Source organism: Pandoraea capi (assembly GCF_902459735.1).
Taxonomy (GTDB): Bacteria; Pseudomonadota; Gammaproteobacteria; order Burkholderiales; family Burkholderiaceae; genus Pandoraea; species Pandoraea capi.
The window spans coordinates 57,672-173,014 of sequence record NZ_CABPRV010000010.1 but is presented as its reverse complement, the minus strand read 5'-3'; the positions used below and the strand labels follow the sequence as shown (position 1 = coordinate 173,014).

Annotated in this window: 101 protein-coding genes, 1 tRNA gene and 2 pseudogenes (1 of these 104 only partly in view); 61 read left to right on the top strand and 43 right to left on the bottom strand. The window is 63.6% G+C overall.

The annotated features are described in order from the left end of the window. The first annotated feature begins 8 nt into the window (after window positions 1–8). The 6 genes from PCA20602_RS19625 to PCA20602_RS19600 all read left to right on the top strand — a co-directional run bounded on the left by PCA20602_RS19625 (window position 9) and on the right by PCA20602_RS19600 (window position 6,104). The gene (locus tag PCA20602_RS19625; RefSeq protein WP_150722630.1) at window positions 9–1,043 is read left to right on the top strand and encodes a methionine ABC transporter ATP-binding protein; all 1,035 of its coding nucleotides are present in this window, start codon (window positions 9–11) and stop codon (window positions 1,041–1,043) included. Then, window positions 1,033–1,686 (top strand): methionine ABC transporter permease, encoded by a 654-nt coding sequence (locus PCA20602_RS19620; RefSeq protein ID WP_039400341.1) that lies wholly within the window; start codon window positions 1,033–1,035, stop codon window positions 1,684–1,686. The genes PCA20602_RS19625 and PCA20602_RS19620 overlap by 11 nt, the downstream gene beginning before the upstream one ends. A 68-nt stretch (window positions 1,687–1,754) precedes the next feature. Continuing rightward, window positions 1,755–2,567, top strand: coding sequence for a MetQ/NlpA family ABC transporter substrate-binding protein (locus PCA20602_RS19615; RefSeq protein WP_069342191.1), 813 nt, complete (start codon window positions 1,755–1,757; stop codon window positions 2,565–2,567). 310 nt (window positions 2,568–2,877) lie between these two features. Further along, window positions 2,878–3,804 carry a DMT family transporter gene (locus PCA20602_RS19610; protein WP_150722703.1) on the top strand — a complete coding sequence of 309 codons (927 nt, stop codon included), beginning with the start codon at window positions 2,878–2,880 and terminating at the stop codon, window positions 3,802–3,804. 257 nt (window positions 3,805–4,061) lie between these two features. Then, window positions 4,062–4,115 (top strand): 4Fe-4S binding protein, encoded by a 54-nt coding sequence (locus tag PCA20602_RS26420; RefSeq protein ID WP_363322037.1) that lies wholly within the window; start codon window positions 4,062–4,064, stop codon window positions 4,113–4,115. Between the two features lie 48 nt (window positions 4,116–4,163). Beyond that, window positions 4,164–6,104 carry a GGDEF domain-containing protein gene (locus PCA20602_RS19600; RefSeq protein ID WP_246182243.1) on the top strand — a complete coding sequence of 647 codons (1,941 nt, stop codon included), beginning with the start codon at window positions 4,164–4,166 and terminating at the stop codon, window positions 6,102–6,104. A 79-nt stretch (window positions 6,105–6,183) separates the two neighbouring features. On the opposite strand, the gene PCA20602_RS19595 is transcribed toward PCA20602_RS19600, so the two are convergent. The 3 genes from PCA20602_RS19595 to ubiD form a co-directional block, all read right to left on the bottom strand. After that, window positions 6,184–7,800 carry an APC family permease gene (locus tag PCA20602_RS19595; RefSeq protein WP_150722629.1) on the bottom strand — a complete coding sequence of 539 codons (1,617 nt, stop codon included), beginning with the start codon at window positions 7,798–7,800 and terminating at the stop codon, window positions 6,184–6,186. Window positions 7,801–8,205: 405 nt separating this feature from the next. Continuing rightward, window positions 8,206–9,723, bottom strand: a complete 1,518-nt coding sequence (locus tag PCA20602_RS19590) for an NAD-dependent succinate-semialdehyde dehydrogenase (protein ID WP_150722628.1) — start codon at window positions 9,721–9,723, stop codon at window positions 8,206–8,208. 354 nt (window positions 9,724–10,077) lie between these two features. Then, a complete protein-coding gene (gene ubiD, locus PCA20602_RS19585; protein WP_150722627.1) occupies window positions 10,078–11,628 on the bottom strand; it encodes a 4-hydroxy-3-polyprenylbenzoate decarboxylase in 1,551 nt (516 codons plus the stop codon). 569 nt (window positions 11,629–12,197) lie between these two features. Here ubiD and PCA20602_RS19580 point away from each other — a divergent pair. After that, window positions 12,198–13,256, top strand: a complete 1,059-nt coding sequence (locus PCA20602_RS19580) for a lytic transglycosylase domain-containing protein (RefSeq protein ID WP_150722626.1) — start codon at window positions 12,198–12,200, stop codon at window positions 13,254–13,256. A gap of 203 nt (window positions 13,257–13,459) precedes the next feature. Here the strand turns inward: PCA20602_RS19580 and PCA20602_RS19575 are convergent, their stop codons facing one another. From PCA20602_RS19575 to ribBA, 4 genes are all read right to left on the bottom strand, one after another. After that, window positions 13,460–14,662 carry a pyridoxal phosphate-dependent aminotransferase gene (locus PCA20602_RS19575; RefSeq protein WP_150722625.1) on the bottom strand — a complete coding sequence of 401 codons (1,203 nt, stop codon included), beginning with the start codon at window positions 14,660–14,662 and terminating at the stop codon, window positions 13,460–13,462. Window positions 14,663–14,702: 40 nt separating this feature from the next. Then, a complete protein-coding gene (nusB, locus tag PCA20602_RS19570) occupies window positions 14,703–15,155 on the bottom strand; it encodes a transcription antitermination factor NusB (protein WP_069340618.1) in 453 nt (150 codons plus the stop codon). Continuing rightward, window positions 15,155–15,670, bottom strand: coding sequence for a 6,7-dimethyl-8-ribityllumazine synthase (gene ribH, locus PCA20602_RS19565; protein WP_150722624.1), 516 nt, complete (start codon window positions 15,668–15,670; stop codon window positions 15,155–15,157). Before ribH ends, nusB begins: the two co-directional genes overlap by 1 nt. Before the next feature lie 129 nt (window positions 15,671–15,799). After that, window positions 15,800–16,921, bottom strand: coding sequence for a bifunctional 3,4-dihydroxy-2-butanone-4-phosphate synthase/GTP cyclohydrolase II (gene ribBA / locus PCA20602_RS19560; protein ID WP_069340620.1), 1,122 nt, complete (start codon window positions 16,919–16,921; stop codon window positions 15,800–15,802). A gap of 145 nt (window positions 16,922–17,066) precedes the next feature. Between ribBA and PCA20602_RS19555 the strand changes: the two genes are divergently transcribed. Both PCA20602_RS19555 and PCA20602_RS19550 read left to right on the top strand, forming a co-directional pair. Beyond that, window positions 17,067–17,399: an ArsR/SmtB family transcription factor gene (locus tag PCA20602_RS19555; protein ID WP_150722623.1), complete on the top strand. Its 333-nt coding sequence runs from the start codon at window positions 17,067–17,069 to the stop codon at window positions 17,397–17,399. A 2-nt stretch (window positions 17,400–17,401) separates the two neighbouring features. After that, a complete protein-coding gene (locus PCA20602_RS19550) occupies window positions 17,402–17,908 on the top strand; it encodes an SRPBCC family protein (protein ID WP_069340622.1) in 507 nt (168 codons plus the stop codon). 95 nt (window positions 17,909–18,003) lie between these two features. Here the strand turns inward: PCA20602_RS19550 and PCA20602_RS19545 are convergent, their stop codons facing one another. The 6 genes from PCA20602_RS19545 to PCA20602_RS19520 form a co-directional block, all read right to left on the bottom strand. Then, window positions 18,004–18,705 carry an ABC transporter ATP-binding protein gene (locus PCA20602_RS19545; protein ID WP_069340623.1) on the bottom strand — a complete coding sequence of 234 codons (702 nt, stop codon included), beginning with the start codon at window positions 18,703–18,705 and terminating at the stop codon, window positions 18,004–18,006. Then, window positions 18,705–19,472: a high-affinity branched-chain amino acid ABC transporter ATP-binding protein LivG gene (gene livG, locus PCA20602_RS19540; RefSeq protein WP_150722622.1), complete on the bottom strand. Its 768-nt coding sequence runs from the start codon at window positions 19,470–19,472 to the stop codon at window positions 18,705–18,707. The genes PCA20602_RS19545 and livG overlap by 1 nt, the downstream gene beginning before the upstream one ends. Further along, entirely contained in the window at window positions 19,469–20,743 is a 1,275-nt protein-coding gene (locus PCA20602_RS19535; protein WP_150722621.1) for a high-affinity branched-chain amino acid ABC transporter permease LivM, read from the bottom strand. Before PCA20602_RS19535 ends, livG begins: the two co-directional genes overlap by 4 nt. Before the next feature lie 8 nt (window positions 20,744–20,751). Next, entirely contained in the window at window positions 20,752–21,675 is a 924-nt protein-coding gene (gene livH / locus PCA20602_RS19530) for a high-affinity branched-chain amino acid ABC transporter permease LivH (RefSeq protein ID WP_042114893.1), read from the bottom strand. A 104-nt stretch (window positions 21,676–21,779) separates the two neighbouring features. Then, entirely contained in the window at window positions 21,780–22,892 is a 1,113-nt protein-coding gene (locus tag PCA20602_RS19525) for a branched-chain amino acid ABC transporter substrate-binding protein (protein WP_150722620.1), read from the bottom strand. 430 nt (window positions 22,893–23,322) lie between these two features. Beyond that, window positions 23,323–24,228, bottom strand: a complete 906-nt coding sequence (locus PCA20602_RS19520) for a LysR family transcriptional regulator (protein ID WP_150722619.1) — start codon at window positions 24,226–24,228, stop codon at window positions 23,323–23,325. Between the two features lie 139 nt (window positions 24,229–24,367). Here PCA20602_RS19520 and PCA20602_RS19515 point away from each other — a divergent pair, with 139 nt between their 5' ends. Genes PCA20602_RS19515 through PCA20602_RS19505 form a run of 3 tightly spaced genes read left to right on the top strand, consistent with a single transcriptional unit; the run spans window position 24,368 to window position 26,174 of the window. Continuing rightward, window positions 24,368–24,577, top strand: coding sequence for a tautomerase family protein (locus tag PCA20602_RS19515; RefSeq protein WP_042114897.1), 210 nt, complete (start codon window positions 24,368–24,370; stop codon window positions 24,575–24,577). Continuing rightward, window positions 24,577–25,416, top strand: a complete 840-nt coding sequence (locus PCA20602_RS19510) for a 2-keto-4-pentenoate hydratase (protein WP_150722618.1) — start codon at window positions 24,577–24,579, stop codon at window positions 25,414–25,416. Before PCA20602_RS19515 ends, PCA20602_RS19510 begins: the two co-directional genes overlap by 1 nt. Continuing rightward, a complete protein-coding gene (locus PCA20602_RS19505; RefSeq protein ID WP_150722617.1) occupies window positions 25,413–26,174 on the top strand; it encodes a 2-keto-4-pentenoate hydratase in 762 nt (253 codons plus the stop codon). The genes PCA20602_RS19510 and PCA20602_RS19505 overlap by 4 nt, the downstream gene beginning before the upstream one ends. 142 nt (window positions 26,175–26,316) lie before the next feature. On the opposite strand, the gene ribD is transcribed toward PCA20602_RS19505, so the two are convergent. From ribD to hemL, 5 genes are all read right to left on the bottom strand, one after another. Then, the gene (gene ribD / locus PCA20602_RS19500; RefSeq protein ID WP_150722616.1) at window positions 26,317–27,411 is read right to left on the bottom strand and encodes a bifunctional diaminohydroxyphosphoribosylaminopyrimidine deaminase/5-amino-6-(5-phosphoribosylamino)uracil reductase RibD; all 1,095 of its coding nucleotides are present in this window, start codon (window positions 27,409–27,411) and stop codon (window positions 26,317–26,319) included. A 14-nt stretch (window positions 27,412–27,425) separates the two neighbouring features. Further along, window positions 27,426–27,944, bottom strand: a complete 519-nt coding sequence (locus PCA20602_RS19495; RefSeq protein ID WP_174981341.1) for a TPM domain-containing protein — start codon at window positions 27,942–27,944, stop codon at window positions 27,426–27,428. Between the two features lie 35 nt (window positions 27,945–27,979). Beyond that, on the bottom strand, window positions 27,980–28,867 hold the full coding sequence (locus PCA20602_RS19490) for a TPM domain-containing protein (RefSeq protein ID WP_425495688.1): 888 nt from the start codon (window positions 28,865–28,867) through the stop codon (window positions 27,980–27,982). Window positions 28,868–28,877: 10 nt separating this feature from the next. Beyond that, window positions 28,878–29,492: a LemA family protein gene (locus tag PCA20602_RS19485; protein WP_150722613.1), complete on the bottom strand. Its 615-nt coding sequence runs from the start codon at window positions 29,490–29,492 to the stop codon at window positions 28,878–28,880. A 96-nt stretch (window positions 29,493–29,588) separates the two neighbouring features. Then, window positions 29,589–30,893, bottom strand: a complete 1,305-nt coding sequence (gene hemL / locus PCA20602_RS19480; RefSeq protein ID WP_150722612.1) for a glutamate-1-semialdehyde 2,1-aminomutase — start codon at window positions 30,891–30,893, stop codon at window positions 29,589–29,591. Between the two features lie 149 nt (window positions 30,894–31,042). Here hemL and rnk point away from each other — a divergent pair, with 149 nt between their 5' ends. Then, window positions 31,043–31,468 (top strand): nucleoside diphosphate kinase regulator, encoded by a 426-nt coding sequence (gene rnk, locus PCA20602_RS19475; RefSeq protein ID WP_150722611.1) that lies wholly within the window; start codon window positions 31,043–31,045, stop codon window positions 31,466–31,468. 164 nt (window positions 31,469–31,632) lie between these two features. On the opposite strand, the gene PCA20602_RS19470 is transcribed toward rnk, so the two are convergent. Further along, entirely contained in the window at window positions 31,633–32,235 is a 603-nt protein-coding gene (locus tag PCA20602_RS19470) for a phosphatase PAP2 family protein (RefSeq protein WP_069340635.1), read from the bottom strand. Between the two features lie 594 nt (window positions 32,236–32,829). Between PCA20602_RS19470 and PCA20602_RS19465 the strand changes: the two genes are divergently transcribed. Both PCA20602_RS19465 and mgtA read left to right on the top strand, forming a co-directional pair. Then, on the top strand, window positions 32,830–33,033 hold the full coding sequence (locus tag PCA20602_RS19465) for a hypothetical protein (RefSeq protein ID WP_150722610.1): 204 nt from the start codon (window positions 32,830–32,832) through the stop codon (window positions 33,031–33,033). 73 nt (window positions 33,034–33,106) lie between these two features. Further along, window positions 33,107–35,866 (top strand): magnesium-translocating P-type ATPase, encoded by a 2,760-nt coding sequence (gene mgtA, locus PCA20602_RS19460; RefSeq protein WP_150722609.1) that lies wholly within the window; start codon window positions 33,107–33,109, stop codon window positions 35,864–35,866. A gap of 148 nt (window positions 35,867–36,014) precedes the next feature. Here the strand turns inward: mgtA and PCA20602_RS19455 are convergent, their stop codons facing one another. The 5 genes from PCA20602_RS19455 to edd form a co-directional block, all read right to left on the bottom strand. Further along, window positions 36,015–36,518 (bottom strand): hypothetical protein, encoded by a 504-nt coding sequence (locus PCA20602_RS19455; RefSeq protein ID WP_150722608.1) that lies wholly within the window; start codon window positions 36,516–36,518, stop codon window positions 36,015–36,017. Between the two features lie 149 nt (window positions 36,519–36,667). Beyond that, the gene (locus tag PCA20602_RS19450; RefSeq protein WP_150722607.1) at window positions 36,668–37,222 is read right to left on the bottom strand and encodes a hypothetical protein; all 555 of its coding nucleotides are present in this window, start codon (window positions 37,220–37,222) and stop codon (window positions 36,668–36,670) included. Between the two features lie 73 nt (window positions 37,223–37,295). Next, a complete protein-coding gene (dapA, locus tag PCA20602_RS19445) occupies window positions 37,296–38,177 on the bottom strand; it encodes a 4-hydroxy-tetrahydrodipicolinate synthase (protein WP_150722606.1) in 882 nt (293 codons plus the stop codon). Between the two features lie 96 nt (window positions 38,178–38,273). After that, window positions 38,274–38,753: a hypothetical protein gene (locus PCA20602_RS19440; protein WP_150722605.1), complete on the bottom strand. Its 480-nt coding sequence runs from the start codon at window positions 38,751–38,753 to the stop codon at window positions 38,274–38,276. Window positions 38,754–38,908: 155 nt separating this feature from the next. Next, window positions 38,909–40,756, bottom strand: a complete 1,848-nt coding sequence (gene edd, locus PCA20602_RS19435) for a phosphogluconate dehydratase (RefSeq protein WP_174981338.1) — start codon at window positions 40,754–40,756, stop codon at window positions 38,909–38,911. A 137-nt stretch (window positions 40,757–40,893) separates the two neighbouring features. Between edd and zwf the strand changes: the two genes are divergently transcribed. The 7 genes from zwf (at window position 40,894) to PCA20602_RS19400 (ending at window position 49,301) form a co-directional block, all read left to right on the top strand. Continuing rightward, window positions 40,894–42,393: a glucose-6-phosphate dehydrogenase gene (gene zwf, locus PCA20602_RS19430; protein WP_150722604.1), complete on the top strand. Its 1,500-nt coding sequence runs from the start codon at window positions 40,894–40,896 to the stop codon at window positions 42,391–42,393. 35 nt (window positions 42,394–42,428) lie between these two features. Beyond that, a complete protein-coding gene (pgl, locus tag PCA20602_RS19425) occupies window positions 42,429–43,106 on the top strand; it encodes a 6-phosphogluconolactonase (RefSeq protein WP_150722603.1) in 678 nt (225 codons plus the stop codon). Continuing rightward, window positions 43,084–44,955, top strand: a complete 1,872-nt coding sequence (locus PCA20602_RS19420) for a bifunctional transcriptional regulator/glucokinase (RefSeq protein ID WP_174981335.1) — start codon at window positions 43,084–43,086, stop codon at window positions 44,953–44,955. Before pgl ends, PCA20602_RS19420 begins: the two co-directional genes overlap by 23 nt. 161 nt (window positions 44,956–45,116) lie before the next feature. Next, entirely contained in the window at window positions 45,117–45,716 is a 600-nt protein-coding gene (locus tag PCA20602_RS19415; RefSeq protein WP_174981332.1) for a MarR family winged helix-turn-helix transcriptional regulator, read from the top strand. Window positions 45,717–45,762: 46 nt separating this feature from the next. Further along, complete coding sequence (locus PCA20602_RS19410; RefSeq protein WP_150722601.1) at window positions 45,763–45,972, top strand: dodecin; 210 nt, start codon at window positions 45,763–45,765, stop codon at window positions 45,970–45,972. Window positions 45,973–46,245: 273 nt separating this feature from the next. Beyond that, window positions 46,246–47,745: an AMP nucleosidase gene (locus PCA20602_RS19405; RefSeq protein ID WP_150722600.1), complete on the top strand. Its 1,500-nt coding sequence runs from the start codon at window positions 46,246–46,248 to the stop codon at window positions 47,743–47,745. Between the two features lie 179 nt (window positions 47,746–47,924). After that, window positions 47,925–49,301 (top strand): GntT/GntP/DsdX family permease, encoded by a 1,377-nt coding sequence (locus PCA20602_RS19400; protein WP_083253593.1) that lies wholly within the window; start codon window positions 47,925–47,927, stop codon window positions 49,299–49,301. Window positions 49,302–49,412: 111 nt separating this feature from the next. Here the strand turns inward: PCA20602_RS19400 and PCA20602_RS19395 are convergent, their stop codons facing one another. From PCA20602_RS19395 to PCA20602_RS19385, 3 genes are all read right to left on the bottom strand, one after another. Next, window positions 49,413–50,666 (bottom strand): Hsp70 family protein, encoded by a 1,254-nt coding sequence (locus PCA20602_RS19395; RefSeq protein WP_150722599.1) that lies wholly within the window; start codon window positions 50,664–50,666, stop codon window positions 49,413–49,415. A 78-nt stretch (window positions 50,667–50,744) separates the two neighbouring features. Beyond that, the gene (locus tag PCA20602_RS19390; RefSeq protein ID WP_150722598.1) at window positions 50,745–52,139 is read right to left on the bottom strand and encodes an MFS transporter; all 1,395 of its coding nucleotides are present in this window, start codon (window positions 52,137–52,139) and stop codon (window positions 50,745–50,747) included. A 238-nt stretch (window positions 52,140–52,377) separates the two neighbouring features. Continuing rightward, the gene (locus tag PCA20602_RS19385; RefSeq protein WP_150722597.1) at window positions 52,378–53,607 is read right to left on the bottom strand and encodes a cytochrome P450 family protein; all 1,230 of its coding nucleotides are present in this window, start codon (window positions 53,605–53,607) and stop codon (window positions 52,378–52,380) included. A 110-nt stretch (window positions 53,608–53,717) separates the two neighbouring features. On the opposite strand from PCA20602_RS19385, the gene PCA20602_RS19380 reads away from it, so the two are divergent. Further along, window positions 53,718–54,446, top strand: coding sequence for an ArsR/SmtB family transcription factor (locus PCA20602_RS19380; RefSeq protein WP_150722596.1), 729 nt, complete (start codon window positions 53,718–53,720; stop codon window positions 54,444–54,446). An 86-nt stretch (window positions 54,447–54,532) separates the two neighbouring features. On the opposite strand, the gene PCA20602_RS19375 is transcribed toward PCA20602_RS19380, so the two are convergent. From PCA20602_RS19375 to PCA20602_RS19365, 3 genes are all read right to left on the bottom strand, one after another. Then, window positions 54,533–54,835, bottom strand: a complete 303-nt coding sequence (locus tag PCA20602_RS19375; RefSeq protein WP_150722595.1) for a DUF4148 domain-containing protein — start codon at window positions 54,833–54,835, stop codon at window positions 54,533–54,535. Window positions 54,836–55,436: 601 nt separating this feature from the next. Further along, window positions 55,437–56,297 carry an IclR family transcriptional regulator gene (locus PCA20602_RS19370; protein WP_242558166.1) on the bottom strand — a complete coding sequence of 287 codons (861 nt, stop codon included), beginning with the start codon at window positions 56,295–56,297 and terminating at the stop codon, window positions 55,437–55,439. 54 nt (window positions 56,298–56,351) lie between these two features. Continuing rightward, window positions 56,352–57,509 carry an FAD-dependent monooxygenase gene (locus tag PCA20602_RS19365; protein WP_150722594.1) on the bottom strand — a complete coding sequence of 386 codons (1,158 nt, stop codon included), beginning with the start codon at window positions 57,507–57,509 and terminating at the stop codon, window positions 56,352–56,354. A 530-nt stretch (window positions 57,510–58,039) separates the two neighbouring features. Between PCA20602_RS19365 and PCA20602_RS19360 the strand changes: the two genes are divergently transcribed. The 18 genes from PCA20602_RS19360 (at window position 58,040) to PCA20602_RS19275 (ending at window position 74,534) form a co-directional block, all read left to right on the top strand. Further along, entirely contained in the window at window positions 58,040–59,116 is a 1,077-nt protein-coding gene (locus PCA20602_RS19360; protein ID WP_174981370.1) for a porin, read from the top strand. A 299-nt stretch (window positions 59,117–59,415) separates the two neighbouring features. Beyond that, window positions 59,416–60,285, top strand: coding sequence for an ABC transporter ATP-binding protein (locus PCA20602_RS19355; RefSeq protein WP_150722592.1), 870 nt, complete (start codon window positions 59,416–59,418; stop codon window positions 60,283–60,285). Between the two features lie 53 nt (window positions 60,286–60,338). Continuing rightward, window positions 60,339–61,121: an ABC transporter permease gene (locus PCA20602_RS19350; protein WP_150722591.1), complete on the top strand. Its 783-nt coding sequence runs from the start codon at window positions 60,339–60,341 to the stop codon at window positions 61,119–61,121. A 26-nt stretch (window positions 61,122–61,147) separates the two neighbouring features. Next, window positions 61,148–61,939, top strand: a complete 792-nt coding sequence (locus PCA20602_RS19345; RefSeq protein ID WP_150722590.1) for an SDR family oxidoreductase — start codon at window positions 61,148–61,150, stop codon at window positions 61,937–61,939. Window positions 61,940–61,990: 51 nt separating this feature from the next. Beyond that, window positions 61,991–62,548 carry a cupin domain-containing protein gene (locus PCA20602_RS19340; protein ID WP_150722589.1) on the top strand — a complete coding sequence of 186 codons (558 nt, stop codon included), beginning with the start codon at window positions 61,991–61,993 and terminating at the stop codon, window positions 62,546–62,548. A 97-nt stretch (window positions 62,549–62,645) separates the two neighbouring features. Continuing rightward, window positions 62,646–63,563, top strand: coding sequence for an alpha/beta fold hydrolase (locus tag PCA20602_RS19335; protein WP_246182242.1), 918 nt, complete (start codon window positions 62,646–62,648; stop codon window positions 63,561–63,563). A 1-nt stretch (window position 63,564) separates the two neighbouring features. Next, the gene (locus tag PCA20602_RS19330) at window positions 63,565–64,509 is read left to right on the top strand and encodes an IclR family transcriptional regulator (RefSeq protein WP_150722588.1); all 945 of its coding nucleotides are present in this window, start codon (window positions 63,565–63,567) and stop codon (window positions 64,507–64,509) included. Continuing rightward, the gene (locus PCA20602_RS19325; protein WP_150722587.1) at window positions 64,506–65,312 is read left to right on the top strand and encodes an SDR family oxidoreductase; all 807 of its coding nucleotides are present in this window, start codon (window positions 64,506–64,508) and stop codon (window positions 65,310–65,312) included. The genes PCA20602_RS19330 and PCA20602_RS19325 overlap by 4 nt, the downstream gene beginning before the upstream one ends. Continuing rightward, the gene (locus tag PCA20602_RS19320; protein WP_150722586.1) at window positions 65,305–66,957 is read left to right on the top strand and encodes a thiamine pyrophosphate-binding protein; all 1,653 of its coding nucleotides are present in this window, start codon (window positions 65,305–65,307) and stop codon (window positions 66,955–66,957) included. The genes PCA20602_RS19325 and PCA20602_RS19320 overlap by 8 nt, the downstream gene beginning before the upstream one ends. Next, window positions 66,950–67,768, top strand: a complete 819-nt coding sequence (locus tag PCA20602_RS19315; protein ID WP_150722585.1) for an aspartate dehydrogenase — start codon at window positions 66,950–66,952, stop codon at window positions 67,766–67,768. The genes PCA20602_RS19320 and PCA20602_RS19315 overlap by 8 nt, the downstream gene beginning before the upstream one ends. Before the next feature lie 13 nt (window positions 67,769–67,781). Further along, on the top strand, window positions 67,782–69,278 hold the full coding sequence (locus tag PCA20602_RS19310) for an aldehyde dehydrogenase (RefSeq protein ID WP_150722584.1): 1,497 nt from the start codon (window positions 67,782–67,784) through the stop codon (window positions 69,276–69,278). Between the two features lie 74 nt (window positions 69,279–69,352). Next, on the top strand, window positions 69,353–70,366 hold the full coding sequence (locus PCA20602_RS19305; RefSeq protein WP_069340660.1) for an ABC transporter substrate-binding protein: 1,014 nt from the start codon (window positions 69,353–69,355) through the stop codon (window positions 70,364–70,366). A gap of 13 nt (window positions 70,367–70,379) precedes the next feature. Continuing rightward, on the top strand, window positions 70,380–70,724 hold the full coding sequence (locus PCA20602_RS19300; RefSeq protein ID WP_150722583.1) for a hypothetical protein: 345 nt from the start codon (window positions 70,380–70,382) through the stop codon (window positions 70,722–70,724). Continuing rightward, window positions 70,724–70,942 (top strand): recombinase-like helix-turn-helix domain-containing protein, encoded by a 219-nt coding sequence (locus tag PCA20602_RS19295; RefSeq protein WP_139133048.1) that lies wholly within the window; start codon window positions 70,724–70,726, stop codon window positions 70,940–70,942. Before PCA20602_RS19300 ends, PCA20602_RS19295 begins: the two co-directional genes overlap by 1 nt. Window positions 70,943–71,015: 73 nt before the next feature. Beyond that, on the top strand, window positions 71,016–72,047 hold the full coding sequence (locus PCA20602_RS19290) for an aromatic ring-hydroxylating oxygenase subunit alpha (RefSeq protein WP_069340663.1): 1,032 nt from the start codon (window positions 71,016–71,018) through the stop codon (window positions 72,045–72,047). 23 nt (window positions 72,048–72,070) lie between these two features. Then, on the top strand, window positions 72,071–72,517 hold the full coding sequence (locus tag PCA20602_RS19285; protein ID WP_150722582.1) for a RidA family protein: 447 nt from the start codon (window positions 72,071–72,073) through the stop codon (window positions 72,515–72,517). A gap of 45 nt (window positions 72,518–72,562) precedes the next feature. Continuing rightward, complete coding sequence (locus tag PCA20602_RS19280; RefSeq protein WP_150722581.1) at window positions 72,563–73,528, top strand: PDR/VanB family oxidoreductase; 966 nt, start codon at window positions 72,563–72,565, stop codon at window positions 73,526–73,528. A gap of 34 nt (window positions 73,529–73,562) precedes the next feature. After that, window positions 73,563–74,534, top strand: a complete 972-nt coding sequence (locus PCA20602_RS19275; RefSeq protein WP_150722580.1) for a VOC family protein — start codon at window positions 73,563–73,565, stop codon at window positions 74,532–74,534. A 172-nt stretch (window positions 74,535–74,706) separates the two neighbouring features. On the opposite strand, the gene PCA20602_RS19270 is transcribed toward PCA20602_RS19275, so the two are convergent. After that, window positions 74,707–75,252, bottom strand: coding sequence for a glutathione peroxidase (locus PCA20602_RS19270; protein ID WP_150722579.1), 546 nt, complete (start codon window positions 75,250–75,252; stop codon window positions 74,707–74,709). A gap of 95 nt (window positions 75,253–75,347) precedes the next feature. Further along, window positions 75,348–76,340, bottom strand: coding sequence for an AraC family transcriptional regulator (locus tag PCA20602_RS19265; RefSeq protein ID WP_150722578.1), 993 nt, complete (start codon window positions 76,338–76,340; stop codon window positions 75,348–75,350). Between the two features lie 145 nt (window positions 76,341–76,485). Between PCA20602_RS19265 and PCA20602_RS19260 the strand changes: the two genes are divergently transcribed. The 6 genes and pseudogenes from PCA20602_RS19260 (at window position 76,486) to PCA20602_RS19240 (ending at window position 88,746) form a co-directional block, all read left to right on the top strand. Continuing rightward, window positions 76,486–77,817, top strand: coding sequence for an aromatic ring-hydroxylating oxygenase subunit alpha (locus PCA20602_RS19260; RefSeq protein ID WP_150722577.1), 1,332 nt, complete (start codon window positions 76,486–76,488; stop codon window positions 77,815–77,817). 84 nt (window positions 77,818–77,901) lie between these two features. Beyond that, window positions 77,902–78,939, top strand: coding sequence for an ABC transporter substrate-binding protein (locus PCA20602_RS19255; RefSeq protein ID WP_150722576.1), 1,038 nt, complete (start codon window positions 77,902–77,904; stop codon window positions 78,937–78,939). A 613-nt stretch (window positions 78,940–79,552) separates the two neighbouring features. Next, a complete protein-coding gene (locus PCA20602_RS19250) occupies window positions 79,553–85,501 on the top strand; it encodes an autotransporter domain-containing protein (protein WP_174981367.1) in 5,949 nt (1,982 codons plus the stop codon). Between the two features lie 135 nt (window positions 85,502–85,636). After that, a pseudogene (locus PCA20602_RS26415) lies at window positions 85,637–86,368 on the top strand (tetratricopeptide repeat protein); the annotation flags it as partial. Between the two features lie 294 nt (window positions 86,369–86,662). Continuing rightward, the gene (locus PCA20602_RS26410; RefSeq protein WP_425495690.1) at window positions 86,663–87,841 is read left to right on the top strand and encodes a glycosyl transferase family 8; all 1,179 of its coding nucleotides are present in this window, start codon (window positions 86,663–86,665) and stop codon (window positions 87,839–87,841) included. 5 nt (window positions 87,842–87,846) lie between these two features. Next, window positions 87,847–88,746: an alpha/beta fold hydrolase gene (locus tag PCA20602_RS19240; protein ID WP_425495689.1), complete on the top strand. Its 900-nt coding sequence runs from the start codon at window positions 87,847–87,849 to the stop codon at window positions 88,744–88,746. Between the two features lie 27 nt (window positions 88,747–88,773). Here the strand turns inward: PCA20602_RS19240 and PCA20602_RS19235 are convergent, their stop codons facing one another. Both PCA20602_RS19235 and PCA20602_RS19230 read right to left on the bottom strand, forming a co-directional pair. After that, the gene (locus PCA20602_RS19235; RefSeq protein WP_150722574.1) at window positions 88,774–89,637 is read right to left on the bottom strand and encodes an NmrA family NAD(P)-binding protein; all 864 of its coding nucleotides are present in this window, start codon (window positions 89,635–89,637) and stop codon (window positions 88,774–88,776) included. Between the two features lie 57 nt (window positions 89,638–89,694). Further along, complete coding sequence (locus PCA20602_RS19230) at window positions 89,695–91,032, bottom strand: FAD-dependent oxidoreductase (protein ID WP_150722573.1); 1,338 nt, start codon at window positions 91,030–91,032, stop codon at window positions 89,695–89,697. A gap of 117 nt (window positions 91,033–91,149) precedes the next feature. Between PCA20602_RS19230 and PCA20602_RS19225 the strand changes: the two genes are divergently transcribed. The 3 genes from PCA20602_RS19225 to PCA20602_RS19215 all read left to right on the top strand — a co-directional run bounded on the left by PCA20602_RS19225 (window position 91,150) and on the right by PCA20602_RS19215 (window position 93,777). Further along, window positions 91,150–92,109: an AraC family transcriptional regulator gene (locus PCA20602_RS19225; RefSeq protein ID WP_343032110.1), complete on the top strand. Its 960-nt coding sequence runs from the start codon at window positions 91,150–91,152 to the stop codon at window positions 92,107–92,109. Further along, window positions 92,106–93,251, top strand: coding sequence for an ArsO family NAD(P)H-dependent flavin-containing monooxygenase (locus tag PCA20602_RS19220; protein WP_150722572.1), 1,146 nt, complete (start codon window positions 92,106–92,108; stop codon window positions 93,249–93,251). The genes PCA20602_RS19225 and PCA20602_RS19220 overlap by 4 nt, the downstream gene beginning before the upstream one ends. Window positions 93,252–93,327: 76 nt before the next feature. Beyond that, entirely contained in the window at window positions 93,328–93,777 is a 450-nt protein-coding gene (locus tag PCA20602_RS19215; protein ID WP_150722571.1) for a hypothetical protein, read from the top strand. Window positions 93,778–93,877: 100 nt separating this feature from the next. Here the strand turns inward: PCA20602_RS19215 and PCA20602_RS19210 are convergent, their stop codons facing one another. Then, on the bottom strand, window positions 93,878–94,198 hold the full coding sequence (locus PCA20602_RS19210) for a hypothetical protein (RefSeq protein WP_150722570.1): 321 nt from the start codon (window positions 94,196–94,198) through the stop codon (window positions 93,878–93,880). 430 nt (window positions 94,199–94,628) lie between these two features. Here PCA20602_RS19210 and PCA20602_RS19205 point away from each other — a divergent pair, with 430 nt between their 5' ends. From PCA20602_RS19205 to PCA20602_RS19180, 6 genes are all read left to right on the top strand, one after another. Next, on the top strand, window positions 94,629–96,269 hold the full coding sequence (locus PCA20602_RS19205) for a glutaminase (protein WP_150722569.1): 1,641 nt from the start codon (window positions 94,629–94,631) through the stop codon (window positions 96,267–96,269). A gap of 319 nt (window positions 96,270–96,588) precedes the next feature. Further along, window positions 96,589–97,941 (top strand): MFS transporter, encoded by a 1,353-nt coding sequence (locus PCA20602_RS19200; protein WP_150722568.1) that lies wholly within the window; start codon window positions 96,589–96,591, stop codon window positions 97,939–97,941. A 298-nt stretch (window positions 97,942–98,239) separates the two neighbouring features. Continuing rightward, complete coding sequence (locus PCA20602_RS19195) at window positions 98,240–98,743, top strand: winged helix-turn-helix transcriptional regulator (protein WP_150722567.1); 504 nt, start codon at window positions 98,240–98,242, stop codon at window positions 98,741–98,743. 53 nt (window positions 98,744–98,796) lie between these two features. Then, a complete protein-coding gene (locus PCA20602_RS19190) occupies window positions 98,797–99,981 on the top strand; it encodes an acetyl-CoA C-acyltransferase (RefSeq protein ID WP_150722566.1) in 1,185 nt (394 codons plus the stop codon). A gap of 66 nt (window positions 99,982–100,047) precedes the next feature. Continuing rightward, complete coding sequence (locus tag PCA20602_RS19185) at window positions 100,048–100,884, top strand: AraC family transcriptional regulator (RefSeq protein ID WP_174981328.1); 837 nt, start codon at window positions 100,048–100,050, stop codon at window positions 100,882–100,884. Window positions 100,885–101,019: 135 nt separating this feature from the next. Next, on the top strand, window positions 101,020–102,057 hold the full coding sequence (locus PCA20602_RS19180; RefSeq protein ID WP_246182240.1) for a threonine aldolase family protein: 1,038 nt from the start codon (window positions 101,020–101,022) through the stop codon (window positions 102,055–102,057). A gap of 99 nt (window positions 102,058–102,156) precedes the next feature. On the opposite strand, the gene PCA20602_RS19175 is transcribed toward PCA20602_RS19180, so the two are convergent. The 6 genes from PCA20602_RS19175 to PCA20602_RS19150 all read right to left on the bottom strand — a co-directional run bounded on the left by PCA20602_RS19175 (window position 102,157) and on the right by PCA20602_RS19150 (window position 106,873). Next, complete coding sequence (locus PCA20602_RS19175) at window positions 102,157–102,846, bottom strand: anti-sigma factor (RefSeq protein WP_150722563.1); 690 nt, start codon at window positions 102,844–102,846, stop codon at window positions 102,157–102,159. Then, window positions 102,843–103,445, bottom strand: a complete 603-nt coding sequence (locus PCA20602_RS19170) for a sigma-70 family RNA polymerase sigma factor (RefSeq protein WP_150722562.1) — start codon at window positions 103,443–103,445, stop codon at window positions 102,843–102,845. Before PCA20602_RS19170 ends, PCA20602_RS19175 begins: the two co-directional genes overlap by 4 nt. Before the next feature lie 53 nt (window positions 103,446–103,498). After that, window positions 103,499–104,038 (bottom strand): DUF3455 domain-containing protein, encoded by a 540-nt coding sequence (locus tag PCA20602_RS19165; RefSeq protein ID WP_150722561.1) that lies wholly within the window; start codon window positions 104,036–104,038, stop codon window positions 103,499–103,501. A 284-nt stretch (window positions 104,039–104,322) separates the two neighbouring features. Further along, window positions 104,323–104,407: transfer RNA gene (locus PCA20602_RS19160), tRNA-Leu, on the bottom strand. Between the two features lie 183 nt (window positions 104,408–104,590). Further along, entirely contained in the window at window positions 104,591–105,760 is a 1,170-nt protein-coding gene (locus PCA20602_RS19155) for an ABC transporter substrate-binding protein (protein WP_174981325.1), read from the bottom strand. A 171-nt stretch (window positions 105,761–105,931) separates the two neighbouring features. Further along, window positions 105,932–106,873 (bottom strand): CysB family HTH-type transcriptional regulator, encoded by a 942-nt coding sequence (locus PCA20602_RS19150; RefSeq protein ID WP_069340690.1) that lies wholly within the window; start codon window positions 106,871–106,873, stop codon window positions 105,932–105,934. Between the two features lie 133 nt (window positions 106,874–107,006). Between PCA20602_RS19150 and PCA20602_RS19145 the strand changes: the two are divergent. The 5 genes and pseudogenes from PCA20602_RS19145 (at window position 107,007) to cobA (ending at window position 111,998) form a co-directional block, all read left to right on the top strand. Then, window positions 107,007–107,783: pseudogene (locus PCA20602_RS19145) on the top strand (sulfite exporter TauE/SafE family protein). Window positions 107,784–107,887: 104 nt separating this feature from the next. Further along, window positions 107,888–108,604, top strand: a complete 717-nt coding sequence (locus PCA20602_RS19140) for a phosphoadenylyl-sulfate reductase (protein WP_150722694.1) — start codon at window positions 107,888–107,890, stop codon at window positions 108,602–108,604. Window positions 108,605–108,728: 124 nt separating this feature from the next. After that, window positions 108,729–109,676: a sulfate adenylyltransferase subunit CysD gene (gene cysD, locus PCA20602_RS19135; protein WP_069340692.1), complete on the top strand. Its 948-nt coding sequence runs from the start codon at window positions 108,729–108,731 to the stop codon at window positions 109,674–109,676. 101 nt (window positions 109,677–109,777) lie between these two features. Further along, entirely contained in the window at window positions 109,778–111,079 is a 1,302-nt protein-coding gene (locus tag PCA20602_RS19130; protein ID WP_150722560.1) for a sulfate adenylyltransferase subunit 1, read from the top strand. A gap of 109 nt (window positions 111,080–111,188) precedes the next feature. Continuing rightward, window positions 111,189–111,998, top strand: a complete 810-nt coding sequence (gene cobA, locus PCA20602_RS19125; RefSeq protein WP_150722559.1) for a uroporphyrinogen-III C-methyltransferase — start codon at window positions 111,189–111,191, stop codon at window positions 111,996–111,998. Window positions 111,999–112,047: 49 nt separating this feature from the next. Here cobA and PCA20602_RS19120 read toward each other — a convergent pair whose 3' ends face one another. Both PCA20602_RS19120 and PCA20602_RS19115 read right to left on the bottom strand, forming a co-directional pair. Then, complete coding sequence (locus PCA20602_RS19120) at window positions 112,048–112,548, bottom strand: hypothetical protein (RefSeq protein ID WP_150722558.1); 501 nt, start codon at window positions 112,546–112,548, stop codon at window positions 112,048–112,050. Window positions 112,549–112,591: 43 nt separating this feature from the next. Beyond that, window positions 112,592–115,343, bottom strand: the 3' portion of a protein-coding gene (locus PCA20602_RS19115; RefSeq protein ID WP_150722557.1) for a dermonecrotic toxin domain-containing protein. Its footprint extends 1,661 nt past the window's final position; only the last 2,752 of its 4,413 coding nucleotides appear in the window; its start codon lies beyond the right edge, outside the window; it ends in the stop codon at window positions 112,592–112,594.

Sequence of the window (115,343 nt, the reverse complement as noted above, 5' to 3'; positions counted from 1 at the left end):
TTTTTTGCATGATCGAACTCCAGAACATTACCCAGCGTTTCGCTGGACCCAAGGGGCCGATCGACGCGCTTTCCAATATCAGCCTGTCGATCCAGCGTGGCGAAGTCTTCGGCATCATCGGCCGAAGCGGCGCCGGCAAGAGCACGCTCGTGCGTGTCATCAACCTGCTGAACCGTCCGAGCGACGGCACGGTGCGGGTCGACGGTCAGGATCTGACGTCGTTGTCGGCGGACGACCTGCGTCAGGCGCGTCGACGCATCGGCATGATCTTCCAGCACTTCAACCTGCTCAGCTCACGCACCGTCTATCAGAACGTGGCGCTGCCGCTCGAACTCGCGGGCATGTCGGCCGCCGAGATTCGCGGCAAAGTGCTGCCGTTGCTCGAACTCGTGGGCCTGACGGCGCAGAAGGACCGCTATCCGTCGCAGATCTCCGGCGGCCAGAAGCAGCGTGTGGGCATCGCCCGCGCGCTCGCCAGCGAGCCGCAAGTGCTGCTCTCGGACGAAGCCACGTCGGCGCTCGATCCGGAGACGACCCGCTCGATTCTCGACCTGCTCAAGCGGATTAACCGCGAACTGGGCCTGACGGTCGTGCTGATCACGCACCAGATGGAAGTCATCAAGCAGGTCTGCGACCGCGTCGCTGTGCTCGATGCCGGCCGCGTGGTGGAGCAAGGGGCCGTGATCGACGTATTCCTGCGTCCGCGTCACGACGTGACCCGTGCGCTGATCGGCGACGTGATTGCGCAGGAATTGCCCGCGGGTGTGCGCGAGCGCGTGGCGTCGCGTATCGGTAACGGTCACGATCACCTGTACCGCCTGGCGTTTTCGGGCGCGGGCGTCGACCAGCCGCTGCTGTCCGAGGCGATTCGCCGCTACGAACTCGATTTCAACATCCTGCATGGCCAGATCGACGAGATCCAGGGGCAGGCATTCGGATCGCTTGCCGTGATGGCGGGCGGCACACCGGCCCGTGTGGCCGAAGCCATGGCGTTCCTCGCCAGTGAAGGCGTGGTTGTCGAGGAGCTGAGCCATGTGGAGTGAAATGTTCGATCTGTTCGTCTCGTCGTTCTGGGAGACGCTCATCATGGTCGGGATCTCGGGTCTGATCGGTGCTGTCGTGGGCGTGCCGCTGGGCGTGCTGCTGTATCTGACGGACCGTAACGGCGTGTTGCAGAACCTGCCGACCAATCGCATCGTCGGGATCCTCGTCAACGCCGTGCGCTCCACGCCGTTCATCATCTTGCTGGTGGCCGTGATTCCGTTCACGCGACTGATCGTCGGGTCGTCCATCGGCACGATGGCAGCGGTGGTGCCGCTCACGATTGCGGCGGCCCCGTTTGTGGCGCGTCTGGTGGAAACGGCCCTGCGTGAAGTCGATCGCGGCCTGATCGAGGCCGCCCAGTCGATGGGCGCGACGACCGGTCAGATCGTCATGAAGGTGCTGCTGCCCGAGGCGCTGCCCGGCATCGTGGCCGGTCTGACGATCACGTTCGTGAGCCTGGTCGGTTATTCGGCCATGGCGGGCGCCATCGGCGGCGGCGGTCTGGGCGATCTCGGGATTCGCTACGGGTATCAGCGCTTCCTGCCGGAAGTCATGATCACCGTCGTGCTGATCCTGATCGTTTTCGTGCAACTGGTGCAGACGTTCGGCGACTGGCTGGTGCGTCGGCTGAGCCACAAGTAATACGTCCCACATAACAATGTCGCCGGACCGACGAGTCCGGCACTTCATTCACACACGCGAGGTTTTCCATGCAACGTCGTACGCTTTTCAAGCTGCTGGCAGGAGTTGGTGCCGCTACGGTTTTCGCTACGCAATTCGCGGCTACCGCTACGGCGGCTGACGCGGTCAATCTGAAGGTCGGTGTCACGGGCGGCCCGCACGCCCAGATCTTCGACGAAGTGAAGAAGGTCGCGGCCAAGGACGGCCTGAACATCAAGGTCATCGAGTTCAGCGATTACGTGCAGCCGAACGCGGCCTTGTCGTCGGGCGATCTGGACGTGAACAGCTACCAGCACCAGCCGTACCTCGACGCGCAGGTGAAGGATCGCGGCTACAAGCTCGAATCGATCGCCAAGACCGTGATCTTCCCGATGGGCATCTATTCGAAGAAGATCAAGTCGCTGGCCGATCTGAAGACGGGCGACAAGGTGTCGCTGCCGAACGACCCGACCAACGGCGGCCGTGCGCTGCTGTTGCTGCAAAAGCAGGGTCTTATCAAGCTGCGCGCTGACGCTGGCCTGAAGGCAACGCCGATCGACGTGGCCGAAAACCCGAAGAAGCTGAAGTTCGTGGAACTGGACGCCGCCCAACTGCCGCGCTCGCTCGACGACGTCGCCGTGGCCGTCATCAACACCAACTTCGCGATGGAAGCCGGTCTGAACCCGAAGAAGGATTCGATCGCCATCGAAGACGCCAATGGCCCGTACGCCAACGTGCTCGTGATTCGCTCGGCCGACAAGAACAAGCCGTGGGTGGCCAAGCTGATCAAGGCTTACCACTCGCCGGAAGTGAAGGCATTCATCGAGCAGAAGTTCGGTGGCTCGGTCGTGACGGCCTGGTAATCGGTCATCGTGCGCAAACGCATTTGAGGACGCCGGGGGACGGTTCACCGTCCGACGGCGAGCTCTGCGGTAACGGCAACGCTTTACGGCGTTGCCGTTTTTTTGGGCCCCGTCAAAGCGGTCGATTCGTGGATGCACAGTGTGTTGCATCCACCGGTTGAATTCACAACCCGAAGCCGCCATTCGGCGTAGCGGCGATCCACATTTCACGCCAGGCTGAAGCGTTAGCGCCGAGGGCGCTCGCATAATCCACCTCATCCGGCGCCTCACAAGCCGCGTGGATCCCGACCCCCTTCATGGCGAGAACGAATTGGCGCAAACACGCACAACCGCGACGAGCGAACCCAACGCCTTTCTTGATCTGACGTTGCTCCTGACGCTCTCGACACTGTGGGGCGCATCTTACACATTCATCAAAATCGGCGTCGCTACGATTCCCCCGCTAACGCTCATCGCGGCGAGAACGTTAATTGCCGGATCGGTCTTGCTGCTCTGGATGAGAGTTCAGCGTATTTCAATGCCGCGCGATCCCGCTGTATGGCGTCGTTTCTTCGTGCAGGCGTTGTTGAACAGCGTCGTTCCTTTTACGCTCATCGCATGGGCCGAGCGTTCGGTGGACGCGGGTTTGGCGACGATCCTGAACTCGGCCTCGCCGGTCATGGCATTTCTCGGAACATGGCTTATCACTCGCCATGAACCCATGACAGTGCGCAAGTCGTTCGGCGTCGTCTCGGGGCTTGCCGGGATATGCCTGGTCGTTGGTGTCAGCGCATTCGGAGGACTCGGGCAGCAACTGGTTCCACAACTGGCGATCGTTACAGCGACGGTTTGCTATGCGGCGGCGGCGATCTACGGACGGTCCTTCGCAGGGCTCTCGCCAGCCGTTCCTGCTGCGGGTTCGCTGATTGTCGGTGCGACCCTGCTTGTCCCAGCCAGTCTGCTGGTTGACCGTCCCTGGACACTCCATCCTTCGGGGCAATCACTGATGGCGCTTGCAGCACTCGCCCTCTTTTCGACCGCGATCGCGTTCGTGATTTACTTTCGACTCGTACAGACACTCGGGTCGGTCGGTACTACCGCGCAAGCCTATCTGCGTGTTCCCATCGGCGTCGCGATAAGCGTCGTGTTCCTTGGGGAGTCACTATCTACGTCAGCCTGGCTGGGGCTCGGGTGTGTCGTTGCCGGGGTCGCCGCCATGACGATCCGGACGTCGGCGGAGTCCAGAAGCGCCACTTGACGGGGATCTTCGCTGCGTTGCCTTCCTGGCACGCGCAAAGCCATCGCTTCAGACGGCTGCGGCAATGCCCTTAATGGGCGAGGCATCGTCCAGGTATTTGTGGCAATTCCGATGCTGTCACCGTTTTGTCAAATAACGGCGATAGCCTGAACGGCAAGTAAAAGAGGGTGCCCACGGGCACCGTCACAAGACGCGGACATGGGCCAAAGAGCAGCGACCGCACGCGAAGCACGGGGAACGGGTGAGACTTCATCGGGGTGGAATGCCTGCGGTGCGTGCGCGTGTGCCCGTCAGATGCCCGCACAACGTAACGCTGTTTGCATGATGCCGGCGCACCGCACCGACTTACGGAGTCTCAGTTGAACCCTCTCCCGCCTGCCGCAGTTGCCGGGATACGTCCGCAGGACCGCTTTGGCACCGCCCTGGCGGCGCACGATGCACAGTCGGCACCCGCCGGCTCGACTTCCCTATCCCCATCTCCTGTCGCTTCTTCTGCACCGACGGCTCCTTTCGTCGAACCTGACGAAGTGTCGTTGCTTGCCGAGCTTTGCGAAGGCATCGGCCTGACCTGCGTCTTCCAGCCGATTCTCGACTTCCGGACGTCGGAAGTCGCCGGTTACGAAGGACTGGTGCGCGGGCCTGCCGGCACCTCGATCCATTCGCCGATGGCGTTGTTTGCCGCGGCACGTCGTCACGGCTTGCTCGGACCGCTCGAACTCGCCTGTCGTCGCACGGTGCTGCGGGGGTTCGTCGAGCAGGATCTGCCCGAACGTCTGTTCTTGAATATCGGCCCCGTGACACGCGCATTGCCTGGCGGTGGGGTGAGCGAATCGCTCGGTCTGGACGAGACGTTCGCCATGCTCCAGTCGTTCCGGCTGCCGCCCGAGCGCGTGGTGCTCGAACTCACGGAGCACGCCCCGACACTGGATCTGGCGAGTACGCGCGCGTCGCTCACGGCGTATCGCGCGCTGGGCTTCGAAGTGGCGCTCGACGATATGGGAGAGGGCTACGCGAGCTTACGTCTGTGGTCGGAACTGCGGCCCGATTACGTCAAGATCGACAGGCATTTCGTCGATGGGATCGACACCGACACCGTCAAGCTTCAGTTCGTGCGCTCGATGCGCCAGATTGCCGAGACGAGCGGCACGCGCGTGATCGCCGAAGGCATCGAGCACGCCGAGGAGCTTCAGGTCGTGCGCGATCTGGGCATCTTCCTCGGACAAGGCTATTTCATCGCGCGTCCCGAGGCGCAGCCGCAGCGCGCGATTACCGCTAACGTGCAGGAAGTGGTGAACGAGCGTCGCGCGTACGTGCATCAGCAACCGAGCCAGTTGGGCGCGGGCAACGTGACGCTCGAGCGTATTGCGTCGTACGTGGCGCCGGTGTCGCCGGACACGCGCAGCGAGGACGTCGTGGCCCGCTTCGAGAGCGACCCGGCGCTGGAAGTGCTGCCGGTGGTCGAGCGCGAGCGGGCCGTCGGGTTGATCGGACGGGCGTCGCTGATCGGGCGGTTTGCGCGTCCGTTCACGCGCGAACTGTACGGACGCAAACCGTGCTCGGCGGTGATGGAACCGCGCCCGCTGACGTTCGACAAGGCGGCGCGCGTCGAGGACCTGAGTCGAATGATCGCCGAAGGGGCGAGTCGTCAGATTGCCGCCGGTTTCATCGTGACGGACCAGGGGCGATACTTCGGCGTGGCGCAGGGACACGCGCTGATGCGCCACATCACCGACATGCAGCTCGACGCCGCACGTTACGCCAATCCGCTCACCCTGCTGCCGGGCAACGTGCCGATCGACGACTACATGGATCGCATGATCGGTGAGCGTCAATCGTTTCACGCGTGCTACGTCGATCTCGATAACTTCAAGCCGTTCAACGACGTATTCGGCTATCGGCGTGGTGACGACCTGATTCAACTCGTCGCCCGCGTGTTGATGGCCGTGCGCAATCCCGAGCGCGACTTTCTCGGGCACATCGGCGGTGACGATTTTCTGATTCTGTTCCGCAGCCCGGACTGGGAAGCCCGCTGCCGCGAAGCGCTCACGCGTTTCGGCGAGGCAGTGACGGAGTACTTTCATCCGGATCAGATTGCGGCCGGTGGGTTTGAGGCGGAGGATCGTCGCGGCATGGTCATCTTCCATCCGATCACGAGCCTGTCGATCGGTGTGGTCGCCGTCACGCCGGAGAGCTTCCCGTCTCATGTGGAAGTGTCTGCCGCCGCAGCCGATGCGAAGAAGATGGCCAAGCGCGCGCTCGGCAACAGCTTGTTCATCGAGCGTCGGCGGGCGCATCGGTAAGCGGCTCGCGCGGTCGCCGGCCATGAAAAAGCCCGCCGATTGGCGGGCTTTTTCGTTGGATGACGCGCGACGCTGTGGCTCAGTGAGACAGCGCGGGCATGCCGTCCATGCTGGCGGCGTCCTGCTCACGTTCTTCCGACAGATACGGGGTACGCCAACCGGCCTTCACGCCCCAGTGATAGAACACGAGCGACAGCAGCGCAACGATCGCCATGTCCCAGCCGTACGGCAGCAGACCGAGGCCACCGAATTCCTTGCTGCCGATGTACGAGCATAGCGCCATGCACGGCAGGTAACCGATGAGCCACCACGAGGCCTTGAGGTCGCGGCCGAAACCCTGCCACTTGTCCTTCGCCTGATAGTAGAAGTAGACCGGCAACGCCACGATCACCAGCACGATGATCTGGCCGGTGAGCGGCCAACGCGCCCAGTACAGGATCAGCGACGCACACACGAACGCGAAGGGTGCGATCAGCGACAGGCCCGGCAGGCGCAGCGGACGGTGCATGTCCGGCGCCGAGCGGCGCAGTGCCATCACACTGATCGGACCGGTGAGGTACGAGATCACCGTGGCCACCGAGATCACGGCAGCCAGCGAGTCCCAGCCACGGAAGAAGAACATGAAGACGAACGAGATCGCGAGGTTGAACCACATCGCGGGACGGGGCACGCCGTACAGCGGATGCACGCGGCCGAAAATCGCCGGCAGGGTGCGGTTGCGCTCCATCGCGTAGATCATGCGGCTCGTCGTGGCCATGTAGGTCGTGCCGGTGCCGCTCGGGCTGAGGAACGCGTCGAAGTACAGCACGATCGCCAGCCAGTTCAGGCCAAGGGCAATCGCGAGTTCGGCGAACGGCGAGCTGAAGCTCACCATGTGCCAGCCGCCCGCCAGTTGTTCGGGCGAGAGCGCGCCAATGTATGCGACTTGCAGCAGCAGATAGATGACGGTGGCGAGCAGGATCGAACCGACCACGGCAAACGGGATGCTGCGCCCCGGATCGCGCGCTTCACCCGCGAGGTTCACGGGGCTTTGAAAGCCGTTGAACGCGAACACGATGCCCGACGTCGCGACGGCGGTCAGCACGGCCGACATGCCGTTTGGCGCGAAGCCGCCATGCTCGGCGATGTTGAAGTTGCCCGGGTGAAAACCGGCGACCATCAGACCGGCAATGGTCAGGGCCGGAATCGCGAACTTGAACAGCGTGATCGCCGTGTTGGCGCGCGCGAACAGCTTCACGCCCCAGTAGTTCAGCATGAAGTAGACGATCACGAGCAACGCCGACAACGTCAGACCGCTCGTGGTGAGCGTGCCGTCCACGAACAGGGCATGCGCCCAGTCGTACGGCCACGTGCTCATGTACTGGATCGACGCCTCGGCTTCGATCGGAATCACCGAGACGATGGCGATCCAGTTGGCCCACGCGGCGATGAAGCCGACGAGACTGCCGTGTGAATAACGCGAGTAGCGGACCATACCGCCCGACTCGGGGAACATCGCGCCGAGTTCGGCGTAGGTCAGGGCGATGGCAAGAATCACGACGGCGCCGATGAGCCACGCGAGCAGTGCGGCGGGACCGGCGATCTTGGCGGCCTTCCAGGCACCGAACAACCAGCCGGAGCCGATGATCGAGCCGAGACCGGTCAACATCAGGGCGAACGGCCCGATGTTGCGCATGAGGGATGGGTTGTTGTCCATTCTGTCTTCTCCACGCCCGGGGGGAGCAAACGGCCGCCCGGTGGTCGGGAAGGGCACGTTGCGCGAGGGCGGACACGCCGGCAGGCCATTCACCGTCACAAGGAGCATGACGGCGCGGGGGTAGCGCTGACGGACGCGACTTCTGTTGATCGGTTTCGCGAAAAACGACCGGGTTCCGATGGCACCGCAGGGGGAGCATGCGGCCCCCGAAATGGGGTCGGAGTCGCCGTTCGCGAAAAAAAGCGCGATTCTACCCGAGCCGGCGCGGGTCTGTGGGACTTTGTAACACTTTCACAATGGCATCCCGTTTGCCGACGTTAGGTCGAATTGGGCGCAAGCCAGTCACGGCGCGGCTCGCGCCGTGAGAATCCGACTATTACAGATTGTTAAAGGGTCAGATGAAACTCAGAGGCCGGCAAGGCAGAGATATTTCATTTCAAGGTACTCGTCGATGCCGTACTTCGACCCTTCGCGTCCAAGACCGGACTGTTTGACGCCACCGAACGGCGCGACCTCGTTCGAGATCAGCCCCGTGTTGATGCCGACCATACCGGCCTCGATCCCCTCGGCCACGCGCCAGACGCGCCCGACGTCACGGGCGAAGAAGTACGAGGCCAGACCGAAGTCGGAGGCATTGGCCAGGCGGATGCCGTCCGCTTCGTCCTTGAACCGGAAGACGGGGGCGACCGGGCCGAAGGTTTCCTCCTGCGCGACGAGCATGTCCGCGCTGGCGTCGGCCACCACGGTCGGCTCGAAGAAGCGGCCGTGCAGGACCTTGCCGCCGACGGTGACGCGTCCGCCCTTGGCGATGGCGTCTGCCACATGGCGCTCGACCTTGGTGATGGCCGCGTCCTCGATCAGCGGGCCGATCGCGACACCCGGCTCGAAGCCGTTACCCACCCGCAGTTTGCTCACGGCGGCGGTGAGCTTTTCGACGAAAGCATCGTAAATGCCGTCTTGTGCGTAGATGCGGTTCGCACAGACGCACGTCTGGCCGGCGTTACGGAATTTGGAGGCGATGCAGCCTTCGACGGCCGCATCGACGTCGGCATCGTCGAAAACGAGGAAGGGCGCGAGCCCGCCCAGTTCGAGTGCGACTTTCTTGATCGTCGATGCGCATTGCTCCATTAGCTTCGCTCCCACCGGGGTCGAACCCGTGAAGGAGAGATGGCGCACGCGGGGGCTGGACGTGAGGACGTTGCCGACATCCGACGAGTTTTTCGACGTCACCACGTTGAAGACGCCCTTGGGCAATCCCGCGCGGTCGGCCAGTTCGGCCAGCGCGAGCGCCGAGAGCGGGGTGAGACGGGCCGGTTTGACCACGATGGTGCAGCCCGCCGCAATGGCCGGTGCGATCTTGCGGGTGATCATCGCGATGGGGAAGTTCCACGGCGTGATCGATGCGCAGACGCCGATGGGCTGTTTGAGTACCATCAGGCGCTTGGCGCCTTCGGGCGAGGCGAGTACGTCGCCGTCGATCCGTTTGGCTTCCTCGGCGAACCACTCGATGAACGACGCCCCGTAGGCGACTTCCCCTTTGGCCTCGGCGAGCGGCTTGCCTTGCTCGGCGGTCATGATGGCGCCGAGATCGTCCTGCGCCTGCATGATGAGGTCGAACCAGTGACGCATGATGCGCGCGCGTTCCTTGCCCGTCTTGCTGCGCCATTCCGGCAGGGCGGTTTCGGCGGCCACCAGCGCGCGTTCGGTCTCCTTGGCGCCAAGGTCGGCCACGTGGGCGATCTCGGCGTCGGTCGCCGGATCGTTGACGACGAAGGTGGCGTGGGAATCGGCAGGCGTCCAGTCGCCATCGATGTAGGCGTCGGACTTGAGCAGTTCGGGGTCTTTCAGGCGGGCCAGGGCAGGATGCGCTTTGGCCGCAGCGCTGGATTGCCGGGAGGCATGAGGCGGGCGGGATGATGACACGATCGGCTCCTTTCGATAGCCGTGCGGCGCGCTCTGGGGAGGCAGCGCCACGCGGAGGACGGAAATAGCAACGAAAGCGGTAACTGACGCGGTAAAGCGCGCAGGGACAGAAGCCGCAGGTAACGAGACGAATGACCCGAAGGATCACGAGACGAATGCGGGATTACGGCCTGCACGGCTGACCTGTCCGTAGGCTGCCAGCTTACTCCAGCCGTGCGAGGCATTCGTGACGGCCGCTGCGAACCCCATCCATCAAAGGCTCGGGGGGGGGGCGTCAGCGGGCGGCACCCATGAAAACGCCGGCAACCCGACGGGCGCCGGCGTTCGGCATGGCAGAGGATCGCGATGCCTGTTTTACAGACCGAGATCCTTATATAGCGCTGCCATGCGTGCATCCACGTCGGCGGTCATTTCAATCGGACGCCCCCATTCGCGCGAAGTTTCCCCCGGCCACTTGTTGGTCGCGTCGATCCCCATCTTCGAGCCAAGCCCCGCCTTGGGCGAGGCGAAATCGAGATAGTCGATCGGGGTCTGGTCGACGAGGGTCGTATCGCGCGTCGGATCCACCCGCGTGGTGATGGCCCAGATCACTTCCTTCCAGTCGCGAATATCGACGTCTTCATCCACCACCACGATGAACTTCGTATACATGAACTGACGCAGGAAGCTCCACACGCCGAACATGACCCGCTTGGCGTGCCCCGGATACGCCTTCTTCATCTGCACGATGGCCATCCGGTAGCTGCAACCTTCGGGCGGCAGGTAGAAGTCGGTGATTTCCGGAAATTGCTTTTGCAGCAGCGGCACGAACACTTCGTTGAGCGCGACACCGAGCACGGCCGGCTCATCGGGCGGTTTGCCGGTATAGGTCGAGTGATAGATCGCGTTGCGGCGCATTGTGATGCGCTCGATCTTGAAGACCGGGAACCACTCCTGCTCGTTGTAATAGCCGGTGTGGTCGCCGTAGGGGCCTTCGAGCGCGTGCTGATAACCGGCAGTGGCGCCTCGCGACGGCGCCGGCGGCGCACCTTCGGGCACGACGGGCGGTTGTTCGGACGGGTAAATGAAACCTTCGAGCACGATTTCGGCGCGCGCGGGCACGCGTAGCGATTCGAGCCCCGGCGTGACGCACTTCGCCAGTTCGGTACGGCTGCCGCGCAGCAAGCCGGCAAATTGATACTCGGACAGCGTGTCGGGAACGGGCGTGACGGCACCGAGCATCGTCGCCGGATCAGCGCCGAGCGCCACAGCGATCGGGAACGGCTTGCCCGGATTGGCCTGTGCAAACTCCCGGAAGTCCAGCGCACCGCCGCGATGAGCAAGCCAGCGCATGATGACTTCGTTGCGGCTGATCACCTGCTGACGGTAAATCCCGAGGTTTTGACGCTTACGGTGCGGCCCCTTCGTGATGACCAGACCCCACGTGATGAGCGGTGCGGCATCGCCAGGCCAGCAGGTCTGGATCGGCAGGCGCGAGAGGTCGACTTCATCGCCCTCCCACACGATCTCCTGACACACCGGACTGCTCACTTCCTTGGGTGCCATGTCCCACACGGCCTTGGCCATGCCGAACAACTTGCCGGCGTCCTTCAGGCCGCGCGGCGGCTCGGGTTCCTTGAGTGTCGAGAGAAGGCGACCGATATCGCGCAGCGAACTCAGCGCGTTGTCCCCGTCGTCGACACCCATGCCCAAGGCGACACGTTCAGGGGTGCCAAACAAATTGGCGAGCACCGGCATGTCGTAACCGGTCGGCCGCTCGAACCAAAGGGCTGGCCCCCCTGCCTTGAGCACGCGATCGGCAAGCGCGGTCATCTCAAGCACCGGCGAGACCGGCACGTCTACGCGACGAAGCTGGCCGGATCGCTCCAGTTGCGCGGTGAAGTCACGAAGATCGAGATATTTCATGAAACAAACCGTTACCAAAAATTTTTACGAAATTCATACGACCGGAGTAAACGGTCGTTTGAAATCGATGAAAGTTGGGAGAACACCCTTGTAAACGCGGGGTGAGGCAGGGCATTTTACCGGCCAAGGTGTCCGAACGTCACGGCAAAACAGCCGTTACAAATTACTTTTAGTAATCATTTCGACTAATAATAGTATTGACGGTTTATATATCACTGCTACAATCCGCCCGTTGAATCCAGAAAGGCGGCTTCGATGACGGGTAGGCCGACCCGCTCAAGCTTAGCGACAACTACAACATCGACGTGGATTTTCAGTGGCTGGTTTTCTCACCGAGGTCGGGAAGCCAGTGTTTTAGGAAGCAGCGCGAGCGATAGCTCGTCAGCGCCGGAGACCTGAACAGGTCGGCGCGCTGCGGCGGTAGCGGCATCGTCCATGACAAACACGATGCACCGCCTCGTTCCATATGCCGTAAGTAAGCGCTTCACGGGATGCCTGGCGGGCATACCGGCTTACTTCCTTACGCCCCGGGGCCACCCCGTGGTGACGGCGTAACCGGAGTACGTAGTATGAAGAAGTCTGGTTTATCACCCTGGCTACTGGCCGTGTTCGCTGCGCTTCGCGCACGCGGGGCGGCAACGGTAGCCGTGGCTCGCCGCGATTGGCGTCGCCTGGCATGGCACGGCGGTCGTGTTGGACTGTATACGTCCAGCGCGGTCGGTCTGGTTGCCGTGGTTGGCACGCTGGCGCTGTGGGCCCGACCGACGTGGCGCGCCGATCTGGCGTCGCGCGTGGGTCCGCTGCTCGAGGCAGCCACCGGTACGGCCAATGCGGCCGGCCAGGGCGCCAACGGCGGCACGCTCGCACAGGGCACCCCGTCCGACTCGACGATGATGGCGCAGGCTGCGCAACACGTCCCGTCGGCTGCGGTTCTCGCAGCTTATATTCCGAACCAGCGTGTGGCGGCCGATGCGCGTGCCACCAAGGTTCTCGACACGCGCGAGCAGATCGCCGTGGCCGACTATCTCGCACGCCGCTATCGCGTGGCGGGTGACGTGACGGGTAACCTCGTGCGCGCGGCTTACTCGACCGGCAAGGAAGTGGGTCTCGACCCGCTGCTGTTGCTCGCCGTCATGGCAATCGAGTCGGGCTTCAACCCGTACGCTGAAAGCACCGTCGGTGCGCAGGGCCTCATGCAGGTCATGTCGAAGGTGCATCAGGACAAGCTCGAATACTTCGGCGGTCCGGAAGCAGCGCTGCACCCGCTGGCCAACATCAAGGTCGGCGCGTTGATTCTGAAGGAATGCATCGCACGCGGCGGTTCGCTCGCCGGTGGTCTGCGTCTGTATGTCGGGTCGACCAGCGCCGGTGACGGCGGTTACGGTGCCAAGGTGCTCGCCGAGCGTGATCGTCTGCGTGGCGTGTCCATGGGACGCAAGGTCTCGCCGAACGAGCCGCAGGCGCCGGTGATGGTCAGCTCGGCCAAGCCGGTGGCGAAGCCGGTCTCGACCGGCAGCAAGTCGGATGCCTCGACGGAATCGGTGCCCGCGCCGGCAGCGTCGACGTCGAACGGCAAGGCGGCTTCGGCCACCAAGCCGCTCGAAGCGGACGACAGCACGGCGGCCTGATTGGCCTGATTGCCCCCGAGCGACCTGAAAGGGTCGACGACCTCGCGTGATGCGCCACGGCCGGCGCATCCATCGGCCTGCGATGCTATCTATATAGAAGGGCACCGCGACAGCCAACAAAAAACCCATCGAAGCGATTCGATGGGTTTTTTGTTTGGGCGACGGTAAGACGGTATGGCCCCCGGTGTGTCGACAGCGCTGATTCAGCCCGCCGCGAACACCTTGCCGATCCGGTCCATGGCCTCGTGCAATTGTTCGAGCGACGTGGCGTACGACAGGCGGATGTACTGACGCGGCTCGGCAAAGCCGAAGTCGAGACCCGGCACGAGCACGACGTCTGCCTGTTGCAGCAGCGATTGTGTCAGGCGATCGCTGTCACCGGCATCGCGGTGAGCGACGCCCGTGCAGTCGGCGTACACGTAGAACGCGCCATCCGGCATGACCGGTACCTTGAACCCGAGCTGCTCCAGCGCCGGCACCACGTAGTCGCGACGCTGACGGAACGCTTCCTTGCGTTCCTCGTAGATCGCCAGGGTTTCCGGGAGAAAACACGCCGTTGCCGCATGTTGTGCCACGGCAGACGGACAGATGAACAGATTCTGCGCGAGCTTCTCGAACGTCGGCACCATGGCCGGCGGCACCACCAGCCAGCCCAGACGCCAGCCCGTCATGTTGAAGTACTTCGAAAAGCTGCTCACGACCAGCACGTCGTCGCCGAAGCTCAGTGCCGTGGTGGGCTTCCCGTCGTAGGAGAGCCCCTGATAGATCTCGTCGACGAGCGTGAAGCCGCCGCGAGCGCGCACCGTCTGGACGATACGAGCCAACTCATCCGTCTCGATGGACGTGCCTGTCGGGTTCGATGGCGAGGCAAGCAGCACGCCCTTCGTCTTCGCGCCCCAGTGCGACTCGATTCGCTCGGCCGTCAGTTGAAACCGCTCCGCAGGTCCCGACGGAATCAGCACGGGCTTGCCGTCGAACGTCGAGACGAAGTGACGATTGCACGGGTAGCAGGGATCCGGCATCAGGACTTCGTCGCCGACACCCACGAGCGCCGCACAGGCCAGCACGAGCGCGGCCGACGCGCCGGCCGTCACGACGATGCGCGACGGATCGACATCCACACCGTAGAAACTACGGTAGTAGCCGGAGATCGCTTCACGCAACGCCGGAATGCCCATCGCGCCGGTGTACTGCGTCCGGCCGTCGCGCATGGCCTTCGCGGCTGCTTCGATGACGGCTTCGGGCGCCGTAAAGTCCGGCTCGCCGATCCCCATGTGGATCACCCGGTGCCCGGCCTTCTCGCGTAGTGCGGCCTGCTTGGCCAGCTCCATCACGTGGAAGGGGGCGATATCGTCGACGCGTTGCGCAAGTGTCAGCGCGGGAGCGAGATTGGGCGTGCGGTCCATGGGGGGGCGGGGGAGGGTTGTATCCGGACGGGGGCTGACGTCAGGCGCTCTTGCCGCGACCGCCGTTGCGGTTGGCGGCGACTTCCACCGGGCGCACTTCCGCAGCGAACTTGTCGAGCACGCCGTTCACGAAACGGTGGCCGTCCGGGCCGCCGAACGTCTTCACGACTTCGACCGCCTCGTTGATCACCACACGGTACGGCACGTCCTGAAGATGAATCAGTTCGTACGCACCGGCGATCAGCGCGGCGTGTTCGATGGGCGACAACTGGGCTGCCGGCCGGTCCAGATAGGGCTGGAGTTGCTGCGACAAGGCATCGGCCTCGCGAATGCTGCCGTACAGCACAGCTTCCAGGAGGACCTGATCCGCCTTGTCGTAGCCGGGGGTGGAGCGCAGGTGAGCATCGATCTCACTCGCGTGGCCGCGCGAAATCAGCCATTGATACACTCCTTGCAGCGCGAATTCGCGCGCGCGGCGCCGTGCACTCTTCATTACCGATCTTCCTCTTCTTCGTCTTCGTCTTCATCCGATCCCTCTTCGCCACTGAGCATGTCGATGGCTTCGAGCAGATTGGTCATTTCCACCGCCACACGGGCCGCATCGCGACCCTTTTCGGCGGCGCGCACTTCGGCTTGCTCGTCGTTTTCGGTCGTCAGCACCGCGTTGGCGATGGGGATACCGAAATCGAGGCCGATGCGCGTGATACCGGCGCCGCTTTCGTTCGACACCAGCTCAAAGTGATACGTCTCGCCGCGAATCACCGCGCCGAGTGCGATGAGCGCGTCGAACTGGCCGCATTCGGCCATCTTCTGCAGCGCCAACGGGATTTCCAGCGCGCCGGGCACCGTCACGAGCAATACGTCTTCGCCGTCGACGCCCAGGCGTTCGAGTTCGGCGACGGCCGCTTCACGCAGGGCGGCGCAAACCGCATTGTTGAATCGCGCCTGCACGATACCGATGCGCAGACCTACACCGTCGAGTTCCGGCTCGTATTGTCCGATTTCCATAATGGGCTTCCTCAAAAAAGTACCGTCCAGGCGGTGCGGCCAACGTTGTACCGGCACACCCGAGACAGGCGATGCTCGGCAAGATGATGTCCCGCCTGCGTTGGGCGGAACATCGATAAAGGGTCTGGCTCAGGCCGCCGTGGCGCCGGGCATCGGTTGGAAACCGGTGACCTCGAGGCCATAACCTGCCATGTTGGGAATCTTGCGCGGGCTCGACAGCACACGCATTTTACCGACGCCCAGCTCGCGCAGGATCTGCGCGCCGACGCCATGTGTACGGAAGTCGACCGGGCGGCGCTTGGCGCGCGCGGCCTTCTCGGTTTCGTCGAGCGCCTCGAACTGATTGAACAGATGCTCCGGTGTTTCCACGCAGTTGAGCAGCACGACCACGCCCTTGTCGGCTTCGGCAATCGCCTGCATCGCGCCGGCGAGGGTCCACGAGTGAGTGGACACACCGGTTTCGAGCAGATCCATGACCGACAGCGGCTCGTGCACACGCACCAGCGTCTCGTCATCGGGGGACGGCGTGCCGCGCACCAGCGCGAGGTGCGGATTGCCGCTCGGCTTGTCGCGATAGAGCGTTGCCTGGAACGGGCCCCATGCCGTCTGCATTTCGCGCGACGCCACCGTCTCGATCATCGATTCGGTGCGGCTGCGATAGTGGATCAGGTCGACGATCGTGCCGATCTTGATGTTGTGTTGCTCGGCGAACTCCAGCAACTGCGGCAGGCGCGCCATCGTGCCGTCGTCGTTCATGATTTCGCAGATGACGGCAGCAGGCGTAAGGCCAGCCATGGCGGTCAGATCGCAGCCGGCTTCCGTATGACCGGCGCGCACCAGCACGCCGCCGGGCTGCGCCATGATCGGGAACACGTGACCCGGCTGAACGATGTCTTCCGGACGCGCGTCGCGCGAAATCGCGGTCTTGACGGTATGCGCACGATCGGCGGCAGAGATACCCGTCGTCACGCCTTCGGCGGCTTCAATCGACAGCGTGAAGGCCGTGCCGTATTGCGTGCCGTTGCGATATGTCATCAGCGGCAAATTGAGCTGCTTGCAGCGGGCTTGCGTGAGCGTAAGGCAGATCAGGCCACGCCCGTACTTCGCCATGAAGTTGATGGCTTCGGGCGTCGCAAATTCGGCTGCCATGACCAGGTCGCCTTCGTTTTCACGATCTTCCTCATCGACGAGGACTACCATGCGGCCGGCCTTCAGCTCGGCAATGATTTCTTCTGTAGTGGCCAACGGCATAGCGGCAACGCGGGGCTGAATTTGGAAAGGCTCTATTCTACGCCAAGCCGGTGCGCGCCAGCGTTCGATCTGGGGCTTCGGCCAACGGAAAAGCATCAATACAAAGGCATTGACCTAAGTAATTGCGGCGACTATAGTCAGGCGCATGGCTAACCAATCCATCCCTCTCGATCGAATCTTTCAGGCGTTGTCCGATCCCACTCGACGTGCGGTCGTCGAGCGCCTGACATTGGGCCCGGCGTCCGTGAGCGAGCTGGCGCGCCCGTTTTCGATGGCGTTGCCGTCGTTCTCCCAGCATCTGAGCGTGCTGGAAGAGAGCGGGCTGGTCGTCTCGCGAAAAACCGGGCGTGTGCGCACGTATGCGCTGGAGACGCAGACCCTCGTGGGCGCGCAGGATTGGCTCCAGTTGCAGCGCGACAAGTGGACGCGCCGCCTCGATCAACTCGATGACTATCTATTGCAGATGAAGGAGACGTGAACATGAGCCTCGCAAAGCAAGCCACGCTTTTCTCGGTCGACCCGAAGCTGGATCTGGTGCTGGAGCGTTACGTCGACGTGCCGTGCGAGCGCGTCTGGGCGGCCTGGACGCAACCGGAGCATCTCAAGAAGTGGTTCACGCCCGCGCCGTGGCAGACGGTGGAATGCGAGATCGATCTGCGCCCCGGCGGCCGTTTCCATACCGTGATGCGCTCGCCGGAAGGGCAGCAGTTCCCGAACGTCGGTTGCTATCTGGAAGTCATCGAGAACTCGCGGCTCGTGTGGACGAATGCGGTGCTCCCCGGTTTCCGTCCGGCGCCGGCACCGGAGGCCGAGCATGGCGGTTTCCAGTTCACCGCGGCCGTGCTGATGGAAGCGCAAGGCAAGGGCACGCGCTACACGGCGATTGCGATTCACGGGAACGAAGCGACCCGCGCCCAGCACGAAGCGATGGGTTTCCACGACGGTTGGGGCAAGGCGCTGGATCAGTTGGTCGAATTGATGAAGTGACGATTGCCGCGACGCCGCGCACAACGTCGTTGGTCAATGAAAAAGGGGATGTGCCCGAAGGCGCATCCCCTTTTTTTGCATCGTCGGCGTCCGACTTAAGCGCCCAGATAGGCGCGCTTGATGTCGTCGTTCGCCAGCAGGTTGTCGGCCGAATCGGCGAGCACGACGCGCCCGGTTTCGAGCACGTAACCGCGATCGGCCACATGCAGTGCCTTGTTAGCGTTCTGCTCGACCAGGAACACCGTCACGCCTTCTTCGCGGATCGCGCGAATGATGTCGAAGATCTGTGCGATGACGAGCGGCGCGAGGCCGAGCGTCGGCTCGTCGAGCAACAGCAGACGCGGACGGCTCATCAGCGCGCGCCCGATCGCCAGCATCTGCTGCTCACCGCCGGACATCGTGCCCGCACGCTGCTTGCCGCGTTGCGCGAGTCGCGGAAACAACTTGAAGACGTGTTCCATGCCGGCATCGATTTCATCGTTGGACGCGAAAAAGCCGCCCATCTTCAGGTTCTCGATGACGGTCAGGCTCGGAAACACACGACGCCCTTCCGGTGAAATCGCCATCCCCATGCGCATGATTTCGTGCGTGGGACGGGCGGTGATGTCGTTGCCCTCGAACATGACGCGACCGCTCGACGCGCGAGGCGTGCCGCACACCGTCATCATCAGCGTGGTCTTGCCCGCGCCGTTGCTCCCGATGAGCGTGACGATCTCGCCCTTGTTCACTTCGATCGACACGCCGGAAAGCGCCTCGACGGCCCCGTAGTGGGTGTGGATCTGTTCCAGCTTCAGCATTATTCCTCCCCGAGGTAGGCCTTGATGACGCGCGGGTCGCGGCGCACCTCGTCGGGCTTGCCGGTCATGATCGGCTTGCCGTGTTCCATCACGAGAATGCGGTCGGAGACCCCCATCACCAGGCTCATGTCGTGCTCGATGAGCAGCACCGAAATGCCGAACTCGTGACGCAGCTTGTCGACCAGTTGCTGCAATTCGACTTTTTCCTGCGGGTTCAGACCGGCGGCCGGTTCGTCGAGCATGAGCAGGCGAGGCTCGGTGATCATGCAACGCGCGATTTCCAGGCGGCGCTGATGTCCGTAAGACAGCGTGCCTGCCTCGCGGTTGGCGACCGGCGTGAGGCCGAGCCGGTCGAGCCACATCTTGGCGCGCTCCAGCGCACTTCGCTCGGCGCGACGGAACGCCCCCGTCGAGAACAGCCCTTGCAGGAAACCGCTGTGCACCGTCATGTGCTGTGCGACCAGCAGGTTTTCCACGACCGTCAACTGACGGAACAGACGGATGTTCTGGAACGTACGCACCAGCCCGCGACGCGCGACCATGTGGCTCGGCAGACCGGTGATGTTGTCGCCGTCGAGCACGATCGAGCCGCCGGTCGGACGGTAGAAGCCGCCAACGCAGTTGAACACGGTCGTCTTGCCGGCGCCGTTCGGACCGATGATCGCGAAGACTTCGTTCTTGCGGACGTCGAACTCGACGCCATCGACGGCGAGCAGACCGCCAAAGCGCATCTGCAGGCCGGAGAGTTTCAACAGTTCTGCACTCATTGCGGCAACTCCACATGCGGGCGGGTGGCGGGCAGCAGACCTTGCGGACGCCACATCATCATCAGCACCATCACCAGACCGAAGATCAGCATGCGGTACTCGGCGAAGTCGCGCGCGACTTCCGGCAGGATGGTGAGCAGGATGGCGGCGAGAATCACGCCGATCTGCGAGCCCATGCCGCCGAGCACGACCACCGCGAGAATCAGCGCCGACTCGATGAAGGTGAACGACTCAGGCGTGACCAGCCCCTGACGGGCGGCGAAGAACGCGCCGGCCAGTCCTGCGAACGAAGCGCCCAGCGTGAACGCCGAGAGCTTGATGCGCGTGGGGTTCAGGCCCAATGAGCGGCAGGCGATTTCGTCTTCGCGCAGCGCTTCCCAGGCACGGCCGATCGGCATGCGGATCAGGCGGCTCGTGACGAACAGCGTGAAGCCGACCAGGGCGAACGCGAGCAGGTACAGGAAGATCACCATGTGCGAGCCGCTGTATTCGAGCCCGATCAGTTCATGGAACGTCTTCACGCCTTCCACGCTCGACGAGCGCGCCATCTCGAGACCGAACACGCTGGGCTTCGGAATGCCCGACACGCCGTCCGGACCACCGGTGAGGCTGGTCAGGTTGTTGAGCAGCAGGCGAATGATTTCGCCGAAGCCCAACGTCACGATGGCCAGGTAGTCACCGCGCAGACGCAGCACCGGGAAGCCCAGCAGGAAGCCGAAGGCTGCCGACATGAGTGCGGCGAGCGGCAGGCATTCCCAGAAGGTCAGACCGAAGTACTGGTTGAGCAGTGCGTACGTGTAACCGCCCACTGCGTAGAAGCCGACGTAGCCAAGATCGAGCAGGCCGGCGAAGCCCACGACGATGTTCAGGCCGAGGCCGAGCACGCAGTAGATGAGGGCGAGCGTCGCTACGTCCACCGCGCCGCGTGAGCCGATGAATGGCCACACGAGCCCGACGGCGAGCAGTACCCACATCGCGGTCAGTTGCTGACGGCGCCCCATCGCGGGCATGGCCGGCAGCTTCACGGCACGCTTCGTGCGCACCAGAAACGGCTTGATCAACTGGAACACGAACACCACGGCCGTCGCGATCCAGACCGGACGCCAGTGTTGTTCGAGCACGACCTTGTAACCGTCGAGCTTCAGTTGCAGGCCCAGGATCGGGGCCGTGAGGATGATCGTCATGACTGCGGCGATGACCGCACCCTTGAGCGTCTCTCCTGCCGGTGCGCCGTTGGCGGCGCCGGACTTGAGGGTGAGTTGTTGTGTCATGGTCGACCTCAGACTTTCTCGACGTCGGGCTTGCCCAGCAGGCCGGTCGGGCGGAACAGCAGCACCAGCACCAGCAGGCAGAACGCCACGATGTCCTTGTACTCGGAGGGCATGTAGCCCGAGGCGAGCGTCTCCGCCAGCCCCAGCAGCACGCCGCCCAGCATGGCGCCGGGAACGCTGCCGATACCGCCCAGCACCGCCGCCGTGAAGGCCTTGATGCCGGCGATGAAGCCGATATACGGATTGAGCTTGCCGATGGTCAGGCCGATCAGCACGCCGCCCACGGCCGCGAGCATGGCACCGAGTACGAACGTGAACGAGATCACGCGGTTCGTATCGATGCCGAGCAGGTTGGCCATGCGCATGTCCTCGGCGCAGGCACGGCAGGCGCGGCCCATGCGCGAGTTCGCGATGAACAGCGTGAGCAGAATCATCAGTGCCACCGTCACCCCGACGATCAACATGCGGGCGTAGGGAATGGTCACGGTGAAGTCGCCCATCGGAATATCGATGGCGCCCGAGATCAGCATCGGCACGGAAACGTCACGCGCGCCCTGACCGATCTGCACGTAGTTCTGCAGGAAGATGGACATACCGATCGCGGAGATCAGCGGTCCGAGACGAGGTCCGCCGCGTAGCGGGCGATACGCCACCCGCTCGATCGCGAAGCCGTACAGGCCCGTGATCAGCACCGAAACCAGCAGCGCTGCGCCCAGCACGAGCGGCAAGGGGTAGCCCGCCGCCGTTCCGATTGCAGTCAGTGTGACGAGCCCGACATAGGCGCCGATCATGTAGATCTCGCCGTGGGCAAAGTTGATCATACCGATGATGCCGTAGACCATTGTGTAGCCGATGGCAATCAACGCGTAGATCGCGCCCAGCGTCAGGCCATTGACCAGTTGCTGGGCAAGCTGTGGGAAAAATTCGTTCATGCGGGAAGCCTCGCGACTAGCGGGGGCCGAGCGCGAATGCGAGCCGCCCGCCGGGGTCGGCGGGCGGCTGGGGGTGATTCGCTGGCCAGTAAAGCGTCAGGGAATCAGTTGGCGGCGGTCTTGGTAGCGTCCTTGTGCCAGGTGAAGACCACGAACTTGAACGACTTCAGATCACCGGCTGCGTCATACGCAACCTTGCCGATCGGCGTGTCGAACGTGTTGGCGTGGAGGTACTTGGCAACCTTTTCCGAGTCCGTGCTCTTGGCGCCGGCGATGCTGTCGGCGATCAGCTTCACACCGGTGTATGCCGGCATCTGGAACGGGCCGTTCGGGTCACGCTTGGCATCGGCGAAAGCCTTCACCAGCTTGGCGTTGGCCGGATCGGCAGCGAAGTCGGCCGGCAGCGTCACGAGCATGCCTTCCGAGGCCGCACCGGCGATGGCCGTCACGTCCTTGTTGCCCACGCCTTCCGGTCCCATGAACGTGGCCTTCACGCCTTGTTCACGTGCCTGACGCAGCAGCAGACCCATTTCCGGGTGATAGCCGCCGAAGTACACGAAGTCCACGCCTTGCGCCTTGAGCTTGGTGATCACGGCCGAGTAGTCCGAGTCACCGGCATTGATGCCTTCGAACAGCACGACCGGCACCTTGGCGGCGTCCAGATCCTTCTTCACCGAGGTGGCGATACCCTGACCGTACGACTGCTTGTCGTGCAGCACGGCAACCTTCTTCGGCTTGACCTTGTTGATGATGTACTGAGCGGCAGCCGGACCTTGCTGGTCATCGCGGCCGATCGTACGGAAGATGAAGTGGCGCTTCTTGCCTTCGGTCAGTTGCGGGGCCGTGGCCGACGGCGTAATCATCACCACGCCTTCGTTTTCGTAGATGTCCGATGCCGGGATCGTCGAGCCCGAGCACACATGACCGATCACATACTTGATCTTCTGGCTGACGATCTTGTTGGCGACGGCGACGGCCTGCTTCGGTTCGCATGCGTCATCCATGAACACAGCTTCGAGCTTGTTGCCGTTCGCACCGCCAGCGGCGTTGATCTGTTCGATGGCCGTCATGGCACCGGCCTTGACCATATCGCCGTACTGGGCAACCGAACCGCTGAACGGGCCGGCGATGGCGATCTTGACGGTCTCGGCGTTGGCGGCCGTTCCGAGGAGGGCGAGAGCAGCGGCAACGAACAGGGATTTGTGACGGAACTGCATTGTGGACATCTCCTTGATTTGTATTTTTTGACTACCCGGCGTTGCGGTAGTCTTAATCGACTGCTGAACCTGGTCGGTATTGGATCATTCTGGCCATGGGTGGCGCGAACGATGCGCCATAGTAGCGTAATAAGCTCATCAATAGAAACAGGTATCCTGAGTCATCCCGAAACCCGCATGGATAAAGGCTTTCAAAAGGGTCATAAGAAAAAAATAAGAGTCGTCACAGCAATACTCCGTAGTACTACGCAGATTGAAATTGCGGCCTGTGTGAAGGCAATCGACAAATCGGGGCCACGTTGAATGATGACAATGGATTACGCATCAGGACATTTTGGATACAATCCGTGCCGCATTGAAATCCAATGTCTGAATGTTTGCATCCATGCGCCGATATCCACGCAGATATCTTGCGTAAGAGACCACTTCCCTACATCGACAGGGCATAACGCTGGTTGCGCGCCTGGCGCATGAGCGCGAGAAACGCGGCGAGGATCGGCGACTCGTCGTCGCGCCGGTACATGCAGTTCAGTTCGATCGAGCGTAGCCGTTGTGACTTCAACGGGCGATACACCACGCCGGGCAAACGCAGGTTGGCCGCGGATTCGGTGGTGACGCACACGCCGAAACGACTCGCCACGAGCGCAATCGACGTCACCACATCTTCCACTTCCTGCTCTACGCGCAGCGTCACGCCTTCCGAACGAAAGGCCGCCGTGACCTCCTCCGCGAGGCCGGGCACCGGCGCGTTCGGGTACAGAATCATCCGTTCGTTATCGAGATCGGCGAGCGTGAGCGACGCCCGTTTGCATAGCGGATGCCCCTCGTAAAGCGCGACCAGAAACGGCTCGCGATGAATCCAGTCGACGACGATATCCGGCTCGTCAGGAATCAGGCGATTGAAGCCGATGGCGATGCGCCGCTCGCGCAACGCGGCGATCTGCTCGGTCTTGGAGAGGTTATGCAGGCCGATCTTCACTTCGGGGCGCTCGGTGTGAAAGCTCGCCAGCAATCGCGGAATCACGTTGAGAATGCCCGAACTGAAGATGCCGACGTCGAGCCGTCCGATGTAACCCTCGCCCGCGAGACGCGTCTGCTCCTCCGCCCGGCGAGTGAGCGACAGGATGTTGGGCACTTCGGCGAGCAGCGTCTGCCCGGCGGCGGTCAGCGTGGCCCCCTTGGGCGTGCGCATGAACAGGGCCGTGCCCAACTGCGCTTCGAGCGCGTGAATGTGACGGGTGAGCGGCGGCTGCGCCATGTTCAGCCGCTCGGCCGCGCGGCCGAAATGCCCTTCCTGCGCCACGGCCAGGAAGTACCGCATTTGCCTGATATCCATGAGACGTCCTCCATCTTGATACCGAAATGGTATCGGATTCTCGGAAATCGGTATTGGACGGTATCTCGTCGCGCGCGCATCATGGCCACACGGAGACCCTTGTTCAGGTCTCGTTTGGGCATTTTCAGGGGACACCAACATGCCGATCGTACATATCAATCTGGTGGAAGGTCGTGACGACGCCGCCGTGAAGGCCTGTGTGAAGGCCGTGGCACGCACGGTGCACGAGACCCTCGGCGCGCCGCTCGAATCGATTCGCGTCTATGCGACGCAGGTGCCGGCCGCGCACTGGGCCGTGGGTGAGCGCACCAAGGACGAGCCGGCCGCGCCGGCCAAGGCAGGCGCGTAATGAGCGCCGCAACGTCCAACGCACCGCGTGATCCCGCCACGCAGGCACGTCTTCAGCAGGCGGCCGACGCGCTGCTCGAAGCCGAGCGCTCGCACCGCTTCATCGCCCCGCTGCGCGACACGTTCGCGCCTTTGAGCATCGACGACGCCTACGCGATCCAGCGCATCAACACCGAGCGTCGGCTGGCCGCAGGCCGCCGCATCGTCGGCTGCAAGATCGGCCTGACGTCGGTCGCCGTGCAGAAGCAGCTCGGCGTCGACCAGCCGGATTTCGGCATGTTGTTCGACGACATGGGCTATGGCGACGGAGAACCGATTCCCGCCTCGATCCTCACGCAACCGAAGATCGAAGCCGAGATCGCCTTCGTCATCGGCCGTGATCTGAATGTCGAGAATCCGGGGCAGCTCGATGTCCTCAACGCCATCGAGTACGCCCTGCCGGCGCTGGAAATCGTCGGTAGCCGTGTGGCCGACTGGAATATCCGCATCACCGACACGATTGCCGATAACGCGTCGTCGTCGGCTTACGTGATCGGCAACACGCCGAAAAAGCTGTCCGAATTCGACGTCCGCATGTGCGGCATGGTAATGGAGCGCCGAGGCGAGCCGGTGTCCGTGGGGGCGGGCGCGGCTTGCCTCGGCAGCCCGATCAACGCCGTAGTGTGGCTTGCACGCACGATGGCGGCCGTGGGCACGCCGCTGCGGGCGGGCGATCTGGTGCTGTCCGGCGCGCTCGGGCCCATGGCCGTGGTCACGCCGGGCGACATCTTCGAGACCCGCATCAACGGCCTGGGCTCGGTCCGCGCCGTCTTTGAACCTGCCAGCGAGGCTGCACGATGAGCCACATCCACGATTACGCCAAGCTGCTCGACGATGCAGCGCATTTCGCCCACGAAGTCGAACAGTTCGACACGGACAACCGCCTCTCGCTCGACGACGCCTACGCCATTCAGGCTGCGTCGCTCGCGCGCCGCGCCGAGCGTGGCGAGGCGCGCGTCGGCGTGAAGATGGGCTTCACCAGCCGCGCCAAGATGATCCAGATGGGACTCTCGGACGTGATCTGGGGGCGTCTGACATCGGGCATGCAAGTCGAAGAGGGCACGGCCATCGACTTCAAGCGCTATGTGCATCCGCGTGTCGAGCCGGAAATCGCGTTCATCCTGAAGAAGCCGCTCGAAGGCAATGTCACGGGCCCGCAGGCGCTCGCGGCGGTGGAGGCGATTGCGCCGGCCATCGAGATCATCGACTCGCGCTACAAGGACTTCAAGTTCACGTTGCCGGAGGTGATTGCGGATAACGCGTCGTCGAGCGGTTTCGTGATCGGTGCCTGGCACGACCCGCACGTCGACTTCTCGAATCTGGGACTGGCGATGACGATCGATGGCCGTACTGTGCAAGTCGGCTCCACCGCTGCGCTGCTCGGTCATCCGCTGCGTTCGCTGGTGGCCGCGGCACGGTTGTCGGCGGCGGCCGGTGAGCCGTTGCAGGCGGGCTGGATCGTGATGGCGGGCGGTGCGACGCCGGCCGAGTACATCAAGCCGGGCCAGTACGTGTCGGTCGAGATGGAGTCGCTCGGGCGCGTGGGTTTCCACGTCTGATCGCGCGATCGGGTAGCGGCGTTCGCTACCCTGGCAAGACAAAACGGGGTGTGCCGGTCGTAGCGACGCGGCACACCCCGTTTTCATTGGATGGCGCAGACGATGACGAAACCGTGAGGTCCCGCGTCGCCGCGCACCAACGTCAGCGCTTCACGCGGGCCATCACGCGCAGGTCGCTCTCGATCATACGAACGTCGGTGAATTCGAGGGCGAGCTTGTCGTCGAGCGACGTGAGCGCCGGCAGATTGAACATGCCCTGTGCATCGCCGACGATGCACGGTGCGATGTACGTAAGCAGTTCGTCCACACAGCCTTCGCGCAGCATCGAGCCGTTGAGTTTGTAGCCGGCTTCGACGTGAATCTCGTTGAACTGACGTTCCCCCAGCGTGCGCAACAGCGCGGACAATTCGACCTTGCCGTTCGCGTTCGGCAGATCGAGCACGCTCACGCCAAGATCGCGCAGACGCGACACGCGATCCGGATCGCCGTTCGCGCAGACCACGAGCGCGTTGCCGTCGGCGAGCACCTTGGCCGTCGGGGAGATGTCCAGACGCGAGTCGACGACGATGCGCAGCGGCTGACGCGTGGTTTCCACTTCGCGCACCGTGAGCGACGGGTCGTCTTCGCGTACGGTGCCGATGCCGGTGAGGATGGCGCAGGCGCGTGCGCGCCATGCATGGCCATCGGCGCGCGCGGCCGGACCGGTCAGCCACTGGCTCATGCCGTTGTTCAGCGCGGTCTTGCCATCGAGACTGGCGGCGACCTTCATGCGCACCCACGGCGTGCCGCGCGTCATGCGGGCAATGAAGCCGATGTTCATCTCGCGCGCCTCCTGCTCCAGCAAGCCGCAGCGCACTTCGATGCCCGCTTCGCGCAGCATGCCGAGGCCGCGTCCGGCGACGAGCGGATTCGGATCTTCCATCGCAGCGATCACGCGTTTCACGCCCGCTTCGATGAGGCCCTTGGCGCACGGCGGCGTGCGGCCATAGTGACTGCACGGTTCGAGCGTGACGTAGGCGGTCGCGCCGCGCACCGATTCACCGCGCGAGCGTGCGTCTTTCATCGCCTGCACTTCGGCGTGGTCCTGTCCGGCGGGCTGCGTGAGCCCTTCGCCGATGACGCGGCCGTCCTGCACGATCACACAGCCGACGCGCGGGTTCGGCGTCGTAGTAAACATCGCGCGCTCGGCCAGTGCCAGCGCGCGGCGCATGTATGCAAAATCCTGATCGGAAAACATGAGACGTCGGATCGTCAGAGCATCAGCGGCCGGTCGGTCAAGGCATTGTCCGGTGCTGCGCCGGCTTGCGCCGGCAGGGATTCGCGCGCAATGCCGCGCAGGGTGTTCAGCGCGTCGAGCACGCTCTGGACATAACGTTCGTCACGGAAACCTGCGCTCATCTGCGCGACCACGGCGTCCCATCGGTGACTGCTCACCAGTGCATTGACGCCCTTGTCGGCAACCAGCTCGATGTCGTGATCGGCGATGTTGATGTACAGCAGTATGCCTGTGCGCGCGTCGGTGTGTGCAACCCCCAACTGATGGAACAGCGCAACGGCGCGTTGACGGCAGGTTTGCCCGTGCCAAACGGCCGCGAGCGGCATCGCGGCTTCGATCACCAGACGGATCTCGCAGCGATGCTCGCGCTCGGAGTCGCGGATCGACGCTTCGAGCGTATCGAGGGCGTCGTCGGGAAACAGCCAGCGGGCGTGCGCGCGCCAGGTTCCCGCGTGACGCAGCCAGCGCGAGATATCGTGAGGCTTCTGTGACATCGCGATTTCCTTCTCGTGTGCTGTCGTCATTACCGTCACCAGTTCCCCGAGGAGCCGCCGCCGTCGAAACCGCCGCCGCCTCCGCCGCCAAAGCCACCCCCACCGCCGCCGCCACCGAAGCCGCCGCCGTCGTTGCGTCCCCACCCACCGCCGAGCCCGCCCGCAATACCGCCGCCGAAGCCGCCGGGACCGATGCGTCCGCGTTGGCCGGTCAGCACGCGCGAGCGCGGATCGTTGGGATTGGCGCCGGGCAGTCCCGGGCCCTGAAAGCGTCGGCGGCCCTCCATGATCACCACCATGGCGATGATGAAGACGATGAAGAGCAACGGCAGGAAATCGGAAAGATCGGAATGCGGCGCGCGTGTCGACGGCAGGTTGGGCGCGGGCAGCGCCTCGTTGTTCATCGCCGCCTGCACGGCGGCCACGCCGGCGGCCAGTCCGCCGAAGAAGTCGCCGCTACGGAAGTAGGGCGCCATCACGTCGCGCAGAATGCGGCCCGAGATCGCGTCGGTGAGCGAACCTTGCACGCCGCGTCCGACTTCGATACGCATCTTGCGCAAGTCGTTCGGATTGTCCTTCGCGATGAGCATGATCACGCCGTCATCGACGCCCTTGCGACCGGCCTTCCACGCATCGGCCACCCGAATGCTGTACTGATCGATGGTCTCGGGCGCGGTGCTCGGCAGCATCAGAATGAAGATCTGGCTGCCGCGCTGCTGCTCGTACTGCGCGAGCTGGGTTTCGAGCGCGTTGCGCTGCTCGGGCGTGAGCGTGTTGGTCAGGTCGGTCACGCGGGCCGTGAGGGCGGGCACCGCGACCAGCGCTTCGGCGCTGGCCGGCAGCGCCAGCCAGCACAGGGCGGCCAGCGTCAGCGCCCACAACGTCCACAACAAACGCTTCGGCAGAGTCGTAGCCGCCATCATGGCCGGATCCTCAGAACTTGACGGCCGGCGCCGTGGAAATGGCCTTCTCGTTATCCACGGTGAAGTTCGGCTTGGTGGCGTAACCGAACACCTTGGCGGTCAGGTTGTTCGGGAACTGACGCACGTACACGTTGTAGTCCTGCACCGACTGAATGTAGCGATTTCGCGCCACCGTGATGCGGTTTTCCGTGCCTTCGAGCTGCGATTGCAGGTCGCGGAAAAGACCGTCGGCCTTCAGGTTCGGGTAGTTCTCCGAGACGGCCATCAGACGCGAGAGTGCACCGGACAATTCCCCTTGCGCTTGCTGAAAGCGCTTGAAGGCTTCCGGATCGTTCAGCGTCTCGGGCGTGACCGTGATGCTCGTCGCCTTGGCGCGGGCATTGATCACTTCGGTGAGCGTTGCCTGCTCGTGCGACGCATAGCCCTTCACGGTATTCACCAGATTCGGCACCAGATCGGCGCGGCGCTGGTACTGGTTGACGACCTCGCTCCAGGACGCCTTGACCGCTTCGTCCTTGACCTGAATCTCGTTGTATCCGCAAGCGGAGAGCAACGACGCGAGCAGCCCCAGCGTGAGCCAGCGCAGGAACGATTGACGGAGCTTGATCGGCAGCAGCATTTGCATGATGTTTCCCCTTGTTATGGCCGGACGGACATCCGGCGGACTACGCAATACGTGGAAAGCGCCACAGTGCAAATGGTAGTGAGCGCCTCACGGCACTCACACGAGCGTCCCAAACGCGTCGCGCGCGGCGTCGATGGTCGCATCGATGATCGCGTCGTCGTGCGTGGCGGAGACGAAGCCGGCTTCGAACGCGCTCGGAGCGAGGTAGACGCCGCGATCGAGCATGGCGTGGAAAAACTTGTTGAAGCGCGCCACGTCCGACGTCGTGACTTCGGCGAAGCTCTGCGGCACGCTGGCGCGGAAGTACAGACCGAACATGCCGCCGACGCTGTCGCCCGAGAACGGCACACCGGCCGCTTGTGCGGCATCGACGAGCCCGCTCACCAGTTTCGACGTACGCTTGGCCAGGTCTTCATAGAAGCCCGGCGCCTGAATCAGCTTGAGCGTGGCAAGACCGGCGGCCACGGCGAGCGGGTTGCCCGAGAGCGTGCCCGCCTGATAGACGCCACCGAGCGGCGCCAGATGCGACATGATGTCGCGGCGTCCGCCGAAGGCCGCCGCAGGCATGCCGCCGCCGATGACCTTGCCAAGGCACGTGAGGTCGGCGGTGATGCCGTAAAGCGCCTGCGCGCCGCCCAGACCGACGCGGAAGCCGCACATCACTTCGTCGAAAATCAGCACGGCGCCGTGCGCGGTGCACAGTTCGCGCAGCGTCTGGAGGAAATGACGCGAGCCGCGCACGAGGTTCATGTTGCCCGCGACCGGCTCGACGATCACGGCCGCAATTTCGCTGCCCTGACCGGCGAACAGTTCACGAAGCTGGTCGACGTTGTTGTACTCGAGCACGAGCGTGTCGCGCGTGACTTCCGGCGGCACACCGGCGGACGAGGGGGCGTTGCGCGTCGAATCGGCGAACGTCAGCAGGCCGGAACCGGCTTTGACCAGCAGGCTGTCGGCGTGCCCGTGATAGCAGCCTTCGAATTTGACGATCTTGTTGCGGCCCGTGAAGCCGCGTGCCAGACGCAGCGCGCTCATCGTCGCTTCGGTCCCCGAGGACACCAGACGCACTTGCTCGATGGACGGCACGAGGCGGCAGATTTCTTCGGCCATCACCACTTCGGCCTGCGTCGGCGCGCCGAAGCTGAAGCCTTGCGACATGGCGGTCTGGACGGCGGCAACGACTTCCGGATGCAGGTGACCGACGATCATCGGGCCCCAGGAGCCGATGTAGTCGATGTAGCGCACGCCTTCGGCATCCCACATGTAGGGGCCTTGAGCGCGGGCGATGAAGCGCGGCGTGCCGCCGACCGAGCGGAAGGCGCGTACGGGCGAGTTCACGCCACCGGGGATGGTTTGCTGAGCGCGCTCGAACAGCGCGGCATTCGTAGTGTTTTCGGACATGACTTCTGCTTTGCGGCGCGGGGCCTATTCACTTTAATGCGTCGATTCTAGCGGATGGCGCCCCGGTCCGGGACTTCTCCCCGCGCGGGGCTTCTGTTAGATTGAAGGCACCTTTACTCAACGCCCAAGGAAATTCAAGGCCCGTCGACATGTCCACCGTCAACTCGCAACGTCCTTCGATCACTGTCTCGTCTCTCGACCTCGATCGTCTTTATTCGGTCATCGAGAATGCGCCGCGCACGGCATTGCCGTATGTGGAGGCACTCGAAACAGAGCTCGCCCGTGCGAGCGTCGTCGAACCGGAGCAAATGCCGGTCGACGTCGCCACGATGAATTCGGTGGTGCGCTATCGTGATCTCGCCACGCAGCAGGAGCATCGCGTAACGCTCGTGTATCCGCAACATCTCGCGGCCACGGAAAACGGTATTTCGGTGCTGGCGCCGGTTGGCAGCGCGCTGCTGGGGCTGCGTATCGGCCAGTCGATTCACTGGCAAGTGCCGGGCGGTCACCTGATCGAGCTGGAACTGCTCGGCCTCGATTACCAGCCGGAAGCCGCTGGCGAATACCACCGCTGATTCACATCTGCCCAGCACCATTGGGAGATTCGGATCTCCCGAGTTCTCCCAAGCATCTCTGTCTCGCGTCTTTCCCGCAGTTCATCAGTCCCGCAAGTCCCTCAAGTCTTTTCAGTCTCTCCAGTCCCCGCAGTCCCGCCGTGCTTACGTCCTGAATGTCGTGTTCAGCGACGCAGCCAGCCGCGTGCGATCGGCCATGCCATCAGTCGACGGTAGACGCCTTCGAGAATGGCCGAGACGATGCGGCTCGTCTCGCGCGCACTCGCGGTGCGCATGATAAGCGCCACGACGATCGATACGACCAGCGCACCGAACATATCGACCGGCCAGTGCACGCCGAGATAGACGCGCGCCCAGCACACCGGCAGCGCACAAATCAGAAGGAGCTTGCCAAGCAGACGCGGCGTGCGTGCGACCGTGCCCATCAGCACGAAGGCCGACGTGAACATGATCGCGCCGTGATTGCTCGGGAATGCACTCGTCGGCGCATGCGGCAGCAGGTTCGTGCCGAGGCCGACGACGAACGGACGCGGCTCGAACCACGCAAAACCGATCACAGCGTTCACGAGTAGCACGAGGCCCACGCCCAGCAGCCCATGCACCGCGCCTTCGCGATCCCGTCCGCCGGCCAGCCACAGCGTGGCGAGCCCGATCGGCAGCAGCAGGATCAGATACTTGGCGAGGAAGACGGCGAGCGCCAGTTCGCCTTCGCTGACGTTGGGGGAGGCGTTGATGGCCAGGAAGAGGGCGCGGTTGAGCGAATCCATGAAGTCCGGGGGGATCGAGTGCGTGCCGGGCGCTCGGGCGGCTGTCGGGGGGACGGATGACCGTCGCCGCAGCGGGCCGTCGGCCGCCGGCGGGCGGTTTGTGACGATTGGATGACAGATTCTGGCCGAGCCGCCGCCCGGAGGAAAGGGCTTTTGTCATCATTTTGTAACACGTTGAATTGTCACTTTTCTTTCGACGCACTCGAGGGTAAAATCGCGCCGTCATAGCTCTCAGGAGGTCCTTCCGTGGACAGTAGTTCTAGTGGTAGTTGCCGGTCGACCGAAGTCGACACCACCACCGCGAGTTAGTCCCCGGGATCTTCCCAGCCGCTAACTCGCATTGTCGGGTTGGCGCGCACCTCAGACGTTCCTTTCGATGGTCTGCCCCCTTTAGCCGCAGCGTTTGTGCGACGAGGGGTTTCGTTGGGCCGTATCGATAGCGTCCGTCTTTCGTAGCACGCTCCCTTATTGGTTTTACGTCTGCCGCTCGGGCTGTCCCGTCGTGCGCGTGCGTTCGTGTGTTTCCCTGAACCGGGGACAGACGCGAGCGATACGCCTGTGACGGACCGCTGCCGTGTGGCCGGGAGATTCATCGTGTTCCGTTACTCCATGACCCTTCGCTCGGGCAATCCGCAAGCGCTCATGCTGCCGTCCCAGTGCCTGCATCACTATCACGTCGATCCGCACCCGGACGCCGTCGAGGCCCATGAAACGGCCGGGCACACCGGGGCGCTCACGCGTGCCGGGCAGTGGCTGCGGTCGTTCGTTCGCGGCCGCGGGCAAGCCAGACGCGACTGATTTCGCGCCTCGTCGTTTTTCACGGGGCGCCGCGTTTGTCGGGCGCCCCATCCGTATTTTCAGGATGTATCCGATGCAACAAGCTCTCACGCTCAGCGAGCGACTGATTGCGGTGCTTGGCGCGCGCCTCGGCCTGCGCTTCTTCCGTCGCCGCGACATGCTCGAAACCCTCGACGCGCCCGCGCACGGGCACGAGGCACCGCCAGGTCTGCTCGACGCCGCGCGCGACACCGGGCCGGGCCTGCTCGCGCGCCTGCGCACGACACGCGAGGGGCTGTCCGACGACGAAGCCGCCACGGTGCGCGCGCACGTCGGCCCGAACGAAGTCGCGCATGAAAAGCCGCTGCCCTGGTGGCGTCATCTGTTCAACTGCTATCGCAACCCGTTCAACCTGTTGCTCACTGCACTGGCTGCTGTGTCTTATGCGACCGACGACACCGAGGGAACGATCATCATCGCGTCGATGGTGATCATTTCCACGGTGTTGCGATTTGTGCAGGAAGCGCGCTCGAACAAGGCGGCGGAAAAGCTCAAGGCCATGGTGAGTACCACGGCCACGGTGCTGCGCCGCGAAGCGCCGGGCGACGGCGTGGCCGATACCGACAAGGTGCGACACATAGGTCGTATTGGCCGCATGGGCCGGGAAGTCGCGCTCGCCGAACTGGTGCCGGGCGACATTGTGCTGCTCGCCGCGGGCGACATGATCCCGGCGGACGTGCGCATTCTGGCCGCCAAAGACCTGTTCGTGTCGCAATCGGCGCTCACCGGCGAAGCCCTGCCCGTGGAGAAGTTCGCGCACGCCGCACAGACCGGCGGCAGCAACCCGCTCGCATACGACAACCTCGCCTTCAGGGGGACGAACGTCGTGAGCGGCTCGGCCACCGCCGTCGTGGTGGCGACCGGCGCCCGCACGTTCTTCGGCTCGCTCGCGCAACGCGTGACGGCGCAGCAGCCGACCGTCACCTCGTTCCAGCAAGGCGTGAACCGCGTGTCGTGGGTGCTCATCCGCTTCATGCTGGTCATGACCCCGATCGTGCTGCTCATCAACGGCTTCACGAAGCACGACTGGCTCGAAGCCTCGCTTTTCGCGCTGTCCGTGGCCGTGGGCCTCACGCCCGAAATGCTGCCGATGATCGTGACGGCCACGCTCGCCAAGGGCGCGGTGGTGCTCTCGCGCAAGAAGGTGATCGTCAAGCGGCTCGACGCGATCCAGAACTTCGGCGCGATGGACGTGCTCTGCACCGACAAGACCGGCACCCTCACGCAGGACAAGATCTGTCTGGAGCGTCACACCGACGTGTGGGGCAACGTCTCGGAGGACGTGCTCGAATACGCCTACCTCAACAGCTTCTATCAGACCGGCCTGAAGAACCTGCTCGACGTGGCGGTGCTCGATCATGCCGAGTTGCATCAACGGCTGGACGTGGTCAACCGCTACCGCAAGATCGACGAAATCCCGTTCGACTTCCAGCGTCGCCGCATGTCGGTGGTCGTGAGTGAAATCAGCGAGAGCGGCGATCACCACGAACTGATCTGCAAGGGCGCGGTGGAAGAGGTGATGTCGGTGTGCAGCCGCGTGCAGCATGGCGCGAACATCGAACCGCTCACGCCCGACGTGCTGGCGCGTCTGCGTCGCGTGACGGCGGACCTGAACGCCGAGGGGCTGCGTGTGGTGGCCGTGGCGTCGCGTCATCTGCCGCCGGTGCGCGATAGCTACGGCATCGCGGATGAGAGCGACCTCGTGCTCGTGGGCTACATCGCGTTCCTCGATCCGCCCAAGGAGTCGACGGCGCCGGCCCTCAAGGCGTTGGCCGCCTCGGGTGTCGACGTCAAGGTGCTCACCGGCGACAACGATCTCGTGACCGCAAAGGTCTGCCGCGAAGTCGGACTGACGGTAACCGGCTGCGTGCTGGGCGACGATATCGAATCGATGAGCGACGCCGAACTCGCGCAGACGGTCGAGCGCGCGAACGTCTTCGCGAAGCTCACGCCGGCACACAAGGAGCGACTGGTGCGCATGTTGCGCACGAACGGTCACGTGGTCGGCTTCATGGGCGACGGCATCAACGACGCGCCCGCGTTGCGCGCGGCCGACATCGGTATCTCGGTCGATACGGCGGTGGATATCGCCAAGGAAGCCGCCGATCTGATCCTGCTCGAAAAGAGCCTGATGGTGCTGGAGCAGGGCGTGATCGAAGGGCGTCGCACGTTCGCGAACATGCTCAAGTACATCAAGATGACGGCCAGCTCGAACTTCGGCAACGTGTTCTCGGTGCTGATCGCGAGCGCTTTCCTGCCATTCCTGCCGATGTTGCCGTTGCAGTTGCTCACGCAGAACCTGCTCTACGACCTGTCGCAGACGACCATTCCGTTCGACAACGTCGACAGCGAACAACTCACGCAGCCGCAGCGCTGGAATCCGGCGGATCTGTCGCGCTTCATGGTGTTCTTCGGCCCGATCAGTTCGATCTTCGACGTGCTGACGTTCGTCGCGATGTGGCACCTGTTCGGCGCGAACAGCGCGGCGCATCAGACGCTGTTCCAGTCCGGCTGGTTCGTCGAAGGACTGCTCTCGCAGACGCTCATCGTGCACCTGATCCGCACGCGCCGTCTGCCGTTCATCCAGAGCCGTGCGGCGTGGCCGTTGCTGCTGATGACGGGCGCGGTGATGCTGATCGGCATCATGCTGCCGATGTCGCCGTTCGCCGAGACGTTCCGGATGCAGGCGCTGCCGCTCGCCTACTTCCCGATGCTCGCCGCGATCCTGCTGGCGTACGCGGTGCTCACGCAGTTGATGAAGGGCATGTTCGCGCGCCGCTTCGGATGGCAATGAGGTACTGGCGATAGGTGTCGGGGAACTGCGAATCCGGCGGCAGCGCGCCTCACGGGATCGTTCCCCCCGTCGCAGCAAAGCCAGCGGCGAGTCGTTCGCCGCTGGCTTTTTTCATTGGACGTTGGCTCGGTGCCGTGCCGCATGTCGCTCAGTCGTCGACCCAGGTGCCGGACGGACGGTCGAAGTGTTGCGGGCGCGGGGCAAAGACGTCGCGCGCGTCGTCGAGTTCCAGCGTGACGTCGAGCGCGCCATCGTTGTCCTGCTTGGCGCTATGAAGTGGGTCGTTGCAGCATAGCCAGAGCGATACATCCTTCGGCATGCCCTCTACGCGAAACGACTTGTGATTGCCGACGAGAAACGGTTCGCCGCTCTCGCCGAAGCGTCCGACCAACTGCCCCATCAGGGCATCGCCGCCATGGTACGGATATGCCTTGTCGCCCGAGACCTTGTGAAGATACGTCGCGCCGGAGTTTGGGGTCCGGCCGTTGGCATCACGGCGTCCGAACTTGCGGTCGTCGGTGCGCGTGCACCATTCGCCTTCGGCCCGCAGGATCACTTTCGGGGCGTCTTGTGCGCCGACCTTGTATCCCGTGTCCTGCCAGCCGTCCTTGGCATACACCTTCAGGCGCTTGTTGATGCGGTTTGTCGTCATGACACGCTCCATAGTTGACGGGGGGCCAAAGATGGATCGCCGCGCGGCATCCAGCCGATGCCGGATGCCGGATGTCGTTACGCGGCATGCGTTGCGCCGGGGAACGTCAGGGGAAGTCGGGCATTCCGGCGGCGCTACGTAGATTACGGTCAGTTCGAGTGTAGCCGCACCGTCGTGCGAGTCGAAGGATACGGACGGAGGTCGGCCTCCAAACGGTCGGGATGATCGTGAGGGTCCGAGCGCCGCCGGGGCGAGACGGCGATGCCGAGTTCGGCATACAACTCGTCGAGCGCTTCGCGCGTGCCCACGAGCAGCGCCGTCGTTTGTCCGGTGATGTCGGTGATCACACTCACCAGTGTGTGTCCCTGACACGTCTCGCGTGCGGCCACGAACGGCGTCGAGGTCAGCGCCGCGAGGGTGGCGAAGCGCTCGGCCTGCACCAGACCGTTGATCTGGAAGACCGGTTGCGCGGCCCCCGTAGCGCGATGCGCGAAGCGCACGTTCACGCCGTCGCTGCGCACGCCGAGCGCGGCAAACAGCTTGTCGCGCCCCTGCGGCCCGAGCGCACAGGGATCGCCATGCACCCATCGCGAGATCGTATTGCCCGTAATGCCGGTGGCATACGCCAGCCGTGCCAGCGTGGTGCCCGAGAGTTTGATCAGCAGACGGGCGACGGTGCGGTGACGCTGTTCGATGTCATCCATGACGAGTGTCCTGTCGTGAGGGCGGAGGAAGTCGTGTGGCGAGGGCGCAGGCGCATGAGGTCGATGTGGCGAATCAGAAGGCCATCGTCACTTCGAGTTGCGCGTCGATATCCTTGCGCAGCGCTGGGGAGCAGGGCATGAGCGGACGGCGCACCGTCTGCGTACACAGGCCGAGCGAGGTGAGCGCCGCTTTGATCGCGACCGGATTCGGCTCGGAGAACAGACGCCGGATCAATGGCTTCATGCCGTTGAACAGCTTGGTCGCGTGATCCATGTCCCCCTCGCGCACATAGCGGATCAGCTTCAGATAAAGATCGGGACGGATATGCGCCGCAGCGGAGATGCATCCGACCGCACCCGCTTGCAGCGCGGGCAGGATCTGCATGTCGTCGCCGCACAGCACGCGCATGGTCACTTGCGACGGCAGGTGCGTGAGCGGATGTGCGTCGCATTCCTTGATCGCGGCGAACGCTTCATGCGAGGCCAGTTCGCGAATCGTCTCCACGCCGAGCGTCACGCCCGTGCGTAGCGGCACGTTGTAGAGCACCAGCGGTTTGCGCGTGCCGGCGGCGAGCGTGCGGTAATGCCAGAGAATGCCTTCCTGCGACGGGCGCAGGTAATACGGCGGCGGCACCAGATAACCGGCGAGCGGCAGATCGTCGAGATTGCGGATCTGACGCGCGGCGTTCGACGTATCGGAGGCACCCACCCCCGCGAGCACCGGCGCATGGCCGTGAGCGAGGTGGCAGGCCGTCTCGGCGAGCCAGCGACGTTCGTCGTCATTGAGCAGGGTGCCTTCCCCGGTGGTGCCGGCCACGACCAGACCGTTCACGCCGGCAGCGAGGTAATAGTCGACCAGACGCGCGAAGGCGTTGTGATCGATCTGGGCGCCATTGGCGCCGGTCATTGGCGTGACGAGGGGAACCCACACGCCTTGGAAGATGGCTGTGTTCATAACCGGAAGATGCGGTATTTGACGAATGGCGCCGGCGCACTGCCCGACGCCGCTCGTTCTGTCGATTCGGACGATTCGATGATCGGGTCTATGGCATCAGGCCGACGGACGCAGGCGCAGCGCCCCGAATTCCGCTTCGGGCAGCGACTGCATGACGACGTCCATCGCACGGGAGGCTTCGACGCGCGGCAGGGCAATCGACACGACGGCAGCCGTGTCGCGGCGGATCGGACGAATCGTCTCGACGCGCCAGGGCAGCGGCAGGCTCATCGCCAGCGTGACGGCGAGCGAGGAGACGGCGGCACGGCTGAGCGTGATGTCGAGTGTGGCGTCGAGGCGCGCACGCGGGTTGTATCGATTGCGTTGCCGCGCAGCAGAGAAGGCGTCGGTGGACGGTGCGGCGGCGGTGCTGGCTGGCGTAGCAGCGGCGATGGGGCTGGCCGTGGTGACCGAGGCACGTGCAGCAGCGGGCGACGTCTGCGTTGCGCCGTAAGCACGGAGCGCGTTGGCGGAAGGGAGGGAAGCGGTATTCGCACCGGGGGGTTCAAGGCTGGCGCGTTGAGCGATAGCAGGCATGGCAACGTGTCGTTTAACGACTGAAGTGACAACGAGGCCAGTCTAGGGACGCCGGGGTAAAAAAGGCGTCAAGATTTCGACGCCTGTCTTTACGGTCTCGTCTCTATTCCCTTTATTACTTTATCTCCCTCAACTCCCTCAACGCCGTCGCGCGATCACGCCTGCTTCGGATAGTCGGCGTCGTTGAACAGCACGCACGCGCCGTGCGGCGCCGCGCCGACGTTGTTGCGGAACAGACCGAACAGGTTACGCCACGGATCGAACGGCCGCTGCGGCACGGCCTGCGGCGTGCGGGCGGCGAGCGTGGCGTCGTCGACTTCGCAGCGAAGCGTGTTCGTCGCGCAGTCGATGGAGATGATGTCGCCATCCTGCACGCGGGCGAGCATGCCGCCCTGTTCGGCCTCGGGCGAGAGGTGAATCGCAGCAGGTACTTTGCCGGACGCCCCCGACATCCGCCCGTCCGTGACGAGTGCCACATGATGCCCTTCGTCCTGCAACAGGCCGAGCATCGGCATGAGCTTGTGCAACTCGGGCATGCCGTTCGCGCGCGGCCCCTGAAAGCGAACCACGACGATCACGTCGCGCGTCAGTTCGCCTGCCTTGAACGCAGCCTGCGCCGACTCCTGATCGGAGAACACGCGTGCCGGGGCGCGCACCGTCTGATGCTCGGGTTTGACCGCGGAGGACTTGATGACCGCGCGGCCGAGATTGCCCGCGAGCATGCGCAGCCCGCCTTCCGGTGCGAACGGTCGCGACGCGGGGCGCACGATGTTTTCGTCGAGGCTTTCCGTCGGTGCTTCCTGCCAGGACAGCACGTCGTCGCGCAGGAAAGCTTCCTGCGTGTAGGCGCGCAACCCGTGCCCCATGACGGTCGTCACATCGTTGTGCAGGAAACCGGCATCGAGCAGCTCGCGAATCAGGAAGCTCAGGCCGCCCGCTGCGTGGAACTGGTTCACATCCGCCTTGCCGCTCGGGTAGACGTGGGCGAGCAACGGCGTGACGTCCGACAGTTCGGCGAAGTCCTGCCAGTCGAGCAGAATGCCGCCCGCATGCGCCATCGCCACGAGGTGCAGCGTGTGGTTCGTCGACCCGCCGGTGGCGAGCAACCCGACCACGCCGTTGATGAACGCGCGCTCATCCAGAATCTGCGATGTGTTGATGCCCGACTTCGCCAGAGCGATCGCGCGGGCAGTCGCGGCTTGCGTCAGCGCATGCCGTAGCGGCGTGTGCGGATTGACGAACGACGAGCCGGGCAGATGCAGGCCCATGAACTCCATGAGCATCTGATTACTGTTGGCCGTGCCGTAGAACGTGCAGGTGCCTTCAGTGTGATACGCGGCGAGCTCCGAGTCGAGCAGCGCGGCGCGCGTTACGCGTCCTGCCGCGTATTCCTGCCGGATGCGCGACTTCTCGTCGTTGGGCAATCCCGACGGCATCGGCCCGGCGGGGCTGAACACGGCGGGCAGGTGGCCGAACGCCTGCGCGGCGATCACCAGACCGGGCACGATCTTGTCACACACGCCGAGGAACATGGCGGCATCGAACATCTGGTGCGAGAGTGCGACGACCGATGCCATGGCGATCACGTCGCGTGAGAACAGCGACAGCTCCATGCCCGCATAGCCTTGCGTCACGCCGTCGCACATGGCCGGTACGCCGCCGGCCACCTGCGCACTTGCGCCATGCGCGCGTGCGGCGGATTTGATGACATCGGGGAATTCGACGAAGGGCGCGTGCGCCGAGAGCATGTCGTTGTACGCGGTGACGATGCCGATGTTGGGCGTGCGTTCGGAGCGGATCTTGAGGCGGTCGTCGGCGGGCGCGGCGGCCAGCGCGTGGGCCAGATTGGCGCAACCGATCTTTTCTCGGCCGGGCTGACCCTCGGTGGCGCGCGCCACGCCGTCGAGATACGCCTGACGCGACGCCCGGCTACGCTCGATCAGGCGCTCGGTCACGCGTTTTACCACCGGATGCAGGGACACATTGTGCGAAGACTGGGTCATGGTGATTCCGGGACGGGGGACGGGGAATGGGACTATTCGATGTAGTCAAACCACGAGATTTTGTTGATTTGCAGTGTAGTTAAACTACAATGCAGTGTCAAAGTTGCGCTCTCCCAGTGACACGTGGACGTCTTGTCATGAACACGCCTTCACCCTATACCTTTGTGTTGTTCGGCGCTACCGGCGATTTGTCGCTGCGCAAAGTGCTGCCGTCGTTGTTCCGCGCCTTTCGTACCGGGCAGCTCGGGCCGGAGCCGGCAGGCGACACTGGACTCGCTAGCGGTCTCGATACCGGCCGCATCCTCGCCATTGCGCGCAAGCCGATGGACGCGGCGGAATATCACGCTTGGTGCGAAGAACACGTGCGCAAGCACATCAAACCGGATGTCTGGGACGAAGACGCGTGGCGGCGCTTTCTCGCCACCATCGACTACATGCCGCTCGATCTCGGCCGCGAAGCCGAATTCGGGGTGCTGGCCGACCGGCTGTCGAAGCGTCCCGGCGTACGCATCTTCTATCTCGCGACCGGCCCGTCGCTGTTCATTCCCATTTGTGAAGGCTTGCGCAGCGCCAAGCTCAACGAGAACAGCCGCATCGTGCTCGAAAAGCCGCTGGGGCACGATCTGGCCTCGTCGGAGGCGATCAACGACGCCGTCGGCGCGATCTTCCGCGAGGATCAGATCTACCGGATCGACCACTACCTCGGCAAAGAGGCGGTGCAAAACCTGCTGGCGCTGCGCTTCGGCAACGCGATCTTCGAGCCATTGTGGCGGCGTGAACTGATCGACAGCATCCAGATCACGATTGCCGAGGAGATCGGTGTCGAAGGGCGCGGCGAGTTCTACGAACAGACCGGCGCGCTACGCGACATGGTGCAGAATCACTTGCTGCAACTGCTCGCCATCGTGGCCATGGAGCCGCCGCTGTCGATGGATGCCGACGCCGTGCGCGACGAAAAGATGCGGGTGCTGCGCTCGCTGCGTCATCTGGACGACGAGAGCGTCGCGCGCAATGTCGTGCGCGGGCAGTACGGCGGCGGCGCGATCGGCAAGTCGGCGGTGCCGGCCTACGTCGACGAGCCGGGCGTGCCGTCCGACAGTCAGACGGAGACGTTCGTGGCGCTCAAGGCCGACATCGACAACTGGCGCTGGGCAGGCGTGCCGTTCTTCCTGCGCACCGGCAAGCGGCTCGGCGAGCGTGTGGCGGAGATCGTCGTGAACTATCGCGCGACGCCGTATCCGCTGCTTGGCGATGTGACCGCGCAGCCCGGTGTGAACCGTCTCGTGATTCGCCTGCAACCGAACGAATCGATTCGTCTCTATTGCCTGGCGAAGCAGCCGGGCGAGGGCATGAACCTGCAATCGGTGCACCTCGATCTGGCATTCGACCAGTTCTTCAAGGGACACCGGATGGATGCCTACGAGCGCTTGCTGCTCGATGTCATCAACGGCCGTCTCGCGCTCTTCGTGCGACGCGACGAGCAAGAGCAGGCGTGGCGCTGGGTGGCGCCGATTCAGGCGTACTGGTCGCGTCAGCACAAAGGACCGAAGCGATACGCCGCCGGGACGTGGGGGCCGCCCGCCGCGAGCGCGCTGCTCACGCAGTACGGCACGAGTTGGGTGGAAGAGGACAACTGATAACGTCCACCCCCAGGCAACGGAGGCAGACACGCATGATTCATTGGCGCACCTTTCCGACGCGCGACGCCCAGGCGCACGCCCTCGCGAACGCCGTCGTCGCGGGCATCGACGAAGCGCTGACGATTCGTCCGCGCGCGTTGCTCGCCGTGTCCGGCGGCACGAGCCCCCGGGCGTTTCTCTCGCAGCTTGCGCGCTTGCCGGTCGCGTGGCGCAACGTCGACATCACACTGGTCGACGATCGCTGGTTACCACCTGACCACGCCGACAGCAACGCGCGTCTGCTCTGCGAGACGTTACTGCCCGGCGCGACGGGCGCGCGCTGGCTGCCGCTCGTCGATACCGCGACGGCCGCCGCCTTGCAGGTGCGCACGCTCAACGACACGTGGACGCACGGCGTGCCGCAGGTCTGCGTGCTCGGCATGGGCGAGGACGGGCATACGGCATCGCTGTTTGCCGACGCCCCTCAGTGGCACGACGCCGTCACCACCCACGACAAGTTCGTTCTCGTGCAGCCGCAGCGCGCGCCGTATCAACGCGTGTCGTGGTCGCTCGCCGCGCTCGCCGCCTGCGATCGCCTACTCCTGCAAATTCAGGGGCACGCCAAGCGCGCCGTGCTCGAAGCCGCACAGGCAGACGAACAGGACAACGCCATCTCCCGGCTGATCCACCGCGAAGGAGTCAAGATCGATGTCTTCTGGAGTGAGGAATAATCCGCCGCATCTGAGCGGCCCGCGCCTGCTGGCCGATATCGGCGGCACCAACGCCCGCTTCGCGCTGGAGATTGCGCCGGGCGACCTCGTCGAGATCCGCGATTACGCCTGCGACGACTACGCCGGTGTGCCGGAGGTCATCCGCGCCTATCTCGACGACGCCGATCACGCCGAACCGGTACAACACGCCGCCATCGCCATCGCCAATCCGATCGAAGGCGATGAGATCCGCATGACCAATCGCGACTGGCACTTCTCCATCGAAGCAACGCGCCGCGCGCTGCGCTTCGAGACGTTGCTGGTCGTCAACGATTTCACGGCGCTGGCGATGGCGCTGCCCTACCTGACGGATGCGCAGAAGCATCCGGTCGGCGGTGGCGAGCCGCGTCCGAATGGTGTGCTGGGGCTGCTGGGGCCGGGCACCGGTGTCGGCGTGTCGGGCCTGATTCCTGCCGGCGACCGTTGGATCGCGCTCGGCAGCGAAGGCGGTCACGCCACGTTCGCGCCGGCGGACGAGCGCGAGATCGATGTTCTGCGCTACGCATGGAAGCATTTTCCGCATGTCTCGTTCGAGCGTCTCGTCGCTGGCCCCGGTATGGCACTCGTCTATCAGGCGCTGGCCGAGCGTGCGGGACAACGTGTCGACTCGCTGGAGACGCCGGCCATCGTCAAGCTCGCGCAGTCTGGCGACAAACTGGCGCGCGAGACCGTCGACTGTTTCTGCGCCATGCTCGGCACGCTCGCGGGCAACGTCGCGGTGTCGCTCGGCGCGGTCGGTGGCGTGTACCTCGGCGGTGGCGTGATCCCGAAGCTCGGCAAGTTGTTCGAGGATTCGCCGTTCCGCCAGCGTTTCGAAGCCAAGGGACGTTTCGAGGCCTATCTGAAGAAGATACCGACGTACGTCATCACGGCCGATCATCCGGCGTTTCTCGGTACGTCCGCGATCCTTGCCGAGCAACTCGGCACACACGCGGCTGGTGCGGGCGCGCTGATCGACCGTCTGCATCGTCTGCGCGATCGTCTGAGTCCGGCGGAACAACGTGTGGCCGAACTGACCCTCAAGCAGCCGCGTGCACTGCTCGCCGAACCGGTTGCAGAGATCGCACGTCTGGCGCGGGTGAGTCAGCCCACGGTCATTCGCTTCTGTCGCAAGCTGGGCTGTCAGGGACTCTCGGACTTCAAGCTCAAGCTCGCGAGCGCGCTGACGGGCACGCTGCCGGTGCGTCACGGGCAGGTGCACGTAGGCGACACGGCGGCAGAGTTCAGCGCCAAGGTGCTCGACAACACCGTGTCGTCGATTCTGCAAATGCGCGAGCATCTCGACGCTCGCACCGTGGAGGCGGCCGTGACGCTGCTCGACGGCGCGCGTCGTATCGAGTTCTACGGGCTGGGCAACTCGGGCGTGATCGCGCAGGACGCCCACTACAAGTTCTTCCGCTTCGGCAAACCGACCATTGCCTATGGAGACCCTTATCTGCTGCAAGCGTCGGCGGGGTTGCTCGGTGAGGGCGACGTGGTCGTGGCGATTTCGGCCTCGGGCCGCTCGGCGGATCTGAACCGCGCCGTCGACATCGCGCTCACGCGCGGTGCGAAGGTCATCGCGCTGACTGCACGCAATTCACCGCTCGCGCGCAAGGCGACGCTGGTGTTGCCGAACGATCACGTCGAGACGATGGGGGCACACGTCACCATGATCGCGCGCATTCTGCATCTCGCTGCCATCGACGTGCTGGCTGTGGGCGTTGCCATTCGACGGGCGGGGCCGGGGGCGGAAACCGCCGGCGAGGGCGCGCTCGACTGGCTCGGTCACGGCAGCGGTCAGGATTCGGGAACGCCCGCCGCAGCGTGATGCCTTGCCGTGTGCATCGGCGGATCGTATCCGATCTCGCCGAATACCGTATTTAGGGACGGATCGCCGCGTTGGTCATGTTGGGGAAAACGGCGGCGATGCTGCGGACGCCGAATCTTCGCCGCCTTGATATCCCTAAACATGTTCAGCATAATGGGCATATGAAAGTGACCGATTCCGCCCAACGTTTCGGCTTTCTCGTGGCAGACATCCAACGTCTGTTCGGGCGCCGCTTCGAGCAGTTTGCACAGCGCACGCTGCCGATGACACGTGCCCAATGTCGTTTGCTGGCCTATCTCTCCGTCAATCGCGGCGTGAGTCAGACAGTGCTCGCCGACATCCTTGAAACCCCGCCGCAGACGCTCGCCCGCACGCTGGAACGTATGGAAGAGGCGGGCTGGGTGCGTCGCCGTGCGGATGCGCGCGATCCGCGGATCGAACGTCTGTTCGTCACGCGTACGGCCGTTGCACAGCTACAGATCGCCCGCAAGCTCTCCGACGACGTCCGCGACGAGGCGCTGCATGGCCTGACCGCCTTCGAAGCCGTGCAGCTCACGCAGTTGCTGCAAAAAGTGCAGCGCAATCTCAACAACGTCGTGCCCACGCCGCTCGACACGGTCGTGCCCGCGATGCTGCGTCGTGATTCGGCGGATGCCGTGGGTGCGGCAAGCACGAACGACGGTGCACCCCCGACGCGGCTCGACGCTGCCGAATCGACCGACGGCGGTTTGTCGGAATTCACCGACTTGCGGCCACAGTAGTCCGCGCCTAGCATGGGAAGTCTCCTTACCTAACCCGGAGACTGACATGACGAATCACGTGTACAAGCAGATCGAACTTACCGGCTCGTCGACGAAATCCATCGAAGACGCGGTCAGCGGCGCCATCGAGCGCGCGAGCAAGACCCTGCGCAATCTGAACTGGTTCGAGATCACTGAAACGCGTGGCCATATCGAGAACGGCAAGGTCGCGCACTGGCAAGTCACGTTGAAGGTCGGGATGCGTCTGGAAGACTGAGCGTCGGTTGTCCCGGCCGGGAATTCGTGTGTCATCCCGGCCGGGATGCCCGTGTGAAATCCTGTTCGGGATCGCCCCGGGCACTGCGTGATTTCCCGGCCTTCGGTCCTCCGACGTCCTTCTGCAATGTTCCCCGTCGTTCTTGCACTTTCCTGCGTTTTCGTCGCCCCGGAAAATGGGAATCGACGGACTTCAATAGCCCGCAGATGTCGTACAGTCGTGTCACAATAGGCGCATACTCCAGATCATGAAAAAGACAGAAGAGGTTTGCGCATGTCCGAACAAGAACCGGTCCATGCCACCCGATCGATCGCAGATCCGGTGGAAGCCGTCGCCTACCTGAAGACGATTTACGACGCCAACACGGCGTATCTTCGCGCCGCCTTCGAGCGCTTCTCCAAGCAGAAAGATCAGGTGCGTCGCGTGAGCGCGCATTACCCGTTCATCCGCATCACCACGGAAGACATCACCCAGCTCGACAAGCGCCTCTCCTACGGTTTCGTGTCGGGCCCGGGCAGCTATCAGACAACCGTCACCCGCCCCGATCTGTTCGAGAACTACTACATCGAGCAGCTTCGGCGTCTTGCCCATAACCATGGCGTGGCGTTCGAAGTCGGCGTCTCCGACGAACCGATTCCGGTGCACTTCGCCTATCAGGACGGCGTGTATCTCGAGGGCGATCTCGATCAGACGCACCTGCGCGCCATGCGCACGGTGTTCGACGTGCCCGATCTGGCGAAGATGGACGACAGCATCGTCAACGGCACGCGCGATCCGCTGCCCGGCGAGATTCTGCCGTTGGCGCTGTTCACGGCGCCGCGCGTCGATTACTCGCTGCATCGCCTGCGTCATTACACGGCCACCTCGCCCGAGAATTTCCAGAATTACGTGCTCTTCACCAACTACCAGTTCTATATCGACGAATTCGTCGAACTGGGTCGCGAGTTGATGAGCGACACCGACGATCCCGCGCTGCGCGAGTACCGCAGTCAGTACACCGCATTCGTCGAGCCGGGCAACGTCACGCACTGGAATCAGAACCTCGACGCGCGAGCCGAAGAGGGCATGGCGCCGCCGCGTCTGCCGCAGATGCCCGCGTATCACCTGGTGCGTCCCGACAATACGGGCATCACGATGGTGAATATCGGCGTCGGACCGTCGAACGCGAAGACCATCACCGATCACATCGCCGTGCTGCGCCCGCACGCGTGGGTGATGCTGGGACACTGCGCGGGGCTGCGCAATTCTCAGCGTCTGGGAGACTACTGCCTCGCGCATGGGTATGTGCGCGAGGACCACGTGCTCGACGACGACCTGCCGCTGTGGGTGCCCGTGCCGCCGCTGGCCGAGGTGCAGGTCGCGCTGGAGCGCGCCGTGGCCGATGTCACGCAACTCGACGACTTCGAACTCAAGCGTGTGATGCGTACGGGCACGGTGGTGACCGTCGATAACCGCAACTGGGAATTGCGCGATCACCGCGAGCCGGTGCAACGCATGAGCCAGAGCCGCGCGATTGCGCTCGATATGGAGAGTGCGACGATTGCCGCCAACGGGTTCCGTTTCCGTGTGCCGTACGGCACGTTGCTGTGCGTGAGCGACAAGCCGCTGCATGGCGAGCTGAAGTTGCCGGGCATGGCCGACCGCTTCTATCGCGAGCGCGTCGATCAGCATCTGAAGATCGGCGTCAAGGCGATGGAGCTGCTGCGCGACAACGGTCTGGACCGGCTGCACAGTCGCAAGCTGCGCAGTTTCAACGAAGTCGCGTTCCAGTAACGCGACCCGGCGGCCGCGATGTTTCGTCGATTGAAACTCGCCGCCGCCCCCCGCCTGCCCCGTATCACGGGGCGTTGCGGCCCGTGCGTGCACGCGGCCGACTCCGGTAGCACAATCCCCTCAGACACCGGCTGCGCGCTGCGCACCGGTGTTTTCGTTTCTCGTCATCAAGGATCATCGTGGAGATAGTCAACCACGTCGTGCCTTGGGCAGCGCACGACACTCGCCTTCTGCTGTCCTGTCTCGTCGGCCTCGTGGCCATCATCGTTTTCATTAGCGCGCTGAAGCTCTCGCCGTTCCTGTCGATTCTCATCGGCACGTTCATCGCAGGGCTAGGCGCAGGCTTGCCGCTCGAAGCGGTGGCGAGTTCGTTCAGCAAAGGGGCGGGGAGCCTGCTCGGCGACGCCGGCATGATCATCGCGCTCGGGGCCATGCTAGGCGCGTTGATGGCCGACACCGGGGCGGCAGACCGGATCGTGACCGTGCTGCTCAAGTTCGCCAAAGGGTCGGCGTTGCCGTGGATGATGGCGCTCGTCGCCATGATCATCGGCCTGCCGCTCTTCTTCGAAGTGGGCCTCGTCATGATGGTGCCGATCATCTTCGTGATGGCGCGTCGTGCGAATACGCCGATTCTGCGTGTCGCGATCCCTGCGCTGGCGGGCATGACGACGCTGCATGCGCTGGTGCCGCCGCATCCGGGACCGCTGATCGCCGTGTCGGCGCTGCATGCCGATCTGGGCATGACGATGGGCCTCGGTCTGCTGATCGCCATCCCGGCGGTGATTCTCGCCGGGCCGTTGTATGGCATGTGGCTCGCACCGCGTCTGCACGTGGAAGCGCCGCAACAACTCGGCGATCTGTTCACCAAGCGCGACGACGACGTCGCCCCGCCGCCGTTCGCAGCGGCGCTGCTGGTGATTCTGATGCCGGTGGTGCTCATGCTGGGCCGCACGCTCGCCAAGGTGGCGCTCACGCCGGAAACCCCGGTGTTCGACGCGCTCAACTTCCTGGGCGAGCCGATCATCGCGCTGGCGCTCACGGTCGTCGTCGCGATCGTGGTGCTGGGATGGGGGCGTGGTTTGCCGCGCGCCCGCGTGGGCGAGACGCTGCGTCGCGCGTTGCCGCCGATTGCCGGGCTGCTGCTCACCATCGGTGCAGGTGGCGGTCTGAAGCAGGCGCTGGTGACGGCAGGCATCGCCACGACCATCGGCAAGGTGGCCGTCGGCACGCACATGCCGCTGATTCTGCTGGCATGGCTGATCGCCGTGGCGCTGCGTCAGGCGACCGGTTCGGCGACGGTGGCTACCACGACCACGGCGGGCATCGTCGCGCCGCTGGTGATGCATCTGCCGCCGGTGCAGGGCTCGCTCATCGCCTTGGCGATCGGCGCGGGTTCGGTGTTCTTCTGCCACGTCAACGACGCGGGCTTCTGGATGGTGCGCGAGTACTTCGGCCTGAAGCTCAAGGAGACGCTGTGGGTCTGGTCCGTCTTGCAGACGATCGTATCCGTCGTCGGTCTGGTGATGACGCTGTTGCTCTGGCAATTGCTGGTGTAACTTGCCTTGCCTGACGGCATGAAAAAAGCGCGCTGACCTTCCGGTCGCGCGCTTTTTCGTTGGTGGCAGTGACGGTCTGGTGGATCGTCTGCCCGATGCGTCGCCGTGTGCTCAGGAAAACACGCGTTTGGCGTGAATGCCGAGACCCAGCGCCACGCTGGCGAGGCGGTCGCCGAAGACTGGCGTGGCCTTCGGGAAGGCGGCGCACATCGCACCGGACAGGCAACGCAGGCCGGTCGAGCCGCCGGTGAAGTACAACGCATCCACGTCTTCCGGACGCAGCCCGGCGAGCGATGCCGTATGCACGGCGCCGGCCGTGATGCTCGCGATCTCGTCGCTGACTGCGTCGACCAGCGCCGTTTCCGAGAACGCGACACTCAGTTCACGCTCGATCACCGAAAGATCGATGCGGGTCTCGCCACCGGCGGATACGTCGATCTTGGCGTCTTCCGCGTGGCCCACGAGCGCGTGTCCAAGGCGTTGCTCGACGGTGCGCATGAGGCGACGATGGTGCGCCGGATCTGCATAGAGATGGGCCGTGAGCGCAAGCTCGCCGACACGCTTGGGCGTGTAGACGGTATTGATCAGGTGCCACGTGGCCAGATCGAAGTAAATGCGGTTCGGCACTTCCTTGCCATCCGGGCCAAGTGCTTTGTAGCCGAGTTCGCGCAGGATCGTCGCCAGTTCGATGCGGCGGTCGAAGTCCGTCCCCGCGATGTGCACGCCGTGATGCGCGAGCACGTCGTTCTTGCGATCCAGATGACGGGCACGCTCCGGGCCGACACGCACCAGCGAGAAGTCCGACGTACCGCCGCCGATGTCGATGACGAGCACTTGCTGCTCTTGCGTGAGACGCGACTCGTAATCGAAGGCGGCCGCGATCGGTTCGAACTGGAACTGAACGTCCTTGAAGCCCACGTCGCGCGCGCTTTGCTCAAGCGAGCGTTGTGCGGCGGCATCGGCCTTGGGGTCGTCGTCGACGAAGAAGACCGGGCGCCCCATGACCACATGGCGCAGTTCGCCGCCGTCGGCCTTGAGGGCGTGCGTGCGCAGATGACGCAGGAACGTGGCGATGATGTCGATGTAGCGCATCGCCGAACCGTTACCGAGGTCGGTGGTGCTTTCGATCAGGGAGGAGCCGAGCAGGCTTTTGAGCGAGCGCATGAGGCGCCCGTCGTAACCATCGATATAGTCGGAGACGGCTTGACGGCCGAACGACGCCCGGCCGCCTTCGTCGGCGTTGAAGAACACGGCCGTGGGCAGTGTGCCGTAGCCGGCTTCCAGTTCGACCAGACGCATGGCGCCGCCGCTTTGCACGGCGACGGCAGAATTCGAAGTGCCGAAATCGATGGCGCAGAAACTCATGGCATTTGCGGCTCGCGCGGGCGAGCCGTAAAAGGTCGGCAGTGTAGCACGGCCGGACGGTCGGCCGCATGAATGCGCTCAGACCGACGATTTCGACGATTTCGCATCGGGCTGGGCCGAGGGCAGCGTGCGCAGGCTGCTGACGACGGCGGCGACGGCCGCGAAGGCTGCAGCCACATACAGCGAGGCTCGCGTGCCATACCCTTGCGGCGCCACGCTGAACACCAGCGCGACCAGCGCAGCACCGGTCGTCTGTCCGGTCAGGCGGGCGGTGCCGAGCATGCCGCTCGCGCCACCGGTGCGATGTTTCGGCGCGGACATGAGCATCGCGTAGTTGTTCGGCGACTGAAACAGACCGAAGCCGAAGCCGCACAACGCCATGCGCCAGACGATATCGAGCGAGGTCGGTTGTGCAGGCAGCAAGCCGAGCGCGAGCAGCCCCAGCGCGAACGTGGCCAGCCCGATCGCGCCGAGCAGGCCCGGTTTGTAGTGTTCAAGCAGACGTCCGGCCAAGGGAGCGACGACCACGATGGTGAGCGGCCACGCCGTCATCAGCAGGCCGGTCTGCACGTGATCGAAGCCGAGCGTGTCCTGAAGGAAGAACGGCAGCGAGACGAAGGCGAGCATCTGCGCGCAGAACGAGGCCATCGACGTACAGATCGAGAGCCCGAAAATCGGAATGCGCAGCAGATCGACGGGCAACAGCGGCACGGGCTGGCTGCGCTGGCGTCGCACGAACACCGTGCCGATGACCACGGCGGCCACGAGTTCGACCGCCACGAGCCAGCGTTCCTGTCCGTGACCGAAGGAATCGATCCCGGAGATGAGCAGCCCGAACGTCAGTGCGCTCAGCAGGGCGCCCGTCCAGTCGAATGGATGCGAGGCGCGCGCGCTGTCGGGCAGCGAGCGCACGGCGATGACGAACGCGACGATGCCCAGCGGGACATTGATCGCGAAAAGCCACGGCCAGTGGGCGATGGACAGGACACCGGCGGCGATGGTCGGCCCGGCGGCGGACGAGAACGCCACGATCAGCGAGTTGAGCGCGACGCCGCGTCCGAGCCAGCGTGACGGATAGATGGCCTTCACGAGCGCGGTGTTCACGCTCATGATCCCGGCGGCGCCGAAGCCTTGTGCCACGCGCGCCAGCGTCAGGGTGACGAGCGAGTCCGACAGTGCGCAGGCCAGCGAGGCGACGGTGAAGAGCGCGAGGCCCACGGTGTACACGCGCCGGTAGCTCACGATTTCGCCCAGCGCGGCGAGCGGCAACAGGGAGATGGTGATCGCGAGTTGGTACGCGTTGACGATCCAGATCGACGTGGCGGGACTGGCGTTCAGGTCACGTGCGATGGTCGGCAGCGCAACGTTGGCGATGGCGCTGTCGAGGACCGAAAGCGAGATCGCGAGCATGACGGTCGCAACGGCCCAGAGCCGTGCGGGCATCGGCATGCCGTCGGTAAGTGTGTCGGACATGAGTGCGGCGCAGGAGACGGTCGCGCATTCATCGCGCGTCGGAATGGCGCGATGACGATGGGCGAGGGGGAAAGCGCCATCCTGCCCGAATTCCCGGAAGCGCGATTCGGCCGCCTGCAAAGCCTTGTGTTTACAAGGTTTTCGAATTTGAAGATTTGTTTTGTCTGATGAAATTAAAGTTTTATCAAATAAAACAAATGAAATTCGGGCTGGCGATGCCGTTCCGACGTGTCAGCCGCTACGCGGAAAACCTCGCGATACGCGCGTTCGCCAGCGAATGGTAAGCCGAACCATCGGCGACGGTGGCCAGATCGACCCCGCTCTCCAGAATCGCCTGCACGCCGACAGCCGCGATCGTGCTGGCGGGGGAGCGTCCCGGGCACCCGTGGGCGCCTAGTCCGAACGTCCAGGCGACGTCGTCGGACGCCGGGCCCGACGGTGCAGATGCCAGCACGACGAGAATGACGTCTCCCATGGAGAGCTTGTGCCCGCTGATGACGGCGGGCGCATGCAGGAACCGGCGCGTGTTTTGCACGGGGGGATCGAAACGGATGACGTTGCTCACGATCTGGATGGCGTGGCGCATACCGGGGGAAACGGAACCTGTCGAGTTGCCTGCCGATGGGCCGGTCGCGGTGTCCGTCGGCGCAGTGCGGGCAAGCCGTCGAAGGCTATTGGCGACGAGCCCGGCGCAGGCGTCGTGCGTCTGCGTGAACAGACCGGCGAGGTTCGCGTTCAACACGCCGAAGTCGATGCCGTCATCGCGCGCTGCGCTGCGGGCGGTGTCGCGCAGCCATGAACCGGGCGCAGCGTCGTTGTCGAGCCAACGCGCGGCGTGTCGCCGAAGTGCCGTGGCGGCATGGTGACCGAGAGCCAGCACGTTGGCGTTCGGCGAGGGTTTGCCGGATTCGGCCATCGCGGCAACCAGTCGATGGACGTCTTCGTAAACCTCGGTCCACTGCGCAGCGGGGACACCCAGCCACGCGGCGAGTCCGTAGACCGGCTGCCGGAAGACGAAGTCGTCGAGACGCGCGGCGGGCGCTTCTCCCTGAGCAAGGTAGGCATCGGCACAGGCGGCCTGTGCGGCGTCGTGCAGTCGGGCGAGCGCGTCCCGGTCGGTGCGCAGCGCAGCGAGCCGCGTGGCCAGCCACGGCTTCATCGCGCCATGGGCGGCGCCGTCGTTCATGCGCACGAGCGCACCGAACCAGTCTCCGGCGGGACCGTCTGCCAACGCCGGCGGGATCACCTTACCGGCGGGACGCACCCCGCAAGCCGGATGCCGCAGCACTTCAGCTAGCGCTTCGGGCCCGGCCGCCACCCACATGCCGAGCGATGCGTCGAAACCGAACGGACGTCGCTCGGCCAGCGTCGCGTAGTAAGGGTAAGGGTCGGGATGGACGACGGCGTCGATGGGATTCGCGGGCGCGTCGATGGATGGTGAAGCCGCGTTGGCAAGAGCGAAGGACATGGCGAGGACCGGGAGAACGAGTGTCGATGGTGCCTAGCATGCGCTCTGGCACGACCGGCACGTTTCATCACGTGCTGAAGTGTTGAACGCATGGCCGGGCCTATACTGCGATGCATATTCTTCAATGGAGTCCTGCCGTGGACACCGCACGTGACCCGACCCCGGGCGTTAGCTCCCTTGCCGCGCTTCTGGCCGACGCTGGCCGCATGACCATGCTCTGGGCATTGATGGACGGCTCGGCGCGTCCTGCCGGAGAGCTGGCGCTTGTCGCGGGGCTTTCCCCGTCCAGTGCCAGCGGGCATCTTGCGCGGTTGGTCGATGGCGGCGTGCTCGCGCAGGAGTCGCGCGGACGTCATCGTTATTTCCGCATCGCCACGCCTGAGACGGCGGCCGCTATCGAGGCGCTGGCCAGTGCGGTGCTTGCCACGCGAGAGCTTCGGCCGCGTGCGGTGCCGGTGAGTCGTGCGACGCCGGTGCCGTTGCGTCATGCCCGCACCTGCTATGACCATCTCGCCGGGGAAGTTGCCGTCGATCTTTTCTCCCGGATGCACGACAGCCGCTGGATCCGGATCGACGGAAGCGACGTCGCACTGACCGACGAGGGCGTGGGCGGGCTGACGGCCCTGGGCGTCGACCTCGATACGGCTCGCGCACGACGCCGTCGTTTCGCCTGCACCTGCCCCGACTGGAGCGAACGCAAGCCGCATCTCGGCGGCGCTTTGGGTGCAGCGCTTCTCAGTACCTGTCTCGACGCCAAATGGCTCGAACCCACACGCGAGGCACGCGCGTTACGCGTCACGCCGCTGGGCGAGCGGAAGCTGTCTGCCATCGCCGTCTGATCCATCGACGCGCAACAAATCCCGTCGCCAAAAAGAAACACCCCGCCGAGATGGGCGGGGTGCGAATGCCTTACCGGACGCTCAGATCAATTGCCCCGATAAGTCGAGTTCATCAATTCGGTCGAGCCGTGCACGTGGCCGCTGACCGGGGTGCCGTAGGTCTTGAGCACCGGATACTGGCTATCGGTCTGGGTGAGCGAGCCTTGCGCATCCATCAGTTCCTGACGCACCTGAGCGCGCGGCACGACCAGCTTTTCGCTATACACGCCCGATTGCCAGAAGAAGTTTTCGCTCGGATATCCGTTGCCGCCAGTGCCTGCGAAAGCGGCCGGAACGGCGGCCAGCCCAAGGGTTGCGGCGATCATCAGATGGGAAAGGGTGCGTGTCATGATTTTTCTCCTGTCATTGCTTTTTCTTGGTGGTCGGCCGGCTCATCTTTGAGTCCGGCACCGCCTACGCCTCTAAGGTAGGACGACCACGTCGCAGGAGTAACCACTTGCGGCGCAACAATGCATTGCGAAGAATGAAAAGCATCGAAACCCGCTTAAAACAAGGGTTTCAAGGCTGTTCGAGTGAGACGGTGGAGTTGAGCGATAACTCTAATGAAGATGTTAATAAACAGGAGTGCGACAGGATGACGCAGTCCCCCGCTCAAAACTTGTACCCAACGCCCGCCAGCCATCGCTGCGTGCTGCCACCACGGAAAATTGTTTCTCATTGGACTCGCCGCTAAGCGGACATCCGCACGCCGACGGCACATCTGTCGTCGGTACGATGCCTCTGTCCGGTGGGAAAATCCTAACAAGCGATCGCGACGCCCGGGGGGCGTCGAGAGGGGAACGTAAGGCGAAATCGGCGTTACGGCATGTTACGCAGCGGGCCGTTTCGGTGCGTGTAATGGACACATCGGCGTCGCTTCGCCGTGATGACGAAGGCGCTCACGCAGCCTGAATGTCCCGCAAGCCAAGGCATCGCGCCCGTTGGTGTGCGTCAGGCGCGCTCTGCTGCGGCGACGAAAGCTGGCGCGTCTGTCAGTAATACGGCGAGATCGGCCGCGCCCGACTTGACGACGCGGGCCGTACGCTCGCGCGTCGCGGCATCGGTGCCGACCAGCGTGCGCGGTCCGGCAACGCTCAGGGCTGCCAATGGCCTGCCGTGAGGATCGAGCACGGCGGCCGCGCAGGCGTCGATGCCTGCCTCGAAGCCGTCCTGACTCCAGGCGCATCCGGCTTCACGGTCACGGGCCAATTGAGCGTCGAGCACGGCGTAGGTGCGCGCGCTTTGTGCCGTGGCGGCTGCGAGCGGTTCGGCACCGAGCAGGGCGCGGCGGCGCTCGGTGCTCAGATGCGCGAGCAACGCGCGACCCGGCGCCGTCAGATGGGCGGTCACCCGGCTGCCCGCACGAATGTTGCTGACCAGCGGCAGGGCTGGCGTTTCGCACAACAGGTAGCGCACCTGTGCGCCGTCGAGCACCGTCAGATAGCTCGACAGGCCGGTTTCTCCCGTCACCCGGGTGAGCACGCGGCGTGCCGTTGCCAGATGATCTTCACCGGCCAGCGCGCTGGCGGCGAGCGTCAGAAAGCCGAGGCCGAGACGGTGACCGCCGTGCGGTAGGGGTTCGAGCACCCCCTCGACCTGTAACGTCTCGATCAGACGCATGACCGTCACCCGGTTCACCCCGATACGCCGGCCGACGTCGCTCATGTTCGCCGTCGAGCCGCCGTCGGCCACGTAACGCAGCAACTTCAGCGCGCGCATGACCGGCGTCACGAGACCGGTCGGCGCAGTGTCCTGTGCGTCGATGCCGGACGTGCCGGTGGTGAGTGCGTCAGCAGGCGATGCTTTCGTCATGCGTTCGATTCCATTCGTTTGGCGTCGGGCCGGAGAGAGACGGCCCGCGAGACCTCAAGCCGCGAGCGGCACTTGCCATGCGTCGTATTCGTAGACCCAGTCGGCGTTTCCGCCTTCCTTGAGCCACTGATTGCCGCGCGAGCCGATCTGCACACGGGCCGTGCGCTCGCGGCGTGCGGCTTCGTACTTCGCCAGCGCGTCGGCGAGCGTTGCGGCATCTGCCGTCGGACCGGCTTGCGTCAGGTGGCGAGACAGTACCACAGCATCTTCGATCGCCATGCCCGCGCCCTGCGCCATGAACGGCATCATCGGATGACACGCGTCGCCCAGCAGCGAGACCCGGTCACGCGACCATTGCGGCAGCGGATCGCGCACATACAACGCCGACTTGAGCACGCTGTCGCAGGCGTCGAGCAGTGCGCGGGCTTGTGCATGGTAGTCGGCGTACATGGCGCGCAGCTCGTGCACATCGCCCGGCGCGGTCCACGATTCGAGCGTCCAGCTATCTTGCGGGGTAGTGGCGAACACGAAGATGTCGCGGCCGAGATTGAGCGGGAACGTCACGATCTGGCTCGACGGCGTGGGGCCCCACCACTTCGTGAACGCACCAAGGTTCGGCACACCGCTCAGTCTGTCGGCCGGCACGACCGCACGATAGGCCACCACACCCGTGAACTCCGGCGACTCTTTGCCGAACAGGCCTGTGCGCACCACGGAGTGAATGCCATCCGCGCCGATGAGCACGTCGACGTCGTCGTGCGTGCCGTCGGCAAACGTCAGGCGGATGCTGCCGGTCTGACCTTCGCCCGGCGCTTCGAACGACACGAGCTTCTCGCCCAGCGCGATCGATTCGGCCGGCACCGCCTGCTCCAGCGCTTGCAGCAAGTCAGCGCGATGCATCGTGAGCTGCGGCGCGCCGTACTTCGTTTGGGCCATCTGCGCCATCTCGAGACGCGACGTCTCCTCCCCCGAGTCCCACGTGCGGCTGATGCGATGGCTCGGCTGTGCGGCCGTCTTGCGCAGTTCGTCGCCGACGCCGAGACCGTCGAGCGCGCGCACGGCGTTCGGCGTCAGGTTGATGTCCGCACCGACCCGGGCGAACTGTGCCGCCTGCTCGTACACGCGCACACGAAACCCTGCGCGCAGCAGACCGATGGCAGCGGCCAGACCGCCGATGCCGGCACCGTTGATGCCGATGAGAGGAGCTTGCATGGGGACATCCTTTAACGAAATTTAACGAAATTTAACGAAAGAGACGATGAATCGAAAAAATATAACGTTCAAATATGAACATGATGTTCAAATATTATTGTTTTTGATTCGATGGACTGCAACCCCTCCTCGGGTAAATCCTGAGCGCCGGCATCCAACGCGCAACGCCCGTCGTTCGGGACTTCCGGCAACGCGAACGGGACGGCCGATGCCCTGAAAACACTATGACGATGGTTCACCCGTGGTTCGAAGCACGCGCGTTATCACGCCAATTTCCGATCATCAATTCGTGTATCTCCGCTGCGAATGTCGCGCGTCTCCTGGCCTAAGCTCCGCATAGTTGGTTTCATAAGTAATCCAACGTTTCACAGGTGGAACGTAATTGGGTGGGCGTGTATGGGGATGTGACCGGCTGGGCCTGGCCGGTCGATGCGCCATGCCGGACGTATCCATCGTCTTCGAATCATGGAACATCAATGAACGACGGGAGTACACAGATGAAGCGGTTTCCGATGGGGCGGATCCCGGGCATGACGAAGCTGGCGGCGCTCATGCTGCTGGCTGCGGGCGTGCCGGTCGCAGCGCACGCGCAGAGCAACGTCACGCTGTACGGCAGCATGGATGCCGGGGTGGCATTCGTGAACAACCAGGGCGGCAGTTCGAACTGGATCGCGCAACAGGGCGGTTCACAACCGGATCGCTGGGGCTTGCGCGGCGTGGAGGATCTCGGCGGCGGCAATCGCGCCATCTTCCTGCTGGAAAACGGCTTCTCGACGCTCACGGGGAACACCCTCAAGGCCGGCGCGATGTTCAACCGCCAGTCGTGGGTCGGCTTGCAGTCGGACAGGATGGGGACCGTCACCATCGGTCACATGACCTCGTTCAACTTCGACTGGCTGGGCCCGTTCAGCACGGCCTATCTGGGCATGAACTGGTACATGTTCCACCCGGGTAATCTCGATGAACTCGCCAACACGTCCGTCGTGCAGACCGACAACTCGGTGCGCTACGTCACACCGGACTTCAAGGGGTTCAAGGCCGGCGCGATGATCTCGTTCGGCAACACGACGAACTTCGCCACCGGGCGCAAGTGGAGTGTGGCGGCGAACTACACGAACGGCGGCTTCAAGGCGTCTGCGGTGTACTCGAACGAAAACGACCGCACGCCGAACGTCGCCGTGCTCGGTGGCGCCACGTTCCAGGGGCAGCCTGTCGCGACTTACGCGGCGCAGAACGTCGAAAACATGGGCGCCGGGGTTTCGTATGGCTTCGGGCCTTGGCTGCTGCACGCGTTGTACACGCGCGTGAAACTCCAGTCGCCGGGCGGCAGCGACACGTATCAGGCCTTCGACGGTGGCGTGAACTATGCGACGAGCGTCGCCAACACGATCACCTTCGGTGCGGCCACGACGAACATGTCCGGCAAGCGCTGGACGCAGGTCAGCCTTGGCGATGTCTACGCGTTCTCGAAGCGCACGCAGGTGTACGTGAGCGGCGCCTATCAATACGCCAGCGGCAATGGCGCGGTCACGGCGATCAACACGATCAGCCCGTCGTCGACGTCCAACCAGCTTGTGATCATGTCGGGTGTGCATCACTCGTTCTGACACGCACTGATTCACCCAGTGGTCTCTCTTGACGCGCCGGCCGGGCTATCGCTCGCCGGCGTTTTTTTATCGCCGAGCGCTCGAATGTTCCCGCTTCACTCCGATGAATTCGGGTTTCCCCTAGGCAAAAAAAATTTTGACTGCGCTTGCCACTCCCTATAATTGATCCATAAGTAAATCAACGTTTCACCAATGAAACGTGATGCGAAAGAGAAAGACAGGCTGGCAAGTCGTGCACGTGAACAGACGCCGCAGACTGCCCGAAGCAAGTTGAACATCCAGAAACACGGTGGTTTCCCATGCTCAGGTCGATTCAGTTGAAGGACGCAAACGTAGCCGAGGCTTATGCCGACGCACGTCAGGCGCAGCCGGCGGCAACGCCGTTGCCGTTCGCTATCGAGTACCGCGGCGTCACGCGTCGGTTCAAAAATCGCCAGGGCAAGGGCGAGATGACGGCCGTCTCGAACGTGTCCATCGGCATCAAGGCCGGCGAGTTCGTCTCGCTGATCGGCCCGAGCGGCTGCGGCAAGAGCACGCTGCTGAACATGGGCGCCGGCCTCTATGCCCCGAGCGAAGGTCAGGTGACGCTCGCCGGCAAGCCGGTGCGCGGGCCGTCGCAACAAGTCGCGTTCATGCTGCAAAAAGATCTGCTCATGCCGTGGCGCTCGATTCAGAAGAACGTCGAGTTGGGCATGCAGATCCGCGGCCGCAGCAAGGCCGAGCGCGCAGAGGTCGCCAAAGCGCTGCTCGCGCGCTGCCATCTCAAGGGATTCGAGAATCACTATCCGCACCAGTTGTCGGGCGGCATGCGCCAACGTGCGGCGCTCGCACGCACGCTGGCTGTCGAGCCGGACGTGCTGCTCATGGACGAGCCGTTCTCCGCGCTCGACGCGCAGACCAAGATGGTGCTCCAGCAGGATCTCGCGCAGATGCTCGCCTCCGAGGGCAAGACCGCGCTGATGATTACCCACGACCTCGCCGAGGCGATTGCGCTGTCGGATCGTGTGTTCGTGATGAGCGAACGTCCGGGCACGATCATCGAAGAAATCACCGTCGATCTGCCGCATCGCGACAACCCCATCGAACGCCGCAAGCAGGCCGGGATGAACGAGTACGTCGCGCATCTGATGGAACTGCTCAAGGTCGGTCGCGACGATCACCTCGGTTGATCGCACTGCCGCACGCACCTGCGAACTACGCACAAGACACTGGAATCTCCGCTATGAAATCCCTCTCCAAAACGCAACTGACCGCCGGCAGCGTCTTGCTGTTGCTGATCTTCGCGGCCGTGTGGCAATGGGGCCCGACGGCGTTCGGCGTACCCGAATTCGTGCTGCCGAAGCTCTCGTCGACCCTGATCGAAGGCGTGCGCATGTTCGAGGTCGAAAACCTCTGGCTGCACATCGGCGTGACGGCGCTCGAAGTGATCGCAGGCTTTGTGATCGGTTCGGCGCTCGGCGTGCTGATCGGCGTGATTCTCGGCCTCTCGCCCTCGACCGAAGCCATGCTCTCGCCGTACATCCTCGCGTTGCAGATCGCGCCGAAGGTGGCCTTCGCGCCGCTGTTCGTGATGTGGATGGGCTACACGATCTACCCGAAGATCCTCGTCGCCGTGCTGATCGTCTTCTTCCCCGTGATGATCAACGTGCTGGGCGCGGTGCGCTCGGTCGATCCGGACATGGTCAATCTGGTGCGCGCACTGTGCGGCCGTCGCTGGCAGATCTTCCGCTTCGTCGAGTTTCCGTCGGCCATGCAGGCGCTCTTTGCTGGTCTGCGCATCGCCTCGACGCTGGCCGTGATCGGTGTGACCGTCGGTGAACTCGTCGGCGGCGACCGTGGGCTGGGCTATCTGCTCGTGTACGGCGAAGGGCAGGGCAATACCGCGATGGTGTTCGTCGCCATCGCCGGGCTGACCGTCATTGGTATTGCCGCCTACGCGGCCGTGGTCTGGCTGGAACGTCGCGCACTGCATTACGTGCCGCGCGCCGCCATGAACATCGCGTAAGCGCACGACGTCATAAGGAATGCATCGTGAACGAACTGCCCATCCTCGCGCTTGACCCTGCAACGCTCGCGCCGCTCGACGGCAAGAAGCTGCTGATCACCGGCGGCGCTCGCGGGCTCGGCGAAGGCTTCGTGCGTGCGGCCGTCGCGCGCGGCGCACAAGTGACGATCGCCGATATCGCAGTGGAGGCGGGCGAAGCGCTCGCCGCCGAATTGCGTGATGCCGGTCATGCCGTGTCGTTCGTGCGTGTCGATCTGTCGGAACCGGCGTCGGTGGAAGCGGCCGCGCAGGCTGCCGCCCAACGCATGGACGGCATCGACGGCCTCGTCAACAACGGTGCGATCACCAACTCGGGCGGCAAGATGGCCACCGAGTTGAGCATCGAGACGTGGGACGCCGTGATGAACGTCAACGTGCGCGGCACGTGGCTCATGACGATGGCGGCGCTGCCGTTTCTGCGCGCATCGACGCAGGGGCGTGTCGTGAACATCGCCTCGGATACCGCGCTGTGGGGCGCGCCGCGTCTGCTCGCCTACACCGCCAGCAAGGGCGCCGTGATGTCGATGACGCGCTCGCTCGCCCGCGAACTCGGACCGGACGGCATCACCGTCAACGCCATCGCGCCGGGTCTCGTCGAAGTCGAAGCCACGGCGTACGTGCCGGCCGAGCGTCATCGCCACTATCTGGAAGGCCGCGCGTTGCCGCGTGCGCAAGTGCCCGACGACGTCATCGGCCCGGTGCTGTTCCTGCTCTCTGACGCCTCCCGTTTCGTGACCGGTCAGGTTCTGCCGGTCAACGGCGGCTTCGTCATGCCCTGACGAGCCACTCACATTCCAATCTCATTGGTCATGCCTTCAAGGAGTCACACCATGGCGCAAGCCGAAGCAAAAAACACCGCGACGCCGCAGGCCGTCGAAAGCTGGACACAGGCCGAGGGCCAGACGTTCGGCGATTGGCTGGACACCCGCGTGGCGCGTTTCTCGACGCGCAAGTACGACTGGGACGCCCTCAAGTTCCAGGCGGACTACGACCCGAAGTACCGCCGTGCACAAATGCGTTATGTCGGCACGGGCGGCACGGGTGTGGCCAAGGACATCAACACGGTGCCCGCCGGTCACTTCACGTTCTCCACGATGGTGATTCCGGCCGGCAACATCGGCCCGAGCCACATCCACATGGACGTCGAGGAAATCTTCTTCGTGATGCGCGGAAAGATGAAAGTGATCTGCGAGCGCGACGGACAGACGTGGGAAGCCATTCTCGGCGAGCGCGACCTGATCTCGGTCCCGCCGGGCGTGTACCGCACGGAAATCAACATCGGTGACGAAGACGCGCTGATGTGCGTGATGCTCGGCTCGCAAAAGCCGGTCACGCCGACGTATCCGCCGGACTCGCCGCTTGCGAAGATCAAGCGCGAAGCGAAGTAAGCCCGGCAGAAGTCCGGTGCAACGTGCGCGAAGCGGAATCGCGCCGTGCACGCCGCACCGGCAGGAATTCACCAAGCCAGACGTTCAGCCAGAAGCCATGCAAGTCGAAGCCATTCAGTCCGAAGTGTCAGAGATGCCAGAGGATGCCGCCGTCGCCGCACTGCGCGTGCGCCTCGACGCCTTTGCGTACCGCACCGTCGCCACGCGCACGGGTACCGTCGGCTATCGCTGCGCGGGCGTCGCGAACGCCGCAGGCCTGCCGGTCGTGATGCTGCACGGCATCGGCTCCGGCGCCGCATCGTGGATCGCACAACTGGACGCCACGGGATTGGACGCCGCCCTGTACGCATGGGATGCCCCGGGATACGGCCAGACGTCGAACGTCGCCGATGCCGAACCGCACGCCGATGCTTATGCCGATGCGCTCGAAGCCTGGCTCGACGCGCTGGGGCTGGATCGCGTCGCGCTGGTCGGCCATTCGCTGGGCGCGATCATGGCGACGAAGTTCGCGAGCCGGTCGCCGCAGCGCGTGCGCGGACTCTTTCTCTGCTCGCCGGCCAACGGCTACGGCCGTGCGGACGCAGAAGTGCGTGCATCGAAGCGCGATGGCCGTTTGGCGATGCTCGACAAGCTCGGACCGGCAGGCATGGCGCGTGAGCGCAGCGACAACCTCGTCGCACCCGACGCCGCCGATCTGCCGCGCGCCTGGGTGAAGTGGAACATGGCCCGTGTGCAGCCCGTCGGCTACCGTCAGGCGACGCATCTGCTCTCGAACGGCGACGTCGCTGGCGACCTCGCGCAGTACGTCGCTGCCCACGCCGGTCCGGTGGCCGTTGCCGTGGGTGCGCACGACGGCATCACGCCGCCTGCGGCCTGTGATGCCATCGCCAAAGTGGCGGGCGTGCCCCTGCAAATCATCGACGGCGCGGGACACGCGTCGTATATCGAAACGCCGGACGTTCTGAACGCTGCGCTTGCCGCGTGGCTCGGACGTGTTACGGCAGGAGCGCGTTGAGATGGCACCGGTGACACCGAAGCGCGAAGCGCTCATGGAAGACGAAACCTCGCTCGCGTCGTCAACGCTTGTCGATGGCGAGGAAGCCGCAGAGGTCAATGAGGGCAATGAAGGCGCACCGACCGAGTCGCGCTATCTCGTGCCGGGACTGGAGCGCGGGCTGCGCATCCTGACGGAGTTCTCGCCGCGCGAGCCGGTGTTCAGCGCACCCGAGTTGTCGCAGCGTCTGGGGATTCCGCGCACGACTGTCTTCCGCCTGTTGCAGACGCTCGAAGCCATGGGCTTTCTTGAGCGCGCAGGCGGCGAAAAGAATTTCCGTCTGGGCGTGGCCGTGCTGCGTCTGGGCTTCGAGTACCTCAGTTCGCTGGAACTGACGGATCTCGGCATTCCCATCATCGAACGGCTGCGCGACGCCACGCAACTGACCTCGCACATCGTGATTCGCGACGGTCGCGACATCGTGTTCGTGGCGAAGGCGCAAAGCGTGGCGGGCGTTTTCAACTCGATCAAGGTGAACGTCGGCACCCGTCTGCCGGCGCACGCCACGGTGCACGGTCACGTGCTGATGGGCGACCTGACGCTGTCCGAGCTGCGCACGCTGTATCCGGAAAAGACGCTGGAGAAGTTCACGCCGCAAACGCCCGAGACGCTCACCGAATTGTTCGAACGCGTACGAGAAGACGCCGAACGTGGCTACGCGGTCTCCGCTTCGTCGTTCGAGCGCGGCATCAGCGTGGTGAGCGCGCCGGTGCGCAACGACGCTGGGCGCATCTGCGCGGCCATCACGGTCACGATTCCGCGCGCCAACATCGATGCGTCGATGCTCGACGCGGGCCTGATCGGACAGGTGCGCGAAGCCGCCGACGCGCTCTCGCACCGTCTGAATTATCGGCCGGGCAGCGACGGCCAGACCGCCCCTTACATGAAGTCACTGGGATTGAAATGATCAAGATCGACCTTTCCGCACGCGCGGCGCTGGTGACGGGTGGCACATCCGGCATCGGGCTCGCCACCGCCGAGCGTCTGCTCGACGCGGGCGCTGCCGTCGCCATTTGCGGCCGCAACACCGAGCGTCTGGCGCAAGCCGAAGCGCATCTGCGCGAGCGTCACCCCGACGCGCGCCTCATCGCTGCGCAATGCAATGTGCTTGACGAGCGCGACGTGGCCGCGCTGGCCGAGCGTATCCGTGGCGAGTTCGGCCGTCTCGACATGCTCGTCAACAACGCCGGTCAGGGCCGTGTCTCGACGTTCGCCGACACGACCGACGATGCCTGGCGCGAAGAGCTCGAATTGAAGTACTTCAGCGTGATCCGGACCACGCGGGCGTGCCTGCCGATGCTGCGCGACGCCGCGCGCGAGACGGGCGACGCCGCCATCGTCTGCGTCAACTCGCTGCTCGCGCTGCAACCGGAGCCGCACATGGTGGCGACCTCGTCGGCGCGCGCCGGCGTGCAGAACCTCGTGCGCTCGATGGCGAGCGAATTCGCCCCCGACGGCGTGCGCGTCAACTCGATCCTGATCGGTCTGGTGGAGTCGGGCCAGTGGCGTCGACGCTTTGCCGCGCAAGGCGAAGGCAAGACGTGGGAAGCGTGGACCGGCGAGCTTGCACGCAAGAAGCAAATCCAGTTGCAACGTCTGGGCAAGCCTGAAGAGGCGGCCGCAGCGATCTTTTTCCTGGCAAGCCCGCAATCGTCCTATACGACGGGCAGCCATATCGATGTTTCCGGAGGCTTGGCAAGACATGTCTAACAAAACCACCGTCGGCGAAGTCATCGCGGCGTTTCTCGAACAGTGCGGTGTGAAGACTGCATTCGGCGTGATCTCGATTCACAACATGCCGATCCTCGACGCCATCGCGCGTCGCGAAAAGATCCGTTACGTCGGCGCACGCGGCGAAGCCGGCGCCCTGAACATGGCCGATGGCCTGTCGCGGGTGTCCGGTGGTCTGGGCGTCGCGTTCACGAGCACGGGCACTGCCGCAGGCAATGCGGCCGGGGCGATGGTCGAAGCGCTTACCGCCGGCACGCCGGTGCTGCACATCACGGGCCAGATCGAGACCGAATTCCTCGACCGCGATCTCGCGTACATCCACGAAGCGCCGGATCAGCTGAGCATGCTCAACTCGATTTCGAAGGCCGCCTACCGGGTGCGTTGCGTCGACACGGCGCTCTCGACCGTGCGTGAAGCCGTGCGCGCAGCACTCACCGCACCGACCGGTCCGGTCAGCGTCGAGATTCCCATCGACATTCAGGCCGCCGAAATCGACTGGCCGGCCGATCTCGCCGCGCCGCACATCCCGGTGCCGACGCATGACGACGCCCGCGTGGCTGCACTGGCCGACAAGCTGGCGTCGGCCCATCGTCCGCTGCTGTGGCTGGGCGGCGGTGCACGCGGTGCCGAGGGCGCGGTCAAGCGTCTGGTCGAGATGGGCTTCGGTGTCGTGACGAGCGTGCAGGGTCGCGGCATCGTGCCGGAGGACCACGCCGCGACGCTCGGCGCGTTCAACATCCACCCGACGGTCGAGAAGTTCTACAAGACGTGCGACGCCATCGTGGTGGTCGGCTCGCGTCTGCGCGGCAACGAAACGCTCAAGTACAAGCTGGCGCTGCCGCGTCCGCTGTATCGCGTCGACGCCGACGGTCTTGCCGACAACCGTGGTTATCGCAACGACCTGTTCGTTCAGGGCGACGCCGCCGCCGTGCTGAACGCACTGGCCGACCGCCTGCAAGGTCGTCTGTCGGTCGATCCGGCGTTTCACGCCGATCTCACGGCCGCTCGCGACGCTGCCGTCAAGCAGGTCGCCGAAGGCCTTGGCCCGTATCGCCAACTCGTGGCGGCCCTGCAAGGCGCGCTCGGTCGCGACTTCAACTGGGTGCGCGACGTCACGATCTCGAACAGCACGTGGGGCAACCGTCTGCTGAAGATCTTCTCGCCGCGTGCCGGTGTGCACGCGTTGGGAGGCGGCATCGGTCAGGGCATGCAGATGGGCATCGGCGCGGCACTCGCAGGCAATGCGAAGAAGACCGTTGCGCTGTGCGGCGACGGTGGCCTGATGGTGAACGTCGGCGAACTTGCCACGGCAGTGCAGGAAAAGGCGCCGGTCGTGATTCTGCTGATGAACGATCAGTGCTACGGCGTGATCCGCAACATTCAGGACGCGCAGTACGGCGGTCGTCGTCACTACGTGCAACTGCATCAGCCGGACTTCGCCGCGTTCTGCGCCAGCCTCCAACTCAAGCACGAGCGCATCACGGCCATCGATCAGGCGGAAGGTGCGGTTGCCCGCGCCGTCGCGCACGACGGTCCGGTGCTGCTCGAAGTCGACATGCTGTCGGTCGGCAGCTTCGCGTCGCATTTTGCCGGTCCGCCGGTACGGGAGCCTGCGAATGCATGAACTGAACCATCGTCCCGTGGATGTGGCGCTGATCGGTTTCGGCGCGATCGGCTCGAAGGTCTACGAGGCGTGCGCGAGCGATCCGTATCTGCGCGTGGGCCACGTGATCGTGCCGGAAGATGCCGCCGAGCGCGTGCGCAGCAGCGTGCGCCAGGGCACCGAAGTGGTGTCGTCGGCGCAGGCGCTGACGAGCCGTCCCGATTTCGTGCTGGAGTGCGCCGGTCATAGCGCACTGTCGGGCCATGTCGTGCCGCTGCTCAAGTCGGGGGTGGACTGTGCGGTGGCATCGATCGGCGCGCTCTCGGATTCGGAATTACTCGCCGCGCTTGAACAGGCAGCGAAGGACGGCGCTTCCACCGTCACGCTGCTCTCGGGGGCCATCGGCGGAATCGACGCCATTGCCGCCGCCCGCGAAGGCGGTCTGGACGAAGTGCTGTACACCGGCCGCAAGCCGCCGATGGGCTGGCAGGGCACGCCCGCCGAACAGGTCTGCGATCTCGCCACGCTCACCACGGCCACGGTGATCTTCGAAGGCAGCGCGCGCGACGCCGCGCGGCTGTACCCGAAGAACGCCAACGTGGCGGCCACCGTCGCCATCGCCGGTCTGGGCCTCGATGCGACGCGCGTGCGTCTGATCGCCGACCCGGCGACCACGCGCAACGTGCATCACATCGCGGCGCGTGGCGCGTTCGGCGAGATGTCGCTGGAGATGTGCGGCAAGCCGTTGCCGGATAACCCCAAGACCTCTGCGCTGACGGCCTATTCGGCCATTCGCGCGCTGCGCAACCGCGTGGCGAACTGTGTGATCTAGCAGGAAAAGCCTCATGAGCCATCAAGATTTGCTGCAAGGGTTTTCGAGCGACATTCTGGTCGGCGGCGAGTGGCGTGCCGGTACCGGCAAGCGCTACCAGAGCCTGTATCCGGCGGACGAAAGCGTCAACGCCGAGATCACGGCCGCTGGTGCTGACGACGCCGTCGAAGCCGTCGAAGCCGCGGACGCCGCCTGGCGTCGCGCCGACTGGGCCGGTCTCAAGCCGCATCAGCGCGCGGCCGTGTTGCATCGCGTGGCCGACGGCATCACGCAACGCGCCGAAGCGCTTGCGCATCTGCAACGCCGCGACAACGGCAAGCCGATCAGCGAGACGCGCGCCCTCGTGGCGAGCGCGGCGGGCACGTTCCGCTACTTCGCTTCGTGCCTGGAAACACTGGAAGAGACGCTGACGCCGTCGCGCGGCGACTTCCTGACGATGAGCGTGCACGAACCGCTGGGCGTGGTGGCCGCCATCACGCCGTGGAATTCGCCGATTGCCTCCGACGCACAAAAGCTTGCCCCGGCGCTGGCCGCAGGCAATGCCGTCGTGCTCAAGCCGGCGGAAGTCACGCCGCTCGCGTCGCTCGAACTCGGCCGCATCTGCGAGGCCGCCGGTGTGCCGCGCGGCGTGCTGTCGGTGCTGCCGGGCAAGGGTTCGGTCATTGGCGACATTCTGGTGCGTCACCCGAAAGTGAAGAAGGTGGCGTTCACAGGCGGTACCGAAGTGGGGCGCGGCATTGCCCGTCTGGCGGCGGAAAAGCTCATGCCGGTGTCGCTGGAACTGGGCGGCAAGTCGCCGACCATCGTGTTCGAAGACGCCGATATCGACCACGCCGTGGCCGGTGTGCTCTACGGCATCTTCAGTTCGTCGGGCGAATCGTGCATCGCCGGCTCGCGTCTGTTCGTCCACAAGACAATTTTCGACACGTTCGTCGAGCGTCTCGTCGCCGGGGCGAAGCAGTTGCGCGTGGGCGATCCGCTGCGCGAAGACACGCAGATGGGGCCGCTGGTCACGTCGGCACATCGCGAATCGATCGAGCGTTACGTTGCGATCGGTCTGGAAGAGGGCGGGCGTCTGCTGTGTGGCGGAGAGCGTCCGGTGGGCGATCGCCGCGAGCAGGGTTATTTCTATGCGCCGACCATCATCGCAGGGCTGACGAATCAGGCGCGCATGGTGCAGGAAGAAATCTTCGGACCGGTACTGGCCGTGCTGCCGTTCGAGAACGAAGACGATCTGCTGCGCGAAGCCAATGACAGCGTCTACGGGCTGGCCGCAGGTATCTGGACGCGCGACTACAAGCGCGCCTGGCGCATGGGCCGCGCGCTGGAGACGGGCACCATCTGGATCAACACGTACAAGCAGTTCTCGATCTCGACGCCGTTCGGCGGCTGGAAGGAAAGCGGCATGGGCCGCGAGAAGGGACGTCTGGGGCTGCTCGAATACACGAACCAGAAGAGCCTTTACTGGGGCATGAACGATCACCCGCTCGCATGGGCGGGCCGGGTCTGACGTGGGCAGCGAATGGTGGCAAGCCGCGATGCACGGGGCATCGCGGTCATCCGAAACTTGAGCGAGGCAAAGATATGTTGTCGATTTTCCGTGCATCGTTGGCGCGTCGCGCCTTCCTGACGGCAGGCCTGTGCGCCGTGGCCGGACTCGCGGGCGTGGCCGCACCGGTCATGGCCCAGCAGCCGGCGACCCAGCAGATCACCTATCTGCTGCCGGCACCGGCGAACCTGCCGGCGTTCGCGCCGCTGATGCTGGCCGAGAAGAAGGGCTACTACGCCGCCGAAGGTCTGTCGGTTCGCTGGTTGACGGTGCAGGGCGGCGCCGACGTCGGCAAGCAGCTCGCCTCGGGTAACGGCGATCTGGGGGGCGGTCTGGGCGACACGCCGATCGTGCTGCGTCCGAACGGCATTCCGATCAAGGGCGTGGCGCTGCTCGGCGGCCGCACGCTGCACCAACTGGTGGTGCGCGACGACGCGAACATCAAGTCGCCTGCCGACCTGAAGGGCAAGACCATCACGGTGCTGGCCTATCAGGACACGGGCTTCTACGCCACGCTCGGTCTGCTCGCGTCCGCCGGTCTCACGCGTAACGACGCCCGCATTCAGGGGGCTGGTCCCGCCGGCGTGTGGCAGCAGGTCGCCACCGGCAAGGCCGAAGTCATGGTGGGCACGCCGGAGTGGGCGCAGAACATCGAAGACGCGGGCGTGAAGGTCACCATGACGTCGACCGACAAGTACTTCCCGGGCATGGCGCAGGCGATTCTGGCCTCGGACAAGACCATTGCCGAGAAGCCGGAGATGATCCGCAAGTTCGTGCGCGCGACGGTCAAGTCGGTCGCCGAAATCATGCGGGATCCGGCGGGTGCCGCGAAGGAATACTGCGCCACCGTGCCGGGCTACAAGGGCAAGGAAGCCGAGATCGAGAAGATCCTCACGTACTACGCCCGCAATGTGTACCCGGGGCAACAGCGTCTGGGGGCATTCGACCCGGCACGTGTGACGAAGCTGCAAGACTTCTACGCGCAGGAGAAGGTCATTCGCGAGAAATCGAAGGTGGACGATCTGTTCACCAACCAGTTCGTGCAGTAAGGCGAGGCCAGCGATGAGTGATACCGCACCGGCTGCTGCCCAATCCGAAACGATGTTGCTGACGGTGTTCCTGCGTCACGATCAGTCGAACAATCTCGACGATTTTCAGGAGCGCCTGAAGGCGGCCGAATGGTGGGAACGCTTCCCGCCCGCCGGCGTGAAGGTGGTGTCCTGGACGGTGGCGATGGGTTTCGGCCAGATCGTCACGCTGGAATTGCCGCCGCACTTGCTGCCCGCAGTGAACGTCGAGCTGGAGCGCTCGGCGTGGGGCGTGTTCCGCACCGAATGCTATCCGACTTACGACTTTGTACCCGTGCACGCGCGCATTCGCGAACGGGTTCGCAATGGAGGGAAATGATGGACCGTTATCTCGAACCGCATCAGGCGCGTCGCCACGTGCCGACGCAGTATGAAAGCCTGCTGGGCGACGCCATCGAGCGCGCCTATGCCGCCGGCACTCACGATCTCGCAGGCCTCGTCGCCTATCTGAATCGCACCGGCCCCGGCCCGCAGGACGGCGACGTGTGGACGGAAGACGTCTACAAAGCGCAGATCGCCCGACTGGCCGAAGAGTAATTACATCAGACAGCGCGATCGTCGCCCGCCGCGCAGGCGTTGGCGGGCGATGCGCGCGATGGAGACGTCCCCCATGACTACGCAACAGCCCATTCTTACCGCCGACGCCATTCTGGAGCGCGGCCTGAAAAACCTCTGGTACCCGATCTGCCCGTCGGGCATGATCGGCCGCGAGCCGGTCTCGCTGCGCCGCCTCGGCAAGAAGCTCGTGTTCTGGCGCGATCAGGACAATCAGGTGCACGCGCTCGACGATCACTGCCCGCATCGTGGCGCCCCGCTGTCGAAGGGCATCGTGATGGGCGACCGTATCGCGTGCGGCTATCACGGCGTGCAGGTGCGCTGCGACGGCACCGTCATGCGTGTGCCGGGCAGCCCGGGCTGCAAGCTCGAAGGCTCGCGCCCGACGCAGGCGTACCACATCGTCGAACGTAACGATGCCGTCTGGCTCTACAACGCCACCGAGAACATCGACACGCCGCCCCCGCTCGTGCTGCCCGAAGAACTGGACGCCGACGGTGAATTCTCCTCGTTCCTTTGCTACACGGAATGGAAGGGCGACTACCGTTACGTGCTCGATAACGTGATGGACCCGATGCACGGCACGTATCTGCACAAGCAGTCTCACTCGATGGCCGAGGGCGACAACTCGGCGGCATTCCGCATTCGCGACACCGACCGTGGCTTTGTGTTCGAGAAGGAAGGCCAGCGCGACGTGAACTTCGACTGGACCGAATGGGCGGACACCGGCACGCACTGGATGCGTCTGGAAATTCCGTATCCGAAGACGGGCGGCCCCGGCGGCAACTTCGTGATCGTGGGCAGCTACACGCCGATTTCGCCGACGCTCGCCGCCGTGTTCCACTGGCGCTGCCGCAAGCTCGACGGCTGGCAGCGCGACACGTGGCGCTTCCTGTATCGCAACCGTCTGGAAGCACGTCACTGGGCCGTGCTGGAGCAGGACCGTGTGATGCTCGAAGACATGGAGCCGGACGCCAACCAGAACGAACATCTGTACCAGCACGACATGGGCATCGTGCGTCTGCGTCGCCACCTGAAGAATCTGGCGAAGGCGGAACTCGAACGTCTCCAGCAAGGCAAGGCATAACGGGTACGGAGCGCACGATAAGCATGCAGATCGATCCACCTCTCAAGGCTGAACGCATCCGCGCGCAGGCCGTGCCCGACCTGGGCACGGCGACGTGGAGCAACGGCATTCGCTTCGGCAACGAGATTCTCCTGTCGGGCATGACGGCGCATCCGGCCACGCGCGATGCGAAAGCGCCGCTCTCGACTTACGAGCAGACGCTCGTCGTGCTCGGCAAGATTCGCGCGCTGGTCGAGGCGGGCGGTGGACGTCTCGCAAACATCTACAAGCTAGTGGTGTACGTGACCGACATCGCAGACAAGGATGAGGTCGGGCGTGCGCGCCGCGAGTTCTTTGCGGACGTGGCGGTCAACGGCGGCGCGTATCCGTGCTCGACGCTGGTGGCCGTCAGCGCGCTGGTGTTTCCGGAATTGCGTGTGGAGATCGAGGCGTTTGCGCGTCTCGACATCGATTTGTCCGTGGCGGGCTGACCCGCGCGGCCATCAAGAAGATCAGCAACATCAGAGAGCGGTGTTATGAGCAAGTCAAACCTGTCGGCAATGGTGCGCACGCTTCGCTTCGAGGCGGCAGGCATCATGAGCATCGAACTCGTGCCTGTGGCGGGCAGCGCCACGGCCTTCCCTGCCTTCACGCCGGGGGCGCACATCGATCTGCATTTGCCGAGCGGACTGGTGCGCAGCTACTCGCTCGTGAATGCGCCCGGTGAGACTAACCGCTACGTGCTCGGCATTCTGGCCGACCCGAAGAGCCGGGGCGGGTCGCGTTTCATCCACGACAACTTCCGCGTCGGCATGACGCTGGACATTTCCGAGCCGCGCAATCACTTCGAACTCATGGAGAGCGCCGAGCACACGGTGCTGGTGGCGGGCGGTATCGGCGTCACCCCGATCCTGTGCATGTATCGCCGTCTGCGCGCGCTGGGGCGCAACGTCAAACTGCTGTACTGCGCGCGCACGGCGTCGCAAGCGGCCTTCGTCGATGAGTTGAACGCGCTGGGCGGCGATGTGACGTATCACTTCGACGAGCAGCATGACGGCAAGCCCGCATCGCTCGCGGCATTTCTGGCGGACCAACCGGCAGGCACGCACGCGTACTGCTGCGGCCCCGGCGTGATGCTCGATGCCTTCGAAGCAGCGTGTGCAGAGACGGGTATCGCCAACGTGCACATCGAGCGCTTCGCCGCCGCGCCGGACGCGCCGCCGCCGGCAACGTCCGAAGGCTATGTCGTGACCCTCGCGAAGTCCGGCAAGGACATCGCGGTGCCGGCCGGTGCGACGCTGCTCGACACCTTGCTTGCTGCCGGTATCGACGCCGAACATAGCTGCATGGAAGGCGTGTGCGGCGCGTGCGAGACGCGCGTGCTCGACGGATGTCCCGATCATCGCGACTCGGTGCTCAGTGCATCGGAGCGCGCGTCGAACAAGGTCATGATGATCTGCGTGTCCGGTTGCAAAGGCGACCGCCTGACGCTGGATCTGTGAATCTCCTGACCCAGAACCTTTTCCCGAGACTGTCATGACGATTCTTGGCATCGAACAAATTATCTACGGGGTCACCGACCTCGGCACTTGCCGCCGGTTTCTCGCCGACTGGGGCCTGACCGAAGTGGCGGCCGACGCCAATGGCGCGCACTTCGAAACGCTCAACGGCTGCCGCGTGCTGGCGGTGCGCCACGACGATCCGTCGTTGCCGCCCGCCATGGAGGACGGCCCCACGCTGCGCGAGGTGACATGGGGCGTGACGACGGCCGAGGAAGTCGCCGCCGTTGCCGACCGTCTCGCCGATCAGCCGGGTTACTTCTTCAAGGACGGCGCGACGGGCTGTATCGACCCAAACGGGCTGGCCGTGCGTGTGACGGTGACGAGCAAGCGGGCGCTCGACGTGCAGGGCGCGCCGACCAATCCGTGGGGACTGCCGGCGCAACGCGTGAATACGCCGAGTCCGGTGTATGAGCGTGCGCAACCGATCGAAGTCGGTCACGTGGTGTTCTTCACGAATGCGCTGGCGGCGACGCAGGCGTTCTACGAAGACAAGCTCGGCTTCGAGTTGTCGGACCGATATCCGGATCGCGGCGCCTTCATGCGCTGCGCGCCGCATGGCGGCCACCACGATCTGTTCCTGTTGGCGCTACCCAACGGCAAACGCGGTCTGAACCACGTGGCATTCACCGTGCGCGATATCCACGAAGTGTTCGGCGGCGGCATGCACATCGACCGTTGTGGCTGGGAAACCCAGTTAGGACCGGGCCGTCACCCGATTTCGTCGGCGTACTTCTGGTATTTCAAAAACCCGTGCGGCGCCCTCATCGAGTACTACGCGGACGAGGATATTCTTACGCCGGAGTGGCAGCCGCGTGATTTTGAACCGGGACCGACGGTGTTCGCGGAGTGGGCGGTGGATGGCGGGCTGGATGGCAATACGCGTCGCCAGAAGAAGGGCGGCGAAGCGCCGACCGGCAAGTTCATGACCGACACGGCCAAGCGCTGAGTCGGTACATCGTAGACGCGTCGGACCTGGGGGGGCGACGCGTCTGCATTCGCGAGTTGTCGCGAGAAGCGGGGGCCGGCGTGTGACGAGGGGGATGTTGAGCGTGCGTCACGCGCCGGCGACCGTGTCGTCGGCGCGGTGGCATCGGGGGCAGGAACCCCCATGACGCGATTTACTTGGCCAGTTCTGCGTCGATGGCAGCGACCAGACGCGGATCGTCGGCCTTCACATCAGGCGAGAAACGGGCCACGACCTGACCGTTACGGCCGATCAGGAACTTCTCGAAGTTCCACAGCACGTCGGCGCGGTTCTCGCGCTCGACGCCAAATCCCTTCAGACGCTCGCGGAACGGGCCTTCGCCGATGGCTTCAGGTTGCGCGTCGACGAGTGCCGTATAGAGCGGGTGACGGTCGTCGCCCAGCGCCGAGAGCTTGGCGAACAGCGGGAAGGTGACGTTGTATTGCGTGGTGCAGAACTCAAGGATTTCGGCGTCGGTACCCGGCTCCTGACCCTTGAAGTTGTTGGCGGGGAATGCCAGCACTTCCAGACCGGCAGCCCGCTTGTCTTCGTAAAGGCGCTCAAGCCCTTCGTATTGCGGCGTCAGGCCGCACTTCGATGCGACGTTCACGACCAGACGCACTTTGCCTGCGTAATCGGCCAGCGTGGCGGACGAGCCGTCGTTACGGTTGAGGGCGATGGTTTCGATGTTCGTGCTCATGAAAATTCCTGTCGATGGAGAGGGGCAGCAAGTGACCACAGCGGGTCCGGCGAGTGTAGCGTAAGCCCGCCGGACGTGCTGAGCGTCGCTCGGCGCTAGTGCATGTTCGCGGTGCCTGCCGTATCCGGCACGTCGGGCGAGTTCGCATCGAGCAGATCGCGCGTGCGCCGCCCGAAGGCGCGTGGCGTGTCGCCCGCCCAGCGCTTGAACGCCCGCGAGAACGCCTTCTCCGACGTGTAGCCGACCTTGTCTGCCACTTCGGCCACGCGCAGTGTGCGCGTCGCCAGCGCCTCGGCTGCGAGATGCATGCGCACGCCCGTCAGATGCGCCATCGGCGCGCTACCGATCAGCGTCGTGAAGCGTGCGACGAAGCGCGAACGCGACATGCCCGCCAGCTCCGCCAGTTGACGGACATCCCAAGGGGCAGCGGGCTCGCGATGAATGGCGAGCACGGCACGTCCTACCTGCTTGTCGAGCAATCCCTTGAGCCAGTGGGCGCCCACGCGTTCGTTCTGCAACACGTGCGCGCGCACCATCTGGACACACAGCACGTCGGACAGGCGCGCTGCCGCGATCATCCAACCGGGCTTGCATGCCATCGACTCCTCGATGAAGGTCTGCAACGTTGCCTTGAGCCATGGGGCGACCGCCGGATCGTCGTGGCGGATGTGAATGATGGGCGGGAGGATCGCGAAGATCGGATGCCGGTGCGCGGAGGCGAATCCCACGATGGCGGTATGCAACTCACACAGCGGGCCGTCAACGCCGACGACCATCGCCAACGGCGTGTCCGAGCGTGGCGTGATGCCGCGCTCGGCGAGCAGGTCGTTGAATGGGACGGCGGGTACATCCGGCGTGCTCGACATGCGATGCGCGCTGCCGCGCGGCAACAACACGACGTCGCCCTCCCGGATATACACGGGGTCTTCCCCTTCGACGTGCAGCCAGCATGACGCCCCACGGCAGATCCGGAAGGGGATGCCCTGCACGGCCTCCTTATCGAACGCCCACGGCGCGTGCAGTGTGAAGTGACCGGTGACGACGGCGGTGGCGTGCACATCCGCCAGAACTTCGCTCAGTTGATCCATGACGTCTCGCATTGTTTTTGTGGGGCGGCCGTGCGGTTGAGACGAACGGCAACTCAATTGAATTTTGCGGTAGTTCCTTGCGCGCGTCTTGCGATCAAAAATCGTCGCATCTCCCTGCCATCTCCCTGCCATTCGAGACGCCATCATGCTTAGCCAAGAAAAGAACAAACTCCTCACCGAAGTCGGTCCGGGCACCGCCATGGGCGACTACCTGCGGCGCTATTGGCATCCCATTGCGGGTGTGTCGGAATTCGACGGCAAATCCGTTCGTCCGATCCGGTTGTTCGGCGAAGACCTCGTGCTCTACAAGGATCTGTCCGGCAACTACGGACTGGTGCAGCGACGCTGTCCGCATCGCAACGCGGATCTCGCGTTCGGCATCGTCGAGCAATGCGGGCTGCGCTGCGCGTATCACGGCTGGGAGTTCGGTCGTGACGGCGCGTGCACGCATCAGCCGTTCGAGGAAATCGTCGATCCCACGGCGCGGCTGCGCCAGAAAACGCGCATCACCGCCTACGAGGTTCGCGCGAAAGCCGGATTGCTGTGGGTGTACATGGGGCCGCTGCCCGCGCCGGAATTACCCGATTGGGAGCCGTTCAGTTACGAGCATGGCTTCGCGCAAGTGGTCATGGCCGAGATTCCCTGCAACTGGTTCCAGTGCCAGGAAAACTCTATCGATCCCGTGCATTTCGAATGGACGCACAACAACTGGACGGCGCGTCAGCAAGACACCGGCGCCACCTACGTGCCGACTCACCTGAAAACCACTTACGACGAGTTCGAGCATGGCTTCGTCTACAAGCGTTTGCGCGCGGCCGAGACTGAGGAGAACGTCATGTGGACGGTAGGACGCGTGACGTTGTGGCCGAACGGGTTCTATCTTGGGCATCACTTCGAGTGGCGCGTGCCCATCGACGACGAAAACACGCTGTCGGTGTTCTGGGTCTTCAATCGGGTGCCGAAGGAGCAGGAGCCTTATGTCCAGACACGCATTCCGACGTGGTACGGCCCGCTGTATGACGAGAACGGGGACTGGATCACGTCGCACGTGGCGAATCAGGATTTCGCCGCGTGGGTCGGACAGGGGCGCATTACCGACCGCTCGAAGGAAACGCTGGGCGCGAGCGACCGCGGCATCGTGATGATGCGCCGCAAGTTCTTCGAGGAGCTTGAAGCCGTGGCCGGTGGCGCTGCGCCTAAAGGCCTGATCACCGATCCTGCGAAGAATGAGCGCGTGTTCCTGCCGTCTGCCTGTCGGGAGGAGATGTTGACGGGGCTCACGCGCGAGGCACTGTCGGCGCATCCGTTACTCGGGCCTTATCTGCACGACTTCTTCGGGCAGGCCGGGCAGCCGGACGACGTGCGCGAGGCGTACGAACAGGCGGTGGGGCAGAAGATGCGCGGCGCGAAGTTCTTCACGGTGCACGGTGCGGGCGAAGCGCGAGGCGACGAAGCAGATAAGGCAAGCAAGGCGTAGCGGACACGTAGCGATCGATGGGATCGGGATGTGAACGTTGGGTGTGGTTCATCCGAAACATAACTTCAAGAACGCGAGGACAAGGTGAACGTAAAGGCAAAACTGAGCGGGTTCGGCTCGATGGCGAGGGGCTGGCGGGTGCTACGCGGTATGTGGGTTGCGGGTGTTCTGGGAGCAACGGCATGGTCGGCTCAGGCACAAAGCACAGCGCCGCTCAAGGAGGTGACGTTCCTGCTCGCGGCGCCGCCGGGCGAGCTGGCGTTCGCGCCGTTCATGCTCGCGCAAAGCAAGGGCTATTACGCGCAGGAGGGGCTGAAGATCCGATGGATCACCGTGCACGGCGGCGCTGCGGTCGGCAAGCAGTTGGCGGCGGGCAACGGCGATATCGGCGACGCGCTTGGCGACACGGCGATCATATTGCGTAACAACGGGATTCCCGTCAAAGGTGTGGCGTTGCTCGGCGGACACCCGTTGCATCAGTTCATCACGCGGGCGGATCGCAATATTGCGCAGGCCAGCGACCTGAAGGGCAAGACGTTGTCGGTCATGTCGTACGAAGACACGTCGTATTACGTCACGCTGGGCATTCTGGCCGCAGGCAAATTGAGCAAGAGCGACGTGACGATATACGCGGGCGGGCCGAACGGCGTCTGGCAGGACGTCGCTAACGGTCGCTCGGACGGGTTGGTCGGCACGCCGGAGTGGGGGGCTCGTGTCGAGGAGACCGGCGTCAAGGTGCACTACCGGCCGACGGATCAACTGACGCCGGGCATGGGGCAGGCGATCATCGCATCGGACAAGAAGATCGCGTCCGATCCCGAGACCATTGCGAGGTTCGTGAAGGCGACGATGAAAGCGATGAGCGAGATCGAGGCCGACCCGGTGGCCGCGTCGAAAGCCTATGTAGCGGCGGTGCCGACCTACGCCGACAAGCTGGATTTCGTGACGAAGGTGCTGACTTACTATGCGAAGTATGTCTTCCCGAGCCGCCTGCGTCCGGGAGAGTTCGACCCGGCCATCGTGGCTCACGTGCAGAACTCGTACGTCGACAAGAAGGTGGTGCGTTCAGCGCAGCCGGTGGAGTCGCTTTACACGAATCAGTTTATTCCGGAGAGCAAGTAAGGCACTTGTAAGCTTTTCTAGGCATACAAACCGTTGTGCACAAATAGGAGGCGGCGCCATGAGAGTGGGCTGCCTTTTATTATTGGCTTGTAATGATCTGAAGAGGATTTTCCAGAGAGCGGTGTTGTTTTGTGAATCTCTTTTTATCTCAATGAAATCATATATTTAAAATGTTGTTCGGTTTGGCGATTGACAGTCGGGTAAGCGTGTGAAAGGATTCGGTCGATAAAGAAAATTACCAGAAATAACACACGCAACGCGTTCGCCAATAATAACGGGGTAGTCCGAATGTTTCGTATCGCTTCTCGCCAAATCGATACGCCTGTGTCAAGCACAGGCCGTGCCAACGTTTCCACCTTTCGCGAAGCCTGTCTCCGCCATTAGCGAAATGGGGCCATAGCGCTCCTTACCGCGCTTTCCGCTTTTCCGCCGTCTTCGGCAATTCGCCGAAGTCTCAGTCCGACAGACATCGATGCCCTTCGCTCATGCGGCGGAGTGTTTGCGTTTGCCTATGCGCATCGTGCTGATCGTTGGCAGTTCCCGGAAAGTCGCGCCAGCCGTTCCGAATTCAGACACTCGTGCATCAATAAAAACAAAGACCCTGGGAAATCAAATGAATCACATTTATCGCGTGGTGTGGAGCGCCAGTCTGGGCATGTATCAGGTGGCCTCGGAAGTGGCCAGCGGCCACGGTGGAAAATCGCGCTCTGTCGATCGCCGTCGGGCGCGCAAGGCAGCCGCTGTGGCGGCGGTGGCCGTGGCGTCGATGGGGACGGGAATGGCGTTCGCCGTACCGGTGAACCCCGTCGCCACGATGGATGGCCTGACGACGCTGTTCGGCGGGCAGCCGGATCCGTTCACCTCACCCGCATGGGCGTTCGACGGTACGAACCTGACGATTTCCGGCTCGACGTTTGCCTCGATCACGGGAAGCCTCGGCACGATTTCGAACGCGGGTACGCTCACGGGTACGTATGCCTTGTCGTTCTCTGCGGCAGCGAATGTGTCACGCGTCGAGAACGATGGTTCGATCAACGTGACCGGTAACAGCTCCGGCTCGTACAACAGCGGCACGATCGGCACCTTCGTCAATCGCGGATCGGTGACGACGGGCACGTTTGGCGGTATTGGCAACGGTGGCCTGATTTCCCAGTTCGAGAATAGCGGCACGATCACCGGGTTCCTGCAAGGCTTGAACAACAGCGGCACATTGACGTCCGCTGTCAATACCGGATCGATTGCTGCGACCGCCGGATATGGCGTGTTGAATACGTCGCAGTTCGGCGAACTCAACAACAGCGGCCGTATCTCGGGCATTTTCGGCATCGCGGCGGTCAATACCGGTTTGCCGAATCCGCAACTTGGTTCGCTGATCAACAGCGGCACCATTGTCGGAACGGAAACGGGTATTTCCAACAGTGGCACGTCGATTACGACCGTGGAAAACCGTAGCGGCGGACTGATTACGGGCACGAACGGCACGATCGGCGTGGGCATCGCTAACCGAAGTGCCACCATCAGTTCGGCGCAGGTGCACGGTACGATCGGCACGATCAACAACGCCGGTACGATCTCCGGCGCCGTCTATGGCATCTATAACGTCGATTCGATCGGTACGATCAACAACCTCGCGAGCGGGGTGATTACCGGGGCGTCCGCAGCGATCACCAATCCGTCTTCGGACGCTTCGGTGGGGCAGATCAATAACGCCGGCACCATTGTCGGCAACATCCTGTACGGCGGGAATCAGGCATTGTCCATCGCCGGGGCGTCGGGCGCATCGTTCGGGACGTTGACCGGCTACGGCGGTTCGATGGGGACGCTGGCGAGCCCGTTTGCCGACTTGCACTTCAATGGCGGCAACCTGCTGCTGAACGATAACATCGACCTTCTCAATGCCCGCACGGCGTTCAACGACGCGTCCGTGTTGCAGGTCAACCAGCCGATCTTCGTCACCGGCAACTACTCACAGGGTGCTAACGGCACGTTGCAGATCGGCGTCGGCAGCGGCGCAGTGACGACGGGCAATATCGGACTCGATACCGGTTACGGCCGTCTGCTGATCTCGGGTAACACCAGCCTTGCCTCGGGTTCGACCATCGCCTTGCAGTCGCTGGGATACAGCTTCGCCGCAGGCCAGCGCTTCGTCGTGATCGACACGGCGGGCAGCGCCACTTACAACGAAGGGACGTTGCGTTACGTCGTCAACGGCGCGCCGCACCTGTCGGGCACGGGGGCGAACGTCTTCAGCAGCGGTCATCAGGATCTCGTCGTCACGGTCACGGCGCCGTATGTCGGCGCCATGGGGGCCACGACCGCGCTCGTGGCGGGTACGCCGTCGGCGTCGCTGCCGGACTGGAGCTACGACGGCACGAACCTGTCCGTCACCGGTACCTCATTCGCCACGATCACGGGCGGCATGGGCACGCTGACGAACTCTGGCACGCTGACTGGCGCCTACGCATTGTCGACGTCGACGGCGGCCAATATCGGACTTCTTGAGAACGACGGCGTGATTGCCGCGACCGGCTCGGGTAGCTCAGGTCTCTATAACGGCGGCACGATCGGGACGCTGGTCAACCGTGGATCGGTGTCGACGGCGGTGTTCGGCGGTGTCAACAACGGCGGCACGCTCACGCGCTTCGAGAATTCCGGCACGATCACGGGGGCATCGCAAGGTCTGAACAACAGCAATGTACTCACGTCGGCGCTCAATTCGGGCACGATTCAGGCCGCTAATGGCTACGGTGTGCTCAACTCCGCGCAATTCGGCTCGTTGACGAACACCAGTACGGGACTGATCTCGGGCTATTACGGTGTCATCTCCACCAAGACCGGTTTGGCGAACCCGTCGATGGGGACGCTGACGAACAGCGGCACCATTACCGGCACCAACAAGGGGGTCGTGAACAGTGCCAGCTACCTCGGTCTGCTCGACAACCAGTCGGGCGGACAGATTCTCGCCACGGGGGGCACCACGGCGGACATCGCTGCAGTGACCAATACGGCGGGCGGATCGATCGGCCAGATCAAGAACGCGGGCACCATATCGGGCGGCTACTACGGCATCTACAACGACGCCGCCATCGGCACGATCGACAACCTCGCCGGTGGCCTGATCAAGGGGCTGGGTGGCGCGATTTCGAATCAGTCGCAGACGTCGTCGATCGGTCAGATCAACAACGCGGGCACGATTGCCGGCTGGATCATCAACCGTTCGCCGAACACGCTGTACATCAGCGGCGCGACCGACGGCACGTTCGGCACGCTGACCGGTTTCGGTCCGACGTACCCCAGCACCATCGTCAGCACGAACGCCGATGTGCATTTCAATGGCGGCAAGCTGGTCGTTGACGATCACTTCGATCTCGCCGGCACCCGCACGGCGTACAACGATTCGTCGGTGCTTCAGATCAACAAGGTGCTGAACGTCAACGGCAACTATTCGCAGGGAGCCGACGGCACCTTGCAGATCGGTGTCGCCAGCGGTGCGCTCGCGACGGGCAATTTCGTGACCGATGTCGGTTATGGGCGTCTGCTCGTCTCGGGCAACACTTACATTGCGCCGGGCTCGTCCATCGCGCTGCAATCGCTGGGCTACAACTTCGCGGCAGGCCAACGCTATGTCGTGATCGATACGGCAGGTTCGGCGATCTACAACGAGGGAACGCTGCGCTACAGCGTGAACGGCTATCCCGCGCTTGCCGCGAGCGGCGCCAAGGTCGGTAATGGCAGCAACAACGATCTGGTCGTGACGATCTTTGCGCCGGCCAACATCGGCACCATCGGCGGCACGACGGCGCTCACACCGGGTGTCGCCACGGGCGTTGCACCTGACTGGGCGTACGACGGTGCGAACCTGACCATCACCGGCACGACCTTCGGCTCGATCAACGGCTCGCTCGGCACGCTGACGAACAATGGCACGCTGACCGGAACGTCGGCGCTGTCGGTCGGCGGCAACGGCGGCGGCATCGGTCGCGTCACGAACAACGGTCTGATCCATGCGACCGGCACGACCGATTCGGCGATCTACAACGGCGGCGTGATCGGCACGCTCGTCAACAACAACACGCTGCTCTCCGAGAACATGGCCGGGGTGAACAGCACGACGGCCCTGACGCGTCTCGAAAACAGCGGGCAGATCACTGGTGGCCGACTGGGTGTTGCGAACACCGGCGTGCTGACGACGCTGGTCAATACCGGCACCATCACGTCCACCTCGACGATTTCGACGGGCGTGGGTCTGTGGAGCACCGGCCAGATCGGTTCGATCAACAACAGTGGCCGGATTACGGGCTACACCGGCATCATGCTCGCGCCGTCGGGCAACGTCACACCGCGCTCGACGCTCGATACCCTGACCAACAGCGGCACCGTGGTGGGCAGTTTCTCCGGGCTGAGCAACTACGGCGGCACGATCGGTACGATCAACAACCTGGCGGGCGGACGCATCACCGCCACTGATTCTTCCTACTCGTCGGGTATCGTCAACGACTGGACGACGGTCAATGGAACGTCCTACGGCGGCACGATTGGCGCGATCAACAACGCCGGTACGCTCACGGCAGGCTATTACGGTATCTACAACGCCAACGCGATCGGCACCATCAACAACCTCGCCGGTGGCGTAATCACCGGTCTGGGCGGTGCTATCTCGAATCAAAGTGCAACGTCCTCGATCGGTCAGATCAATAACGCGGGCACGATCGCCGGGTGGATCATCAACCGTTCGCCGAACGATCTGCGTATTGCCGGTGCGACCGATGGCACGTTTGGCACGATCACGAGCTTTGGTCCGACGTATGGCGGCACGATCGTGAGCACGAATGCCGATGTCCGCTTTAACGGCGGCAATCTCGTCGTCGGCAACAACTTCGATCTGGCAGGCACGCGTACCGCCTACAACGAAGCCTCGGTGCTTCAGATCAACAAGGCGATTCAGGTCTCGGGTAACTACGCGCAGTCCGCTGGCGCAACGCTGCAAATCGGCGTGGCAAGCAATGCGGTCACGACTGGCGATGCCACGACCGACAGTGGTTACGGGCGTCTTGTGGTGAGCGGAAACACGACGCTTGCCGCCGGATCGGGCGTGGCGCTGCAATCGCTGGGCTACAACTTCGCGGCAGGTCAGCGCTACGTGGTGATCGACACCGCAGGCACGGCCAACTACAACGCCGGTTCGCTGGTATATCGCGTCAATGGTTCGACGACACTTGATGCCAGCGGCGCCGAAGTCGCCAACGGCAGCCACAAGAACCTGGTGGTGACGCTCGCTAACGGTACCGGGGCGAATAACGGCTCTGGCAATGGCGGTATCAACAATGGCGCGGGGTCGGGCGTTGGCGGGGGCAGCGGCACGGGGTCGAACCCCGAAGCGGGCAACGGCAACAACACCGGCCTGCCGGCATTCGATCCGCGTACCAATTCGACGATCGCGTCGACGCCGAACGCCGTGTCGGCCTTGCGAGGCTTGCTGGGATATACCGGCGTGAGCGATCCGCAACTGCTCAACCTGTTCAACGCGACGCTCGGCTCGCTGAGCGATCGCTCCAGCGATTCGGCAAACCGGGTCGGCAAGCAACTCGCGCCTGCGCAGAATACGCGTGCGGCCGGTGCGGCGACGTTCGACTCGTTGGGCGTCGTGAACTCGCACGTCAACGGCCTGCGCGTGGCGCAAGCGGGCGGTACCGGTGTTGCGACGGGCGATGCCGCAGCCAACTGGGCCGTGTGGGGGCAAGCCTTCGGCGGTCATGCGAGCCAGTCGGCACGTGATGGTGTGGATGGCTACAGCGCGAATTACGGTGGGTTGCTCGTCGGTGCAGACCGCGCGTTCGGCGACCACGTGCGTGCCGGGGGGGCCTTCCAGTTCTCGCGCACGGTCATCAACAACGATGGCAGCACGGCGGGCAATTCCACCAGCGTGAACGGCTATGGTCTGATCGGCTATGCCGCTTACACCGGCGAGCCGTGGTATGTGAACCTGACGGGTTCGGTCGTGTTGCAGCGTTACGATTCGAAGCGCTTCGTGTCGATGCAAGGCTTCAACGGCATGGCCAACGGCAATTTCAACGGTCAGCAATACGCGACGAGCGCCGAATTCGGTTGGCCGTTGGCATTGGGTCGTGCCATCGTCACGCCGCTCGCCAGCATCACGTACAGCTATCTGAACCAGAACAGCTACACGGAAACGGGCGGTAACGGCACGGCGCTGTCGGTGGGTAGTGCGGGCAGCAGCTCGGTGCGTAGTGCGTTGGGTGCGAAGATTGCGCTGCCGTTCGAGACGTCGTCGGGCACGTGGACGCCGGAGTTCGGCCTGCGTTGGGTGCACGAGTACAACCGCACGCGTCAGACCACCGGGGCGAGCTTTGCTGCGGATCCGACCGGTCAGACGGGCTTTACTACCGTTGGGGCAACCCCGGTGTCGGATCTGGCCGAGATGTCGGTGGGCGTGACGCTCATGCGCGCGAACAACCTGAGCGCGTCGATTCGTTACGATCTGCAAGCGGGCTCGGGCTTCGTGTCGCACACCGGTATCGTGCGCGTTCAACAGCGCTTCTGATCGTCTGAGGCGCGTGGGCAAGACCCGGCGGTCGCAGCCATTGACACGGCTGCGACCGCCGTGGAAGTATCACGCAGTGCCCGCGGCCTGACGACGTTTCCGGCCGACTCCTGCCTTTCTCCCGGTTGTTATCCGATGTCTTCCGCTTCCGCATCCTCGTCGGCGTCCTCCGATCCGGCCCACGACGCTTCTCAGTCCGCTTCTCAGTCCGCTTCTCAGACCGCGCCGCAGACGTTGACCTTCGCGCAGGCGATGGCGCTGGCGAATTCGCACTGGCAGGCGGGACAGGCACAGCAGGCCGAAAGCCTGTGCCGGCGCGTGCTGGAAGTCGCTCCCGAACATCCCGATGCGCATTATCTTCTGGGGCTCATGGCGCATGCCTTCGGCAAGCGCGACATGGCGATCGGGCATCTTGAGACGACCTGCCGTGCGGCAAACGGGCACGCCGCCTGCTGGTCGGATCTTGCCGAGATGTACCGGCAGGCGGGCCGTCTGGATGAGGCCGTGACCGCCGGGCGGCGCGCGGTCGAGATCGATCCGGCGTTCGCGGCCGGGTGGAACAATCTGGGCATCGCCTTGCAGGAGGCCGGGCAGCTCGAACCGAGTCTGACCTGTCTGACCCGCGTGGGTGAGCTGGAGCCCGGCTCTGCCGATGCCCAGAACAATCTGGGCAATACCGCGCGTTTGCTGCGTCGCTTCGATGTGGCCGAAGCGCATTACCGCCGCGCGCTTGCCCTCGATCCACACCGGGCCGACACCCTCAGCAATCTCGCGTCGCTGCTCAGCGTGCAGCAACGATTCGACGACGCCGAGACGTTGGCCCGTCGTGCCATCGATATCGCGCCGAGCTTTGTCGACGCGTATCGCAATCTTGCCGACATCGAGTTGTCTCGGGGCAATGTGGCGTCGGCGTTACAGGTTGTCGAGGTGATGTCGGCATTCGCCGCACAACATCCTTCGACGCTCGTGGCTCGCGCGAGTATTTTGCGTCTGGTGGGCCGTCTCGACGAAGCGCTGGCCAGCGCTCGCGCTGCGGTCGAGCTCGCACCGGACAACGCCAACCTGCGGGCGACGCTGGCGGCCGTGGAGGCGGACATTGCCGCGCAGTCGGTATCTGCACAATCATCGGACGCGGTTCACGGTGAAGCACAAGCGCCTGCGATGCAGGATCTCGCTGCCATTCACGAGACGGCCGCCCAACGTATCGCAACGCAGGACTTCGCGGGCGCGGAAGCGGTACTGCGCGAGGTCGTATCCGCCGGTGCGGCGCCGATGTCGATGTGGCGATTGCTGGTGGTCGCCTTGCGTGCACAGGGCAAGGCCGAGGAAGGCCGCGACGTGCTGGCGATGCTTGCGCGTCAGGTGCCGGGTGATCTGTCCAACCGATTCGATCTTGCCGAGGCGCTGCTCTTGCTGGGGGATTTCGAACGCGGCTGGCAGGAGTACCGCTACCGGTACAGTCTGGAGCACACGCAGTCCATCGAACGTAAGGTGCAGCGTCCGCGTTGGAGCGGTCAGCCGATTCCCGGACAAACGTTGCTCATCCACGACGAGCAGGGTTATGGCGACACGTTCCAGTTCATGCGCATGGCGTTGTGGGCGAGGGAGCGGAGTCAGGCGCGGGTGATTTTCGAGGTAAATCCCGAGACGCTGTCGATCGCACGACGCATGTGGGGCGACGCCGATATCGTCGCTCGCGGCACGTTGCCCGTGACGTTCGATCAGCATTGCGAGTTGATGAGCTTGCCGATGGCCATGGGCCTGAAGCTTGCCGATTTGCCGGGTAATACCGGCTATCTGCGCGCAGATCCGGCGCGCGTGGCGCATTGGCGTGCACGGTTGGCCGAGGTGCCGAAGCCATGGGTGGCAGTGGTGTGGGCCGGGCGTCCGGAGCACGTGAACGACAGGAACCGCTCGGTGGCGCTCGATCAGTTGGCGCCGCTGGGTGCGAGCGGCGCCACGTTTCTGTCGATTCAGAAGGGGCCCGCGGCTTCGCAGGCGAATACGCCGCCCGCAGGCATGACGATGGTGTCGTTGAGCGACGAGATTCGCGACTTTGAGGACACGGCCGCGATTCTCCATCTCGCGGACCTGCTGATTTCGGTCGATTCGTCACCCGTCCATCTGGCTGGCGCCATGGGGCGGCCAGTGTGGGTGATGCTGCCTTACGTGCCGGACTGGCGCTGGTTACTCGGGCGGGACGATTCGCCGTGGTATCCCGGCATGAGACTATTCCGTCAACCGGGGGTCTCCCAATGGGCACCGGTGATCGAGCGCATGGCGCGCGATTTGACGCAGTTCGTCGCTCGATGGACGCCGGCGGGAAGCAACGAGAAATGACGGAAATGACGATGGCGAGCGATGCGCGAATGGGCACGCGGCGATGGGCGGAGTGGGCCAGGCGAGCCGGGGGGGCGATGGCCTTGAGCGCAGTGGCGCTCATCTCAGGCTGCGCGAGCCTCGATCGCAACGCCCATGCCGAAGCGATCGCGCAGCCCGCTGGTCTGAAGCGCGAGGTGCTGGCGGCCGGGGACTTCCGGATGACGGCATTCTCTCGCGTGACCCGCCCGGACAGGCCGTTGCGGGTCTACATCGAGGGCGATGGGTTGGCGTGGGTGTCGCGCACGGAACCGTCGATGGACCCAACGCCGGTCGCAGCAACCGGGCTCGCGCTGGCCGCAGCGGATCCGTCTGCCAACGTCGTCTACCTCGCGCGCCCCTGTCAGTTCACGCCGATGGCAGACAACCCGCGTTGTGGCATCGCCTATTGGACTGGCAAACGCTTTGCGCCCGAAGTGCTCGATGCGATGGACGCCGAAATCAGCCAGTTGGCGAAGCTTGTGCCGGGGCAGCCGCTGGAACTGGTCGGGTTCTCCGGGGGCGGCGCGATTGCGGTGTTGCTCGCGGCCCGTCGACACGATGTCGCTTCGCTACGAACGGTCGCGGGCAATCTCGACGTCGAGTACGTGAACGAATTGCATCATGTCTCGGCGATGCCCGATTCGCGCAATCCCATCGCAGTCGCCAGCCGGGTTGCGCGCATTCCCCAGATCCATTTCAGCAGCGCCGAAGACACGGTCGTGCCGCCGGATGTCGCGAAGCGCTTTGCTGCGGCTGTGGGCGGTGCGTGCGTCAGGACGTCCGTGGTGACCGGCCTGTCTCACGACGGTGACTGGGCTGCGCAGTGGCGCGACCTGCTCGCGCAGACGCCCGTTTGTGGCAGCGCGCCGGGCGATGCCCGATGAGCCGCCGCGGCAGCCGTTGGTGGCGAGTCAGGTTTCCCGAACCAGCGCGGCCATCGCATCGAGAAGCGTGACGTCGCCCCGCAAGGCGTGCTTGCCGTCATCCCGGAACCGGAACGTGCCGTCATTGAAGGCGTCCAGCATCTGGATGCGCGGCAGCGGGTTACGCATGCCCTGCGCACGGAATAGGGGGTCCCATCCCGCGCGCGGCACGGCCTCGGCACTCACGTCGCGAACCAGCGTGCGGGCGAGTGCGGCGGCAATATCGTCCGGTGAATAACGCTCGGGACCTTCGATCTCCCAGATCCGTTCGTCACTGAAATCTTCCTGCATGGCCCGTGCGGCGAAATGGCCCACGTCGTTGGTCGATACCATCGGGATCGCGCGGTCCACGGGCGAGAGATAGCTCGGAAACTCGCCGCGCTCACGGGCGGGCGAAATGTCCCACGCGAAGTTCTCCATCAGCCACGCCGGACGCAGGAACGTGACCGGCAATGACAGCGAGACCATCGCCGTCTCGAACATGTGCAGTGCGGTGAGCAACGTGGGGACTTCGACCTCGGCGCCGATGCTCGACAGGCAGACGATGCGCTTCGGACGCGTAGCCGCAAGCGCCTGACGCACGGCGTCGATCAGATGGCGGGCGTGCGAGAAGTCCGGCTCGGGGTCAGCGTTCGGCGGCAGCATGACGAACACGGCTTCGCTGCCGCGAAAGGCATTGGTGAGGGCATCGACGTCGCCATTCTCGGCAACGGCGATTTCACCGCCGAGCGTCGCCCATCGGCTCGATTTGACGGGGTCCTGAACGACAGCCCGCAGCGGCACGCCCGCCTTCAGCAAATCGTGGCCGATGACGCCGCCGACGCGTCCCGTGATACCCATTACGGTGTACATGGTCACTCCTCGCGCGCAGTCACGTTGCCGTAAAAGTAACACGGGAGCGCCAACGTCTCATAACTGCATGGCATCCACGGCGACCGCCCGGGATTGCTGCGGCGAACGGCGACGGGCGTTGAGCAACGCGGCGCCGGCATCGGCCAGCCGGACGGCCTCTCGCGCGCGCTCGCACATGTCGCGTTCATAGTCGGCAAGTGCTTGCGACAGCGGCATGCGGCCCTGCGCCACGGCGTGCAGGTGTTCGGCGAGGCGGGCGGCGTCGCGCAAGGCGGTGTTGGCGCCCAGTCCGCCTGCGGGACTCATGGTGTGGACAGCGTCGCCCAACCCCGTGACGTTCTCGACCTGCCAGGGTAGCGGACTGGTCGTGCTGCGCACGGGCATCGTCCGGATGGTCTCCGGTACCGCGTGCGAGAACAGCGATTCCAGATGCGGATGCCAACCGGCGGTGAGCGTTTCGATGCGATTGAGCGGCGCATTGTCCGCCAGCCCGATGCCGGTGCGAGGCGTGCCCAGCAATGTCTGGGAGGGGCCGATGAAGGCCCAGTACAGATAGTCGGCAACCGGCGAGAGCGGCATGCGGGCCGGACACGCGACGTCTGGCGTCGGCAGTGGGTTGACCGGCGGACGACGGAACAGCATCGCCTCGATGACGACCGCGAAGCCGTCGGCAAATACGACCGTACTGCCTTCCATCGTCGTGGCTTCGCCGTGCGCGTCCATCAGAACGAGCAAGGCGGTAGATACCGGTGTCAGTCCGTAAATGCAGACGTTGCCTGTGTCGCGCGGGGTCATGCCGGGCAACACGTATTCGCGAACGCGGGAATGGGTGCCGTCCGCCGCCACGACCAGCCCCGGTGCGCTGTGGGAGCCGTCTTCGAAATGCGCGATGCGGCGACCGTCCTCGGCCGTGGTCGTGCGGGAGAAGGTCTTCCCGAAGTGCACGCGGTCGAGAATGCCGTCGAGCAGGATTTCCCGAAGCGTCTGGCGATGCACGCTGACGTCGCCCGGAATCTCGGGCACGTGCGGCGCCGGGCGTGCCGTGACTGCCGCCGTTCGGCGGCGATGTGCAGTGACGCTCTCATCCGTATGCGCGTCGTGCCAACTGGGCGGCAGGACGACGTCGGCATCGTCGAGCTGTGGCGTGACGAAGCGGCCGCCGGTGCGGGCCGCCGCTGCGCGCTCGCGCACGCGCTCGACGTGGCCGTCGGGCAGGCATTGGGTGAGGGCGTCGAGGCCGTCGGCGTCGATACGCAGACGGTATCCCTGGAAGCGGGCTTCGGGGGCGGCATCGCGCTCATAGACATCGAACGGGATGCCTGCGCGACGCAGGCCCTGAGCGAGACACAGGCCGCCCAGACCTGCGCCGATGATGGTGACATGCAAGGCTGACATGATCGTGAAGGTGCCCCCCGAAGGCGGCTGAGTGTAGTACTTCGCTCATTGTCTGCGCGCTCGGCGCTGACCTGATAACATCGTTTGGTCATAAAACAATGCAAATCGGACAAACGTATGTGTGCCACCCCTGCCGATCCCGTTCGTCCCATCCATTCCCTCCCTCCCGATGACACCCTCGATTCGCTCCCGCTGACCGCGCAGTCGCGCAGGAAGTCCGACGTGCCGATGATGTCGCTGGAGAACTCGCCATTCGCCCGGTACAAGCCGAACGACCGGCCGGACGGTCCGCCCGTGTGGGCGTTCGGCGGAAGCGATCACGAGCGAAGCCTTTTCAAGATCGGCACGCGTGAGCTCGACTGGCATTCGCATGTGCGCGGGCAATTGTTCTGTATTCACTCGGGCCTCGTGCACGTGCATACGCCTTACGGGGCGTGGGTGCTGCCGCCTTACCGTGCGGGATGGATTCCGCCGAACGTGACGCACCGCGTGTCGTTTGCCGGTGTGGTGAGCGGGTGGATCGTGCTGGTGGCGCCGAGCGCCGCGACGGTGTTGCCATCGACGCCACGCGTGGTGGGCGTGTCCGAGTTGCTGGCGGCGCTGGTCAAGCGGGCGGTGGCGTGGGCATCTCGTGATGCGTTGACGGACGAGGAGGCGCGTCTCGCACAGGTGCTGATCGACGAGATCGCGCGTGCACCGGCGGAGCCGCTGGGGTTGCCGATGCCGACCGATGCGCGGGTGGTGCGCGTGGCGCGTGCCGTGCTCGACGATCTGGGCGGGCAGGCGTCGCTCGACATGCTGGCGCAGCATGCCGGGGTGTCGTCGCGTACGGCACGGCGGCTTTTCGTCGCCGAAACGGGCATGGGGTTCACACAGTGGCGACAGCAGGCGCGTCTGGTGAGTGCGCTCGAACGACTGGCCAACGGGGAGCCGGTCGGCACGATTGCCGACTCGCTGGGGTATTCCACGCCGAGCAATTTCATCGCGATGTTCCGCCGCGCCTTCGGCGAATCTCCGGGGCGGTATTTCCGGCAGGTCGGGCCGCGTATGCCACCGGATGAAGAGGATGCCGAATGAGCCGACAAGACGTTTCCGCCGAGGGGCGAGAGGTGAGAGAACCCGATGAATCCACGGGATCGAGGAAATCGACACGCCACGTCGACACGCTCATCATCGGTGGTGGACAGTCGGCGTTGGCGACGGCGTATTTTCTGCGTCGCTGGCACGTGAACTATGTGGTGCTCGACGATCAGTCGGCAGCGGGTGGCGCGTGGCAGCGTGCATGGCCGTCATTGCAATTGTTCTCTCCCGCGCAGTGGAGTTCGTTGCCCGGGTGGCCAATGCGTGGCGGCGAGCAGCATTATCCGTCGCGTGATGAGGTGGTCGCCTACTTGCGCGAATACGAGGCGCGCTATGAGGTGCCGGTGATGCGTCCGGTGAGTGTGGGGCGTGTCGTTGCCGAGGAAGCGGGATTACGCGTGAGCACCGATCGCGGCGACTGGCTGGCACGCACGGTGATCAGTGCGACCGGATCGTGGCGGTCGCCCTACGTGCCTTCGTATCCGGGGCAAGCCTCGTTTCAGGGACGTCAGATGCATTCCGCCGACTATGACGGTGCCGAAGCGCAGCGCGGTGCGCGCGTGCTGGTCGTCGGTGGAGGCAATTCCGGCGCGCAGATCTATGCCGAGGTGTCGCGAGTGAGTGATGCGACCTGGGTCACGCTGGGTCCGCCATCGTTCTTGCCGGATGACGTCGACGGGCGCGTGCTGTTCGAGCGTGCCACCGCCCGGTGGCAGGCGGCACAGCGCGGGTCGCCGGACCCTTATCCCGACAATGGGCTCGGGCATATCGTCATGGTGCCGTCGGTACTTGCGGCTCGCGAGCGCGGCGTGTTGCAGTCGGTGCGGCCGTTCGTTCGCTTCGTGGAGAATGGCGTGATCTGGGAGGATGGCGCGTTTTCCGCGGTCGATGTCGTCATCTGGTGCACAGGATTTCGACCGGCGTTGGGGCATTTGCAGTCGCTACCGCTGACGCAGGAAGACGGACGTATTCGCGTTGCCGGAACACGAAGTGTCGATGAGCTCAGACTTTGGCTCGTCGGCTATGGCGAGTGGACGGGATACGCGTCGGCGACATTGATTGGCGTGATGCGTAGTGCGCGCGCGACGGCGCAGGAGATCGTCGCCTATCTCGGCGAGCCGATGTCGGAGACTACGTAGCGCCGAAAGTCCCGAACGACGGGATAGAGTGGTTTCCATGCAGTGACGAGAGCGAACCGTTCGGTATCGTAAAGCCATGGAAAAAGCCGCTGATTTCCTACCGAATCTCTCGCACTGCACTTCGTTTTTTTACGCGTCGCCACTTGAGATATCAGGTGGGACGATGCGACAGAAGGTGGTGATGAAGATGGGAACACTCCGGAAAATTGATTCGCGATTTACACGTTTGAAAGTTAGCCACACAGATACCAAATCCAGACACGACGAAATGAGGTTGCAGGCTCGCATTGCGTCGGTCGAAGCGATTCTGCCCACCCTCGCGACCAAAGAGGATCTGGCTAAGGAGATCGGCACGCTGCGTGCCGAAATGCACCAGGAGGTTGGTGGCCTCAGAAGCGAGATGCATAAGGAGTTCGCGACGGTGCATCGTGAGTTGCATGCGCTGACGTGGCGGCTGATCGGTACGATGGTCACGCTCGGCACGGCGCTGGTGGCCGCGACGCATTTCGTTTCGAAGGCCGGGTAATCGCAAGCGTCTGCCAAGGTCTTGCGTGACATGCGGCCATGCGTCGGGAAGTGCAATCAGAAGTCATGGCTCGTCGTCCCCGACGAGCCATCGTTCCCGGCTAACCCATAAGCTTTGGCCGTTTTCCGTGACCGGGCGAATGGAGCACCCGGCAAGGACTGACGAACTTGTCGCATGCGACCGCCGCCTGCGCAAACGTCTCGAAGTAGATCGCGTGATCGTCATCCGTGACGTGAGCCTTTTCGATCTCCGCTGCCGTGTCGTTCCATGCCAGCCCAAGGTACTTTCCGTGGTCATGAAACCAGACGACATAGCCCTCTCTTGCTAACGATTTCGGTAATTTCGGCATGGGCGCCTCATCGGGTCTTTTCTTGCCTGTCCCATTGTGTTTCACGTGCTTGCTGTCTTTCGAAGTGGTCATGAAAGTCTCCGTCACTTCCCGGGGAGTTAATTGGATTGGGGGGCGAGGTCATGATGTCAGGCGCGAAGTGACCTGAGTTTCAGCTTCATCCGAATAGGAAGTGCGGGAGCGCCGGACCCGACAGGTTTCGGCGTTTTTCACAAATGCGGGCGTTGCTGTGCCGGATGCGCAAATCCACGTGGTAGGCGCGTCTCAGAGGAATGTCGGGCGTTCGTCGGGAAAGCGACAATCTTGGCTGACGCGAGACGCGACTCAGTGCCCGTTTAAGAAATTACGTAATCCTTTGGCAGGCGGCGCGCCGGCGTATTGACGTAGACAGCGGCCGTCGGGGTGGCGTTTGATCGCGGCTTCGCACGCGGCATGTCATCGGCGATGAGCGAGCTATGGAATCGGACGGCGGCACCAGACGAATAGTCTGGTCGTACAAAAATTGGTTCAGGGATGCTTCTTGAAAGTCTTACGTCCAAGCCCCGCAATTCCCCCGCATGACGTTGTTGCCACCGATTGTCCGCGTCGACCCAAACACACCGAGATAGCCCGCGATTTCCTCGGCTCACGCAATGTGAGCGGCGGTTTGCGGGACGTCGCCGGTTGCGGTGTCGGTAGGGGGCCCATTTACGTCGTGGACACGACGCTATTGGACGAAGTGATTCGCGCTCGCATGTCGCCCGTTGGCAAGGGGGCGCCGGTTCAGGGTATTCCAGGTACCACGCCGAGTGCCGATAAGCGTGCGATCTCGTTGATGAACACGCAGACGGGGCAGATCGTCAGCGTTGGAGATCCTCATCACCGGTTTTCGCAGCAGAGCATGTCGAAGCCGATGGCAATGGCGTTGGCGATTCGCTTGATGGGCGATCGGCCGGAACACTACCGGCAGCACATTGCATCGGAACCGTCCGAGCTGCCCTACAACGATCCTGCGCTCATGCCGGATGGCCGCCCATTCAATTCGAGCGTGAACATTGGCGCCCTCGCCACATGGATGTTGATACACATCCATACGCCGTCGGGAAAGGAGCCTTTCGATCTGTATCTGGAGCTGATGCGCGCGCTGACGGGAAATACCTGTCTGACGGTCAACGAGGAGATGGCGCTTGGCGAGTTCAGGTACTGCCCGCCCGGGGCCGAGAGGAGTCGCAACCGGTTATTGCTCGCAAAGTTGACCGACGTCGGATTCGTCGACGACGACAGTTTGCTGCGCTATGCGTTGCGCAAACATGGCGGGGGCACAATCAAAGCACACACGACGCGCGACGGGACGCTGGCGCCGTCGTTTGTCGTCGCGTGCCGGCATGCGCTATCCGAAGATGCATTGCTCAGCTACTGCCGCGCTTGTGCCGTGATGGTGAATACCGAAGACATGGTTCGCGTCGCGGGCGTGTTTCGCAACGAAGGCGTCTGGGTCGACGGTGTAGACGGCGCACGCAAGCAGGTGTTGCCCGCAGCGATTGCAGACTACGTCCGACATTCAAACGACATGGGTGGCAGTTACGAGGAGTCGGGGACGCAGTACGCAAAGAATGCGTTCGGTGGAAAGACGGGCGTGGACGGTGGAATTTTCGGCAGCCTGTATCGGCATGCGAATCTCGTGGTCGCGACGCATCACTCGGATCTGAACGCGGCGGGGAATTCCGGCGAGGGGCAAAAGTGGATCAATGCGCTCAATCGCCTGAGCCTGACGTTTCCAGCGTTGCCCGGTACGGCGAAGGCTGGATCATTGCCTTTGACCCGAGTGCGATCCATCGCCACGCGCATGCCGATCGGTGCATTAGGTCCGTCGCCGCGCGACGTCGACCAAAGGTTGCAGATGGACATGACGGATGAAACAAGGCGCTCGCTAATGGACGCGATGCCGCTGATCGATGGCGCGTCGCAGCAGTTTTACGCGAAGGCGCCTGACGGCCGGAAATCGAAAGATCAGACCTTTGGCGGGACACTGCTAGTCTCGGCCGCCGATATTCACGGCACGATGAAACGCTACTACCACATGTCGAAAGATCGCCACGCGCTTGGCAAGGTGGTCGTGGTCGATGAGGCGCACAAACGGCAGGACGGGAGTGATGCCGGCTAGCGTCCTGACACTGCGAATCCGGGGAAAAGCGCTCGCAGGTCGGAAACACTCGCAGCCAAGGTCACGGCAATCGCGTGGATACCGTCCAGTAAGGCGAGGACACGGCCGCTCGACCGGTGAAACGGTAATCCGCAGTGAAACGCGTCCTCATCCGAGCCATCGGCGTCCTCCACACAAGCATCGACGTAGTTCGAACGATATCCCCACGAAAATAGCACCCGCCAATCACTACTATGATGATAGTATTTGAGGGCGTAATTCTGCGATCGAATCGAAATAGCGCTTTCGGACCACTCGTCACGGCAAGGCTGCGGAACCTTTGAATTCAACTTTCATGTATTCGAAAGAGCGGTGGATGATCTTTGTGCTGAGCCTGGCGGTATTTATCGCCTCGCTGGACATGTTTGTCGTCAACGTTGCCCTTGGGGCGATCGGGCACGACATGCCCTTGGTGCCGTTGAGCGATCTGGCTTGGGTCTTGAATGGCTACACGATCTTTTACGGGGCACTGCTCGTGCCAGCTGGCCGCCTGGCGGACCTTCTCGGCAAAAAGGAGGCTTTTCTCGCCGGCTTGATGATCTTTCTGGCGGCCAGCGCTGGATGTGCCGCAAGCCATGGGGTCGAGGCTCTCGTCGTCTTCAGGTGTATTCAGGCCGCTGGCGCTGCGCTACTGACGCCGGCCAGCATGGGGATTGTGGTGGCGGCGTTTCCCGTCGAGGTTAGACCCCGCGCGGTTCGTATCTGGGCGGCAAGTGGTGCACTTGCGGGGGCAGCGGGTCCCGTTGTCGGCGGATTCTTGGCGGCATATGGCTGGCCGTGGATTTTTCTGATTAATGTGCCGGTTTGTTTGGTCGCGATACTCTTGGGCGCCTATATCCTTCCCGCGCAACCCCCGGTGGCAAGGGCAGATCGATTTGACCTATTGGGTTGCCTGTTGCTGATCGTTGCCTCAGGGGCCGTTGCGCTTGGGCTCGTGAATGCAAGTCGGTGGGGAGAGACGTTGCCGGCATTGGCAACGTGGCTCACGGCATTTCTTGCCGTGCTGTTGCTTTGCCGACGAGTGGCGAAACATCCGACGCCCATCGTCTCGCGTGCGCTGCTCTGCGCGCCGCATATGGGGTATGCACTGATGACCATCTTTGTCATGTCGTTGTCATTCGGTGCGTTGCTTCTGGGGGCGTCACTTTACTTGGAGGCCGCCGTCAGCAAAGACCTGATGGTCGTCGGCTTGCTGATCGCTCCCGGACCGTGCGTCGTGGGTCTCATTTCGCTCTTGACCAAGCGTACCGATTTGGCCGGGTTGTATCGGCGAGTCAAGTTGGGCGCTGTGGTGCTTGCTTGCTCGTCATTTGCACTTGCCCTTGTCGTTAGTCGGCAAGCAAGCGTCGCATGGTTCGTTGTGGCGTGGATTTTTGCCGGAGTGGGCGTCGGGCTTGTATTTCCTAACTTGTTTGCCATCGGCGTTGCCGATTTGGGGCTTGATCTGGCCTCAACAGGCAGCGGTGTGATCAATATGAGTCGTCAACTTGGGACGACGGTTGGCACGAGCCTATTGGTCATGACCCTGGGATCAAACGCCAATGCGTTTGCCGAGGCGTTCTGGATTGCGGGAGCCTCGGCTCTTGTTGGCTTTTTCTGGCGGGAACGAAGGTTGAAAACGCAGCAGTCATAGCGTTACACGCGATGCTATTTGGACGCTACACCGGTTCCCTTTGCGAATGACAACGAGAGCGTTTCGTGACATGCCTCGATGACATGTGCCAGACCTTGCGGTGAGCTTCAAGCCGCAACCGACGGTTTGTTTGATTCGGGCCAGTACCCCTTCTTGACCCATGCGTCGAGTTGTTCGTCGGGAGCTTGGCGGGTAGATGGCCGTTCGCGTTCTGATCGGAATCACCTCACGCGTGCCGCAGCGGGCGTTAAGTGAGCAGGTTAACATGTGCTGACTTGATTCTCAGGTGGTGTCGAGCATGAAACGAAAAGAGTTTACGTCTATGGATTGCCCTGTTGCGTTGGCCTTGGAGCACGTCGGGGAATGGTGGAGCCTGCTAATTTTGCGTGACGCACTCCAAGGCTCTACAAGATTTGAGCAGTTCCGGGAGAGTCTGGGCATTTCGCCGACCATCCTGACGCGTCGGCTAGCAGATCTGGTTGCCTCAGGGCTGCTTGAAAAGCATCGTTCAGGGCAGGAGTCGAGCCGTGATGAGTATCGGATTACCGATCGTGCGAGAGATGTTTCCCCCGTCTTGATCGCGCTTTTCGCCTGGGGGCGCAAGCACGTAGAAGGTCACAAATGGGGGATTGATTTTGTAGACCGATCGACGGGGAGGGATGTCGACCCGGTGCTTGTGGATCGCAACACTGGCAAGGTGATCGCGCGAGAGACGCATGCATTTGTTCCTGGTCGGTTTCCTTCCGCGTCGACGCTGAAGAGATTGAAACCGCTTGATCAACTTGAACCGCATCAAGAGTAGGCTTGGTTTCGCGTACGACTCTGATCTGCCTGAGTCGATTTTGGAGCATTGACATGGACGAAGTGAATCCCGTTGTTATCGTTGCCGCATCTCGCACTCCGCTAGGGAGATTCAGAGGAAATCTATCATCCGTCAGTGCGACTGACCTTGGTGCTCAGGTAATTCAGGCCGTCATCGAACGTTCAGGATTGGGCGCAGAGCAGATTGACGAGGGGATTTTGGGGTGTGTTCTTACTGCGGGTGTGGGACAGGCGCCAGCTCGTCAGGCTTTGCGCGCAGCGGGGTTGTCCGATGCCGTAGGCGCCACGACGATCAACAAGGTATGTGGTTCGGGAATGAAGGCGGCGATGATTGGACACGACCTGCTTCTGGCCGGCTCAGCGAACATCGTGTTGTGCGGCGGCATGGAGTCGATGTCGAACGCCCCTTATCTTTTGCCTGCTGCGCGCGGCGGATACCGCATGGGACACAATCAAGTCGTTGATCACATGCTCCTGGATGGCCTCGAGGATGCCTACGAAAGAGGGCGCTCGATGGGCGACTTCGGCGAGGCAGCGGCGGAGCGATATGGTTTCGATCGAGAACAACAAGATGACTATGCGATCGAGACACTGATGCGGGCTCGCAACGCAATTGAAAGTCATGCCTTTGCAGATGAGATTACGCCGGTCACCGTATTGGAGCGAGGCGAATCGAAGGTAATTGCGCAGGACGAGCATCCCATGAAAGTGTCGCCTGAGAGAATTCGGAGTCTAAAGCCCGCATTTCGTCAGAACGGAACCATTACCGCAGCCAGCGCATCTGCAAACAGTGACGGTGCGGCGGCGATGGTGTTGACACGACGTTTGACCGCTGAAAGGGAGGGGCTGCCGATACTCGCGACGATACGTGGACACGCGACTTTCAGTCACGCCCCGGCTTGGTATACGACGGCGCCCATCCCGGCAATTCGCAAGTTGCTCAACAAGGTCAACTGGCAAACCACCGATGTGGACCTTTATGAAATCAACGAGGCATTCGCGGTGGTGGCTATGGCAGCCGCACGGGATTTGGCAATTCCACGTGATCGGCTGAACGTCAATGGCGGTGCTTGCGCTCTCGGCCACCCGATCGGGGCAACGGGTGCTCGCTTGATCGTGACGCTAGTGCATGCGTTGCGCCGGCGGGGGCTTCAACGCGGGGTCGCAGCGCTATGCATCGGTGGGGGCGAGGCTACGGCTTTCGCGGTCGAAGTGTAGGCGAATTAGCTAGCGCTTTCGGTGGGTAGGGATATGCACGAATGCGGTGCGGATCGGGAAACGATTATGGCTACGATGCGTGCTTTGCGATGCAATCAAGTGAAGCTATGGCGTGAGCCGAGCTTCGCGAATGCCGAGCTTATGGCGGCAAGCTACCCCACACATCAGTTTCCGCCACATGTGCACGATGAATATGCCATCGGCGTGATTGAGCGAGGCGCCCAAGCCTACCTCGATGGTCAGGGTCGGCGCTCAGTCATGCCGGAGGGAACGATCTGTGCGATCAACCCAGGTAGTGTTCATGAGGGGCGGCCTGCGATCGAGGGGGGCTGGGATTATCGAATGGCGTACATCCCGGCAGATGAGTTCCTCTTGTTGCTTCAGGCGTACGACCCGAGTCTAAAGGGTAAACCCTATTTTCCGGATCTTGTTATTGACGACCCCGAGACAATGCAACTGTTGCTTGCGGCTCATCGTTGCTCCCAGTCGTCGGACGCCAGTCAATTGGAGAAAAGCTCACGCCTGACGGCTGCCATGTTTCAGTTGACGCTCAGGCATGGAGGTGCCCTTGGACGTTTGCGGCACCCTTTGGCAATGCCTGGCGCTGTCCGACGGGCGCGTGAGTACATCGATGCGAATCTGACAACGAACCCGTCGCTTGAGCATCTGTCGTGCGTTGTCGGTGTCAGTCCATTCCATCTGTTGCGCGAGTTCAAGCGGTGGCTTGGGATCGCTCCGCATGCTTACCTTATTCAGCGACGTGTCGCCCTAGCCAAAGGACTCCTGCTAAGGGGGCTGCCGTTACGCCAGGTTGCCTTGGAGGTTGGATATTGCGATCAGGGCCATCTGAGTCGTGAGTTTCGCCGGTTTTTCGGGGTTCCGCCCGGCAGGGCGCGCAAATAATATCCGCAAGATTGTCCAAAATGTGCGTTTTTTTTCAGCACACAATGTCGACTCACCGGCCGAATTGGGAGTCACGAAATGATCGATTTGCGTAGCGACACTTGCAGTCAGCCTACAGAAGCTATGCGTAGCGCCATGGCTTCTGCCGTGGTGGGCGACGATGTTTATAGTGACGACCCAACAGTAAAACAGTTAGAGCGGGAGGTCGCGGCGCTACTGGGTAAAGAAGATGCCGTCTACATGGTTACGGGCACGATGACCAATCAAGTGGGCATTCGGGCGCACACGGAACCTGGCGATGCCGTCCTCTTTGACCAGAATGCTCACGTCTACATTCTGGAGGGCGGGGCGCCCGCTGCTTTTTCGGGCGTACTGCCTCGTCTCTTACCTGGCAACCGCGGCGTTTTCTCGCCGGACGACGTTGCCAACGCGCTGGGCGTTTCTCACCGATTTTTCCCCAGCACGATTCCCGCGCCTGTGAAGCTGTTATGCCTGGAAAACACCCATAACATTGGGGGCGGGAAAATTTGGCCGTACGAACAGTTGGTGAGTGTATGCGAAATGGCTCGGTCACGAGGAATCGCGCTGCATCTTGATGGCGCGCGACTGTGGCACGCGACAGCCGCGACAGGTATTCCGGAGGCAGAGTACGCCAAGCACTTTGATTCAGTGAGTGTTTGTTTCTCAAAGGGGTTGGGTGCACCCGTAGGTTCCGCGTTGGCGGGTTCGAAAGATTTTGTCGCTCGCGCCCGTCGTTTCAAGCAACAGATCGGCGGCGGTTTTCGTCAGGCCGGCATTATTGCCGCAGGGGCATTATTTGCGCTGCGTCACAATCGTGATCGCTTGCAGGAAGACCACGAACATGCGAAGTTGCTCGCGCACAGAATCGCCAATTTGCCCGGCATAGTTCTCGATGTCGCAACGGTAGAGACGAACATTGTTCGGTTTGGTGTGACCAGTCTTCCTGCGGGGCAATTTGTAGAAAAGCTTTACGAGAAAGGGCTTCATGTCTTGCCGTCCGGCCCGGACGGGGTTCGCGCGATTCCGTACCTGAACATCTCTCGGAAGCAGATACTGGAAGCGATAGACATCATTGCCTGCGTGGCGGAAGCTAATGCGGACTCGGCTCAGGAAGGCAAGATTTCGAATCAGTCGGCAAGGTCAGGCTACTAAACTGTTAGTTGGGCGACCCGTCTGGTGGTGTCCTGAAAAGACGGGTCATGAATCGCCCCCGAGCCGGAAGGCCCTTGGAAGCAACGGGAGTGCGCTTCATTAAGTGGCCACCGCACGCCCGATCGAAAGAATGGGCCCGGTGGGCCGACCGATGGGTGAGCCTTGTGGCGGCTCCAGCGTAATTTCAAACAACTGATTCGGCTGGAGCGGTGGCAGATTTTCGATGGAAACCTCGACAGGCTCCCCGGCGCGTAGCAATCCCAGCGAAACCGGACCGGACCATCCGTCCGCCTTCGTCCATAGCTGTAATGTCTTATCCGCCTGTGTCGGTTCGGACTTCAGCGGGATCAGGCGCAGTTTCCGATCCGCCCCGACCTGCACCAGCCAGCCCGGGCTCTTATCCTGCGGCGACGCCAGGACAACGACGAATCGGGGCGTTGGTGTGCGGTCCTTCACACCTAAAATGACCGCAAGGACCAGCGCCATGCAGGTCACGGCACCGGAGGCTAGCCGCCAGAACCGGATATCGTCCCACCAGCGGCACCATATCGAATGCCGCGTGACCGAAACGCTTCGGCTAATGCGCTGCCAAAGCTGCACCGATGGCGTAAGCGGAGCGACGGTGTCGGCCAACGGTTGCAGGCGAGACTCCCACAGGGCAACCCTTGCGGCAAGGACAGGCTCATGCCGTAGCCGCGATTCCACGGCGCGTCTGCGCTCCCAGCTCAGAGTGCCGAGGACATATTCGCCTGCAAGTTCGTCAAGCGCGCTGAGTTCTTCCGGCGTCATTCCATGCACTCACGAAGGGATTGCAGGCCACGGCGTACCCAGGCCTTTACGCTGCCCAGTGGGGATCGGAGGCGCTCGGCGATTTCGCTATGCGAGTAGCCGTCAAGATACGCGTAAAGGATGCTGGCCCGACGGGGGGCGTCCAGCCGTTCGAGGCATTGGGCCAGACGGCCATGCATCAGCGGATCGGCAGCGATAGAAAACGCGTTCGGAACGTGCGTTGGGGTGGCGTTCACATGGGCGTCGAGCGTGTCTTCGTCCACATCGACCTCCTGATTCCGACGCCGTACCGTGTTGAGCGCCTGATGACGGACAATGCTGAATATCCACCCGCGGCCGGCACCGCGCCTGGCATCGAACGTCGCCGCTTGCGTCCATACCTTCACGAACGCATCGTGCACCACATCTTCAGCCAGTTGCCGGTCGCGCACGATGCGTTGCGCGACGCCTAGCAGATAAGCGGCGTCCTGCTCATAGAGTTGCCGCAATGCTTTTGGGTCTTGCCGAGCGCATGCGGCAATCGAGGCTTCGTAGTCAAACTCGTCCGTCTTTTCGTGCACAGGCACCTCTCGGAAGCGATCGGCGACACGTTGGCACATGCCGCCGAAGGTCGACTACGTTTTCCGAAAAATGACGTTGTCGCGTAATCCTATCAAGAGGCCTTCCAGAAAATGTAGTCAGCCTGATATTTGACGGTTTGTTTCGCGCCTTTGGTGGCCATACTGCATTGCGAGGTCGGCGCAGTGCCACCTTGGGTCGCGAGCCGCTGAATGTAGGTGATGCCCTGCATCGCGCCGGTCCCCGTCGCGGGATTCGCCTTGACCAATTGCAGCGGGATATTTCCAGTGCCTGCGGGCGATACGGCCACCTGTGTCGCCGTCACCTTAGAGCCGTCGCGGGATTCCCACGTGGCGGGCGGGCCGTAATACTTGCCGACAGCGTTTCCGGATCGATCGACCAGAACGGCGTCGGGCCCGACGAAGGCCCATTCGAACTGGCCCATCGCCTCTTTCTTTTCCCGGCACTCATACAGGATTTCCCCTTTGCCTACGGTTTGCATGGCGACGCGATGGCCGTCAGGCACTTTCACGGCATCGGCGACCGGTGCCGATGCACTGGGCATTGACATGTTTGCGGCGCAAGCGCCAAGAAGGAGGGGGGCGGTCAAGCTGACAAAGACGATGCGCTTCATGGCAAAACTCCTGTGTCCGTTTGATAAGGTCGACGCTCCAGATTCGGGAGCATCACTCTCTCTACACACGAGATGCCGCTTTGGATGCAGTCAATCGCAAATATTTGCGCCGACCAGGTCTCTCCGGAGGTGTCATTTTCGTCGTGGACGACGTCCTGCGGCCGTGAGCGCGTCCTGTAGTGCACGTGCCGTGATGGCGCGCAGAATGCGGGAAACAAAAAACCCGCGAAGACGTTATCTGTCGCGGGTTCTCGAATGCTACCGAATTTTCTTGCAAGTGTGTCTGGTGCCCAGGGCCGGAATCGAACCGGCACGCCTTGCGGCGGGGGATTTTGAGTCCCCTGCGTCTACCAATTTCACCACCTGGGCAGGTGTGCGGGCACCGAACGGTGTCGCAGCGTGAGTCGTTCGAAAAACCTGATGGCTTACCGGACGAAGGCGAGATTATGACCGAAATTTGCCCCGGCCACAAGCCCGCCGCATGCGCTTTTCTTCTCCGCCGCCAAGTGCCTCTCGGCTCCCCCGGCGACGGTAATGGCAGACGTCCAATGATCAGTCAGAGACGAACACAAACTTGCCGTTCTTGATCTGTCCCATCACGCCCGCCCGCTGATCCAGCCCCACGTGATCCTGCGGGCTCAGGTTCATGATGCCGTTGGGAATCGCCAGGTTATGCGTCGACTCCAGTGCGTCGCGCAACGCTACGCGGAACGCCGGGGTGCCCGGCGCCGCCACCTTCGCTGCACGCGGCACGGCATCGTTGAGCAAATCCCACACGCCATAGGCATCGGCCGCGAACTGGGTCACGGTATCGGTGCCGTACTTGGCTTCGTACTTCTTCGTGAACGCCAACGCTGCCGTGCGCGCCGGATGTCCCGCAGGCAACGTCTTGGCGACCACGCCCGGCTGCGTCGGGAACAACGTGCCCTCGACATCCTTGCCGCCGACACGAACGAAGTCGTAGGTCGCGATACCGTGCGTCTGATAAATCTTGCCGGTATAGCCGCGCTCCTGAAGCGTGCGCTGCGGCAGGGCCGCGGGGGTGCCGGAACCGGCCACCAGAATGGCATCCGGTTTGGCCGACATCAGCTTCAGGGCTTGCCCGGTGACGCTCGTATCCGTGCGGTTAAACCGTTCCTGCGCCACGATCTTCAGCTTGCGCAATTCGGCAAATTTCGTGAATTCCTTCAGCCAGCTATCGCCATAGGCATCGGCAAACCCGATAAAGCCTACCGTCTTGATGCCGTGGTTCGCCATATAGCGCGTCATCACGTCGGCCATCGCCGAATCGTTCGCGGCCATCTTGAACGCCCAGCGACGCTTTGCGTCCTGCGGCTCCACCGCGACTGCCGAGCCGATCAACGTGATCATCGGCGTTTGCGCCTCGGAAATCGGATCGAGCATCGCCAGTGCGCTTGGCGTGATGTTCGGCCCGACGATGACGTCGACCTTGTTCTCGCTGATCAACTTGCGCGTGTTCTTCACCGCCGTGCCCGGATCCGAGGCGTCGTCGAGAAAGACGTAATGCACCTTCTGCCCGCCGATCTGATCGGGCCAGAGTTGCATGGCGTTCTTGCTGGCAATACCGATGGCCGCCGCCGGTCCCGTCGACGACAGGTCGATGCCGACGGTCAGGTCGGCGCGTGCGGCCGTCGCCACACCGGTCAGGGTCAGAGTGAGCAGCAGGCCCGACAGGCGAATGCCGCGAAGCGTTGAGCGCATGAGGTCTCCTTTTGGTCGAATCGCATAAGCATACCGCACCGTCAGCGTTCGACCAGCCGGAAAAAATACGTCTCGGAGATGTCGCCGGGAGATTGTGTTTCGGCGTATTGACGACCGGATGCCGCCAGCGGTGCCCGAGAGTTGAGCACCGCTGGCGGCATCCGGAATACTTCAAAGCTCGTAGCTCTCGTGCTCGCCGCGCAACGCCTGTTCTACCAGCTTGCGGGTAAGGATGGGTGAAAGCAATTCAACCATCGTGAAGACATAGCCGCGCAGATAGGCGCCTTGCTTGAGCGCGACGCGCGTCACGTTGGTGCCGAAAAGGTGACCGACCTGAATGGCCCGGAGGTTGCGGTCGCGCTCCGGGTCGAATGCCACCCCCGCCAGAATCCCCACGCCCAGTCCCAGCTCGACATAAGTCTTGATGACGTCCGCGTCGATGGCTTCGAGCACGATGTCCGGCTGCATATGACGCAGCGAGAACGCCTGATCGATCTTGGCGCGTCCGGCGAACTGCGGGTCATAAGTAATCAGCGGGTACTTGGCCAGATCCTCGATGCCCACCGACGGCAATTGCAGCAGCGGGTGATCGGGCGGCACCACCGCCACGTGCTGCCACTGATAGCAGGGCAACGACACCAGATCCTTATAGCCGGCGATGGCTTCGGTGGCGATCGCCAGATCGGCCTGATCGTGCAGCACCATCTCGGCGATCTGCGTCGGGCTGCCTTGCAGAATCGACAGACGCACCTTCGGATAGCGCTTCTTGAACTCGGCCACGGCGTGCGGCAGCGAGTAGCGCGCCTGCGTGTGCGTGGTGGCGATGGTCAGGCTGCCCTGATCCTGTGCCGCGTAGTCCTTGCCGATCCGCTTGAGGCTTTCCACCTCCATCAGAATCCGCTCCACGGACTCGAAGATGATGCGCCCGGGTTCCGTCAGGTTACGGATGCGCTTCCCATGACGGGCAAAGATGTCCACGCCGAGCTCTTCTTCAAGCTCGATGATGGCCTTGGAAACACCCGGTTGGGAGGTGAAGAGCGCTTTTGCGGCTTCCGTCAGGTTGAAGTTCTGGCGGACGGCCTCGCGCACGAAACGAAACTGGTGCAGGTTCATTTGTATAACTTTAGAAAATATACAAACAATTTTTAATTCGTTTGAAGTATATAGCCTTTTCATTACAGTGGGTGCCACTGTTTCGATAACGTTATTCCTTTCAGGCATTTAGGACCCACCAGGAACGTCATTCATGTCGCTGTGGCTCGAACCCCTTTCCGGATTTGGCGTCGGCCTGCTGGTCGGCCTGACCGGTGTAGGCGGCGGCTCACTGATGACGCCCCTGCTCACGCTCCTGCTGGGCTACGCCGCGCCTGTCGCCGTGGGAACGGATCTGGCGTTTGCCGCGATCACCAAGAGTTTCGGGACGGTCGCGCACCGCTCGCACGGCCACGTGAAATGGCACATCGTGCGTCGGCTCACGCTTGGCGCACTGCCGGCGGCGCTGGTCACCATCCTGTTCCTGAAGCGTCTGGGCGGTATCGACGAGGCGGCGCTGCACGTCATCAAGCTGACGATTGCGGCGTCGGTGCTGCTCACGGTGCTCTCGCTGCTCTTTCGCGCCAAGCTGCTCGCGGCGTTGCGCGCGCATCCGAACTGGCAATTGACGGGGCGCTCGCAGGCGGTGGCGACAGTGATCGTCGGCGCGGTTATCGGCGTGCTCGTCACGATTTCCTCGATTGGCGCAGGCGCCGTGGGCGCGACGCTGATCCTGATGTTGTATCCGCAGTTGGAACCGGCCGAAGTCGCCGGTACCGATATCGCCTATGCGGTGCCGCTCACGGCTATTGCCGCGTTGGGTCATATCTGGCTCGAGACGGTGCACTGGGCACTGCTCGGCAGTCTGTTGATCGGCTCCCTGCCGGGGATCTGACTGGGCGCGAAGCTCACCCGTCATCTGCCCGAGCGCATCGTACGCGCGGCGCTGGCGGCGACGCTCACGCTCGCGGCAGTCAAGCTGGTCGGCTGACACCCCACATAAAACAAGGAGTTCGCGACATGCGAAACGAATCCCGCTGGGAGCCCACCCCGGCAGCCGTACCGTCGGGCGTGGCCGATGCCGAGCATCAGGACATGGCGTTGCTCGACGAAATGGAAGCCGTGCTGGCTGAGCGACTCGCCCGCATCGCTGGTTCGCACCGCAATGTGAAGTTCGCGAGCAGCCTCGCCGCCGAAGACATGCTCATCACGCACGTCATCCTGCGTCAGCAACTGCCGATCACCGTCTTCACGCTGAACACCGGTCGTTTGCACGAGGAGACGGTCGGCATGATCGACAAGATCAAGGCGCGCTACGGCTATGACGTCGTGCAATACGCGCCGCACACCGATGCCGTCGAGCAGTACGTCACCGAACATGGTGCGAACGCGTTCTACGAGAGCGTCGATCTGCGCAAGGCGTGCTGCCAGATCCGCAAGGTCGAGCCGCTGGGTCGTGCCCTCGCCGACGCCGACGCCTGGCTCACCGGCCAGCGTCGCGAGCAATCGGTCACCCGCGGCGAACTGGCCTTCGCGGAACAGGACGACGCCCGTGGCATCGCCAAATACAACCCGCTGTTCGACTGGACCGAAGCGCAAGTGTGGGCTTACCTGACCGCGCGCGACGTGCCGGTCAACCCGCTGCACGCACGCGGCTATCCGAGCATCGGCTGCGAGCCGTGCACCCGCGCGATTCGCCCCGGCGAAGACAGCCGGGCAGGGCGCTGGTGGTGGGAGTCGCGCGACAGCAAGGAGTGCGGGCTGCACGCGAGCAATCTGAGCAAGATCCCGGTGTCGGTGCAGTCGAACTGATCGAGCGGAATGCCGGGCAACAAGATAGAAGACGATGTGACGGACAGACGACACTGACGCACATCGGGCAACAAGACTCTCGAAAAATTCGGAATCACTCGGAATCGTCAAGGAAGGGAACACTATGGGTGCGATGCACGAAGTTGCGCAGGCCAATGGCTCGCGAATGGATCATCTGGACTGGCTCGAAGCCGAATCGATGTACATCCTGCGCGAGGTCGTGGCGGAGTGCCGTAAGCCAGCGTTGCTTTTCTCGGGCGGCAAGGATTCGGTCGTGGTGCTGCACCTGGCACTCAAGGCGTTCGGTCTCGGCCCGGGCCGCAAGACCCAACTGCCGTTCCCGCTCGTGCACATCGACACGGGCCACAACTATCCGGAAGTGATCGAGTTCCGTGATCGTCACGCCGAGGCGCTGGGCGCCGAGCTGGTCGTCGGCCACGTCGAAGACTCGATCGCGCGCGGCACGGTGCGCCTGCGTCGCGAAAACGATTCGCGCAACGCGGCGCAGGCCGTCACGCTGCTGGAAACCATTGACGAATACGGTTACGACGCCATGATCGGCGGCGCCCGTCGCGACGAAGAAAAGGCGCGTGCCAAGGAGCGCATCTTCTCGTTCCGCGACGAATTCGGTCAGTGGGACCCGAAGGCGCAGCGCCCGGAACTGTGGCACCTGTTCAACGCCCGTCTGCATAAGGGCGAGCACCTGCGCGTGTTCCCGATTTCGAACTGGACCGAGCTGGACGTGTGGCAATACATTGCGCGCGAGAACCTCGATCTGCCGTCGATCTATTACTCGCACGAGCGTGAGATCGTGCGTCGCAACGGGCTGCTCGTGCCGGTCACGCCGCTCACGCCGAAGCAGGATGGCGAGACGAGCGAACTGGCGCAGGTGCGCTTCCGTACCGTGGGCGACATCAGCTGCACGTGCCCGGTGGCCAGCGTTGCCGCGAGCCCGGTGGAGATCATCGCCGAGACGGCCGTGACGGACATCACCGAGCGCGGCGCCACCCGCATGGACGATCAGACGTCCGAGGCGGCGATGGAGCAGCGCAAGAAGCAAGGGTATTTCTGATTCGCCGGCACGCACCGCGATCAGATCCACGTTCAGACACACCGGCCCGCAGCGCGACACACCGCATCGCTCCGGGGCCAAGCAATCGAGTTGAAAAGATCATGAGCCTCACCCCGCATCAGGAAGACCTCGGCGTGCTGCGTTTCATCACGGCAGGCAGCGTCGACGACGGCAAGAGCACGCTGATCGGCCGTCTGCTGTACGACAGCAAGTCGGTGCTGACCGACCAGCTCTCCGCTCTCGCACGCGCCAAGCACAAGCGCACCGCCGGCGAAGACATCGACTTCTCGCTGCTGACCGACGGCCTCGAAGCCGAGCGCGAGCAGGGCATTACCATCGACGTCGCCTACCGCTATTTCACGACGGCGCGCCGCAAGTTCATCATCGCCGACACGCCGGGCCACGAGCAGTACACGCGCAACATGGTCACGGGCGCATCGACGGCGCACGCCGCCATCATTCTGGTCGATGCCACGCGTGTGACCGAAGTGGACGGGCGCACCGAACTGCTCGCACAGACCAAGCGTCACAGCGCGATCGTGAAGCTGCTGGGTTTGCAGCACGTGATCGTGGCCATCAACAAGATGGACCTGATCGACTACAGCGAGACGGCGTTCGACAACATTCGCGCGGCGTACCTCGAACTGGCGCAGCGCCTCGGTTTGCAGGACGTGCGCTTCGTGCCGGTCTCGGCGCTCAAGGGCGACAACATCGTGTACGCGAGCGAGCGCATGCCGTGGTATCAGGACGAGCCGCTGCTCGACGTGCTCGAATCGCTGCCGGTCGCGCAGACCGGCGGTGAGCTGCGCTTCCCGGTGCAACTGGTCGCGCGTCAGGACGGCTCGCATGCCGACGACTTCCGTGGCTACATGGGCCGCGTGGAATCGGGTTCGGTACGTGTGGGGCAATCGTTGCGTGTGCTGCCCGCAGGCCGCACGGCTACCGTCGCGGAAATCGTCGGCCCGCGCGGCCAGATCGAAGAAGCGTTCGCCGGTCAGTGCGTGACGATCCGTCTGACGGAAGACGTGGACGTGTCGCGCGGCGATACCTTCGTGGGCGCGGACTCCTCGCTGGAGCCGTCGCGTAAGCTTTCCGCAGACGTCTGCTGGTTCGACGAAGACGCGCTCGCGCCGCAACGCAAGTACCTGCTCAAGCAAGCGACCAGCACGGTATACGTGAAGATCGGCAGCGTGGACACGGTGCTCGACGTCAGCACGCTCTCGCACGGCACGGACAAGACGACGCTCGCCATGAACGATATCGGACGCGTGCAATTGAGCCTGCAAAAGCCGGTGGCGGCCGACACATACGATGCCAACCCGGCCACGGGCGCCTTCGTGCTGATCGACGAAGCAACCCACCACACGGTGGCAGCCGGTATGATTCGTGCGCTGGCGGCCTGATTCCGGTCGCCTCGCCCACGTAGTCTCGCATTGGCACGGCACGCGGTGCGCATGAGCGCGCCGGTGCCGGCAAAGAAAATCGACGGACCCACGAAACGACGGCAGCATCATGACGACGACGCACGCACCCCAATCGCAACCGGTTCAACGACCGGGCAAGGTCTATCTGGTGGGCGCTGGTCCGGGTGCCGCCGACCTGATCACGGTGCGCGGCGCACGTCTGCTGGCACAAGCGGACGTGGTGCTTCACGACGCGCTCGTCGAACCGGAAATGCTCGCGCTGTGCCCGCAGGCGAAACTCGTCGCCGTGGGCAAACGCTGCGGCAAGCTCTCCAGCGCGCAGCAATTCATCAACAAGCAACTGATCGATCACGCCCGTACACATGGGCTGGTCGTGCGCCTGAAAGGCGGCGATCCCATGCTATTCGGCCGGGCAGACGAAGAACTGCGCGCGCTGGAAGCCGCAGGGGTCGAGGTCGAGGTCGTGCCGGGCATCACGGCGGCGCTCGCCAGTGCCGCTTCGCTCGGACGTTCGCTGACCCTGCGCGGCGTGTCGCGCAGCGTGGCGTTCGTCACGCAAAGCCGCGCGCCGGGATCGCCGGAGATCGCGCAGGACGCGTCTGCGGATTCGCTCGTCTACTACATGGGCCGCGACGCCGCCGCGCGCATCGCCTCGGAACTGATCGGGGCGGGCAAGTCGCCGGGGACCCCGGTGGCGATCGTCGAGTCGGTGACGACATCACGCGAGCGCCGCATCGGCATGACGCTCGCCGACTTGCGCGACGGCGTTGCCGTCTCGTGGTTCGACAGTTCGCAACCCAGCGTGATATTGGTCGGCGAGGCGTTTGCCGACGTGCTGGCGCAACCCGAACTTCAGGCGCACGCCGACACGCAACCGCCGGTGTCGGCGGCCGCGTAAGCGGGCCTAAAGCACACCAAAGCACACCAAAGCACACCCAAAGCACAACTCAACCGACGTTCGGCATACGAACGGCGGCAATGCCAGGGTTCGGGTGTTCGATACCGTGCATTTCGCGCAGGTGTCGGTGCGGATCGTGCACGCCGCCCCATCGGAAGCTTTGAATCGCCAGCGCAACGATCGCGAGCCCTTTCGTCACGGGATGTCCCTGCATGACGATCAGTCTCGCAAGTCCCATCGAGAGACCGACCTCCCCGATGAGCTCGGCAATCGAGAGCTCGCCCTTCGCATCCACAGACGCCACCAGTGCCTTCGCACGATCCATCGATCGCTGCACGTCGCGCGCGCCTTTTCGCGTCATCAGCCTGTCGACGACGTCCTCGACGGACACGCTTCGTCCGCGCTGATTTACCGCATCGATCAGGCTTCGCAGCGCTGCTGTGGCCCCGGCCTGTGAAGACAACGCATCGAGGTGCTTCATGATGCGCGACAACGTTTCCCGTTTGTGCAAAGGCGTGCGGTCTGGGCCGTGCTTCAGACCGATTTGCATAACAAGAACTCCTGTGAAGTGTTGGGCTGAGTCGATGGGAAAGTCAAAGTCGGAGGGCGACGCGTACCGGCACCACATCGTTGAAGTCACGAAACAGGTGCACGTTTGCCAGAAAGGTCAGATCGATTTCCTTCGTCCCGATGGCATAAGCTCCGCCTTCCCTGACCAGTTCGTATGGACCCGCCATGGCATTCAGATGCGTGCGCACAACGTCGATGATCGTCCGGCTGTCCGAGTGCGAAACGAGGGCTAGCGCCGGATCGAGAAAGTAGTACTGCGCAGCGGCGCCAGTGCGAATGTGCCGGCCCATCAGGAGCGTGCGGGTTCCGGCCGAAATTTCGAACGCACGCTCGGTGTCCTGTGCGCCGTTGAAGAGTGTGTCGAGTGTCTCGATGCCCAGAGAGAGGGATCGCTGGGGCAAATACTTGAGCTCGATACGTCCTAGTTCGCTGAGATCCTGCATGAGTCGTTCCGTGGCGGATGGCGGCAGTGCTGCCGCGCGATTGAAGACGGTCACCGCCGTTTCAACCGGGAAGTTCTCGCTCAGGAGCGGGCACGCCCGCAACAGTCCGTTACGGACATGCCCGAGATAAACCCGTGCGCGCTGCGTGACCGGTTTGTAGAGCGCTCCCAGCCGTGTTGCCTCGTCGGATAGCGGGCTGATCACGAACGTCTCGGCAGCATCCAGTACGTCTTGCAGATAGTCGATGCGCCCGGCGAGCTTGCCGAGGGTTTCGGCGTCCGTCACCGAAAGGTCGATGAAGTCGAGTTTCAGCAGGCGCAGTTGCCATTGCAGCGGGATGGCGTTGCCCGCAGTGTCTGCATTTGTCACGGCGCGCCGCGCGCTCTCGAAGACCGGATCGCGCAAATCGCGCAATTCGTCGAAGCGGGCGCGAAAGCCCTGATCGATGCGCCAGGCGGTGTCCGGATCTTCCAGCTCGGGCGCCGCAAAATCCGCCTGGGTCACGACATGCCAGCGCCCCGATTGCGAACGGCGCAGGAGCGGGGCGTCTTCCTTGATCGCTTCCGAGGCGGATTCCGGCGCCATGCGGAAAAAGCCGGTCTTGCTATCGAGCGAGAGGTAGGCGCGCGTGTCTGAGTCGATGGCGGCGTAGAACCTGCCGTCCACGCGGTGCAGGCCGAGGATCAGCGCGTCTTCGGCGCGAGGGGCCTGCGATACGAAATACTTGTAGCGGGCGTCTCCGCGCAGAAACAACATCACCTTGAAACGTGAGGCTGCGATGCCTTGCGCCCCGATCGCGGATAAGGAATTCTCCCACCCTTGTTTGAACAGTGCGCTGTCGTGGGTTGCCAAGCCGACGCCCATGCCGATGGCGCCGACGCCGGCGTCGACGACCGAGTAGGCCAGACTGAGGGGGCGTGCGAACGGCAGTGCCCAACTGCCCAGCCCGAAAGCCAGATCGACTTTCGAGAACTTGTCCATCAAGTTGAGCACCGGGCGGTACTCGGACTTCACGGTCGAGGGCGCGGGGTGATTGTGCTGCGTCTCATAGGCTGATGCGATGGCGGTGAAGGTGTCGACCGACGTGGTGTCGCGTACGCCTCGCATGTCGATGCTCGGCGCGTTGTACCACGTGGCATTGCCGGGTGCGCCGTCGAACAGGCTGACGATGCGCTCGCGCGTCGCGTCGCTGCGAACTTGTTCGGTGAACCACCGGGACATCCGGTCGCGGTCATCGAAACTGTAGATTCGCATGCCACCGGGGTAGGGGGCGATCAGCAGACAGGGCGAGCGACCCGGAATCGAGACGCGCATCAGCCGGGATTTCCATTGGCTCACCCAGAGCCACTCCCGCTCGACTTCGGGGGTCTTGATTTCGTTGTCGAGGTCATCGCTGCCAAGCCGGCCGATTTCGATCGGTCCGGCAATCCGTGTCGCGATGTGCACCTGATCCACGGACATGCGTTGTCGGCTCCGGGACATCCACACCTGCGCAATGAACTCGGACTTGAGCACCTTGCGGACTTTGCCGCGCGATGTCTCCCAGAACTTCGCGTCGGCCCGATCGATGTGCTGCCTCAGTTCATTCATCGAGCCCTCATCCAGGACGTCATTCACCGTCAAGGGTTGTTGGGCCGGTTTTTTCACGCTGTACACGGAGGTGTACTGGCTGCCCACTTCCGGGAGAAGCAGCGTGAGCTGTTTCGTATCTTCCGACGGAACCGTGCCGAGCATCACGGCCTCGGTCAGCGATTGCACGTTGCGCCCTGCGGCGCGGACATAGATCAGATCGCCGTTGGCTGGTGTTACGCCAAGGGTCGTCAGCCGGCGGCCGAGGTGGCGCCGCACGAGCTGTCTGACCTGAGGAACGGCCGTCGAAATGTCGTATCTCAGCAATTCCACGTGGGCCACGCTATTGACGTCGCGCAAGGTGATGCTGACCGGCTGGCCCGGCAACGACACGCCTGCGGACTGACTCTGCTCCCGGAGTGCCTGCAGGCCCTGCTCCACGGTCTCCGACTTCACGCCCGCGAGCCATGTCAGGTACTGCGCAATGCGCGGCCCCGTATCGTGGTGACTCGCGTGTAGTGAACCCTCTGCCTTGACGGTATCCAGGGTGGCCTGCATCGCCATCGCGACGGGCCCTTGCGCTGTCTGTCGGCTCAGTTTCGTGACGCGGATACCGTTCAACGCCTCGGTCTGAAAGGCACGCGGGAGCCGTTCGCACAGCGTGTTGCGCAAACCGAGTGCGTTGTTTTCGATGTCGCGCAACAGCGCCTGCGGCGACGCGAACGCACGCCACGCCGCCGCATCTCCCTGCAGATAGAGCAAC

Coding starts and splice junctions, on each gene's coding strand:
- PCA20602_RS19440 (WP_150722605.1), bottom strand. CDS start 38,753: ATGCCTGCTATCGCTCAACGCGCCAGCCTTGAACCCCCCGGTGCGAAT.
- PCA20602_RS19170 (WP_150722562.1), bottom strand. CDS start 103,445: ATGTGCCAACGTGTCGCCGATCGCTTCCGAGAGGTGCCTGTGCACGAA.
- PCA20602_RS19620 (WP_039400341.1), top strand. CDS start 1,033: ATGTGGAGTGAAATGTTCGATCTGTTCGTCTCGTCGTTCTGGGAGACG.
- PCA20602_RS19495 (WP_174981341.1), bottom strand. CDS start 27,944: ATGTCACAGAAGCCTCACGATATCTCGCGCTGGCTGCGTCACGCGGGA.
- PCA20602_RS19545 (WP_069340623.1), bottom strand. CDS start 18,705: ATGCTGAAGCTGGAACAGATCCACACCCACTACGGGGCCGTCGAGGCG.
- PCA20602_RS19470 (WP_069340635.1), bottom strand. CDS start 32,235: ATGGATTCGCTCAACCGCGCCCTCTTCCTGGCCATCAACGCCTCCCCC.
- zwf (WP_150722604.1), top strand. CDS start 40,894: ATGAACACGCCTTCACCCTATACCTTTGTGTTGTTCGGCGCTACCGGC.
- PCA20602_RS19270 (WP_150722579.1), bottom strand. CDS start 75,252: ATGAGCACGAACATCGAAACCATCGCCCTCAACCGTAACGACGGCTCG.
- PCA20602_RS19130 (WP_150722560.1), top strand. CDS start 109,778: ATGAGCCTCACCCCGCATCAGGAAGACCTCGGCGTGCTGCGTTTCATC.
- PCA20602_RS19390 (WP_150722598.1), bottom strand. CDS start 52,139: ATGTCCGACACACTTACCGACGGCATGCCGATGCCCGCACGGCTCTGG.
- PCA20602_RS19380 (WP_150722596.1), top strand. CDS start 53,718: ATGCATATTCTTCAATGGAGTCCTGCCGTGGACACCGCACGTGACCCG.
- PCA20602_RS19415 (WP_174981332.1), top strand. CDS start 45,117: ATGAAAGTGACCGATTCCGCCCAACGTTTCGGCTTTCTCGTGGCAGAC.
- ribH (WP_150722624.1), bottom strand. CDS start 15,670: ATGGAAATCGGACAATACGAGCCGGAACTCGACGGTGTAGGTCTGCGC.
- mgtA (WP_150722609.1), top strand. CDS start 33,107: ATGCAACAAGCTCTCACGCTCAGCGAGCGACTGATTGCGGTGCTTGGC.
- PCA20602_RS19265 (WP_150722578.1), bottom strand. CDS start 76,340: ATGGATCAACTGAGCGAAGTTCTGGCGGATGTGCACGCCACCGCCGTC.
- PCA20602_RS19625 (WP_150722630.1), top strand. CDS start 9: ATGATCGAACTCCAGAACATTACCCAGCGTTTCGCTGGACCCAAGGGG.
- pgl (WP_150722603.1), top strand. CDS start 42,429: ATGATTCATTGGCGCACCTTTCCGACGCGCGACGCCCAGGCGCACGCC.
- PCA20602_RS19555 (WP_150722623.1), top strand. CDS start 17,067: ATGGCTAACCAATCCATCCCTCTCGATCGAATCTTTCAGGCGTTGTCC.
- PCA20602_RS19340 (WP_150722589.1), top strand. CDS start 61,991: ATGGCGCAAGCCGAAGCAAAAAACACCGCGACGCCGCAGGCCGTCGAA.
- PCA20602_RS19300 (WP_150722583.1), top strand. CDS start 70,380: ATGAGTGATACCGCACCGGCTGCTGCCCAATCCGAAACGATGTTGCTG.
- PCA20602_RS19385 (WP_150722597.1), bottom strand. CDS start 53,607: ATGTCCTTCGCTCTTGCCAACGCGGCTTCACCATCCATCGACGCGCCC.
- PCA20602_RS19485 (WP_150722613.1), bottom strand. CDS start 29,492: ATGCAAATGCTGCTGCCGATCAAGCTCCGTCAATCGTTCCTGCGCTGG.
- PCA20602_RS19325 (WP_150722587.1), top strand. CDS start 64,506: ATGATCAAGATCGACCTTTCCGCACGCGCGGCGCTGGTGACGGGTGGC.
- PCA20602_RS19315 (WP_150722585.1), top strand. CDS start 66,950: ATGCATGAACTGAACCATCGTCCCGTGGATGTGGCGCTGATCGGTTTC.
- PCA20602_RS19355 (WP_150722592.1), top strand. CDS start 59,416: ATGCTCAGGTCGATTCAGTTGAAGGACGCAAACGTAGCCGAGGCTTAT.
- PCA20602_RS19235 (WP_150722574.1), bottom strand. CDS start 89,637: ATGTACACCGTAATGGGTATCACGGGACGCGTCGGCGGCGTCATCGGC.
- PCA20602_RS19515 (WP_042114897.1), top strand. CDS start 24,368: ATGCCGATCGTACATATCAATCTGGTGGAAGGTCGTGACGACGCCGCC.
- PCA20602_RS19375 (WP_150722595.1), bottom strand. CDS start 54,835: ATGACACGCACCCTTTCCCATCTGATGATCGCCGCAACCCTTGGGCTG.
- PCA20602_RS19370 (WP_242558166.1), bottom strand. CDS start 56,297: ATGACGAAAGCATCGCCTGCTGACGCACTCACCACCGGCACGTCCGGC.
- PCA20602_RS19550 (WP_069340622.1), top strand. CDS start 17,402: ATGAGCCTCGCAAAGCAAGCCACGCTTTTCTCGGTCGACCCGAAGCTG.
- cysD (WP_069340692.1), top strand. CDS start 108,729: ATGGGTGCGATGCACGAAGTTGCGCAGGCCAATGGCTCGCGAATGGAT.
- PCA20602_RS19365 (WP_150722594.1), bottom strand. CDS start 57,509: ATGCAAGCTCCTCTCATCGGCATCAACGGTGCCGGCATCGGCGGTCTG.
- PCA20602_RS26410 (WP_425495690.1), top strand. CDS start 86,663: ATGCAGGATCTCGCTGCCATTCACGAGACGGCCGCCCAACGTATCGCA.
- PCA20602_RS19165 (WP_150722561.1), bottom strand. CDS start 104,038: ATGAAGCGCATCGTCTTTGTCAGCTTGACCGCCCCCCTCCTTCTTGGC.
- PCA20602_RS19120 (WP_150722558.1), bottom strand. CDS start 112,548: ATGCAAATCGGTCTGAAGCACGGCCCAGACCGCACGCCTTTGCACAAA.
- PCA20602_RS19395 (WP_150722599.1), bottom strand. CDS start 50,666: ATGAGTTTCTGCGCCATCGATTTCGGCACTTCGAATTCTGCCGTCGCC.
- PCA20602_RS19185 (WP_174981328.1), top strand. CDS start 100,048: ATGGCTACGATGCGTGCTTTGCGATGCAATCAAGTGAAGCTATGGCGT.
- PCA20602_RS19215 (WP_150722571.1), top strand. CDS start 93,328: ATGGAAAAAGCCGCTGATTTCCTACCGAATCTCTCGCACTGCACTTCG.
- PCA20602_RS19290 (WP_069340663.1), top strand. CDS start 71,016: ATGACTACGCAACAGCCCATTCTTACCGCCGACGCCATTCTGGAGCGC.
- PCA20602_RS19505 (WP_150722617.1), top strand. CDS start 25,413: ATGAGCCACATCCACGATTACGCCAAGCTGCTCGACGATGCAGCGCAT.
- PCA20602_RS19320 (WP_150722586.1), top strand. CDS start 65,305: ATGTCTAACAAAACCACCGTCGGCGAAGTCATCGCGGCGTTTCTCGAA.
- ubiD (WP_150722627.1), bottom strand. CDS start 11,628: ATGAAATATCTCGATCTTCGTGACTTCACCGCGCAACTGGAGCGATCC.
- PCA20602_RS19360 (WP_174981370.1), top strand. CDS start 58,040: ATGACGAAGCTGGCGGCGCTCATGCTGCTGGCTGCGGGCGTGCCGGTC.
- PCA20602_RS19150 (WP_069340690.1), bottom strand. CDS start 106,873: ATGAACCTGCACCAGTTTCGTTTCGTGCGCGAGGCCGTCCGCCAGAAC.
- edd (WP_174981338.1), bottom strand. CDS start 40,756: ATGACCCAGTCTTCGCACAATGTGTCCCTGCATCCGGTGGTAAAACGC.
- PCA20602_RS19280 (WP_150722581.1), top strand. CDS start 72,563: ATGAGCAAGTCAAACCTGTCGGCAATGGTGCGCACGCTTCGCTTCGAG.
- PCA20602_RS19405 (WP_150722600.1), top strand. CDS start 46,246: ATGTCCGAACAAGAACCGGTCCATGCCACCCGATCGATCGCAGATCCG.
- PCA20602_RS19240 (WP_425495689.1), top strand. CDS start 87,847: ATGACGATGGCGAGCGATGCGCGAATGGGCACGCGGCGATGGGCGGAG.
- livH (WP_042114893.1), bottom strand. CDS start 21,675: ATGAACGAATTTTTCCCACAGCTTGCCCAGCAACTGGTCAATGGCCTG.
- nusB (WP_069340618.1), bottom strand. CDS start 15,155: ATGAAGAGTGCACGGCGCCGCGCGCGCGAATTCGCGCTGCAAGGAGTG.
- ribD (WP_150722616.1), bottom strand. CDS start 27,411: ATGTTTTCCGATCAGGATTTTGCATACATGCGCCGCGCGCTGGCACTG.
- cobA (WP_150722559.1), top strand. CDS start 111,189: ATGACGACGACGCACGCACCCCAATCGCAACCGGTTCAACGACCGGGC.
- PCA20602_RS19450 (WP_150722607.1), bottom strand. CDS start 37,222: ATGGATGACATCGAACAGCGTCACCGCACCGTCGCCCGTCTGCTGATC.
- PCA20602_RS19190 (WP_150722566.1), top strand. CDS start 98,797: ATGGACGAAGTGAATCCCGTTGTTATCGTTGCCGCATCTCGCACTCCG.
- PCA20602_RS19615 (WP_069342191.1), top strand. CDS start 1,755: ATGCAACGTCGTACGCTTTTCAAGCTGCTGGCAGGAGTTGGTGCCGCT.
- PCA20602_RS19285 (WP_150722582.1), top strand. CDS start 72,071: ATGCAGATCGATCCACCTCTCAAGGCTGAACGCATCCGCGCGCAGGCC.
- PCA20602_RS19595 (WP_150722629.1), bottom strand. CDS start 7,800: ATGGACAACAACCCATCCCTCATGCGCAACATCGGGCCGTTCGCCCTG.
- PCA20602_RS19575 (WP_150722625.1), bottom strand. CDS start 14,662: ATGGACCGCACGCCCAATCTCGCTCCCGCGCTGACACTTGCGCAACGC.
- PCA20602_RS19175 (WP_150722563.1), bottom strand. CDS start 102,846: ATGACGCCGGAAGAACTCAGCGCGCTTGACGAACTTGCAGGCGAATAT.
- PCA20602_RS19520 (WP_150722619.1), bottom strand. CDS start 24,228: ATGGATATCAGGCAAATGCGGTACTTCCTGGCCGTGGCGCAGGAAGGG.
- PCA20602_RS19230 (WP_150722573.1), bottom strand. CDS start 91,032: ATGTCAGCCTTGCATGTCACCATCATCGGCGCAGGTCTGGGCGGCCTG.
- PCA20602_RS19310 (WP_150722584.1), top strand. CDS start 67,782: ATGAGCCATCAAGATTTGCTGCAAGGGTTTTCGAGCGACATTCTGGTC.
- PCA20602_RS19225 (WP_343032110.1), top strand. CDS start 91,150: ATGTGTGCCACCCCTGCCGATCCCGTTCGTCCCATCCATTCCCTCCCT.
- PCA20602_RS19260 (WP_150722577.1), top strand. CDS start 76,486: ATGCTTAGCCAAGAAAAGAACAAACTCCTCACCGAAGTCGGTCCGGGC.
- PCA20602_RS19210 (WP_150722570.1), bottom strand. CDS start 94,198: ATGACCACTTCGAAAGACAGCAAGCACGTGAAACACAATGGGACAGGC.
- PCA20602_RS19455 (WP_150722608.1), bottom strand. CDS start 36,518: ATGACGACAAACCGCATCAACAAGCGCCTGAAGGTGTATGCCAAGGAC.
- PCA20602_RS19350 (WP_150722591.1), top strand. CDS start 60,339: ATGAAATCCCTCTCCAAAACGCAACTGACCGCCGGCAGCGTCTTGCTG.
- PCA20602_RS19305 (WP_069340660.1), top strand. CDS start 69,353: ATGTTGTCGATTTTCCGTGCATCGTTGGCGCGTCGCGCCTTCCTGACG.
- PCA20602_RS19140 (WP_150722694.1), top strand. CDS start 107,888: ATGGCGTTGCTCGACGAAATGGAAGCCGTGCTGGCTGAGCGACTCGCC.
- PCA20602_RS19535 (WP_150722621.1), bottom strand. CDS start 20,743: ATGACACAACAACTCACCCTCAAGTCCGGCGCCGCCAACGGCGCACCG.
- PCA20602_RS19420 (WP_174981335.1), top strand. CDS start 43,084: ATGTCTTCTGGAGTGAGGAATAATCCGCCGCATCTGAGCGGCCCGCGC.
- PCA20602_RS19180 (WP_246182240.1), top strand. CDS start 101,020: ATGGCTTCTGCCGTGGTGGGCGACGATGTTTATAGTGACGACCCAACA.
- PCA20602_RS19330 (WP_150722588.1), top strand. CDS start 63,565: ATGGCACCGGTGACACCGAAGCGCGAAGCGCTCATGGAAGACGAAACC.
- PCA20602_RS19295 (WP_139133048.1), top strand. CDS start 70,724: ATGGACCGTTATCTCGAACCGCATCAGGCGCGTCGCCACGTGCCGACG.
- PCA20602_RS19490 (WP_425495688.1), bottom strand. CDS start 28,867: ATGATGGCGGCTACGACTCTGCCGAAGCGTTTGTTGTGGACGTTGTGG.
- PCA20602_RS19335 (WP_246182242.1), top strand. CDS start 62,646: ATGCAAGTCGAAGCCATTCAGTCCGAAGTGTCAGAGATGCCAGAGGAT.
- PCA20602_RS19220 (WP_150722572.1), top strand. CDS start 92,106: ATGAGCCGACAAGACGTTTCCGCCGAGGGGCGAGAGGTGAGAGAACCC.
- PCA20602_RS19510 (WP_150722618.1), top strand. CDS start 24,577: ATGAGCGCCGCAACGTCCAACGCACCGCGTGATCCCGCCACGCAGGCA.
- PCA20602_RS19525 (WP_150722620.1), bottom strand. CDS start 22,892: ATGCAGTTCCGTCACAAATCCCTGTTCGTTGCCGCTGCTCTCGCCCTC.
- PCA20602_RS19275 (WP_150722580.1), top strand. CDS start 73,563: ATGACGATTCTTGGCATCGAACAAATTATCTACGGGGTCACCGACCTC.
- PCA20602_RS19250 (WP_174981367.1), top strand. CDS start 79,553: ATGAATCACATTTATCGCGTGGTGTGGAGCGCCAGTCTGGGCATGTAT.
- hemL (WP_150722612.1), bottom strand. CDS start 30,893: ATGTCCGAAAACACTACGAATGCCGCGCTGTTCGAGCGCGCTCAGCAA.
- ribBA (WP_069340620.1), bottom strand. CDS start 16,921: ATGCCGTTGGCCACTACAGAAGAAATCATTGCCGAGCTGAAGGCCGGC.
- dapA (WP_150722606.1), bottom strand. CDS start 38,177: ATGAACACAGCCATCTTCCAAGGCGTGTGGGTTCCCCTCGTCACGCCA.
- PCA20602_RS19195 (WP_150722567.1), top strand. CDS start 98,240: ATGAAACGAAAAGAGTTTACGTCTATGGATTGCCCTGTTGCGTTGGCC.
- PCA20602_RS19410 (WP_150722601.1), top strand. CDS start 45,763: ATGACGAATCACGTGTACAAGCAGATCGAACTTACCGGCTCGTCGACG.
- PCA20602_RS19580 (WP_150722626.1), top strand. CDS start 12,198: ATGAAGAAGTCTGGTTTATCACCCTGGCTACTGGCCGTGTTCGCTGCG.
- PCA20602_RS19155 (WP_174981325.1), bottom strand. CDS start 105,760: ATGCGCTCAACGCTTCGCGGCATTCGCCTGTCGGGCCTGCTGCTCACT.
- rnk (WP_150722611.1), top strand. CDS start 31,043: ATGTCCACCGTCAACTCGCAACGTCCTTCGATCACTGTCTCGTCTCTC.
- livG (WP_150722622.1), bottom strand. CDS start 19,472: ATGAGTGCAGAACTGTTGAAACTCTCCGGCCTGCAGATGCGCTTTGGC.